Source organism: Sphingobium sp. TCM1 (assembly GCF_001650725.1).
GTDB lineage: Bacteria > Pseudomonadota > Alphaproteobacteria > Sphingomonadales > Sphingomonadaceae > Sphingobium.
In genome coordinates this window covers 1-111,211 of the sequence record NZ_LXVX01000039.1, presented here as the reverse complement: position 1 = coordinate 111,211, position 111,211 = coordinate 1, and the positions used below count along the sequence as shown (strand labels likewise).

109 protein-coding genes, 2 tRNA genes and 1 pseudogene (1 of these 112 cut by a window edge) are annotated in these 111,211 nt (G+C 66.1%); 62 read left to right on the top strand and 50 right to left on the bottom strand.

The annotated features are described in order from the left end of the window. The 4 genes from A7Q26_RS21115 to A7Q26_RS21100 all read left to right on the top strand — a co-directional run. Positions 1-426, top strand: the end of a protein-coding gene (locus tag A7Q26_RS21115; RefSeq protein ID WP_066864083.1) for an ATP-binding protein. The gene continues 891 nt to the left of window position 1, outside the view; the window shows 426 of its 1,317 coding nt (coding positions 892-1,317); the start codon falls outside the window, past its left edge; it ends in the stop codon at positions 424-426. A gap of 110 nt (positions 427-536) precedes the next feature. Then, complete coding sequence (locus tag A7Q26_RS21110) at positions 537-1,850, top strand: NupC/NupG family nucleoside CNT transporter (RefSeq protein ID WP_066864081.1); 1,314 nt, start codon at positions 537-539, stop codon at positions 1,848-1,850. A gap of 68 nt (positions 1,851-1,918) precedes the next feature. Beyond that, positions 1,919-2,998 (top strand): DUF1176 domain-containing protein, encoded by a 1,080-nt coding sequence (locus tag A7Q26_RS21105; RefSeq protein WP_066864078.1) that lies wholly within the window; start codon positions 1,919-1,921, stop codon positions 2,996-2,998. Between the two features lie 103 nt (positions 2,999-3,101). Continuing rightward, positions 3,102-3,833, top strand: a complete 732-nt coding sequence (locus A7Q26_RS21100) for an HAD family hydrolase (RefSeq protein ID WP_332308783.1) — start codon at positions 3,102-3,104, stop codon at positions 3,831-3,833. Positions 3,834-4,159: 326 nt separating this feature from the next. Here A7Q26_RS21100 and egtD read toward each other — a convergent pair whose 3' ends face one another. The 6 genes and pseudogenes from egtD to gluQRS form a co-directional block, all read right to left on the bottom strand. Then, positions 4,160-5,119, bottom strand: a complete 960-nt coding sequence (gene egtD / locus A7Q26_RS21095; RefSeq protein ID WP_066864075.1) for an L-histidine N(alpha)-methyltransferase — start codon at positions 5,117-5,119, stop codon at positions 4,160-4,162. A gap of 4 nt (positions 5,120-5,123) precedes the next feature. Beyond that, positions 5,124-6,392 carry an ergothioneine biosynthesis protein EgtB gene (egtB, locus tag A7Q26_RS21090; RefSeq protein WP_066864072.1) on the bottom strand — a complete coding sequence of 423 codons (1,269 nt, stop codon included), beginning with the start codon at positions 6,390-6,392 and terminating at the stop codon, positions 5,124-5,126. 85 nt (positions 6,393-6,477) lie between these two features. Further along, a pseudogene (locus tag A7Q26_RS21085) lies at positions 6,478-7,331 on the bottom strand (GGDEF domain-containing protein). 127 nt (positions 7,332-7,458) lie between these two features. Continuing rightward, entirely contained in the window at positions 7,459-8,028 is a 570-nt protein-coding gene (locus tag A7Q26_RS21080; RefSeq protein ID WP_066864069.1) for a cob(I)yrinic acid a,c-diamide adenosyltransferase, read from the bottom strand. Between the two features lie 99 nt (positions 8,029-8,127). After that, the gene (locus A7Q26_RS21075; RefSeq protein ID WP_066864066.1) at positions 8,128-8,364 is read right to left on the bottom strand and encodes a twin transmembrane helix small protein; all 237 of its coding nucleotides are present in this window, start codon (positions 8,362-8,364) and stop codon (positions 8,128-8,130) included. A gap of 10 nt (positions 8,365-8,374) precedes the next feature. Continuing rightward, complete coding sequence (gene gluQRS, locus A7Q26_RS21070; protein WP_084439257.1) at positions 8,375-9,292, bottom strand: tRNA glutamyl-Q(34) synthetase GluQRS; 918 nt, start codon at positions 9,290-9,292, stop codon at positions 8,375-8,377. Positions 9,293-9,388: 96 nt separating this feature from the next. Here gluQRS and A7Q26_RS21065 point away from each other — a divergent pair, with 96 nt between their 5' ends. After that, positions 9,389-9,955, top strand: a complete 567-nt coding sequence (locus tag A7Q26_RS21065; protein ID WP_066864064.1) for an HNH endonuclease — start codon at positions 9,389-9,391, stop codon at positions 9,953-9,955. After that, positions 9,952-10,221: a hypothetical protein gene (locus A7Q26_RS21060; protein WP_232313887.1), complete on the top strand. Its 270-nt coding sequence runs from the start codon at positions 9,952-9,954 to the stop codon at positions 10,219-10,221. The genes A7Q26_RS21065 and A7Q26_RS21060 overlap by 4 nt, the downstream gene beginning before the upstream one ends. A gap of 22 nt (positions 10,222-10,243) precedes the next feature. Here the strand turns inward: A7Q26_RS21060 and A7Q26_RS21055 are convergent, their stop codons facing one another. Continuing rightward, the gene (locus A7Q26_RS21055) at positions 10,244-10,978 is read right to left on the bottom strand and encodes a Crp/Fnr family transcriptional regulator (RefSeq protein ID WP_066864062.1); all 735 of its coding nucleotides are present in this window, start codon (positions 10,976-10,978) and stop codon (positions 10,244-10,246) included. Positions 10,979-11,177: 199 nt separating this feature from the next. On the opposite strand from A7Q26_RS21055, the gene murA reads away from it, so the two are divergent. Both murA and A7Q26_RS21045 read left to right on the top strand, forming a co-directional pair. Beyond that, complete coding sequence (murA, locus tag A7Q26_RS21050; protein WP_066864059.1) at positions 11,178-12,461, top strand: UDP-N-acetylglucosamine 1-carboxyvinyltransferase; 1,284 nt, start codon at positions 11,178-11,180, stop codon at positions 12,459-12,461. Next, entirely contained in the window at positions 12,454-13,980 is a 1,527-nt protein-coding gene (locus tag A7Q26_RS21045; protein ID WP_066864056.1) for a sensor histidine kinase, read from the top strand. The genes murA and A7Q26_RS21045 overlap by 8 nt, the downstream gene beginning before the upstream one ends. Here A7Q26_RS21045 and A7Q26_RS21040 read toward each other — a convergent pair. Genes A7Q26_RS21040 through A7Q26_RS21030 form a run of 3 tightly spaced genes read right to left on the bottom strand, consistent with a single transcriptional unit; the run spans position 13,928 to position 15,300 of the window. Beyond that, positions 13,928-14,410: a response regulator gene (locus A7Q26_RS21040; protein WP_084439256.1), complete on the bottom strand. Its 483-nt coding sequence runs from the start codon at positions 14,408-14,410 to the stop codon at positions 13,928-13,930. The genes A7Q26_RS21045 and A7Q26_RS21040 overlap by 53 nt on opposite strands. Positions 14,411-14,461: 51 nt before the next feature. After that, the gene (locus A7Q26_RS21035) at positions 14,462-14,680 is read right to left on the bottom strand and encodes a DUF2188 domain-containing protein (RefSeq protein WP_066864053.1); all 219 of its coding nucleotides are present in this window, start codon (positions 14,678-14,680) and stop codon (positions 14,462-14,464) included. Between the two features lie 2 nt (positions 14,681-14,682). Beyond that, on the bottom strand, positions 14,683-15,300 hold the full coding sequence (locus tag A7Q26_RS21030) for a DNA-3-methyladenine glycosylase family protein (protein ID WP_066864050.1): 618 nt from the start codon (positions 15,298-15,300) through the stop codon (positions 14,683-14,685). A 75-nt stretch (positions 15,301-15,375) separates the two neighbouring features. Here A7Q26_RS21030 and A7Q26_RS21025 point away from each other — a divergent pair, with 75 nt between their 5' ends. Further along, complete coding sequence (locus A7Q26_RS21025) at positions 15,376-15,693, top strand: 2Fe-2S iron-sulfur cluster-binding protein (protein ID WP_066864047.1); 318 nt, start codon at positions 15,376-15,378, stop codon at positions 15,691-15,693. Between the two features lie 80 nt (positions 15,694-15,773). Here the strand turns inward: A7Q26_RS21025 and A7Q26_RS21020 are convergent, their stop codons facing one another. Next, entirely contained in the window at positions 15,774-16,520 is a 747-nt protein-coding gene (locus tag A7Q26_RS21020) for a hypothetical protein (RefSeq protein WP_066864044.1), read from the bottom strand. 33 nt (positions 16,521-16,553) lie between these two features. Further along, positions 16,554-17,294, bottom strand: a complete 741-nt coding sequence (rlmB, locus tag A7Q26_RS21015) for a 23S rRNA (guanosine(2251)-2'-O)-methyltransferase RlmB (RefSeq protein ID WP_066864040.1) — start codon at positions 17,292-17,294, stop codon at positions 16,554-16,556. Positions 17,295-17,399: 105 nt separating this feature from the next. Between rlmB and A7Q26_RS21010 the strand changes: the two genes are divergently transcribed. The 3 genes from A7Q26_RS21010 to A7Q26_RS21000 all read left to right on the top strand — a co-directional run bounded on the left by A7Q26_RS21010 (position 17,400) and on the right by A7Q26_RS21000 (position 20,050). Then, positions 17,400-17,486: transfer RNA gene (locus A7Q26_RS21010), tRNA-Tyr, on the top strand. Between the two features lie 54 nt (positions 17,487-17,540). After that, a tRNA-Lys gene (locus tag A7Q26_RS21005) sits at positions 17,541-17,616 on the top strand. A gap of 151 nt (positions 17,617-17,767) precedes the next feature. Next, positions 17,768-20,050: a glycoside hydrolase family 3 N-terminal domain-containing protein gene (locus A7Q26_RS21000; RefSeq protein ID WP_066865211.1), complete on the top strand. Its 2,283-nt coding sequence runs from the start codon at positions 17,768-17,770 to the stop codon at positions 20,048-20,050. 13 nt (positions 20,051-20,063) lie between these two features. Here the strand turns inward: A7Q26_RS21000 and A7Q26_RS20995 are convergent, their stop codons facing one another. The 3 genes from A7Q26_RS20995 to A7Q26_RS20985 are packed head-to-tail and all read right to left on the bottom strand — an operon-like array spanning position 20,064 to position 22,552. Continuing rightward, entirely contained in the window at positions 20,064-20,729 is a 666-nt protein-coding gene (locus A7Q26_RS20995) for a murein L,D-transpeptidase catalytic domain family protein (RefSeq protein ID WP_066864037.1), read from the bottom strand. A 52-nt stretch (positions 20,730-20,781) separates the two neighbouring features. Then, positions 20,782-21,093, bottom strand: a complete 312-nt coding sequence (locus A7Q26_RS20990; RefSeq protein WP_066864034.1) for a hypothetical protein — start codon at positions 21,091-21,093, stop codon at positions 20,782-20,784. A 7-nt stretch (positions 21,094-21,100) separates the two neighbouring features. Beyond that, the gene (locus A7Q26_RS20985) at positions 21,101-22,552 is read right to left on the bottom strand and encodes a L,D-transpeptidase family protein (RefSeq protein ID WP_066865208.1); all 1,452 of its coding nucleotides are present in this window, start codon (positions 22,550-22,552) and stop codon (positions 21,101-21,103) included. 57 nt (positions 22,553-22,609) lie between these two features. On the opposite strand from A7Q26_RS20985, the gene A7Q26_RS20980 reads away from it, so the two are divergent. Further along, entirely contained in the window at positions 22,610-23,527 is a 918-nt protein-coding gene (locus tag A7Q26_RS20980) for a histone deacetylase family protein (protein WP_066864031.1), read from the top strand. Here the strand turns inward: A7Q26_RS20980 and A7Q26_RS20975 are convergent. The 7 genes from A7Q26_RS20975 to hisB form a co-directional block, all read right to left on the bottom strand. Continuing rightward, complete coding sequence (locus A7Q26_RS20975; RefSeq protein ID WP_066864027.1) at positions 23,502-24,071, bottom strand: hypothetical protein; 570 nt, start codon at positions 24,069-24,071, stop codon at positions 23,502-23,504. The two genes, A7Q26_RS20980 and A7Q26_RS20975, sit on opposite strands and share 26 nt — an antisense overlap. Before the next feature lie 62 nt (positions 24,072-24,133). Continuing rightward, a complete protein-coding gene (locus tag A7Q26_RS20970) occupies positions 24,134-24,454 on the bottom strand; it encodes a phosphoribosyl-ATP diphosphatase (RefSeq protein ID WP_066864024.1) in 321 nt (106 codons plus the stop codon). Positions 24,455-24,456: 2 nt separating this feature from the next. After that, the gene (gene hisF / locus A7Q26_RS20965) at positions 24,457-25,248 is read right to left on the bottom strand and encodes an imidazole glycerol phosphate synthase subunit HisF (protein ID WP_066864021.1); all 792 of its coding nucleotides are present in this window, start codon (positions 25,246-25,248) and stop codon (positions 24,457-24,459) included. A gap of 53 nt (positions 25,249-25,301) precedes the next feature. Next, positions 25,302-26,039, bottom strand: coding sequence for a 1-(5-phosphoribosyl)-5-[(5-phosphoribosylamino)methylideneamino]imidazole-4-carboxamide isomerase (hisA, locus tag A7Q26_RS20960; protein WP_066864018.1), 738 nt, complete (start codon positions 26,037-26,039; stop codon positions 25,302-25,304). A 48-nt stretch (positions 26,040-26,087) separates the two neighbouring features. Continuing rightward, positions 26,088-26,711 carry an imidazole glycerol phosphate synthase subunit HisH gene (gene hisH / locus A7Q26_RS20955; protein WP_066864016.1) on the bottom strand — a complete coding sequence of 208 codons (624 nt, stop codon included), beginning with the start codon at positions 26,709-26,711 and terminating at the stop codon, positions 26,088-26,090. Continuing rightward, the gene (locus tag A7Q26_RS20950) at positions 26,708-26,995 is read right to left on the bottom strand and encodes a YciI family protein (protein ID WP_066864014.1); all 288 of its coding nucleotides are present in this window, start codon (positions 26,993-26,995) and stop codon (positions 26,708-26,710) included. Before A7Q26_RS20950 ends, hisH begins: the two co-directional genes overlap by 4 nt. A 27-nt stretch (positions 26,996-27,022) precedes the next feature. Next, positions 27,023-27,610, bottom strand: a complete 588-nt coding sequence (gene hisB, locus A7Q26_RS20945; RefSeq protein WP_066864011.1) for an imidazoleglycerol-phosphate dehydratase HisB — start codon at positions 27,608-27,610, stop codon at positions 27,023-27,025. 86 nt (positions 27,611-27,696) lie between these two features. On the opposite strand from hisB, the gene A7Q26_RS20940 reads away from it, so the two are divergent. From A7Q26_RS20940 to A7Q26_RS20930, 3 genes are all read left to right on the top strand, one after another. Then, positions 27,697-28,173 (top strand): SspB family protein, encoded by a 477-nt coding sequence (locus A7Q26_RS20940; protein ID WP_066864008.1) that lies wholly within the window; start codon positions 27,697-27,699, stop codon positions 28,171-28,173. A 179-nt stretch (positions 28,174-28,352) separates the two neighbouring features. Then, positions 28,353-30,569, top strand: coding sequence for a catalase/peroxidase HPI (gene katG, locus A7Q26_RS20935; RefSeq protein ID WP_066864005.1), 2,217 nt, complete (start codon positions 28,353-28,355; stop codon positions 30,567-30,569). 70 nt (positions 30,570-30,639) lie between these two features. Next, positions 30,640-31,011, top strand: coding sequence for a c-type cytochrome (locus A7Q26_RS20930; protein ID WP_066864002.1), 372 nt, complete (start codon positions 30,640-30,642; stop codon positions 31,009-31,011). Between the two features lie 82 nt (positions 31,012-31,093). Here A7Q26_RS20930 and A7Q26_RS20925 read toward each other — a convergent pair whose 3' ends face one another. Beyond that, a complete protein-coding gene (locus A7Q26_RS20925) occupies positions 31,094-31,942 on the bottom strand; it encodes a hypothetical protein (RefSeq protein ID WP_066863999.1) in 849 nt (282 codons plus the stop codon). Positions 31,943-32,130: 188 nt separating this feature from the next. Beyond that, positions 32,131-32,790 (bottom strand): hypothetical protein, encoded by a 660-nt coding sequence (locus tag A7Q26_RS20920; protein WP_198163014.1) that lies wholly within the window; start codon positions 32,788-32,790, stop codon positions 32,131-32,133. Between the two features lie 452 nt (positions 32,791-33,242). On the opposite strand from A7Q26_RS20920, the gene A7Q26_RS20915 reads away from it, so the two are divergent. Next, complete coding sequence (locus A7Q26_RS20915; protein ID WP_066863994.1) at positions 33,243-35,114, top strand: ABC-F family ATP-binding cassette domain-containing protein; 1,872 nt, start codon at positions 33,243-33,245, stop codon at positions 35,112-35,114. Between the two features lie 87 nt (positions 35,115-35,201). Here the strand turns inward: A7Q26_RS20915 and A7Q26_RS20910 are convergent, their stop codons facing one another. Continuing rightward, a complete protein-coding gene (locus tag A7Q26_RS20910) occupies positions 35,202-35,699 on the bottom strand; it encodes a GNAT family N-acetyltransferase (protein ID WP_066863991.1) in 498 nt (165 codons plus the stop codon). Positions 35,700-35,868: 169 nt separating this feature from the next. On the opposite strand from A7Q26_RS20910, the gene A7Q26_RS20905 reads away from it, so the two are divergent. After that, the gene (locus A7Q26_RS20905; protein WP_066863988.1) at positions 35,869-36,684 is read left to right on the top strand and encodes a universal stress protein; all 816 of its coding nucleotides are present in this window, start codon (positions 35,869-35,871) and stop codon (positions 36,682-36,684) included. Between the two features lie 6 nt (positions 36,685-36,690). Here the strand turns inward: A7Q26_RS20905 and A7Q26_RS20900 are convergent, their stop codons facing one another. After that, on the bottom strand, positions 36,691-39,630 hold the full coding sequence (locus A7Q26_RS20900; protein WP_066863985.1) for a CHAT domain-containing protein: 2,940 nt from the start codon (positions 39,628-39,630) through the stop codon (positions 36,691-36,693). Positions 39,631-39,716: 86 nt separating this feature from the next. Then, a complete protein-coding gene (cysS, locus tag A7Q26_RS20895) occupies positions 39,717-41,231 on the bottom strand; it encodes a cysteine--tRNA ligase (RefSeq protein ID WP_066863982.1) in 1,515 nt (504 codons plus the stop codon). A gap of 312 nt (positions 41,232-41,543) precedes the next feature. On the opposite strand from cysS, the gene A7Q26_RS20890 reads away from it, so the two are divergent. Beyond that, a complete protein-coding gene (locus A7Q26_RS20890; protein WP_066863979.1) occupies positions 41,544-42,236 on the top strand; it encodes a Bax inhibitor-1/YccA family protein in 693 nt (230 codons plus the stop codon). Beyond that, positions 42,236-42,520 (top strand): TFIIB-type zinc ribbon-containing protein, encoded by a 285-nt coding sequence (locus tag A7Q26_RS20885; RefSeq protein ID WP_066863976.1) that lies wholly within the window; start codon positions 42,236-42,238, stop codon positions 42,518-42,520. The genes A7Q26_RS20890 and A7Q26_RS20885 overlap by 1 nt, the downstream gene beginning before the upstream one ends. A 35-nt stretch (positions 42,521-42,555) precedes the next feature. On the opposite strand, the gene polA is transcribed toward A7Q26_RS20885, so the two are convergent. Together polA and A7Q26_RS20875 are read right to left on the bottom strand one after the other, a co-directional pair. Then, entirely contained in the window at positions 42,556-45,342 is a 2,787-nt protein-coding gene (gene polA / locus A7Q26_RS20880) for a DNA polymerase I (protein ID WP_066863972.1), read from the bottom strand. Between the two features lie 43 nt (positions 45,343-45,385). Further along, complete coding sequence (locus tag A7Q26_RS20875; protein ID WP_066863968.1) at positions 45,386-46,534, bottom strand: serine hydrolase; 1,149 nt, start codon at positions 46,532-46,534, stop codon at positions 45,386-45,388. Between the two features lie 176 nt (positions 46,535-46,710). On the opposite strand from A7Q26_RS20875, the gene A7Q26_RS20870 reads away from it, so the two are divergent. Then, positions 46,711-47,550: an alpha/beta fold hydrolase gene (locus A7Q26_RS20870; RefSeq protein ID WP_443018181.1), complete on the top strand. Its 840-nt coding sequence runs from the start codon at positions 46,711-46,713 to the stop codon at positions 47,548-47,550. Positions 47,551-47,669: 119 nt separating this feature from the next. On the opposite strand, the gene nadB is transcribed toward A7Q26_RS20870, so the two are convergent. The 5 genes from nadB to purM all read right to left on the bottom strand — a co-directional run bounded on the left by nadB (position 47,670) and on the right by purM (position 53,040). Further along, on the bottom strand, positions 47,670-49,274 hold the full coding sequence (gene nadB, locus A7Q26_RS20865; protein ID WP_066863965.1) for an L-aspartate oxidase: 1,605 nt from the start codon (positions 49,272-49,274) through the stop codon (positions 47,670-47,672). Between the two features lie 89 nt (positions 49,275-49,363). After that, a complete protein-coding gene (locus tag A7Q26_RS20860) occupies positions 49,364-49,903 on the bottom strand; it encodes a hypothetical protein (protein WP_066863962.1) in 540 nt (179 codons plus the stop codon). Between the two features lie 18 nt (positions 49,904-49,921). Then, on the bottom strand, positions 49,922-50,866 hold the full coding sequence (locus A7Q26_RS20855; RefSeq protein WP_066863959.1) for an ABC transporter ATP-binding protein: 945 nt from the start codon (positions 50,864-50,866) through the stop codon (positions 49,922-49,924). A gap of 41 nt (positions 50,867-50,907) precedes the next feature. Next, positions 50,908-51,858, bottom strand: coding sequence for a phosphoribosylglycinamide formyltransferase (gene purN / locus A7Q26_RS20850; protein ID WP_066863956.1), 951 nt, complete (start codon positions 51,856-51,858; stop codon positions 50,908-50,910). Between the two features lie 87 nt (positions 51,859-51,945). Next, a complete protein-coding gene (gene purM, locus A7Q26_RS20845; RefSeq protein ID WP_066863953.1) occupies positions 51,946-53,040 on the bottom strand; it encodes a phosphoribosylformylglycinamidine cyclo-ligase in 1,095 nt (364 codons plus the stop codon). 90 nt (positions 53,041-53,130) lie between these two features. On the opposite strand from purM, the gene A7Q26_RS20840 reads away from it, so the two are divergent. The 19 genes from A7Q26_RS20840 (at position 53,131) to cobA (ending at position 74,191) form a co-directional block, all read left to right on the top strand. Beyond that, on the top strand, positions 53,131-54,420 hold the full coding sequence (locus tag A7Q26_RS20840; protein WP_066865202.1) for a hypothetical protein: 1,290 nt from the start codon (positions 53,131-53,133) through the stop codon (positions 54,418-54,420). Next, positions 54,417-55,055: a chromosomal replication initiator DnaA gene (locus A7Q26_RS20835; protein ID WP_066863950.1), complete on the top strand. Its 639-nt coding sequence runs from the start codon at positions 54,417-54,419 to the stop codon at positions 55,053-55,055. The genes A7Q26_RS20840 and A7Q26_RS20835 overlap by 4 nt, the downstream gene beginning before the upstream one ends. A 3-nt stretch (positions 55,056-55,058) precedes the next feature. Then, positions 55,059-57,197, top strand: a complete 2,139-nt coding sequence (locus tag A7Q26_RS20830) for an RNA degradosome polyphosphate kinase (protein ID WP_066863947.1) — start codon at positions 55,059-55,061, stop codon at positions 57,195-57,197. Between the two features lie 5 nt (positions 57,198-57,202). Next, entirely contained in the window at positions 57,203-58,720 is a 1,518-nt protein-coding gene (locus A7Q26_RS20825) for a Ppx/GppA family phosphatase (RefSeq protein ID WP_066863944.1), read from the top strand. A gap of 129 nt (positions 58,721-58,849) precedes the next feature. Then, on the top strand, positions 58,850-59,521 hold the full coding sequence (locus tag A7Q26_RS20820; protein WP_066863941.1) for a queuosine precursor transporter: 672 nt from the start codon (positions 58,850-58,852) through the stop codon (positions 59,519-59,521). 243 nt (positions 59,522-59,764) lie between these two features. Next, positions 59,765-60,682, top strand: a complete 918-nt coding sequence (gene argB / locus A7Q26_RS20815) for an acetylglutamate kinase (protein ID WP_066863938.1) — start codon at positions 59,765-59,767, stop codon at positions 60,680-60,682. Between the two features lie 8 nt (positions 60,683-60,690). Continuing rightward, entirely contained in the window at positions 60,691-61,257 is a 567-nt protein-coding gene (locus A7Q26_RS20810; RefSeq protein ID WP_066863935.1) for a DUF1993 domain-containing protein, read from the top strand. Positions 61,258-61,407: 150 nt separating this feature from the next. Then, a complete protein-coding gene (locus tag A7Q26_RS20805; RefSeq protein WP_066863932.1) occupies positions 61,408-61,698 on the top strand; it encodes a YggT family protein in 291 nt (96 codons plus the stop codon). After that, a complete protein-coding gene (locus A7Q26_RS20800) occupies positions 61,695-62,018 on the top strand; it encodes a DUF167 domain-containing protein (protein WP_066863928.1) in 324 nt (107 codons plus the stop codon). Before A7Q26_RS20805 ends, A7Q26_RS20800 begins: the two co-directional genes overlap by 4 nt. Further along, entirely contained in the window at positions 62,015-62,911 is an 897-nt protein-coding gene (folD, locus tag A7Q26_RS20795) for a bifunctional methylenetetrahydrofolate dehydrogenase/methenyltetrahydrofolate cyclohydrolase FolD (RefSeq protein WP_066863925.1), read from the top strand. The genes A7Q26_RS20800 and folD overlap by 4 nt, the downstream gene beginning before the upstream one ends. Continuing rightward, positions 62,908-63,579: a YybH family protein gene (locus A7Q26_RS20790; RefSeq protein ID WP_066863922.1), complete on the top strand. Its 672-nt coding sequence runs from the start codon at positions 62,908-62,910 to the stop codon at positions 63,577-63,579. The genes folD and A7Q26_RS20790 overlap by 4 nt, the downstream gene beginning before the upstream one ends. Then, positions 63,576-64,196 carry a MarC family protein gene (locus A7Q26_RS20785; protein ID WP_066863920.1) on the top strand — a complete coding sequence of 207 codons (621 nt, stop codon included), beginning with the start codon at positions 63,576-63,578 and terminating at the stop codon, positions 64,194-64,196. The genes A7Q26_RS20790 and A7Q26_RS20785 overlap by 4 nt, the downstream gene beginning before the upstream one ends. 132 nt (positions 64,197-64,328) lie before the next feature. After that, entirely contained in the window at positions 64,329-64,910 is a 582-nt protein-coding gene (locus A7Q26_RS20780; RefSeq protein ID WP_066863917.1) for an ANTAR domain-containing response regulator, read from the top strand. Next, a complete protein-coding gene (locus A7Q26_RS20775; RefSeq protein ID WP_066863914.1) occupies positions 64,907-66,121 on the top strand; it encodes an ABC transporter substrate-binding protein in 1,215 nt (404 codons plus the stop codon). The genes A7Q26_RS20780 and A7Q26_RS20775 overlap by 4 nt, the downstream gene beginning before the upstream one ends. Before the next feature lie 215 nt (positions 66,122-66,336). Continuing rightward, the gene (locus A7Q26_RS20770) at positions 66,337-67,581 is read left to right on the top strand and encodes a nitrate/nitrite transporter (protein ID WP_066863911.1); all 1,245 of its coding nucleotides are present in this window, start codon (positions 66,337-66,339) and stop codon (positions 67,579-67,581) included. 261 nt (positions 67,582-67,842) lie between these two features. Beyond that, entirely contained in the window at positions 67,843-70,350 is a 2,508-nt protein-coding gene (nirB, locus tag A7Q26_RS20765) for a nitrite reductase large subunit NirB (RefSeq protein WP_066863908.1), read from the top strand. A gap of 5 nt (positions 70,351-70,355) precedes the next feature. Then, positions 70,356-70,691 (top strand): nitrite reductase small subunit NirD, encoded by a 336-nt coding sequence (gene nirD, locus A7Q26_RS20760; protein WP_066865199.1) that lies wholly within the window; start codon positions 70,356-70,358, stop codon positions 70,689-70,691. Positions 70,692-70,803: 112 nt separating this feature from the next. Beyond that, positions 70,804-73,422, top strand: coding sequence for a nitrate reductase (locus A7Q26_RS20755; protein WP_066863905.1), 2,619 nt, complete (start codon positions 70,804-70,806; stop codon positions 73,420-73,422). After that, a complete protein-coding gene (cobA, locus tag A7Q26_RS20750; protein ID WP_066863901.1) occupies positions 73,409-74,191 on the top strand; it encodes a uroporphyrinogen-III C-methyltransferase in 783 nt (260 codons plus the stop codon). Before A7Q26_RS20755 ends, cobA begins: the two co-directional genes overlap by 14 nt. 53 nt (positions 74,192-74,244) lie before the next feature. Here the strand turns inward: cobA and mobA are convergent, their stop codons facing one another. Then, on the bottom strand, positions 74,245-74,781 hold the full coding sequence (gene mobA, locus A7Q26_RS20745; protein WP_066863898.1) for a molybdenum cofactor guanylyltransferase: 537 nt from the start codon (positions 74,779-74,781) through the stop codon (positions 74,245-74,247). A gap of 60 nt (positions 74,782-74,841) precedes the next feature. Between mobA and A7Q26_RS20740 the strand changes: the two genes are divergently transcribed. The 6 genes from A7Q26_RS20740 to fdhD all read left to right on the top strand — a co-directional run bounded on the left by A7Q26_RS20740 (position 74,842) and on the right by fdhD (position 81,780). After that, positions 74,842-75,744 carry a LysR family transcriptional regulator gene (locus tag A7Q26_RS20740; RefSeq protein WP_066863895.1) on the top strand — a complete coding sequence of 301 codons (903 nt, stop codon included), beginning with the start codon at positions 74,842-74,844 and terminating at the stop codon, positions 75,742-75,744. A gap of 110 nt (positions 75,745-75,854) precedes the next feature. Then, positions 75,855-76,307, top strand: a complete 453-nt coding sequence (locus A7Q26_RS20735; protein ID WP_066865196.1) for an NAD(P)H-dependent oxidoreductase subunit E — start codon at positions 75,855-75,857, stop codon at positions 76,305-76,307. After that, positions 76,304-77,878, top strand: a complete 1,575-nt coding sequence (locus A7Q26_RS20730; protein WP_066863892.1) for a formate dehydrogenase beta subunit — start codon at positions 76,304-76,306, stop codon at positions 77,876-77,878. The genes A7Q26_RS20735 and A7Q26_RS20730 overlap by 4 nt, the downstream gene beginning before the upstream one ends. After that, entirely contained in the window at positions 77,875-80,736 is a 2,862-nt protein-coding gene (gene fdhF, locus A7Q26_RS20725) for a formate dehydrogenase subunit alpha (protein WP_066863889.1), read from the top strand. Before A7Q26_RS20730 ends, fdhF begins: the two co-directional genes overlap by 4 nt. 10 nt (positions 80,737-80,746) lie before the next feature. Then, a complete protein-coding gene (locus A7Q26_RS20720) occupies positions 80,747-80,980 on the top strand; it encodes a formate dehydrogenase subunit delta (protein ID WP_066863886.1) in 234 nt (77 codons plus the stop codon). Further along, the gene (fdhD, locus tag A7Q26_RS20715) at positions 80,977-81,780 is read left to right on the top strand and encodes a formate dehydrogenase accessory sulfurtransferase FdhD (protein WP_232313886.1); all 804 of its coding nucleotides are present in this window, start codon (positions 80,977-80,979) and stop codon (positions 81,778-81,780) included. Before A7Q26_RS20720 ends, fdhD begins: the two co-directional genes overlap by 4 nt. A gap of 66 nt (positions 81,781-81,846) precedes the next feature. Here fdhD and A7Q26_RS20710 read toward each other — a convergent pair whose 3' ends face one another. Next, entirely contained in the window at positions 81,847-82,266 is a 420-nt protein-coding gene (locus A7Q26_RS20710) for a GtrA family protein (RefSeq protein ID WP_066863884.1), read from the bottom strand. 45 nt (positions 82,267-82,311) lie between these two features. Here A7Q26_RS20710 and A7Q26_RS20705 point away from each other — a divergent pair, with 45 nt between their 5' ends. Further along, positions 82,312-84,210, top strand: coding sequence for a hypothetical protein (locus A7Q26_RS20705; RefSeq protein WP_066863882.1), 1,899 nt, complete (start codon positions 82,312-82,314; stop codon positions 84,208-84,210). Here A7Q26_RS20705 and A7Q26_RS20700 read toward each other — a convergent pair. Both A7Q26_RS20700 and A7Q26_RS20695 read right to left on the bottom strand, forming a co-directional pair. After that, entirely contained in the window at positions 84,172-84,630 is a 459-nt protein-coding gene (locus A7Q26_RS20700) for a nucleoside deaminase (protein ID WP_066863879.1), read from the bottom strand. The genes A7Q26_RS20705 and A7Q26_RS20700 overlap by 39 nt on opposite strands. A 176-nt stretch (positions 84,631-84,806) precedes the next feature. Continuing rightward, on the bottom strand, positions 84,807-85,028 hold the full coding sequence (locus tag A7Q26_RS20695; protein WP_066863877.1) for a hypothetical protein: 222 nt from the start codon (positions 85,026-85,028) through the stop codon (positions 84,807-84,809). A 145-nt stretch (positions 85,029-85,173) separates the two neighbouring features. Between A7Q26_RS20695 and rpmB the strand changes: the two genes are divergently transcribed. Beyond that, positions 85,174-85,467, top strand: coding sequence for a 50S ribosomal protein L28 (rpmB, locus tag A7Q26_RS20690; protein ID WP_066863875.1), 294 nt, complete (start codon positions 85,174-85,176; stop codon positions 85,465-85,467). A gap of 74 nt (positions 85,468-85,541) precedes the next feature. Here the strand turns inward: rpmB and A7Q26_RS20685 are convergent, their stop codons facing one another. Then, positions 85,542-86,525, bottom strand: a complete 984-nt coding sequence (locus A7Q26_RS20685; protein ID WP_066863872.1) for an esterase-like activity of phytase family protein — start codon at positions 86,523-86,525, stop codon at positions 85,542-85,544. 190 nt (positions 86,526-86,715) lie between these two features. On the opposite strand from A7Q26_RS20685, the gene A7Q26_RS20680 reads away from it, so the two are divergent. Continuing rightward, on the top strand, positions 86,716-87,144 hold the full coding sequence (locus A7Q26_RS20680) for a glycine zipper 2TM domain-containing protein (RefSeq protein ID WP_066863869.1): 429 nt from the start codon (positions 86,716-86,718) through the stop codon (positions 87,142-87,144). Positions 87,145-87,195: 51 nt separating this feature from the next. Here A7Q26_RS20680 and A7Q26_RS20675 read toward each other — a convergent pair whose 3' ends face one another. Together A7Q26_RS20675 and A7Q26_RS20670 are read right to left on the bottom strand one after the other, a co-directional pair. Then, positions 87,196-87,444, bottom strand: coding sequence for a hypothetical protein (locus A7Q26_RS20675; RefSeq protein WP_066863867.1), 249 nt, complete (start codon positions 87,442-87,444; stop codon positions 87,196-87,198). 74 nt (positions 87,445-87,518) lie between these two features. Beyond that, positions 87,519-87,734 (bottom strand): circumsporozoite protein, encoded by a 216-nt coding sequence (locus A7Q26_RS20670; protein ID WP_066863864.1) that lies wholly within the window; start codon positions 87,732-87,734, stop codon positions 87,519-87,521. A gap of 215 nt (positions 87,735-87,949) precedes the next feature. Between A7Q26_RS20670 and A7Q26_RS20665 the strand changes: the two genes are divergently transcribed. The 5 genes from A7Q26_RS20665 (at position 87,950) to A7Q26_RS20645 (ending at position 94,184) form a co-directional block, all read left to right on the top strand. Then, a complete protein-coding gene (locus A7Q26_RS20665) occupies positions 87,950-88,921 on the top strand; it encodes an ArsR/SmtB family transcription factor (protein WP_066863862.1) in 972 nt (323 codons plus the stop codon). Continuing rightward, a complete protein-coding gene (gene metF, locus A7Q26_RS20660; protein ID WP_066863859.1) occupies positions 88,918-89,841 on the top strand; it encodes a methylenetetrahydrofolate reductase in 924 nt (307 codons plus the stop codon). The genes A7Q26_RS20665 and metF overlap by 4 nt, the downstream gene beginning before the upstream one ends. Beyond that, positions 89,838-90,884 (top strand): homocysteine S-methyltransferase family protein, encoded by a 1,047-nt coding sequence (locus A7Q26_RS20655; RefSeq protein ID WP_066863856.1) that lies wholly within the window; start codon positions 89,838-89,840, stop codon positions 90,882-90,884. Before metF ends, A7Q26_RS20655 begins: the two co-directional genes overlap by 4 nt. Positions 90,885-90,992: 108 nt before the next feature. Then, positions 90,993-93,593 carry a methionine synthase gene (gene metH, locus A7Q26_RS20650; protein WP_066863853.1) on the top strand — a complete coding sequence of 867 codons (2,601 nt, stop codon included), beginning with the start codon at positions 90,993-90,995 and terminating at the stop codon, positions 93,591-93,593. Positions 93,594-93,749: 156 nt separating this feature from the next. Further along, the gene (locus A7Q26_RS20645) at positions 93,750-94,184 is read left to right on the top strand and encodes a DUF488 domain-containing protein (protein WP_066863851.1); all 435 of its coding nucleotides are present in this window, start codon (positions 93,750-93,752) and stop codon (positions 94,182-94,184) included. 131 nt (positions 94,185-94,315) lie between these two features. On the opposite strand, the gene A7Q26_RS20640 is transcribed toward A7Q26_RS20645, so the two are convergent. The 4 genes from A7Q26_RS20640 to A7Q26_RS20630 all read right to left on the bottom strand — a co-directional run bounded on the left by A7Q26_RS20640 (position 94,316) and on the right by A7Q26_RS20630 (position 97,917). Next, positions 94,316-95,920, bottom strand: a complete 1,605-nt coding sequence (locus A7Q26_RS20640; protein ID WP_084439255.1) for a DUF262 domain-containing protein — start codon at positions 95,918-95,920, stop codon at positions 94,316-94,318. Beyond that, entirely contained in the window at positions 95,917-96,852 is a 936-nt protein-coding gene (locus A7Q26_RS24910; protein ID WP_084439254.1) for a hypothetical protein, read from the bottom strand. Before A7Q26_RS24910 ends, A7Q26_RS20640 begins: the two co-directional genes overlap by 4 nt. 239 nt (positions 96,853-97,091) lie before the next feature. Further along, complete coding sequence (locus A7Q26_RS20635) at positions 97,092-97,328, bottom strand: hypothetical protein (protein WP_066863847.1); 237 nt, start codon at positions 97,326-97,328, stop codon at positions 97,092-97,094. Positions 97,329-97,608: 280 nt separating this feature from the next. Next, on the bottom strand, positions 97,609-97,917 hold the full coding sequence (locus A7Q26_RS20630; RefSeq protein WP_066863845.1) for a hypothetical protein: 309 nt from the start codon (positions 97,915-97,917) through the stop codon (positions 97,609-97,611). A gap of 99 nt (positions 97,918-98,016) precedes the next feature. On the opposite strand from A7Q26_RS20630, the gene A7Q26_RS20625 reads away from it, so the two are divergent. The 3 genes from A7Q26_RS20625 to A7Q26_RS20615 all read left to right on the top strand — a co-directional run bounded on the left by A7Q26_RS20625 (position 98,017) and on the right by A7Q26_RS20615 (position 99,794). Next, the gene (locus A7Q26_RS20625) at positions 98,017-98,316 is read left to right on the top strand and encodes a hypothetical protein (protein ID WP_066863842.1); all 300 of its coding nucleotides are present in this window, start codon (positions 98,017-98,019) and stop codon (positions 98,314-98,316) included. Positions 98,317-98,616: 300 nt separating this feature from the next. Further along, entirely contained in the window at positions 98,617-99,555 is a 939-nt protein-coding gene (locus A7Q26_RS20620; RefSeq protein WP_066865190.1) for a right-handed parallel beta-helix repeat-containing protein, read from the top strand. A 44-nt stretch (positions 99,556-99,599) separates the two neighbouring features. Next, the gene (locus A7Q26_RS20615) at positions 99,600-99,794 is read left to right on the top strand and encodes a hypothetical protein (protein ID WP_066863839.1); all 195 of its coding nucleotides are present in this window, start codon (positions 99,600-99,602) and stop codon (positions 99,792-99,794) included. A gap of 36 nt (positions 99,795-99,830) precedes the next feature. On the opposite strand, the gene A7Q26_RS20610 is transcribed toward A7Q26_RS20615, so the two are convergent. Continuing rightward, the gene (locus A7Q26_RS20610; protein ID WP_066863836.1) at positions 99,831-100,850 is read right to left on the bottom strand and encodes a class 1 fructose-bisphosphatase; all 1,020 of its coding nucleotides are present in this window, start codon (positions 100,848-100,850) and stop codon (positions 99,831-99,833) included. 213 nt (positions 100,851-101,063) lie between these two features. Here A7Q26_RS20610 and A7Q26_RS20605 point away from each other — a divergent pair, with 213 nt between their 5' ends. Next, complete coding sequence (locus tag A7Q26_RS20605) at positions 101,064-101,849, top strand: TerC family protein (RefSeq protein WP_066863833.1); 786 nt, start codon at positions 101,064-101,066, stop codon at positions 101,847-101,849. 58 nt (positions 101,850-101,907) lie between these two features. Here A7Q26_RS20605 and A7Q26_RS20600 read toward each other — a convergent pair whose 3' ends face one another. The 4 genes from A7Q26_RS20600 to A7Q26_RS20585 all read right to left on the bottom strand — a co-directional run bounded on the left by A7Q26_RS20600 (position 101,908) and on the right by A7Q26_RS20585 (position 106,151). Further along, positions 101,908-103,593, bottom strand: coding sequence for a putative bifunctional diguanylate cyclase/phosphodiesterase (locus A7Q26_RS20600; protein ID WP_066863830.1), 1,686 nt, complete (start codon positions 103,591-103,593; stop codon positions 101,908-101,910). 96 nt (positions 103,594-103,689) lie between these two features. Then, positions 103,690-104,220 carry a Smr/MutS family protein gene (locus tag A7Q26_RS20595; RefSeq protein ID WP_066863827.1) on the bottom strand — a complete coding sequence of 177 codons (531 nt, stop codon included), beginning with the start codon at positions 104,218-104,220 and terminating at the stop codon, positions 103,690-103,692. 10 nt (positions 104,221-104,230) lie between these two features. Further along, positions 104,231-105,478 carry a murein transglycosylase A gene (mltA, locus tag A7Q26_RS20590; protein WP_066863824.1) on the bottom strand — a complete coding sequence of 416 codons (1,248 nt, stop codon included), beginning with the start codon at positions 105,476-105,478 and terminating at the stop codon, positions 104,231-104,233. Between the two features lie 19 nt (positions 105,479-105,497). Further along, positions 105,498-106,151 (bottom strand): Tim44/TimA family putative adaptor protein, encoded by a 654-nt coding sequence (locus tag A7Q26_RS20585; protein ID WP_066863821.1) that lies wholly within the window; start codon positions 106,149-106,151, stop codon positions 105,498-105,500. Between the two features lie 185 nt (positions 106,152-106,336). Here A7Q26_RS20585 and secB point away from each other — a divergent pair, with 185 nt between their 5' ends. The 4 genes from secB (at position 106,337) to A7Q26_RS20565 (ending at position 110,470) form a co-directional block, all read left to right on the top strand. Beyond that, positions 106,337-106,843 carry a protein-export chaperone SecB gene (gene secB / locus A7Q26_RS20580; RefSeq protein ID WP_066863817.1) on the top strand — a complete coding sequence of 169 codons (507 nt, stop codon included), beginning with the start codon at positions 106,337-106,339 and terminating at the stop codon, positions 106,841-106,843. A gap of 138 nt (positions 106,844-106,981) precedes the next feature. Then, the gene (gene murJ, locus A7Q26_RS20575; RefSeq protein ID WP_066863814.1) at positions 106,982-108,559 is read left to right on the top strand and encodes a murein biosynthesis integral membrane protein MurJ; all 1,578 of its coding nucleotides are present in this window, start codon (positions 106,982-106,984) and stop codon (positions 108,557-108,559) included. Between the two features lie 15 nt (positions 108,560-108,574). After that, positions 108,575-109,612, top strand: coding sequence for a tryptophan--tRNA ligase (trpS, locus tag A7Q26_RS20570; protein WP_066863812.1), 1,038 nt, complete (start codon positions 108,575-108,577; stop codon positions 109,610-109,612). A gap of 207 nt (positions 109,613-109,819) precedes the next feature. Next, positions 109,820-110,470 carry a DUF4136 domain-containing protein gene (locus A7Q26_RS20565; RefSeq protein ID WP_066863809.1) on the top strand — a complete coding sequence of 217 codons (651 nt, stop codon included), beginning with the start codon at positions 109,820-109,822 and terminating at the stop codon, positions 110,468-110,470. The last annotated feature ends 741 nt before the right edge of the window (positions 110,471-111,211 follow it).

Genomic DNA, 111,211 nt, shown 5'->3' with positions numbered 1-111,211 from the left:
GATCTGTCCGCGATCGTCGAGACGCTGGCCGATGACCTGGCCGACATGGGGCAGGATGTGGTCGTGACCGGCAGCGCGCGAGCGGTGGTGCGCGGCGACGCGGTGGGCCTGCGCCGCTGCCTCGCCAATCTGGTGGAAAATGCGGTGCGTTACGGCGGTGGCGCACGCGTCGCGCTGGTGGTCGCCGGCGCGCGCGTCGTGGTGACGGTGGAGGATGAGGGGCCAGGCGTCCCGCCCGAAGCGATCGACCGGCTGTGCGAACCCTTCTATCGTGGCGAAGCCTCGCGCAATCGGGAAACCGGCGGCGTGGGTCTCGGCCTTTCGATCGCGCGCTCGATCGCGGAAAGCCATGGCGGCACGATCGGCTTCGCCAACCGGGCCGAAGGTGGCCTGCGCGCCCGCCTGGTGCTGCCGCTGGATCGGTGATGCCGGGGCAAAGCCCGCTCCGATCAAGCCCTTGACCGCCAAAGCGGCTGGCCATCCCCCTGTCGGGCCCATATAGTCGCGCGGTTTGTCATCTCCCGCGAAAGCGCTTCATGCATCTTCTCATCGGCCTTGCCGGCATTCTCCTGATCCTCGCCATCGCGTTCGCCCTGTCCTCCGACCGCCGCGCCATCCGGCCCCGGGTCGTGGGCGCGGCCTTCCTGTTGCAGGCGGGGATCGCGATGCTGGTCCTCTATGTGCCGGCCGGCCGGGCCATCATCGGCGGTATGTCGAAGGGGGTCGCCAACCTGCTTGGCTATGCCCAGGCGGGTACCGACTTCATCTTCGGCCCGCTCGCCAGGCCCGAGATCGGCGGCGCCAGCTTCGCCATCGCGGCGCTGCCGGTCATCATCTTCTTCGCCAGCCTGGTGTCGATCCTCTATTATCTGGGCATCATGCAGTTCATCGTCCGCTGGGTCGGCGGTGCGATCGAGAAGGTGACGGGCGTGTCCAAGGTCGAAAGCCTGTGCGCGGCCGCCAACATCTTCGTCGGGCAAAGCGAAAGCCCACTCGTCATCCGCCCCTATCTGGCGGGCCTCACCCCGCCGCAGCTCTTCGCCGTCATGACCAGCGGCATGGCGGGCGTCGCGGGCACCATCCTCGCCGCTTATGCCTCCATGGGGATCAAGATCGACTATCTGCTCGCCGCCAGCTTCATGGCGGCGCCCGGCGGGCTGCTGATGGCCAAGATCATGATGCCCGACGAGCCGGAACGCGAACCGGAATTGCCGCTGGACGACGGCATCCACCTGCCTGAAGCGCGCCGCAGCGGGGCGGGGCCGGCGGCGCTGAACGCGGAAACCACGCCGGGCGAACCCATGCCCGTCGCCACCCATGACGAGGAAAAGCCCGCCAACCTCATCATGGCCGCCGCCCAGGGCGCGCAGACAGGTGTCAAGCTCGCTGTCGCGGTTGGCGCCATGGTGCTCGCCTTCGTCGCGCTGGTCGCGCTCGCCAACGGCATACTCGGCGGCATCGGCGCGCTGGCGGGCTATCCGAATCTCAGTTTCCAGCAACTGCTCGGCTATGTCTTCTCGCCGGTCATGTATCTGCTCAACATCCCCTGGGCCGAAGCGCAGGTGGCGGGGGGCCTGTTCGGCACCAAGGTCGTGCTCAACGAATTCGTCGCCTATATCAATCTGGGCCAGGTGCAGGGCGCGCTCTCGCCCACGACCATCGCCATCATCACCTTCGCGCTCTGCGGCTTCGCCAATTTCAGCTCGATCGCGATCCAGATGGCGGTTACCGGCAATCTCGCCCCGAACCAGCGACCGATGATCGCGAAGCTGGGCCTCAAGGCGCTGGTCGCGGGCAGCCTCGCCAATCTCATGAGCGCGGCGCTCGCCGGGCTGATGCTCAGCTTGTGAGTCAATTCAGGACAGTCCCGTAACGGAACCCCCTACCGCTGCGAATGCGAATGGGTTATGGTTAACCCATGGGGGCAAAAACATTTTTCATGGTCGCGGTCGCGGCCCTGGGTTGGTCGGCTGTCGGCGCCGCGCAGGCGCCTGTGTCCGGAGCGTATAAAAGCGCCCCGGCGCCCAGGCCCGGCGCGTTGGAAACCTACAAGGACTGGACCATCGGCTGCGACAATCGCAACCGGTGCGAAGCCGTGTCGCTGCTGCCTGAAGGCGGCGAATGGCCCGACAATCCGGTGATGGTCGGTGTGGCGCGCGCCGCCGGGCCGGACGCGGCGGCCGAGGTCTGGGTCAGCCGCGATGCCAAGGGCGGGGGCGAGGTCAGCTTCCATGTCGACGGGCGCAAGGTCGCGAGCGCGCCGAGCAAGGATGGCGAGGCGATGCTGCGCGGTCCGCAGGCGGCTGCGCTCGCCATCGCCATGGCGCGCGGCGGCACGCTGGAGGTGCGCGCGGGCGAACGGCTGCTCGGCCGTCCTTCGCTGGCCGGATCGGGCGCGGCGCTGCGTTACATGGACGCGCGGCAGGGGCGGGCCGGCACCAGCACCGCGCTGGTCGCGACCGGCGCGCTCGGGCCGCTCGCCGTGCGCGCCGCGCCGCCTACGCCGGAAATCCGCCGCGTCGTCATTCCCGCCGGGGCTGCGCCCGCCGCGCTCTGGCGCGAGGAACTGACCGCGCTCGGCAAGTTCACCGGCTGCGCCGACGAAATGCGCGGCGCTCAGCCGCCCGAACTGCATCGCCTGTCGAAGACCGAGACATTGATCCTCGTGCCCTGCGGCAGCGGCGCCTATAATTTCACGTCCGTGCCCGTCATCGCGACCGGCATCGCCGGCCGCCGCGCCTTCCGCCTCGCGACCTTCGACTACAAGCCCGGCTGGAGCGAGGAGGAAGCCAAGCCCATGCTGGTCAATGCCGGCTGGGTCGCCGACAAGTCCCTGCTCCAGAGCTTCGCCAAGGGGCGCGGCATCGGCGATTGCGGCGGCAGCGAAACCTATGTCTGGGATGGCGCCCGTTTCCGCCTGACTGAAGCGACCGCCATGGGCGAATGTCGCGGCGCCTGGCACTGGATCACCACCTGGTCGGCGCGGGTGACGGAGTAAGATCATCGTCCTGCCCGCCTGCGCGGGCAGGACGGGGACGATGTGAATTATCGGCTATCCACCCCGCGCAACCGTCACTGTGCGCTTTGCAATGGAAAGGGTGATGATGTCCGCCCATATCCCGGCCATGGCCACCGCTCCCCGCCCATCCGCCTTGCGTCCCCGCACCACGACCCTGCCGGACCCGATCCGCGCCGTGATCTTCGACATGGACGGCACGCTGATCGATACCGAGGCAGCGCATCGCCGCGCCTTCGCCGAAACGGGGCTGGCGCTGGGCTGGCCGATGTCGGACGACCTGCTTTTGTCCATGGTCGGCATCCATCGCGACGAAAATGAACGGATGCTGGCACGCCATATGGGACCGGATTTCCCGCTGGCGCGATTCTATGCCGATAGCGACGCGCTGTTCGAGGCGGCGGTCGATGCCGGCATCCCGCTGCGGCCCGGCGCTGACCTGCTGCTGGAGCATCTGGCCCAGGCAGGCATTCCCATGGCGCTGGCTACCTCCACCGCCGCGCCCTATGCGCAACAACGGCTGGAGCGAAGCGGCCTCCTCCATTATTTCGACGTGATCGTGACCCGCAGCGATGTCGATCGGCCCAAGCCGCATCCCGAGCCCTATCTGCTTTCGGCGCAGCGGCTGGGCGTCGATCCCGCCCAGATCGTCGCGGTGGAGGACAGCCATGCCGGCGTCCGATCGGCGACGGCGGCGGGCATCGCCACGGTCATGGTCCCCGACCTGCTGCCGCCGACCGAGGAACTGCTGTTGGCCTGCGCGCAGATATTGCCCAGCCTCACCGACCTGCGCGACCTTCTGCTGGCAACGGAATAGGGTGGTTAAGCGACCGTCTGCTTGTGGGTTCAAGGCTTTCGAAAGCAGACCTTTTCCAGATCGTCTAAAGCCTTGCTCGCCACGTATCCTTAGGGTGTCTTCGGATTTGCCGACGCCATAGACAAACAATAAAACAAAGCATCACCCCAGCGCTGATAGCTCCGGTGCCTATCCCGCGCTCACGCGCGGTCATGATACCCACAATTGTGATCACAATGAGTGGAGCCGCAAGGGCTAGCCAATCGCGTGGGGTGATCTGTCGCATATCCGGCAATCTAAATTACAGTCGAGATGTCCGCAACTGGTCGTCTCCGGGACCGACCGCTTCACCCTGCCTCCGCCAGCACCAGCGTAAACAGGCCGCCCTCGTCGGTCCACTCGCGCACCGGCTCCCACCCACCCGCGCGCAGCAGCAGCCTTTCGTCGCGCGGGCCATATTTATGGCTGCTCTCGGTATGGATTGTCTCGCCCGCGTCCATGCGGAAACATTGGCCCGCGACATGGAAATGGAGCGGCCGCACCGCCTCCAGATGCATTTCGATCCGCGCCTTCTGGTCATTCCAGATCGCGCGATGGGCGAAGCCGTCGATCGGCAGGTCGCCTTCCAGTTCGCGGTTGATCCTTTCTATCAGGTTCAGGTTGAACGCCGCCGTCACGCCTGCCGCATCGTCATAGGCGGCGACCAGCCGGTCGCGATCCTTGATCCGGTCCATGCCGATCAGCAGCATGGCGTCCTTGCCCAGCAGCCGGCGCATCGCCCGCAGCAGGTCGACCGCCGCGTCCGGCTCCATGTTGCCGATGGTGGAGCCGGGGAAGAAGCCCAGGCGCGGCAACCCCTCGATCGCCGCCGGCAGGTCCAGCGGCCGGTTGAAATCGCCCACCAGCGGCAGCACCGGCAGGTCGGGGAAAGCCTGCGCCAGCGCCGCGCTGCTCGCGTGCAGGAAGTCGCCGCTGATGTCGATCGGGACATAGGCGGCCGGAACGATCGCGCGCAGCAGATGCGGCGTCTTGCGCGCGCTGCCCGCGCCGAACTCCACCACCGCGCGCCCCTGGCCGACCGCCGCCGCGAAGTCCGGGCCATGGGCCTTGAGCAGCGCGGTCTCGGTTCGCGTCGGATAATATTCCGGCAGGTCGGTAATCGCCTCGAACAGTTCCGATCCTCGCCGATCGTAGAACCAGAGGGGCGGTGTCGCCTTGGGATTGCGCGAAAGCCCGTCCAATATGTCATGGCGAAAGGCGGGGTCGATGGCGCGCGCGCGCATCGGCGCTTCGTCTGTCAGGAACATCGGTCTAGAGATCCTTCGCCAGCCGCAGCCCGGTGAACTGCCAGCGTTGGTGGGGGTAGAAGAAATTGCGGTAGCTGGCCCGCACATGGCCGCGCGGCGTGGCGCAACTGCCGCCCTTCAGCACGAACTGGCCGGACATGAACTTGCCATTATATTCGCCGACCGCGCCGGGCGCCGCGCGGAACCGGGGATGGGGGCGGTAGGCGCTGCCGGTCCATTCCCATATGTCGCCGAACATCTGCGTCAGCGCAGCCTTGTCCTCCGCCGGGCGGGGGCGAGGGCAGGCGGCGCCGTCCAGCTGGTTACCGCTCACCGCGGGGATATTCTGCGCCGCGCTTTCCCATTCCGCCTCGGTCGGCAGCCGCGCCCCTGCCCAGCTGGCATAGGCGTCCGCCTCGTACAGGCTGATATGCGTCACGGGCGCGGCGGGATTGACCGGTTGCCGTCCGTCGAGGCCGAAGCGGGTCCAGCCCTGTTCGCCCCGCTTCCAATAGAGCGGCGCCGCGATCCCGTCCGCCTGTACCCAGGCCCAACCGTCCGACAGCCAGTGCGTTGCCGTGCGATAGCCGCCATCCTCGATGAAGGCGATCCATTCGCCATTGGTTATGGGGCGGTGCGCCAGCGCATGGGGATGGAGCAGCGCCTTGTGTCGCGGCCCTTCGCAATCGAAGGCGAAGCCGGCACGGCCGTCTTCGCCGATCTCGACCAGCCCCTGCCGACCCTCGATCCAGTGGAGCGGGCCGGGCAGATGGACGGGCGCTGCGCTTGGCGCCTCGAACAGGGCCGGCTCCAGCGGGTTGAGCGAGAAGAGATGGAGCAGGTCGGTCAGCAGCAATTCCTGATGCTGCTGCTCATGATGCAGGCCCAGCGTCACCAGCGCGCGCGCGGGCTGTGGCAGCATCCCCAGCGCGCCGATCAGCGCCGCATCGACATGGGCGCGATAGGCGCGCACCTCCGCCAGCGACGGCCGCGTCAACATGCCCCGCAACGGCCGGGCATGGCGCGCGCCCTCCGCCTCGTAATAGCTGTTGAAGAGGAAGGCGTAGCGCGGATCGAACGGCTGGTACCCGGCGACATGGTCGCGCAGGACGAAGGTCTCGAAAAACCAGCTGACATGCGCCAGATGCCATTTGGCCGGAGACGCATCGGGCATCGACTGGACCGTCGCGTCGCCGTCAGAGAGAGGTGCAGTCAGCGCCTCGCTGAGCGCCCGCACCGCGCGGTAGCGCTCTTCCAGATCATCCTGCCGGGCGTCTGTCCAGCTTCTGGCCATGGCTGCCCTTTCCGATACGGTCGCACCGTTCTCTCACCGGAAATAAGCGCATGAACCGGCCGGGGGTTCCGGCCTGCCCCTAAGTTCACACCTCCTGCAACAGCGGGGCGGCGCGGCAGATGCGGTCACGGCCGCCCTGCTTCGCCTCGTACAGCGCCTCGTCGGCGCGGCGCAGCGCCTCCTCCAGCTCGTCGCCCTTCCATCGGCAGATGCCGGCGGAAAAGCTGATCGGCCGGCCGCTCACCAGGCCGATGGGGTCGCTGCGCATCCGGCTGGCGACCCGCGCCAGCGACCAGCTGACCTCATCCTCGATGCTGTCCTGGAAGAAGATGGCGAACTCCTCGCCGCCCCAGCGCGCGACGATGTCGATGCGGCGCAACTGGGCGGTCAGGCGCGCGGCGAAGGCGCCCAGCACCCGGTCGCCCTCGTCATGGCCCAGCTGGTCGTTGACCCGCTTGAAATAGTCGATGTCGATCAGCGCGACACAGCCCTTGCGCCGCTCGATCGGCAAACGGTCGATCTGGCTCAGGAATCCGCGCCGGTTGGCGACGCCGGTCAGCATGTCCTCATGCGCGGCATTGTGCAGGTCGTCGATCCGCGCCTGGGTGGCGCTGGCGGCGCGCTGGACCCCGGCATAGAGCGTCTGGATCACGTCGCCCACCTCGGGCAGGGCGGCGGGCGCGCGGTCGCCGCGATTCAGCGTCTCGGCCAGCGCCTGGATCGGATTGAGCATCGCGCCGATGCCCAGCAGGGCCACCGCCGTGCCCGCGACCGTCGCCAGCGTCAGCAGCACGAACTCGGCCAGCGCGATCCGGCCGGTTGAAAAGCCCCAGGCCAGATAGCCCAGCAACGGCATGTGCGTCGCCACGAAGCACAGCGCGAACAGGCGCAGCGAAGCGAGCGCGGAAAGATGAAGGATGTGGCGAGGTAGAATTGCACGTCTTTCCCCCTTTATGGTGCGACCGCAAACCGTTTCCGGGCTCGTGCCTAAACGGGGGGTGAAGAAACAGGGTTAACGGCGGGCTTCAGGCTGGATCGTGCGGCGGGAGAGTCGAAATGCGCCGGTTCAGCGCGACGCGCCCGGCACCCATTTGACGTCGGCGGCGCCATTGTCGTTCAGCCGCCGTGCCAGTACGAACAGCAGGTCGGACAGGCGGTTGAGATAGGCGATCGCCTGCGGGTTGATCGCGACCTCGGCCGCCGCGGCGGTGGCGCTGCGCTCGGCCCGTCGGGTGATCGCGCGGGCCAGGTGAACGGCGGCCGCCGCCTGCGATCCGCCGGGCAGGATGAAGCTGTCGAGTGGAGCGAGGTCGGCGTTCATCCCGTCGATCTCCTCCTCCAGCCGCGTCACCTGGGTGGCGATGATGCGCAGCGCCCATGGTTCGTCGGCGCCATCGGGGATCGGTGTCGCCAGGTCTGCGCCCAGGTCGAACAGGTCGTTCTGGATGGTGGTCAGCCAGCGCGTCTCCGGCCGCGCGCCCATGGCGATGATGGCGAGGCCGATGGCGCTGTTCGCCTCGTCCACGTCACCCACCGCCTGCATCCGCGGCGCGTGCTTGGGCAGGCGCGATCCGTCGACGAGCCCGGTCGTGCCGGCATCACCCGTGCGGGTGTAGATCTTGTTCAGCTTGACCATGCTGTTACCGCCAGCCCCGTAAAAATGCCCTGCGCTCGACCGGATGGCTCTGGTCCGTTCGCCTGAACGGATTTGAGTCAGCCCCTGGAGCCCGATGCCTCAGCCATTGCCCTTGGCCATCAGCAGGATCGCGACGATGATGATCGCTGCCGCCTGGAACAGGATGCGGTTCATCATCATCTTGTTCTGCTTCAGCCGGGCGGGGCTGGGGCCGCTGCCTTCGGGCCGGTTCAGGTCCTCCTTGGTCGTCTGGAGGAAGGCGATGATGCCCCGGACCAAAGCGACCAGCGTTGCGATCATGGCCAGGATCAGGGCGATGACGAGGATTGTCTGCATGGAGCCGATGCTAGGCGCTTGCGAGCGCGATGCCAATGGGAAAGCGCCCGGCGCGCAGATCATCGGCCAGGCGCTCCGCAGCCATCCCCTGCGCGCGCAGTTCGGCCAGCCCGATCGAGCCGTCCCGCTTGGCGAGCCGCCGGCCGTCCGGCCCGACCAGCAGCGGGTGGTGGATATAGGCCGGGGAGGGGAGGTCGAGCAGCGCCTGGAGCAACCGGTGGATGTCGGTGGCCCCGCGCAGGTCATCGCCCCGCAGGACATGGGTCACGCCCATCGCGGCATCGTCCAGCGTGCAGGACAGATGATAGCTCGCCGGCGCATCCTTGCGCGCCAGCACCACATCGCCATGGGCGAGGCCGTCGATTACGATTTCCGTTCGGACTGAGCCTGTCGAAGCCCTTTGTCCTTCGGAAAAGGAGAGGGCGGCCCATTTCAGGGTCTCCACCCGCGCAGCCGCCTTGCCCATGTCGATCCGCCAGGCATGGGCTTCCCCCGCCGCGATCCGCTGCGCCCGTTCCGCCGCGCTCAGCGCCTGGCATGTCCCCGGATAGACCGGCCCCTCCGGTCCGTGGGGCGCGGTCAGGCTCGCCTGGATATCGGCGCGGGTGCAGAAACAGGGATAGAGGAGCCCTAAGCCGCGTAGCTGGTCGAGCGCGGCCGCATAGCGATCCAGCCGCTGCGACTGGAAGACGATCTCTCCGTCCCATGCCACCCCCAGCCAGCGCAGATCCTCCACGATGCCGGCCACATGCTCCGGGCGGCTGCGGGTGCCGTCGATGTCCTCGATCCGCAGCCGGAATTGCCCACCCGCCGCGCGCGCCATGTCCATGGCCAGCAGCGCGGACCAGCCATGGCCGACATGCAGTCGACCGGTGGGGCTTGGCGCGAAGCGAGTCACCATATGCTGTGGGGCGGCAGGCTCGGTCATACAGGCTCTTGACGGATGATATTCGTTAATGCTGTCATGCGGATGTCACGTTGCTGGTGGATCAGCAGCGTCGGCAAGGGGGTAGAAGGTTTTTCTATGTACCATCCCGACCTGATACGACACCCGGAAAACTGTCCGGCGCTGGTGCTGAACGCTGACTACACGCCGCTCAGCTATTATCCCTTGAGCCTCTGGCCCTGGCAAACCGCCATCAAGGCGGTTTTTTTGGATCGGGTGGACATCATCGCCAGCTACGAGCGAGAGGTTCACAGCCCCAGCCTGCAAATGAAGATCCCGTCGGTCATCGCGCTCAAGCAATATGTGAAGCCCTCCGAACATCCCGCCTTCACCCGCTTCAACCTGTTCCTGCGTGACAAGTTCGCCTGCCAATATTGCGGCAAGACCAGCGACCTGACCTTCGACCATGTCGTGCCGCGCCGGGCGGGCGGACGAACGACATGGGAAAATGTCGCCACCGCCTGTTCGCCGTGCAACCTCAAGAAGGGCGGCCGCACACCCAGGGAGGCGGGGATGCAACTGCATGTCCAGCCGATCCGGCCCACCAGCTGGCAATTGCTGGAACATGGCCGCGCCTTCCCGCCCGGCTATCTGCATGAAAGCTGGCATGACTGGCTCTATTGGGATGTCGAGCTGCTGGCGTGATCGCGCGGTGGGTGCTCGCGCTGCTCCTCATCCTTCCCGGCGTGGCGCAGGCGCAGGCCGATCATAGCGGTCTTACCCGCGCCAAATATGTCCGCTACTGCTTGATGTGCCACAGCCGCGCCGCGCCGGAGGGGGTGTCGCCCGCCGTCCTGATGGGCCTCTATCCCGAACGCGGCCTGCAACCGGCCCTGGTCATGCCCGGCGTCACCTGCTGGCGCCGCTGCGAACGCTGCTTCGCCCCTGTCGCCCGCGAGCCGACGAAATAGGTCAAAGCCCCTCCGCCCGGCTTCAGCCGACGGGCAACCAGTCCAGATCCATGTCCTTGTGCCGGTTGGTATAATGGCCGATATCCTCCAGCCGCTCCAGGTCGAGCAAGGTGATGCGGCCGTTCGACCGGCTGATCAGCCCCTCCTGCTCCATCTGCCGGATCATCCGGTTCACATGGACGGATGTCAGGCCGATCGAATCGCCGATTTCCTCCTGGGTCAGCTTCAGGTCGAAACTGTCGGTAATGCGGTCGTCGGTTACGCGCAGCCGGTCGAACATGTCGAGCAGGAAGGCGGCGACCCGCGCCTTGGCCGATGTCCGCCCCAGCGAGGCGAGCCGGTCGGTCATCGCCACCCGCTCGGCGTTGGACAGCAGGAACAGCAGCGCGGCGACGCGCGGATATTCTTCCAGCAGCCGCCGCAGAGCATGTTTGTCGAACGGACAGATGACCGCATCGGACAGCGCGACCAGGGATTCCGGCGCTCGACTGTAGATCGTGCTCGCCGATCCTATGAAATCGCCGGGGAAGTAGACCCGCAATATCTGCCGGCTGCCGTCAGGCAGGATGACGAAGCTCATCACCCGGCCTTCGCGCAGCACGAACAACTCCGTCACGGTGTCGTTGACGCGCTGAATCATCGCGCCGCGCTTCACCTTGCGGGGATTTTCCTCCAACTTCGCCAATGCCGTCTTTTCCGCGTCGGACAACGGCACATGGCGTGTCAGTCTTTCCGCGAAACAACTTGTTGCCACCAATACACCTTCTTCTCAAAGTTTCTCGTTACGATGGCAAAACGCCCCAGGCGCCTTTTGGCTGCATTTTCAGCTTCTGCACTAAACTCGATCAATCTCGGGCGAAGCATGGCAATATTGTTTCACCGGTTCGGCGGGCGGGCGGGACATGGCCGCTCAGCCGCCTTGCGCGCCGCGCGTTTGCCGCTATTAACCCTGTCCGATGGACCGCATTGATATTCGCGGCGGCAAAGCATTGAGCGGCCGCCTTCCCATTTCCGGCGCCAAGAACGCGGCTCTGACGCTGCTGCCCTGCGCCTTGCTGACCGACGAGCCGGTGACGCTGCGCAACCTGCCGCGCCTCGCCGACGTTGACAGTTTCGGCCATCTTCTGAACCAGTTGGGCGTATCGACCATGATCGAAGGCGCCCGGCCGGAGGATTTCGGCCGCGTCATGACGATGCGCGCGGGGCGCGTCACCTCGACCGAGGCGCCCTATGACATCGTGCGCAAGATGCGCGCCTCGATCCTGGTGCTCGGCCCGCTGCTCGCCCGCGCGGGCGAGGCGCGGGTGTCGCTGCCGGGGGGCTGCGCCATCGGCAACCGTCCGATCGACCTGCACCTGAAGGCGCTCGAAGCCTTCGGCGCGAAGATCGAGCTCACCGCCGGCTATGTCCGCGCCAGCGCGCCGGACGGCGGCCTGCCGGGCGGCATCTACACTTTCCCGGTGGTGTCGGTGGGCGCCACGGAAAATGCGCTGATGGCCGCGGTGCTGGCGAAGGGCACCTGCACCCTCGAAAATGCCGCCCGCGAACCGGAAATCGTCGACCTGTGCAAATTACTGGTCGCGATGGGCGCGGATATCGAGGGGATCGGCAGCGACAAGCTGATCGTCCATGGCCGCGACCGGCTGCATGGCGCGACGTACAGCGTGATGCCGGACCGGATCGAGGCGGGCAGCTATGCCTGCGCCGCTGCGATTACCGGCGGCTCGCTCGATCTGATAGGCGCCAATGCCGACGACATGCACGCGATCCTTGCCGCCCTGCGCGATGCAGGTGTCCAGGTCGATGTCCATCGCGACGGCATCCGCGTTTCCTCCGACGGCAGGCTCAAGCCCCTGACGCTGTCGACCGCGCCTTTCCCGGCCTTCCCGACCGACATGCAGGCGCAGTTCATGGCGATGCTGACGCTGGCCGACGGCGCGTCGGTGCTGACCGAGACGATCTTCGAAAATCGCTACATGCACGTTCCCGAACTGGCGCGCATGGGCGCGGATATTGCCGTCAACGGCCGCACGGCGGTGGTTCGCGGCGTATCGAAGCTGGTCGGCGCGCCGGTGATGGCGACCGACCTGCGCGCCTCGATGAGCCTCATCCTCGCCGGCCTGGCGGCAGAGGGCGAGACGCAGGTCAATCGCGTCTATCATCTCGATCGCGGCTATGAACGGCTGGAAGAAAAGCTGTCGGCCGTCGGCGCCGACATCGAACGGGTCGGTGATGGCTGAGGGGCGCGGGCTGGCGACGGATCGCGGGGCGCTGCTGGCGCTCTATGATCTCGACACCGGCGGCTTTCGCACCCTGGACGACATCACCGCCTTCGCGGCGCAGCTGTGCGATGCGCCGATCGCGCTCGTCAGCATCGTGGAGGATGTGCGCCAGCGTTTCCTGGCCCGGACTGGCCTCGATGCCGAGGAAACTCCCCGCGATGTGTCCTTCTGTGCGCTCGCCATGCTGGGGGACGATATCTTCGTCGTGCCCGATGCGAGCGCAGATCCGCGCTTCGCCGAAAATGCGCTCGTCACCGGCTCCCCCCATATCCGCTTCTATGCCGGCGCCCCGCTGGTGGACGACGATGGCGAACCGCTCGGCGCGCTCTGCGTGATCGACACTGATCCGCGTCCCGACCTCACCCCGCTTCAGAGGCAGGGGCTGGCCCTGCTGGCCCGCCAGGTGATGGTGGAGCTGGAAGGGCGCCGCCGGGATCGCGACATCATCCGGCAGCAGCGGCAGGATGCGGTGGCCGTCGCCGACAGCGACCGCATGTTCCGCACCCTGGCCGACACCATGCCGCAGATGGTCTGGTCGACGCTGCCCGACGGCTATCATGATTATTACAACGCGCGCTGGTATGAATATACCGGTGTGCCCGTGGGGTCGACCGATGGCGAGGCCTGGAACGGCATGTTCCATCCCGACGACCAGCCGATCGCGTGGGAAAGATGGCGCCACAGCCTTGCCACCGGCGAACCTTATGAGATCGAATATCGCCTGCGTCATCGCAGCGGGGATTATCGCTGGACGCTGGGACGGGCTCTGCCGATTCGGGATGCGAACGGTGCGATCACGCGCTGGATCGGCACCTGCACCGAAATTCACGAACAGAAGCTGATGATGGAAGAGCGCGAGATGATCGCGCATGAACTCTCGCACCGGATCAAGAATATCTTTTCGGTGATCGCAGGCCTCATCGGCCTGTCCGCGCGCCAGCATCCCGAAATTGCGGACGTGGCGCAGGATCTGCGCGACCGCATCCTGGCGCTGGGTCGCGCCCATGATTTCGTCCGTCCCCACAGCGCCGAATCCGCACCGCAACTGGGCGCGGGCGAGGGGCATTTATGGGGCATTCTCGATCAGATTTTCGCGCCCTATCGCAGTGCCGATGGCGCGCGCATCCAGTTGTCGGGCGAAGACCCGCGCATTGACGATCGTTCCGCGACGCCGCTTGCGCTGCTGTTCCACGAACTGGCGACCAATGCCGCCAAATATGGCGCCCTGTCGGTCGCGGACGGCCGCATCCATCTCCACGTCGCGATGGAAGGCGATGACGTCCGCATCGACTGGCGGGAAGAAGGCGGGCCGGTCGTTTCCCCGACGGGGGGCGAGGGGTTCGGCAGCCGGTTGATGACGCTCAGCGTCGAGCGGCAGCTGGGCGGTCGCATGACCCGTGACTGGCAGCCCGACGGCCTGCGAATCAGCCTCTGGATTCCATCCCGTTCCATGAGCCGGGCGGCGGGAAGGGCGTAAAGCCGGCAATGTCGGCGTCGTGCAGCGCCGGCTCGTCGGCCGCCGCCAGCTTCAGCGCCGCGGAAATGCTGTGCGGGCGGAAAGGCTTGGTGATGACGCCCAGAGCCGCCACCGACGCCTCTCCGATCTGAGAGGGATTGGCCGTCACATAGATTACGCGGATGCCGTGACGGCTGGCCAGTTCCATCCCGATCTGCGGGCCGGTCGGCCCGTCGCGCAGATTGAGGTCGACCAGCGCAATGTCGCACGAAGCGGCCGATTCCAGCGCTGCCGCGCGATCGGCCGCGATCGCCCCGACATCGAAACCGGCGTCCTCGACGATCTGCTCGATTTCCAGCGCGACGAAAATCTCGTCTTCTACGATCAGAACCTTCTTGCTCATGCCTTTAAGCCCGTGAAACCTGGAGGCGATAAAAGCCGCAGCCGCCATTCGGTTCCCGCACCGCACAAAAATAGGGGATAACCTGCCCCAAAGAACAGGTCATTCGGCGACGCTGGTCCACATCGTCTCGAATACGGTCCCCTGCATGAGCAGCACGGAGGCGGGATAGCCCGCCTCGGCCGCCTTCTTCGCCGTGCCGGTTGCGCTGTCGACCGCTTCCGCCTGGGTCGGGAAGGGGCCGTAATATTTATTGTCCAGGTTGATCTTCCACGCGCCCTCATGGGCGACGACGATGTAACGGGCATGGGGCAGGGGCATGATTACAGAACCTCGGTATTATAATGGTGCCAGGCCATGATCGCGGCGGCGCCGCGATGCGGGCGCCAGGCTTCGGCGACCTGGCGAGTCAGTTTTTCGCTCGGCCGTTCGGGCAGGCCCAATATGCGCCCCACCTCGATCTGCACTGCCAGGTCGCCCGCCGGCCATATGTCGGGCCGTCCTTCGGCGAACAGCAGGTAGATTTCCGCCGACCAGCGCCCGATCCCCTTGATCCGCACCAACTGCGCGATCGCCTCCTCGTCATCCTGCGGCAGCGCGTGCAGGTCGAGCGCGCCCGACAGCACCAGTTCGGCGAGGCTCCGGGCATAGCCCTGCTTCTGCCGTGACAGGCCACACGCACGCAGCGCATCGAAATCGCGCGCCAGCAGCTCTTGCGGGGCGCAGCCATCGCCCAGTTCCGCCTCCAGCTTGCGCCACACCGCCGCCGCCGCCGCCACGCTGACCTGCTGGCCGACGATGGTACGCAGCAGCGTTTCATAACCCGGCTGGCGGACGCGCGGCTGGGGGTAGCCAACCCGCGCGATCGCGGCGACGAATCCCGGCTCCAGCGCGGCGATCGCGTCCAGGCTGGTGCGGAGCTGATCTGCGGTCATGACCATGTGTTTCCGTCCAGCCCTTGATTTCCCCGCGTCTCTCCGTCAGAGCGGCGGAGAAAATTCGAGGGGACTGGATAGATGCCGAAACTGATCGTGGTCAACCGTGCGGGTGAGGAACAGGCTGTCGATGGCGACAACGGCCTGTCGGTGATGGAAGTCATCCGCGACAACGGCTTTGACGAACTGCTGGCCCTGTGCGGCGGCTGCTGCTCCTGCGCGACCTGCCACATCTATGTCGACCCCGCCTTCGCCGACGCGCTGCCCGCGATGACGGAGGACGAGAACGACCTGCTCGACAGCTCAGACCATCGCAACGACAGCAGCCGCCTGTCCTGCCAGCTGGTGCTGAGCGACGCGCTGGACGGTCTGCGCGTCACCATCGCGCCGGAAGACTGAGTCCTTTTTCAAGATAGCCGCACCGGTCCGTGCGCCCGTCCGGGGCCAGGCCGGTGCGTCGTCCGGCGTCGCCCGTCACATCAGGGCCGCACCCGCAGCGTGGCTGCGGGCGCTTCGCCGGTCAGCGGCGTGATGGTCCAGACGATCCGCTTGCCTTGGGGTGTCGACTGGGCCCCTTCCTCCTGATTCTGGCTGACGATCTCGGCGTCGGTGGTGAGCGTGAAGCGGCCGTCGAGCGCCTTGGCCGCTTCGTCGCCCGCGCCGCCCATGCCGCCCGGTCCCTGGCTCTTGTCGAAGCCGTTGGCGAATCCCGGCGCCTTCACCCGCACCCGGTCTTCGCCCCGCATCTCCACCGCGACGAAGGGCAGTACGATCTGCGCGTCGATGTTGAAGGGGAAGAGGAAGGCGTGGGTCAGCCTGCCAGTGATCGCATAATCGATCTCGAACTTGTGATTCCCGACATAGCGGGCGGAACGGAAGCCCTTTTCCCTGGACAGCGCGGCGGCCACCGCCTGCATCTGCGCCTCGTCGCCCTTGGCGCCATTCCCCGTCTTGTCGCTGAAATCCTCATCCTGCGCCGCGATCGGCAACAGGGTCGGGGCATTTTCGACCTCGCCCTCGGGCGCTTCCTCGTCCGAGGATGTCGAACCGCCCGTCAGCGCCTCCTTGCCCATGTCCGACGCCAGTATCTCGCCCTTGTAGGCGAAGGTGAAGCTTCGGTCGGCGCGGATGTCCAGGCTCGATTCGAACTTGCCCGGCGTCACCAGGCAGGCCGACAGGGCGAGCAGGCCGCACAGCGCCCCGGCAATGCGATACAGGCGATTCATCGGCGAAGCTCCCCCCTTGGCCCGCTCAGGCCGTTACCGGTTGGTCGCGGCGTAGAGGGCGATGGCCGCGGCGTTCGAGACGTTCAGGCTCTCCATGCGCGGGCTGATCGGCAGCTTAGCGATAATGTCGCAATGCGCCATGCTGTTGTGGCGCAGCCCTTCGCCCTCGGCTCCCAGCACCAGCGCCACGCGCGATTCGCCGATCGCTTCGCTCAGATGCGTGTCCGAATCGCCATCCAGCCCGATTCGCCAGTAACCCGCTTCGGCGATCTCATCGAGCGCGCGAGCGAGGTTCACGACGCGGACCCAGGGCACGATTTCCAGCGCGCCGGACGCCGCGCGCGCCAGGACGCCCGATTCGGGCGGCGCGTGCCGGTCCTGAGTCACGATGCAGAGCGCGTCGAACGCGGCGGCGGAGCGCAGGATCGCGCCGACATTATGCGGGTCCGTCACCTGGTCCAGCACCAGGATCGGCCGCTTGTCATCCTGTCCTTCTTCCAGGATTTCGCCCAGCCAGACATCGTCCAGCGGCTCGACTTCGGCGACGATACCCTGATGCGGCGCGTCGGACGGCACCATCCGCCCCATGTCGGCGACGTCGGAATAGACGATCGGCAGCACCGGCGGCAGATCGAGCTGGTTCAGCGCCTCGCGCGTCCCCCAGATCTTGCGCACGGTGCGGTTCGGGTTGGCGAGCGCCGCGATGACGGCGTGGCGTCCATAGAAGCGCGGGAAGGCGCCCTTGGGCTTGGCGGAGCGATGACCTTTTTTCATGTTCGCGCTCTTTTCACATCACCCCATTGACAGGCAAGCCTCCTTTCGCCATTGAGCCGCCTCCAGCGCGGCGGGGAACGCAAATTCTTCACTGCGCAGGGCACTGGACAGGTGGCCGAGTGGTTAAAGGCAGCAGACTGTAAATCTGCCCGGGTTTCCCGTACGCTGGTTCGAATCCAGCCCTGTCCACCACTGCATCGGGCCCGATGCAGCCGGCCCCTTACGGGACTGGAAACAGGCCAGTGTGGACGCATAGCTCAGTTGGTAGAGCAGCTGACTCTTAATCAGCGGGTCCTAGGTTCGAGCCCTAGTGCGTCCACCACCACCTTCCTTGGGATGATGATAGCTTCGCCCGCATGTCGCGGACGAGGGGCGGCGCGCCGCACGCGCCTTGCCGCATGGAAACGAAATCGCCATCGGGACGTTCGCCGGACAATCTCCGTTCATCCTATCCTGGTTATCCCGTCCCCTGCATGACCCTTGACCGTCGCGACCTTCTGATCCGCACGCTCGGCGGCGCCTTCGCGCTTGGCCTGCCGCGCCGCGCGCTGGCGCAGACCGATGTCGAGCGGGTCGACGCCCTCATCTCCAAGATGACGATCGAGGAGAAGGCCGGGCAGATGACCTGCCTTGCCGACTCGTTCCGCCCCTTCAACCCGCCCAACCCCCAGGCCGGCATCCAGGACGAAAAACGGCTGGCCGAGGAAATCCGCAAGGGCCGGGTCGGGTGCCTGTTCAACGGCATCGGCGTCGCCGGCGCGCGACGGGCGCAGGACATCGCGGTCAGGGACAGCCGCCTCGGCATCCCCCTGCTGTTCGCCGGGGACGTAATCCATGGCCTCAAGACCATCTTTCCCGTGCCGCTCGCCGAAGCCTCCAGCTTCGATCCCGACCTGTGCCAGCGCACCGCGCGCGCCATGGCCGTGGAAGCCACTGCCGCCGGCCTTCATCTCACCTTCGCGCCGATGGTGGATGTCGCCCGCGACCAGCGCTGGGGCCGCGTGGTCGAAGGGGCGGGGGAGGACGTGACCCTCACTGGCCTGCTCTCGGCCGCCCGCATCCGCGGCTTCCAGGGCCGCGACTTGCGCCGCGATGATTCGCTGCTCGCCTGCCCCAAGCATTTTGCCGCCTATGGCGCGGTCGCCGCCGGGCTCGAATATGGCAATGTCGACATCAGCGAGGAGACGCTGCGCGAAACCCATCTGCCCCCCTTCGGGCAGGCTTTCGCCGCCGGCGCGCTGACCACCATGGCCGCCTTCAACGAGATCAACGGCGTGCCCGCCACCGCCGACGGCGAACTGCTCACCGACATATTGCGCGGCGAGATGCAGTTTCGCGGCTTCGTCTTTTCCGACTACACCGCCGACGAGGAACTGGTCGCCCACGGCTTTGCGGAGGATGCGCGCGATGCCGCCCGCCTCGCCGTCCTCGCCGGGGTCGATATGTCGATGCAGAGCGGCCTCTTCATCCGCTACCTCCCCGAACTGGTGAAGAGCGGCGCGGTGCCGATGGGCACGGTCGACGTCGCCGTGCGCCGCATTCTCTATGTAAAGGCCGCGATCGGGCTGTTCGACAATCCCTATCGCTCGCTCAACGCGGAAGCGGAACAGACGCGCATCTACACAGCGGCCCACCGCGGCCTGGCGCGCGAGGCGGCCGCGCGCTCGGTCGTGCTGCTCAAGAATGCGGGCGTCCTGCCGATCGACCCGGCCAAGGGGCAGAGCATCGCCCTGATCGGGCCGTTCGCGGAGGACACGGCCAATCTCTACGGCCCCTGGGCCTTTTACGGCGATCCGGGCAAGGGCGTCGACATCGCCACCGGCCTGCGCGCGGCGCTGCCGGATGCCGCGAAACTCAGCGTCACGCGCGGCAGCGACATCAGCGGCGCGATCGACGGCGGCATCGCGCAGGCGGTGACGGCGGCGAAGGCGGCAGACATCGTCCTGCTCGCCATCGGTGAATCGCAAGCCATGTCGGGCGAGGCCCAGTCGCGCACCGTCATCGACATTCCCGCCGCACAGCAGGCCCTGGCGGACGCGGTGGTCGCCACCGGCAAGCCCGTCGTCATCCTTCTGCGCCATGGCCGCGCGCTGGCCCTGCATGGCGGAGTCGCCGACGCGCAGGCGATCCTCGCAACCTGGTTCCTGGGGAGCGAGGCCGGCCACGCCATCGCCGACATCCTGCTCGGCAGGGTCGATCCGTCGGGCAAGCTGCCCGTCAGCTTCCCTTGGGAAAGCGGGCAGGAGCCATTCTTCTACGATCGCAAGTCCACCGGCCGTCCGGTGGTGGACGATCGCACCGAATATAAGGCGCGCTACACCACCACCGACAACAGCGCCCGCTTCCCCTTCGGCCACGGCCTCAGCTACACCGATTTCGCGCTCGACCGGCTGAAGCTGTCGGACAGCGCGCTGCGCTGGGATTCTGCGATCGAGATTACCGTGCGCGTCACCAATGCGGGCGGGCGCAAGGGCAGCGAAGTCGTCCAGCTCTATATTCGCGACCGCGTCGCCAGCCGCACGCGTCCGATTCGCGAACTCAAGCGCATGGCGCGCGTCACCCTGGCACCGGGCGACAGCCGGATCGTCCGCTTCTCCCTGTCGCGCACCGATCTCGAATTTGTCGGCGCCCGCAACCGCCGGATCGCGGAGCCGGGCCTGTTCGACCTGTGGGTGGGATCATCGTCGGTCGGCGGCCTGCACGCGCAGTTCACCCTTTATGCCGACATGCCTGCGCCGTCGCCCGCAGGCGGCTGACGGCTCCTGTGGCTCAGCCCTTGCCGAGCTTGTCCGCATAGAGCATCCGCCCCGGACCCAGCAGCCCCAGCACCTGCGGCACGATGTGCGGGGCGACCGCGAAACAGCCTTCGGACCGGCCGCACTTGCCCCAGGCGGCGACATGGTCCTCGCTCACATAATCGGCGCCATGGACGACGATGGCGCGTGCCTCGGCATTGCTGTTCTGCGGGTCGAGGCCCAGCAGGCGCATCGACCGGCCATGCTGGCCGACATACATCTCGCCCGTCCGGAAAGCGCCGGAACTGCTGGCGAGCGAATCGAACTCGTTGGAAAAGCTGTGCAGCCATCCCGAATGGCCGGGGTCGGACCCGCGGCCATGGGACACCAGATAGCTGTTGGCCTGGCCGCTGATAAGGTCGACGATATGCATCCGCATGTCCTTCGACGGCGCGTCGAAGTCGACGATCGCCACCCGGTCGCGCAGCGCGAAATGATGGGCATGACGGTCCAGCGCCGCCCTGGCCCGTTCCAGCAGCGCCGCATAGGGTTTTTGCGGCGCCGGGCGCGGCGTAGCGGGAACCGGCGCGGGGCTCACGGGTTCGGGAGCGATGGGCAGCGCGGCGCGGCCCATGCTGTCGGGCAGAAACGAAAAGGCGAGTCCGCTCAAAGCGAACTTCGTGAAATTACGGCGATCCATTGGAGCAATATAGCAAAGCTGGCGCCCCGGTTGAAGACCGGGGCGAACAGACTCATTCGCCCGTGCCGCTCGCTTCGCCCACCGGCTGGCTCTGCTCGCCGTCCTGGGGCAGGCGCGACGTCATGCCGGTCGCTTCGGCATCGTCCAGTATCTGCTGTTCCTCCGATACGGTCGGCGGTGGCGCGGCCGGAGTCGCGACCGCGTTGTTCTGCGGTTCGGACAACGGCGCCTCGGGTTCCTCAATGATTACATTCTCGACCGGCGGCTCGACCAGATTGTTGGTCGCCGGAGCCTCCTCTTCTTGTCTGCCGCAGGCGGCCAGGGTCAGCGCGCCGGCAAGGGCGATCAGGGCATATTTGCGCATGGGGGCGTCAGTCCTTCGATGCGATGGTGGTGGGGGATGGGGCGGCGGTTGGGTCGGCGCGACGGCTCGACGCCTCGATCTTCTGCGCGAGCAGCCTGTCCCAGCCATAGGGATCGGCGCGGAAGCTGACCGTGCCGTTGGGGCTGGCGAAGGCGGTCCAGTAGAGCAGGTAGACCGCCACCTCCTGCGGTAGCGACACGCGCTGGGTCTTGCCCTCGTCGATCAGCGCCTGGATCTGGCCGTTGAGGTTGGGGTCGGCCGCGACCATCTGCTCGGCGAGCGCGACCGGCTTTTCCAGCCGGATGCAGCCATGGCTGGCGAGCCGGTCATAGCTGGAGAATTTTCCGCGCGACGGGGTGTCGTGCAGATAGACGGCAAAGCTGTTGTTGAAGTCGAACTTCAGCCGCCCCAGCGCGCTGTTCGGCCCGGCGGGCTGGACGATGCGCTCGCCGCCCTCGGGCGTCTTGACGATCTTGTAGCCCTGGCGGATCAGCGTCGCGCGGCCCTTGGGGAACAGTTCCCGCTTGGCGATCGACATCGGGACGTTCCAGGGCGGGTTGACCACGATGGAATGGATGCTGGAAGACAGCATCGGCGTCGCATTGTCGGGGCTGCCGGTCACGGCGCGCATCGAACTGACCGGCTGGTCGCCCTCGAACACGGTCAGCACGGCGGCGGCGATGTTCACCTGCACCCGGTTGACCGGCAGGCTGCGCGGCATCCAGCGCCACCGCTCCATGTTCGCCATGATCGCGGCGATGCGCTCGTCCACGCCGACATTGAGCGCGGCCAGCGTGCGCGCGCCCAGCTGGCCCGTCGGTTCCAGACCGTAGCGGCGCTGGGCGCGCTGGATCACGTCGACCAGCGGCTCGTCGCGCGTGACGGCGGGGTCTTCCAGCGCGATCCGCGCCCGCACCACATCGGGGGCGGATGTGGCGGTCAGCGTCGGCCAGCCGCCCTTGTCGCGGATCGCCTCATATCGGGTCAGGCCCTTGCGCAGCGTTTCATAGCCGGCCCAGGGCGGGGTCAGGCCTGCGGCCCATTGTTGCAGCCGATCTTCCGCCACCGCCTTGGCCAGCGCAGGGCGCGGGTCGAAGGCGGCCGGGCGCAGCGCCCAGATATTCAGGAAATCGGCGGTATCGACCCGGCCGGTCGACAGCGCCTTGGCCCGGTCGACCAGCGCGCCGACCAGCGCATCGCCCTTCAATGGCCCGCTCGCCTTCTGCCGCGCCATCAGGCCCTGCGCCGCGCCATTCTTCAGCCAGTCGTGCGCCCAGGCCTCCTGCGCCGGGGAGAGCGCCGGGATCGGCACCGGCGGCGGCGGGGCGGGCAGCGGCTGGACGGTGGCAGGAGGCAATGTGGGCGCGACCGCCGGGGGTGGCGTCTGTGCGAAGGCGGCGACATGGCCCAGCCCGGCAAGGGCCAGCAGCGGGAAACGGATCATCTTGGGACGGTTCATGCTGGACCAGATAGCGCAAAGCCGCCATCGTTCAAATCGCGATAGCGGGAAAAGATCATGCTGCACGTTGTTCACCATCCCGCCTATGTCTCGCCTGCAACACCCGGCAGCCGCTTTCGTTTCGACAAATATGGGCTGGTGATGGAAGCGCTGCGGGAAAGCGGCGCCTCCTGCCATGTCCATGAACCGCAACCGATGCCGCGCGACTGGATCGAAGCGGTGCATGATCCGGCCTATGTCAATGAAGTGCTGACCCTGTCGGTCCCGCCGGAAAAGACGCGGCGGATCGGCTTTCCGGTGACGGAGCGGGTGATGCGCCGGTCGATCCTGTCGCCGGGCGGCACCTGGGCGGCGGCCAAGCTGGCGATCCGCCATGGCTATGCCGCCAATGCGGCGGGCGGCAGCCATCATGCGCTGGCCGATACCGGCGCGGGCTATTGCGTGTTCAACGATCTCGCTATCGCCGCCAACCGGCTGGTGGCGGAAGGGGATGCCGCCCGCATCCTCATCCTCGACCTCGACGTGCATCAGGGCGACGGCACGGCGTCGCTGCTGGCGGGACGCGGCGACATCTTCACCCTGTCGGTCCACGCCGAAAAGAATTTCCCGGTGCGAAAGGCCCGTTCGACGCTCGACATCGGGCTGGAGGACGGGACCGGGGATTCCGCCTATCTGGCGCTGCTCGCCGACATCGTGCCGCGCGTGCTGGATGATTTCGCGCCGGACCTGATCCTCTACCAGGCGGGGGTCGACCCGCATGAGGAGGATCGGCTGGGCCGGCTGGCGCTGACCGATGCCGGGCTGGACGCCCGCGACCGCTATGTGGTGCGGCAGGCGCGGGAACGGGACGTGCCGCTCGCCAGCACGCTGGGCGGCGGCTATGGCGAGGACCGGATGCGGGTCGCCCGCCGCCATGCCGACAGCATGATCCGAATGGCCGAGGAAGCGGTCAGCGCGGCGTATCGCCAGGCCTGACCACAATCTTCGTCTCCATCAGCTTCGCGGCGATCAGCCCGGCCGCCGCCAGGGCCACGAAATCGCTGAAGGCGAGGTAGAGGATATAGCCCCAGGGCGCATGGTTGAACACGGCCTGCCCGATATGGAGCCACAGCACCGCCGCCAGCGCGAACAGGATCGTCACCCGCGCGCGGCTGGCGAAGTCCGCGAGGGCGAAGCGCAGCGCCAGCGCGATCACTACGCCCACCGCCAGCGCCAGCACCAGCCCGCCGATCAGCGCGCCGCCGTCCATGACGGGAAAGCCGCTGCTATTGTAGAAGATCTGCGCCACCGGGCCACGGCCGTAGAGGATCGTGCCCTGCGCCGTCGAAGGATCGGGTATGACGTATACGCCGGTGCCCGTGGCGTTCAGCGCCTGCGCCATTGCCGCCTGGAGGTTGGCGCTCGCCTGGTCCCCGACCCGGCTCAGCGCCAGCGCGGACAGCGGCGTGCCCCAGAAGAGAAATCCTGTAACGAAGATGGCCAGCCCGCCCAGCAGGCCGCCGATCACTGTCCGAACCATATTCCCTCCCCATGTGGACGCGAAGCTGACGCCTCAACGCGGGAAGGGCGGTTTCTTTCCGGTCAGTCCGTCGGGCGCGCCGCCTTTTCGGCGATGCCCGACACGCCTTCGCGCCGGTCCAGTTCGTCCAGCACCGCGTCGAACGGCACGTCGAGGTCGGCCAGCAGCAGCATCAGGTGAAAGATCAGGTCGGCGCTTTCGCCGATCGCGCCCTCCCGGTCGTCGGCCATGGCGGCGATCACCGTCTCGACCGCTTCCTCGCCGACCTTCTGCGCGATCTTGGCGCGGCCCCGGGCGGACAGCTTGGCGACATAGGAGGCCGACGGGTCTGCGCTCCGCCGCTGGCGGATGGTCTGCTCCAGATTGTGCAGCGTGTCGCGCATCGTCATTCTCCCGTCACCGGCACGCGCACCGGCACGCCCGCCGCCGCCAGCGCCCGATGCGCCTCCGCGATCGTGTGCTGGCCGAAATGGAAGATGGAGGCGGCCAGCACGGCGCTGGCATGGCCCTCGACCACGCCCTCGACCAGATGGTCCAGCGTGCCGACGCCGCCGCTGGCGATCACCGGGATCGCCACCGCATCGGCGATCGCGCGGGTCAGCGCCAGGTCATAGCCCTGCTTCGTGCCGTCCCCGTCCATGGACGTGACCAGCAATTCCCCCGCGCCCAGCTCGGCCAGGCGCAGCGCATGGTCCAGCGCGTCGATGCCGGTCGGCTTCCGCCCGCCATGGGTGAAGATTTCCCAGCGCGGCGTGCCGTCGGCATTTGATCCGGCGCGCCGGGCGTCGACCGATCCGACGATGCACTGGCTGCCGAATCGGTCGGCAATGTCGGCGACCAGTTCGGGCCGGGCGACCGCCGCGCTGTTGACGGCGACCTTGTCCGCTCCGGCAAGCAGCAGCGCGCGCGCATCGTCCGCGCTGCGCACGCCGCCGCCCACGGTGACGGGCATGAAGCAGACCTCGGCGGTGCGGCGCACCACGTCCAGGATGGTGCCGCGCGCCTCATGGGTCGCGGTGATGTCGAGGAAGCACAGCTCGTCCGCCCCGGCCGCGTCATAGAGTTTCGCCTGCTCGACCGGATCGCCGGCATCCTTCAGGTCGACGAAATTGACACCCTTCACCACGCGTCCATTGGCGACGTCGAGGCAGGGAATGACACGGGTGCGGACGGTCATGGGGCTGGTTTCCAGGTGTCCGTTCGAAACGAACGGCGGTTGTACGATATGGTTTATGCCGCCGCCTGCGCTACCGCCAGAGCGGTCTTGAGATCGAGGCGGCCATCATAGAGCGCGCGGCCGGTGATGACGCCCTCTATCCCGTCATCGGCATGGAGGCTGAGGATGCGGATGTCCGCGATCCCCGCCACGCCGCCGCTGGCGATCACCGGAATGTCGGTGGCGCGGGCGAGATCCACGGTCGCGTCGACATTGCAGCCCTTGAGCATCCCGTCGCGGCCGACATCGGTGAACAGCAGGCTGGCCACGCCCGCGTCCTCGAACCGGCGGGCGAGGTCGATGACGGCCATGTCGCTCTTTTCCGCCCAGCCGTCGGTCGCGACGAAGCCGTCGCGCGCATCGACCGCGACGACGATGCCGCCGGGAAAGTCGCGCGCCGCCGCCTTGACGAAGGCGGGGTCTTTCAGCGCCGCCGTGCCGATCACGATGCGCGATACGCCCAGGTCGAACCAGCGCTCGACCGATTCCCGGTTGCGGATGCCGCCGCCCAGCTGGACATGGCCGGGAAAGGCTTCCACGATCTTCTCGACGGCTTCGGCATTGACCGCGTGGCCGGCAAAGCTGCCGTCGAGATCGACTACGTGGAGATGCTGGGCGCCCGCTTCAGCGAAGAGCAGGGCCTGCGCGGCTGGATTGTCGCCATAGACGGTGGCGCGGTCCATGTCGCCCTCGGCGAGGCGGACGACCTGCCCCCCTTTGAGGTCGATGGCGGGAAAGACGATCAGCGACATTATCCGATTTCCAAAATGCCGTTCGAACCGAACGGACGTTGCATTATCTCACGGCCGCCAGTTCAGGAAGCGCGCGAGGAACGACAGCCCGTAGCGCTGGCTCTTTTCCGGGTGGAACTGGCAACCGATGATGGTGTCGCGCGCGACCGCGGCGACCAGCGGCCCGCCATGGTCGGTCGTCGCTGCCACATGGGCGGGGTCGGCCGCCTCGAAATGATAGCTGTGCAGGAAATAGGCCTCGCCCGCCTCCAGCAGCGTCGAAATCCCCTGGTCCGCTCTATTCAGGACCACATCGTTCCAGCCCATGTGCGGCACCTTGATCGCGGCGTCGCCCGGTTCGATCCGCCGCACCGTGCCGGGAATCCAGCCCAGCCCCTCATGCCGGCCGAACTCCTCGCCCGCGTCGGCGAGCAGCTGCATCCCAACGCACACGCCCAGAAAGGGCGTGCCGCGCTGGCCCACCGCCTCGCCCATCGCCTCGACCATGCCGGGGATCGCCACCAGAGCGTCGCGGCACGCGCGGAAGGCGCCCACGCCCGGCAGGACGATCCGATCGGCCCGGCGCACCAGATCGGCGTCGGCGGTGATGACGACATCGTCCGCCCCGGCCTTGCGCAGGGCATTATGGACCGAATGGAGATTGCCCGCGCCATAGTCGATCAGGGCGATCATGGCAGCAATGTCTCCAGATTGACGCTGGCGGCCCGTGCCGGATGGAACTCGATGAGCTCGAAGGATGCAGCGCCATTGGCGACGAAAGGATCGGTCGCCGCCTTGGCCGCGATCTCCGCCCGCTCGCCCCGCGCCATCAATATACCCCCGGTGCGCGGCTCGCGCCGTCCGGCCAGTAGCAGCCAGCCATCGGCGATCCCCTGGTCCAGCCAGGCGCGATGATCCGCCAGATGGCCGTCCAGCACATCGATCGGCGCCGTATAGGTCAGCGAAATGATGAACATGGAAACGGCCCTTCTATGCGTGTCTGCTTACAAAATGCCCTTGGTCGAGGGTATCGCATCCGCCTTGCGCGGGTCGATCTCCACCGCTTGCCGCAGCGCGCGGGCCAGCCCCTTGAACGCGCTTTCGACGATATGGTGGTTGTTGCTGCCATAGAGAAATTCGATGTGCAGCGTGATGCCGGCGGCCTGGGCGAAGCTGTGGAAGAAATGTTCCACCATCTCGGTGTCCCACTCGCCGATCTTCTGCACGGTGAAGGGCAGCTTGCACACCAGCCAGGGACGCCCTGAAATGTCGAGCGACACGCGAGTCAGCGTCTCGTCCATCGGCGAATAGACATTGCCGTACCGGCTGATGCCGCGCTTGTCGCCCAGCGCCTTCGCCACCGCCTCGCCGATCGCGATCGCCGTGTCCTCGGTGGTGTGATGCTGGTCGACATGCAGGTCGCCGACAGTCTTCACATCCATGTCGATCAGCGAATGGCGCGACAGCTGCTCGATCATATGATCGAAAAAGCCGATGCCCGTCGACACCGTATAAAGGCCCGTCCCGTCGAGGTTGACGGTGACGTCGATCTGGGTTTCCGCCGTGTTGCGGTGAATCTCGGCCTTGCGCATGGCCGCCCTATAGCGCGTGCCGCCAGTCTTGCAATCTGCTCGTGCAGGGGTTGACCGCCTGTTTCGTGCCGCTAGGACATTGGGCCATGAGCGACGACCTGCCCGATAGCCTGATTCCCTATGACGAAATCGTGCAGGAGGCCCTGCGCGCGGTCGTCGGGCGGGTGCTGGGCGAAGTGCAGCAGACCGGCGGCCTGCCGGGCGCGCATCATTTCTACATCACCTTCAAGACGCAGGCGCCGGGCGTCGAGATTCCGAAGCAGCTGGTGGAACGCTTCCCGGACGAAATGACCATCGTCCTCCAGAACAAGTTCTGGGATCTCAAGGTCAGCGGCACCCATTTCGAGGTCAGCCTGACCTTCAACCAGGTCGCGGCCCATCTCTTCATTCCCTTCGGCGCGATCACCGCCTTCGTCGATCCGGCCGTCAATTTCGCGCTCCAGTTCCAGGTGGCGGCCGACGAGGAGCCGGAACCCCATGACGCCGCCGAAAATGACGGCCCGCAGGTGACGAGCGAGGACGGCTCCAACGTCGTCACCGTGGATTTCGGCAAGAAGAAATAAGCCGCCGGCGCGCCAGCCGTCCCTGCGCGCGTAGCATCCTTTTCGCTTGGGCACGATTTTCTCTCATGGGGAATGTCGATCACTCTGACCCAATCGATTCGTTTCAGCAATGAAGCGCCCCCCTCTATCGCTTCCCCGGCTCCCAGGAGCAGGATCGCAACGGATACAGGGGAAAAACCATGTCCAAATCGCATATTTCGCTCATCGCGCTGATGGCCGCGGCGATGGCGCCCGCGCTGGCGGCAACGCCCGCCCGCGCCGCCGAACCGGCCATGACCACCAAGGACTGGTGGCCGCAGACGCTCGACCTTTCCGCCCTGCGCCAGCATGAGGCGACCCGCGCCAATCCCTATGGCGCCGACTTCGACTATGCCGCCGAATTCGCCACGCTCGATCTCGACGCGGTGAAGGCGGATCTGCGCAAGGTGCTGACCACCTCGCAGCCCTGGTGGCCGGCCGATTATGGCCATTACGGCCCCTTCTTCATCCGCATGGCCTGGCACAGCGCGGGCACCTACCGCACCGGCGACGGGCGCGGCGGGTCCGACGGCGGCGAGCAGCGGTTCGAGCCGCTCAACAGCTGGCCCGACAATGTCAGCCTGGACAAGGCCCGCCGCCTGGTCTGGCCGATCAAGCAGAAATATGGCCGCAAGATCAGCTGGGGCGACCTCATGGTCCTGGCCGGCAATGTCGCGCTGGAGGATATGGGCTTCAAGACCATCGGCTTCGCCGGCGGCCGCGTTGACGCCTGGCAGCCCGACCTGGTCTTCTGGGGGCCGGAAAAGAAATTCATGGCCGATCAGCGCCGCGACGCGAAGGGCAATCTGAAGGGACCGCTCGCCGCGACCCAGATGGGTCTCATCTACGTCAATCCCGAAGGCCCGAACGGCAATCACGATCCGCTGGCCGCCGCCGCCGACATCCGCCGCGCCTTCGGCAACATGGCGATGAATGACGAGGAAACCCTCGCTCTGATCGCGGGCGGCCACACCTTCGGCAAGGCGCATGGCGCGCACAAGCCCGAAGAGTGCATGGGCGCCGACCCGTCGGCCGCCGGCATCGAGGGCCAGGGGCTGGGCTGGAAGAACAAGTGCGGCAAGGGCAATGCCGAAGATACGATCACCAGCGGCCTCGAAGGCGCCTGGTCGGCCAATCCGATCGCCTTCACCACGCAATATCTCGACAATCTGTTCGGCTTCGACTGGGTGAAGACGAAAAGCCCGGCCGGCGCCACCCAGTGGATTCCCACCGATCCTGCCGCGGCCCAGCTCGTCCCCGACGCGCATGTGAAGGACAAGCGCCACGCGCCGATCATGTTCACCACCGACATCGCGATCAAGGAAGACCCCGGCTTCCGCAAGATCGCCGAGCGCTTCCACAAGGATCCGGAGGAATTTTCCGCCGCTTTCGCCCGCGCCTGGTTCAAGCTGACCCATCGCGACCTCGGCCCCAGCGCCCGCTATCTGGGCAAGGACGCGCCGGCGCAGAGCTTCTCCTGGCAGGATCCGCTGCCCAAGGCGACCTATGCCGCGATCACCGATGCCGACGTGGCCCAGCTCAAGTCACGCATCCTCGCGTCGGGCCTGACCGGGCCGGAACTGGTGCGTACCGCCTGGGCCTCGGCTTCCACCTTCCGCTCGACCGACATGCGCGGCGGGGCGAATGGCGCGCGCGTGCGGCTTGATCCGCAGATCAACTGGGCGGTCAACGACAAGGCCGAACTGACCAGGGTCGTGGGCAAGCTTGACGCCATCCGCACCGCCTTCAACAAGGCGGCGGCCGGCCGGCAGGTCAGCCTTGCCGACCTGATCGTGCTGGGCGGCAACGCCGCGGTGGAGCAGGCCGCGTCGAAGGCCGGCTACAGCGTCACCGTGCCGTTCAAGCCGGGCCGTGTCGACGCGACCCAGGCCGACACCGACGTCCAGTCCTTTGCCTTCCTCGAGCCGAAGGCCGACGGCTTCCGCAACTATTACGCCGCCAATTCCAATCTCGCTCCGGCCGAAGCGCTGGTGGACAAGGCCGACATGCTCGACCTGACCGTGCCGGAAATGACCGTGCTGCTGGGCGGCCTGCGCGCGCTCGACGCCAATAGCGGCAAGTCGCGGAACGGGGTGTTCACCACCCGTCCGGGCCAGCTCAGCAACGACTATTTCGTGAACCTGCTGGACATGGGCACGGTCTGGTCGAAGTCGGCGACGGACGCGACCCTCTATGAAGGGCGCGACCGCAAGAGCGGCGCGCTGCGCTGGATGGCGACCCCGGTCGATCTCATCTTCGGGTCGAACTCCGAACTGCGCGCCGTGTCGGAAGTCTATGCTTCCGACGACGCGAAGCAGAAGTTCGTCACCGACTTCGTGGCCGCCTGGGCCAAGGTGATGGATGCCGACCGCTTCTGACCATCAGGCATGACGACAGGGCCGGCGGCGATTCGTTCGCCTCCGGCCCATTTTTTCGGGAAAGCCGCCCATGAAGACCATTCCTTTCCCCACGTTCCGCGCCGCCGCTTTGCTGCTGCCCGCGGCCGCGGGAACGGCCGCCCACGCCCAGGCGCCTACCACTGGCTTCACGCCCTGCGCCGCCTGCCATGCGACTGCGCCGGGCAAGACCAGCTTTGGCCCCAATCTGCGCGGCGTCGCCGGCCGCAAGGCGGCCAGCCTGCCCGGCTACAGCTACAGCCCGGCGCTCAAGGCATCGGGCCTCACCTGGGACGCCGCCACTCTCGACCGCTGGCTCACCGCCCCGCAAAAGCTGGTGCCCGGCACGAAAATGCCTTTCCCTGGCATCCCGGACGCCACGCGACGGCGGCAGGTGGTGGACTATCTGCTGAGCCTGCGGTGAGGGGCTGAGCGACATGGTCGGCCATGTCGCGCGCGCCCGTCATCGGACGGATGCGGCCTTGACCGGGCGCTGTGCCCCGACGTCAGAAGCGGCGATGATCTTTCCCGTCGATCAGGTCGCAACTGCCCCGGAACCCATAGGAATCAAGGCCGCGGATGCTGATCTGGCCGCTCCGCCGGTTGATCGTGATTGCCGGCTTGTTGAGGCCGTTGAGGCGATATTTGGCATGGATGACGTCAGGCCCGCTCTCGACATCGTAGAGATCCCACCAGCCATCATGGCCACGCGAGTTGATCGGCGGAACCAGCTTCTTGGGCAGACTGATCCGTCCGCCATTGTCCCATAGCTGGATCATGACGGATGCATCGAATTGCTGCGGCGCCAACTCCGTGCGGTTGCCATAGTCGTAGCGATTGCGCCGACTGTTCCACGACCACCCATAGCTGGTCGCCAGGCCGGGCCTTTCGCCATCGCCGAAGCAGACCAGGCCCAGGTCGACGTCATAGTCGCCCACCCGCAACGGGCCTTGGTCGCCGGCATAGCTCGGCGATTCACGCCGGGGGTTCGGTCGCGCATAGCCGATGTCGGGACGGTCGGTCGCATCGCGGTCCATCGTCCGCCGCGCATCATGCCCGGCCCGCCCGCCCGCGCTCTGGTTGCAATCGGGGGCAGGGGTCGATGTGATGGAGGCATAGCGACCGTCCATCGTCGCCACGGTGACGCATTGGCGTGTCTCGCGATTCCACCAATAGCTATATTTGCGATCGTCGCCCGTCTCGGTCTTCACGAACATATAGCCGCGCGACTGGATCGCCGTTTCCGCTCCCGCCGCGCGTGCGCCCACCAGATCGCGGACATCATCGGGCGTCTGCGCCTGGACAGCGCTCGAACCGGCTGCCGCAGCAGCTAAAGCCATGGCCCACATCTTCATGATCTGCCTCCATTATTTTCCGCTATGGTGATCGGAACGCGTTGGCTTGTCGAAAGGGAGTTGCGGAATGGTGAAGGGTGCACGTGCACCTCTTGATCCAATGTCGCACATCGTGCGGCTCACATCATCCTGTCACATGGGGCAGATCGCCTTGCCCGTGCGACCCGATCGCAGGCTCTTGACCCATGTCAGCGGATCATGAGGGACAGGGCGAGGAACATCACGAGGGCGAAGGAAGAAGCGGTCAATGCCTGGCCAAAGCCGCGCAGCAGGGAGATGTCCAGCTTCCGCGAAAACCATAATGACTGGACGCTGAGATACCATCCGAACGCGGCAAGCACCAGCGCCAGGCCGCCGCTTCGCCCCATCGGGACATGCGATTCGGCGAGCAGCGCGCCCAATCCCACGAACAACGCCAATGGCGCGGCGGTGAAGCACTGGCCGTAGAAAGGGCGCCGCAAATTCTCCTGCGTCAGCCGGACGCCCTGCCGGCGAAGCAGGCGCACCGCCATCATCAACGTGAACAGGCTGAACAGGATCAGGCGGAGAGTCAGCAGCGCCAGATCGGAATCCACCATGGCGGCCAGGCCGTGGCGGTCGGCCAGCAGGGGGTTCTGGCCCGCCACGACCGTTTCGATGCCGTGCGAAATGAGCAAGGTCAGGAACAGGAAAAGCGGTGGCCGGATCGCGTCGTCATACTGGTTTTCCGGACGATCCGAAACCTCCCGATCGGCATAGGCCATCATGTGCAACGGCCGGACCAGGATGCGCCAGAAGGTGATGGGATAGAAGACGAGCCACCCCATTACCGTGTAGAGCGCTTCGTCCAGGGACTCGATGATCTTCATGAAATCCATGGACGAAATGTCTCCCTGTTTTTTGGAATGTCGAACAGGCAGCGCGCTTTGTCGATAGATGATCCGCTCTTGCCGCCGCGCGCGGCGGGCGCGGCTCAGGTCGCTGTCCTACAGCCCCCGGCCCGTGCCATAACCATCCCCGCTCTTTCGCACTGTCCGCTCCTCGCCGTCCCGCGCCGCGCTTCGCTCCGGCGCGCGGCATTTTGCAGAAATTCTCCTATTGCGAAATCGACGCCACCCGTCCGGACCGACGCTTTTGCGTCGGCCACGACACTGTATATTTCGCAAGGCCGCGCCGACTTGCCAAATACCACTGCGGCGCGCGCCGCTCCGCCCGCTGCCGCGCCGGAATGGCCTCCCGATCCGGCCCCTGATTCGAAAAATGCGGCATCGCGGCAATGGGGCATTTCCGCGGCGCGGGAAAATGCCTAAAGCCCGCCTCCATGCTGAACCTCAATGCCATCACCGTGCGCCTGGGCGGCCGCACCATTCTCGACCGCGCCAGCGCCGCGCTGCCGCCGCGCAGCCGCGTGGGCCTCATCGGCCGCAACGGCGCGGGCAAGTCCACGCTGATGAAGGTGATGATCGGCCAGCTCGACCCGGACGAAGGGTCGTGCGACATGCCCCGCGACACGCGCCTCGGCTATATCGCGCAGGAAGCGCCGTCGGGCACGTCGACCCCCTTCGACACCGTGCTTGCCGCCGACAAGGAACGCGCGGCGCTCATGGCCGAGGCCGAACATACCGAAGACCCCGACCGCCTCGGCCATATCTATGAGCGGCTGACGACGATCGACGCCTATACCGCCCCGGCTCGCGCCGCCCGCATCCTGGTCGGCCTTGGTTTCGACGAGGAAATGCAGGGCCGTCCGCTCGACAGCTATTCGGGCGGCTGGAAGATGCGCGTGGCGCTCGCCGCGCTTCTCTTCTCCAACCCCGACCTGCTGCTGCTCGACGAACCGTCGAACCACCTCGACCTCGAAGCCACGCTCTGGCTGGAAAATTTCCTCAAGGCCTATCGCGGCACCGTGGTCGTCATCAGCCACGAACGCGACCTGCTCAACAATGTGGTCGACTATATCCTTCATCTGGAGGGCGGGAAGGTCACGCTCTATCCCGGCGGCTATGACGCGTTCGAGCGGCAGCGCGCCGAAAGGCTGGCCCAGCTCGAATCCGCCCGTGCCAAGCAGCAGGCGGAGCGGGAGAAGTTGCAGGACTATGTCGCCCGCAATTCGGCCCGCGCCTCGACCGCGAAACAGGCCCAGTCCAGAGCCAAGGCGCTGGCCCGGATGCAGCCCATCGCCGCCGCTATCGAGGATCCGACGCTGCATTTCGGCTTCCCCAGTCCCGCCGAACTGCGCCCGCCACTCATCACCATGGATATGGCGGCGGTCGGCTATACCGACACGCCGATCCTGCGCCGGGTGAACCTGCGCATCGATCCCGACGACCGGCTGGCGCTGCTCGGTCGCAACGGCAACGGCAAGACGACGCTGGCCCGCCTCATCGCCGCGCAGCTGGCGCCGATGGAAGGCACGGTGCAGGCCACGTCGAAGATGAATGTCGGCTACTTCACCCAATATCAGGTGGAGGAACTGGACATCACCGACACGCCGCTGGAGCACATGACCCGCGTCATGAAGGGCGCGACCCCCGGCGCGGTGCGGGCCCAACTCGGCCGCTTCGGCTTTTCGGGCGAGCGCGCGACGCAGAAGGTCGGCTCCATGTCCGGCGGCGAGCGCGCCCGACTGGCGCTCGCGCTCATAACCCGCGACGCGCCGCACCTGCTGATCCTCGACGAACCGACAAACCACCTCGACGTCGACAGCCGCGAAGCGCTGGTGCAGGCCTTGAACGACTATAGCGGCGCAGTGGTGATCGTCTCCCACGACCGCCACATGATCGAACTGGTGGCCGACCGCCTCGTCCTGGTCGACAATGGCACCGCCCAGCCATTCGACGGGTCGCTGGATGATTATACCGACATCATCCTGCGCAAGGCGGATGGCAATGGAAGCAGCGGGGGCGACGCGCCGAAGGTCGACCGCAAGGCCGACAAGCGCGCGGCAGCCGAATGGCGCGAAAAGCAGAAGACGCTCAAGAACGCGCTCAACAAGGCGGAGCGGGAAATGGCGGCCCTGTCCGCCGAGCGCAGCCGCATCGACCAGGCGCTGTTCGACCCCAAGGCCGCGACCGGCGCGGAGGCGAAGATGACCACCAGCGAACTGATGGTGAAGCGCGCCGCCGTCGAAAAGAAGCTGGAAGCGGCCGAGGAAGTCTGGATGGAAGCGAGCGCGGCGCTGGAGGCGGGCTGATCCTTCTCCGTTCGTTTCGAGCCTGGTCGGGGAACGGCGGCGCCCCGCTGCCCGCGTCTCGGCCGGCCCGAAGCGACCGGCCTGTGGTCAGAAGGCCCGCTCCAGCAGCACCAGCCCCGGATCGCCCTCGACGGCCCTGGCGGAAAAGCCCATTTCCCGCTCAAGGCTGATGGCGGCGCGGTTCTCCCGGCTCTCGATCGACTGGAGCCGTGTCACGCCCCAGCTGCGTGCCTCCTGCGCGACATGATCCAGCAGCGTCCAGCCTATCCCCTTGCCCTTGAAGTCAGGCAGTATGGAGATGGCGACCTCGCCGGTTCGGCCGTCCGGGTCCGCCGCCAGCGTCGCCGCCGCGATGATCTCGTCGTTCCCCGGCACGAAGGCCAGGAACGTCTCATGCCGGTGATAGGCGAAGTCGGCCAGCTCGTGCAGTTGCCCCGGACTGACCTGCGGCGCCGCCGACAGGAACCGGAAGCGCCGGTCATCGTCGGTGACCTCCGCGAAGAAGGCGGCGAGCCCCGGTTCGTCGGCATGGGTGGCGAGGCGAATGTCGAAGCGGAATCCATATCGGGTTTCGAGCGCGATCATCGGAAATCTCCAGTCGGAAGACGGCAGGCGCCGGCTCCGTCCGGCCCGCCTCATGCGGCTTTTGATCGGATCTGGGCGCTGCACATGCTATAAGGACTATCCCTGATGGCGAGCCGGTGGGGGTAAGGCCTAGCTTGCAGGCAGCGATACTCTTGCTGGGAGCCCTGCGATGAAGACGGTCCTGCTGCATATCCATGACGATCGAGGTGCCGACAGCCGTATGCAGGCGGCCTGCGACATCGCCCGTGCCTGCAATGCCCATGTCCAGTGCGTCCAGGTGACGCCCATGCCCGACCTGATCGCCGCCGACGTCTATGGCGGCGCGGGCTATGCGCCCACGATCGCGGCCGAACTGCACGCCATCGACGAAAGTTACCGCGCCAAGGTGGAAGCGCATCTCGACCGCGAGGACATCGCCTGGGACTGGCGGCAGATTGATGGCGACAGCATCGCGAGCCTGCTCGCCGCCGCGCGCCTCTCCGACCTGATCGTCGCCACCTTGCCCGAAGGGCGGCGGAGCGACGCCATGGACCCCTTGCCGATCGTCGCGGACCTGGCGCTCGGTGGCCGCACGCCGGTTCTCGCCGTGCCGCAGAGCGCGCGCTCGGTCACGATCACGGGACGGGCGCTGGTTGCCTGGGATGGCTCGTCCGAGTCCTGCGCCGCGCTGCGTGCCGCGGTGCCGTTGCTGCGGCTGGCGCAGAGCGTCGACATCGTCACCGTCGAGGAGTCCGACAAGGCCGAATTTCCCGCGACCGGCGCGTCCGAATATCTCGCCCGGCACGGCATCAAGTCGCAACTGCACAGCTGGTCGCGCAAGGACCGCCCGATCGAAATCGCGCTGCGCGAGGCGATCGACACGCTCGGCGCCGACTGGGTGGTGATGGGTGCCTTCGGCCATAGCCGCTGGCGGGAGCTGATGTTCGGCGGCGTCACCCGCGCGATGCTCCGCACGGCGCGGGTTCCGCTGCTGCTGGCGCACTGACGCGGGTCAGCGCCCCATCAGGATGAAGGGCGCCCAGATATAGGGCTGGGCCGCGTCGGGGCGCTCCGACTCGATGAATTTGAGCATCGCCCGTTGCAGCGCGACCGCGCGCGGCAGGCCGCGGCCGGCGCTTTTCACCGTTTCTAGCGTCACAAAGGCGCTGGCATCGTCGCGCACGGGCCAGTGGGACACCAGCAGCGATCCCGCGCCGGCATAGCGGAACGCCTGCGCCAGCCCGGAATAGGCCGCGCCCTTCGCCGATCCGTCACCGGCGGCCGTGTTGCAGGCGGACAGGATCACCCAGTCCGCGCCGATTCGCATGGTGGCGACTTCGGACGCGGTCAGCAGGCCGTCCTCGCCGGTCGCACCGGCGGCAGGCGGGGACAGCACCAGCGCCGGCTCGGCCACCCCCTCCATCTCCCCGCTCACCAGCCCATGGGTCGCGAACAGGATCACGCCATAGGGTGACAGGTCGCGGTCGCGTAGCGCCGCCTCGCTGGCGTGCGCGCCCACGAGCAGGGTGGCGCGCTTCGCTCCGAATCGCGCCGCCACTGCTTGCAGTTCGGCGAGCGATCCGGGCAGCGGAGGCAGTTCCGCCAGGGCGCGGCTATCGGCCCCTCCGTTGCGGAAATAATGTTGGGCCGCCATCGGCGCGCCGCCGCTTTCCGACTGGATGCCGGCCTGCGCGCCAAAGGCCTGCGGCGCGCCGATCCCCAGGAAACGCTGATCCCGCGCCGCCATCTGCCGCCGGCTGGTCGCGCCGATCGCGAAGCCGGGCTGCACTTCGATGGCAAAGCGGCGGATAAGCCAGGGGGTCTTGCGCTCGACGGCGGCCACGGGCGATTGCGGCAGCATCGCGAAGGGCAGCGAGGCGAAGGCGCCGGTTGGCACGATCCGCAACGTCCGGGCCTTGCCCAATGTCGCCATGATGTCGGGCGTGAAGATTTGCCGATACAGGTCATGCGCGGCCGTCCGGTCGAACCCCTTGGGCGTCAGGGAGGCGCGAAGCCGATCGACTAGCGCGACCATCGCGGCCCGATCCATGCGCGCGCGCGCGATCCGCGTGCCGCCCGGGCCGACCGCCAGCATGTAGACGCCATCGAACGCGGGCATGACCGCCAGCAACGCCTCTTCGCTGCCCAGCTTTGCCCGCAACGCGTCCATGTCGGGCCGCTCGCCGCCCTGCGCCTCGATCCAGCGTGGGTAGTCGCGCGCGATCGCCGCGCGCTCGGCCTCGACCGCGGCCGCCACGACGCCACGATCGGCCCGCGCCTCGGCGACGCCCCTGTCGGTCGCGAGTGCCTTCAGCAGCTTGCTGTCCGCCGCCTCCAGCGTCCTTACCCGGTCCTGCAAGGCGCGCACCCGCGCCGCCAGCGCCTGATCCTCGGTCAGCCGCTGTGCGACGAGCCGGTTGGCCTGCGCGATGCGCGATCCGGCCAGCACGGCCATCGCCTCCAGCGCCAGCGCGGCGTCCTGCGTCTGCGCCGCCACCGCCAGCACCATGTCGAGCGCTGCGCGCTGTTCTTCGGTCAGCTCGCCATTGTCGGTCATGCCCGCACTGTCGCGGAGCACCCCGGCCAGCCGCCCGGCACTTTCCCTCAGCGACCCGACCTGCTGCGCGGTCCAGTCCGACAGCATCGCCGCCTGCGCCAGCGGAAATGCCGGCGCATTGTCGAGTTGCCGCGTCTCGGTGGCGAACGCGCTCGCCGCCGTCCGCGCTTCGTCCATGCGTCCGGTCCCGATCAGCGCCGGGATCAGATAGGGATAGACGCGCTGGCCGATGTCGCGGTCCTTGTCCGACCCGGCCCGCACCCGCGCCAAAGCCATGGTCAGTCGTTCGACCGCTTCGTCGCGCCGGCCCTCCGCCAGGCTGGCCGACCCCGCAAAAGCGAGGGCGCGGGCCGATTGCGGGCTATGTTCGCCCTCTATCTTCCGGAATCCGCGCTCGGCCTCCATGAAAAGCGGACCGGCGTCGGCATAACGTTCCAAGGGCAGCAGTACGGTGCCCAGATTTTGCAGTCCGAACTGGAAATAGAGGCTGTCGGTGCCCACCGTCTCGCGCTTGATGGCGATGGCGCGCTGAAGATAGTCCAGGCTCTCCGCCCGCCGCCCGGTGCGCGACAGCAGCAGGCCCAGCGCTTCGAGCGCGCGGGCATAGCTGGGATGCCTGCGATCGACATGGTCGGTAGCAACGTCGACCGCCAGCCGCGCATATTTTTCCGCCTCGGCGTCCCGCTCGGCGCGGGACAGCAGCTGCGCATAGGTGTAATAGGAACCGATCGCGTCCGCGCTGTTCGGCCCGACGGCGGCGATCCGCGCCTCCATGCTGGCCCGTTGCGCGTCCACCGCTTCTGCGTTGCGGCCAAGGCGGGTGAGCGCCTGCGCATGGCTGAAGGCGATGTTGGAACGCAGCATATGAGCGTCCTTGTCCAGCCTGTCCGCAGGCGTGCGGGCGATGTAGCCGTCCATGTAGCGACTGGCATCGCGCAGTGTCGCCGCGCCTTCCGCCACCTTGCCGAGCGCGACCTGGACATAGCCCTTGATCGACAGTCCCTGCATCCACTGGATGGGATAGGCGTCCGCGAAGGGCGCTAGCAGCGACAGACCCTCGCTCGACCGCGCCAGGGCATCGGGATTTTTGCCGTCGATCTGGTCCATGGAGGACAGGTTGACCAAGGCGACGCCCGCCAGCGGATGAGGCTTCCCCGAAACCTTCACCTTCATCGCTACATCGTGCAGGCGGCTCCAGGCATCGCGCGTCCGTTGCGACATCGAGAGGGCATAATCCGCGCTGTCGAACAGGTCGGACGCCTGACGCTCCAGTTGGCGAAGCCGGGCGTGGCGAGGATCGCTGGACGAAAAAGGTGCGCTCGCCGCCGCCACCGCTGCGGAGGATGGCAGAGCCAGCGCCAGCAGGACGGCCGAACAACGCGTGGAAAGCAGCATATCACCCCCCGCTTGCGAGTCGACCCGCCTGTCTATTCGGTCGCGCGGCGTCGCCCGTCAAGAGCGGTGCGGGGGCGTAACGATCCTCAGGCGATCGTCAGTCGCCAGTCCCAGCGCAGCGGATCGCCGTCCATCACCTCGATCCCCCGGCTGCTCAGTCTATCGCGTATATCGTCCGACAAGGCGAAGTCCTTGTCGGAGCGCGCGGTGGCGCGGCGTTCCAGTTCGGCTTCCACCTCTTCCGGGCTGATCTGCGCATCCTTTGGCCGAATGCGCAGATCGGCGCGGGTCAGCGTCAGGAGATTGAGGCCGAGCGCCTGGTCGAAAGCCGCGATCAGGCAGAGCTTCTCGTCCACGGGTACCTTCTTCATGCCGATGGCCTCTTCTAGCAGCGGCAGGGCACGTGGGGTCATCAGATCGTCGGCGATCGCGGCGTCGAACTGTTCCAGCAGCGGTGCCAGCTTCGGGTGCAGATTGGCGCGCAGATAGTCGAGGCGCGGGGATTGCCAGGTTACGCCCTCGGCGCGCGCCTTCAGCCCCTCGACCCCCATGACCAGCCGCTTGAGCCGCGTCAGCGCCGCCGCCAGATTGTCCGCGCTGAACTCCAGTTCGCTGCGATAATGCGCGCCAAGGCAGAGCATGCGATAGGCGATCGGATGCACGCCAGCGTCGATCAGCGAGAAGAGCGTAGTAAAGCTGCCCTTCGATTTCGACATCTTGCCCTGCCGGTCCACCAGGAAATTATTGTGCATCCACCAGCGCGCGCCGGTGAAGCCCGCCGCCGTCGCACCGGGGCCGCCGCAGCAGGCCTGGAAAGCCTGGTTCTGGGCGATCTCGTTGGGATGGTGGATTTCGCGATGGTCGATGCCGCCGGTATGGATGTCGAACGGCTGGCCCAGCCGCGCCTGGCTCATCACCGAGCATTCCAGATGCCATCCCGGCGCGCCCTTGCCCCAGGGGCTGTCCCATTCCATCTGGCGCTGCTCGCCGGGCGGCGACTTGCGCCAGATGGCGAAGTCGGACGGGTTGCGCTTGCCCGCCACCGGGTCGATCCGGGCATGAGCCGCATCGTCCCGTCCGCCGGCCAGGGCGCCATAATCGGGTACGGTCGTGCTGTCGAAATAGAGGCCACTCTCGAGTTCATAGCAATGATCCGGGGCGATCTTCTCGGCAAATTCGATCATCTGCGGCACATAGTCGGTCGCGACCGTCCATTCGCTGGGCGGCAGGATGTTGAGGTCGGCGATGTTGGACTTGAACGCCTGCGTATAATGGGCCGCAATGTCCCAGATGCTTTTGGCGCTCGCCCGCGCGGCCGCCTCCATCTTGTCGTCCCCCGCATCGGCGTCGCTGGTCAGATGACCGACATCGGTGATGTTGATGATGTGGGTGACGCTCAGCCCCTTCCACAACAGGGTCCGCCGCAGCGTATCGGTGAACACATAGGCGCGCAGGTTGCCGATATGGGCATAGTTGTAGACGGTCGGGCCGCAGCTGTAGACGCGGGCATGATTCGGTTCGATCGGCGCGAACGGCGCGATGGATCGAGTCAGGCTGTTGAACAGGCGCAGTGGCGCGGGGATATGCTGGTCATCGGACATGGCCGCAAGCCATGTCGCGAAGCGGGGCGGGGGTCAATCCTTCCCGGTGCGGGCGCGCGATTGTAATAAAATGTTGCAGTCGGGCCAATCCCTTGCGCGTAGGCGTTCCCCACCCGATATATCCTCTGCGGGCCGGGCCCCTCTGGCGACATGGATTTCCCCCTTGATCCAGTCGCGATGTCGGACCGCATCGGGTGTGCCCGGTGCAGGTTTTGCGGCGATTTGCCCCCTCTCGTTGCCGCAGGAGACCGCGCCGGGCCACTCGAACCACATTTGGATGGAGTGAGTGAAGCCGTGAATAATCCCGTTCGTATGCCGGGCTATGGCGCCAGCCGGTCGGTCGATACCGATGCCGGGCTGCGCGCGCACATGCTGGGCGTTTTCCGCAACATGGGCCTGGGCCTGGTCATTACCGGCCTCGTCGCCTTCGCGATCGCCAATACGCCGCCTCTGGCTGCGGCCATCTTCGGTACGCCGCTCAAATGGGTGGCGATCTTCGCGCCGCTGGCGTTCGTCTTCTTTTTCACCTTCCGCATCGAGAAGATGAGCACGGCCGGCGCGCGCATGGCCTTCTGGGCCTTTTCCGCCGTGATGGGCGTGTCGATGGCCAGCATCTTCCTGGTCTTCACCGGCGGCAGCATCGCGCAGGCCTTCTTCTCGGCGGCGGTCATGTTCCTCGCCATGGCGCTGTGGGGCTATACCACGCAGCGCGACCTGACGAAGATGGGCAGCTTCCTGATCATGGGCCTGATCGGCATCATCGTCGCCAGCCTCATCAACCTGTTCATCGGTTCGTCGGTGATGGCGATGGTCGTATCGATCCTGGCGGTGGTGATCTTCACTGGCCTGACCGCCTGGGACGTGCAGCGCATCAAGTCCGAATATTTCTACTATGCCGGCCATGAGGTGGCGCAGAAGATGCAGGTGATGGGCGCGCTGTCGCTCTACCTCAACTTCATCAACCTCTTCCAGGCGCTGCTCAGCCTGACGGGTGAGCGCGAATAATGCGCGATCCCGCTCAGGTATCGGCGATGCTCTGTCCGGTCTGTCATATCGGCCTCGCCATGACGGACCGGCAGGGGGTGGAGATCGACTATTGCCCGCAATGCCGGGGCGTCTGGCTGGACCGGGGCGAACTGGACAAGATCATCGAGCGATCGGCGCAGGCGAGCGTGCCGACGCCGCAGCCTGCGCCCTTCGCCCAGCCAAGCTATCGGCCGGACCGGGATGACGGGCGCTATTATCAGAAAAAGCGCAAGAAGAGTTTTCTGGAAGAACTGTTCGATTGAGGAAAGGCCGGTCCCGATGGGGCCGGCCTTTTTCGTTAGTGCGCCGCGCCCCAGCTCGGCCCGGTGCCGATCTCCACGCCCAGCGGCACGCTCAGTTTCACAATGGGTTCGGCGGCTGTCTCCATGACCTGACGGATGACTGCGCTGGCCGCCGCCACATCGCCTTCGGGCAGCTCGAACACTAGTTCGTCGTGGACCTGGAGCAGCATCTTCACGCTACCCAGACCCGCCGCCTCCAGCGCCGGTCCCATGCGCGCCATCGCGCGCTTGATGATGTCGGCGCTGGTGCCCTGGATCGGGGCGTTGATCGCAGCGCGTTCGGCGCCCTGCCGTTCATGCTGGACCGCCGCCTTGATGCGCGGGAACCAGGTCTTTCGCCCGAACAGCGTCTCGGTATAGCCGGTTGTCCGGGCCTTCTCGATCGTCTCGCTGATATAGATGCTGATGCCGGGAAAGCGCTCATAATAGCGGCTGATCATGTCCTGCGCCTCGTCCGCGCTGATCTCCAGCCGCCCGGCCAGGCCCCAGCGCGAAATGCCGTAGAGAATGGCGAAGTTGATCGTCTTCGCCCGGCCGCGCGTGTCGCGATTGACCTCTCCGAACAGTTCCTGCGCGGTACGGTTGTGAATATCCTCGCCCGCCTCGAAGGCGTCCTTGAGCGCCGGCACATCGGCCATGTGCGCCGCCAGCCGCAGTTCGATCTGGCTATAGTCCGCGGCCAGGATGACATTGCCCGGTTCGGCCACGAACGCATGGCGGATCTGGCGGCCGACCTCGGTGCGGATGGGGATATTCTGGAGGTTCGGGTCGGTCGAGGACAGCCGCCCGGTCTGCGCCCCGGTCAGCGAATAGCTGGTATGGACGCGCCCCGTATCCCTGTTGATCTGCGCCTGGAGCGCATCGGTATAGGTCGACTTCAATTTCGATAATTGGCGCCATTCCAGCACCTTGCTGGCAATCGGCGCGCCCTGCGCCGCCAGTTGCTCCAAGATGGTGACGTCGGTGGAATAAGCGCCCGACTTGCCCTTCTTGCCACCCTTGTAGCCCAGCTTGTCGAACAGGATCGCGCCAAGCTGCTGGGTCGATCCGATGGCGAAGGGCTGGCCGGCAATCTCGTGTATGTCCGTCTCCAGCGCGGCGATGCCGGCGGTGAATTCGGCCGACAGGCGCGACAGATGCTCGCGATCGACCTTGATCCCCTGATGCTCCATCTTGGCGATCACCCCGACCAGCGGCCGGTCGACCAGTTCATAGACGCGGTTCGCGCCTTCATTGGCGATGCGCGTCTTGAACCGTCTCCACAGGCGCAGCGTCACGTCGGCATCCTCGGCCGCATATTCGGTCGCGCGGGGTAGCGGCACTTCGGCAAAGCTGATCTGGCTCTTGCCGGTGCCGACCACCTCCTTGAAGCTGATGCATGTGTGATTGAGGTGGACCCGCGCTGCTTCGTCCATGCCATGCCCTGCCAGCGACTGTCCGGCGTCGAGGTCGAAGCTCATGACGATCGTGTCGTCATAGGGCGCGATCTCGATCCCGTGGCGGCGTAGCAAGGTCAGGTCATATTTCAGATTCTGGCCGATCTTGAGGACGGAGTCGTCTTCCAGCAGCGGTCTCAGCTTCGCGAGGACCAGCGCCTTGTCGAGCTGTTGCGGCCGCTCGGCGAACATGTCGGTCCCGCCATGGCCGACCGGGATATAGCAGGCCTTGTTCGGGCCGGTGGCAAGGCTGATGCCGACCAGCGCGCAGGACACGCAATCGAGCATGTCCGTCTCGGTGTCCACCGCCACCAGACCTTCGGCACGGGCAGCCGCGATCCAGCGGTCGAGCCCCTCTTCCGTCACGACCGTCTCGTAGAGGCTGCGGTCGATCGCCGGTTCGTCCGCCGGAGCGGGAGGAGCGGGTGGCGCCGTGTCGGTCGCAACGGCGGCGGTCGCTGCCACCGCGACGGCAGCGGCGGGCGCGCCAAGGCGGTTGAGCAGCGTCTTGAAGCCGTGATGCGACAGGAAGGCCTGCAACGGTTCGGGCGGAATGCCCTTCAAGGTCAGCTCGTCCAGCGGTTCGGGCAGGTCCATCGCGTCATGCAGCGCCACCAGCCGCCGCGACAGCCGTGCCATATCGGCATGGGCGATCAGATTTTCCTGCATCTTCGATTTCTTCATCGACGGCGCGGCTTCGAGCGCGGCCTCCAGCGAGCCATATTCGGTGATCAGCTTCGCCGCCGTCTTCGGGCCGATGCCCGGCACGCCGGGGACGTTATCGACGCTGTCGCCCATCAGCGCCAGCACGTCGCCCAGCTGTTCGGGCTGAACGCCGAACTTGCCCATGACATAGTCGGCGCCGCGCCGCTCATTCTTCATCGTGTCGTACATGTCGACGCCGGGCTGGATCAGCTGCATCAGATCCTTGTCGCTGCTGACGATCGTCACATGCCAGCCCGCGGCGACCGCCGCCTTCGTATAGCTGGCGATGATGTCGTCCGCCTCGAATCCGGCTTCCTCGATGCAGGGGAGCGAGAAGGCGCGGGTCGCGTCGCGGATCATGGGGAATTGCGGGACCAGATCCTCGGGCGCGGGCGGGCGGTTCGCCTTATACTGGTCGTACATGTCGTTGCGGAAAGTGTGCGACCCCTTGTCCAGCACGACGGCGAGGTGCGTCGGCCCCTCCGCCTTGCCCAGCTCCTCGGCCAGCTTCCACAGCATCGTCGTATAGCCATAGACCGCGCCCACGGGCTGGCCATGCTGGTTGGTGAGCGGGGGAAGCTGGTGATAGGCACGGAAGATATAGCCGCTGCCATCGACGAGATAGAGATGATTCTGGGTCATGGGGGAGGGGGATAGCGACTTTCGCCGCTCCCCTCCACCATGCTCAGCGCTTCTCGTGGTTCGCCGCGACCGCCCTCGACACCGCCTGCATCAGCGCCCAGCGTTCCGGGATCGACACGGTGGTGGAACCGATCATCACCGCCACCGCATAGCTGGTGCCGTCGGGAGCGGTCATGATGCCGATGTCGTTGAATCCGGTCGAGCGCGGCGGCAGGTCCTGCCCGGTCCCGGTCTTGTGCAGATAGGACCAGCCCGGCGGCACTCCGCCCTTGATCCGTTGCGGTCCGGTCTTGGCTTCCGACATGATCGTCATCAGCAGCCGGGACGACGCGGAAGAGAGCATGTCGCCCTCCTTCAGCTTCGCCAGCGCCTGGACGATCGAGGCCGGTGCTGCGCCGTCCGGCGGGTTGGCCAGATAATTGTCGAGCGCCTTCACCCGAACCGACATGGGCAGGCGCGAGCGGGCGGCGTAGAAATTGCGGCCCACCGAATAATCCTGCCGCCAGTCGAGGCCCGCCGTGGTCGATTGCAACAGCCGCTCACCGGGGCCGAAGCGGATATCCTTGATCATCCGCCGCGCCAGGAAGCCGCGCACCGCTTCCGGTCCGCCCGCCGCGCGCAGCAGCGCGTCGTTGGCGGTATTGTCGCTCTGCGTCATCGCGCGGCGCATCAGGTCGGAATAGCTGGTGGTCCAGCTGCCATTTTTGAGCATCGCGGCCGAGGGCTGATGGAACAGGGTCAGGTCGTTGCGGGTGATGGTGGTCGTGTCCGTCAGGCGCAGCTTGCCCCGGTCGACCGCGTCGAGGAAGGTCATCGACACCCAGAGCTTCGACACGCTCTGCTGCGGAAAAAGGGCGTTGCCATTCCAGGCCACGGTCCAGTCGGCGCCGATGCGACGCACGGCGATGCCCACCTTGCCGTTGAAGCTCTGACCCAGATTGCGCACGACATTGACCAGCGCGGGTGGCGGCGTTTCGCGCTGGTCGACGTCGCGATAGGGCTGGGGCGGATTGGCAACCGGGCGGATCGGCCAGCTGTTGGTGGTGGGTTGCGGGCGCGCGGGCAGCGGCTTTTGCGGGGCAGGGGCTGCGGCCTGCGCCCGGCGCGGGTCGGGTGCGCTCACGCAGGCGGACAGCGCCGCGATCAACAGGACCAGGCGCGCGGACCCGCCCCGGTTCGTCTTCGATGTCATCGTCTTCCCCGCACTCTCTTGCGGCCTCAAGGGATGGCTTGCCGGACGTTCCGGCAAGACCCATGCGACGAATGATTCCACAAATGCGATGTAAGGAGGATGAATGAGGAACGCTCTTGATCGAGGGCAAGGATCGCTCAGTTGCGGTTCAGCGGGGGACCGGCAATAGCGTCGGCATGGCGATGGTGATGGACAGGCGGGCGCTGCTGCTCGGCGGACTGGCGGCAGGCATGGTGGCGAGCGGAGGCACGGCATGGGCCGTGCCCTTCGCCTCGCGCCGCATCGCCATGACGGTGCGCGGGACGGGACGGGACGTGCTGTTGATCCCCGGCCTCGCCAGTGGTCCGGGCATCTGGAACGGGGTGCTGGGCGCGCTGCCGGGTTATCGCTTCCATCTGGTCCATGTGCGCGGCTTTGCCGGGCTGGCGGCGGATGCCAATGCCAGCGGGCCGCTGCTCCAGCCGGTCGCCGACGAGATCGCCCGCTATGTCGCCGCGGCCGGGCTGAAGCGCCCCGCCATCGTCGGCCACTCCATGGGCGGAACGCTGGCGATGCTGCTGGGGCTGAAGGGCATTGCTGGGCGCGTCATGGTGGTCGACATGCTGCCCGCCGGTGCGGCGATGGTCGGCGGCACGGCGGGCGGGCTGGGCTTCCTCGCCGACCAGATCGGCGGCTATCTGACCGGCACGGCGGCGGGACGACGCTATCTGGCGCAGATGGTCGCACAGGCGCCGGGCGCCAGCGGCAGCGATCCGGACGTCATCGCCAATGCGCTGCGCGACCTTGCCAATGTCGATCTCGAACCCCAATTGCCGCGGCTCGCCGCCGCGTTGGAGGTGGTCTATGCGGTGGGCGCCGACGCCGAACAGACCGCCGCCATCACCAGCCGGTTTCGCGCCGCCTATGCCGGGAAAAAAGGCGTGCTGCTGAAAGCCATCGGTCCTAGCGGCCATATGGTGATGGCCGACCAGCCCGCCCGTTTCCACGCATCGCTCAGGGAATTTCTGGCCGTTTGACCTCCATCAAACCCATGGGTGGGGAGGGGCGATAGCAGGGGGTTCCCGGATGCGCTTGCAGCGTGTCCCTCCTCCACCTCAAGGCGCGGCGTCCCCCCGGACACCGCGCCACTTTTTCGTCAGGGCGCCAGCACCGTGTCCACCGCCTCCGGCAGCGTCTCGGGATAGTCGAGCGTATAGTGCAGCCCCCGGCTTTCCTTGCGATGGAGGGCGGAGCGCACCACCAGCCGAGCAACCTCCAGCAGGTTGCGCAGTTCGATCAGGTCGGGCGTGACGCGGAAATTGCCGTAATAATCATCCACTTCCCTGGCTAGCAGGTCGATGCGGTGCTGGGCGCGCTCCAGCCGCTTGGTGGTGCGGACGATGCCGACATAGTCCCACATGAAGCGGCGGATTTCCTTCCAGTTATGCTGGACGATCACTTCCTCGTCGCTGTTGGTGACGCGGCTTTCGTCCCAGGGCCGGATCGGCGGGGGGCTGGGCAGTTCGTCCCAAGAGCTGCGGATATGCTTGGCCGCCGCTTCGCCGAAGACGAAACATTCCAGCAGCGAGTTGGAGGCGAGGCGGTTCGCGCCGTGCAGCCCGCTCTCGCTCACTTCGCCCGCGGCATAGAGGCCGGGCAGGTCGGTCCGCCCGTCCAGGTCGATCACCACCCCGCCGCAAGTATAATGCTGCGCCGGGACGACCGGGATCGGCTCCTTGGTGATGTCGATGTCGAGGTCCAGCAGCCGCGCATATATGGTCGGGAAGTGATGCTTCACGAACGCCGGGTCCTTGTGACTGATGTCCAGATGAACATAGTCGAGGCCGAGTCGCTTGATTTCATGGTCGATGGCGCGGGCCACCACGTCGCGCGGGGCGAGTTCGGCGCGGGAATCGAAGCGGGGCATGAAGCGCTCGCCGCCGCCCGGCACGCCGGGCGGGAGCTTCAGATGCCCACCCTCGCCGCGCACGGCCTCTGTAATGAGGAAATTCTTGACCTCCAGATTATAGAGGCAGGTCGGGTGAAACTGGTTCATCTCCATGTTCGACACGCGACAGCCCGCGCGCCAGGCCATGGCGATGCCGTCGCCGGTCGCGCCGCGCGGCGCGGTCGAAAAGAGATAGGTGCGGCCCGCGCCGCCGGTGCACAGGATCGTCGCCCGGCCGAGCAGCGTATCGATGCGGCCGGTCTGCCGGTTGAAGGCATAGACGCCCCAGACATGGCCATCGCCCGAATAGCGTTCCCCATGACGGGAGGTGATCAGGTCGATCGCGACCATATCCTCCATCAGCGTGATGTTGGGATTGGCCCGCGCGGCCTTGAGCAGCGCGACCTGCACGGCATGGCCGGTGGCGTCGTCGACATGGACGATGCGACGGTGGCTGTGGCCGCCCTCGCGGGTCAGGTGCCAGCGTTCGCCGAATTCCTCGCCGCCGTTGAAGGGCACGCCGAGATCGGCCAGCCGCTCGATCGCGGCGGGGGCTTCGGAAACGACGAATTCCACGGTCGCCCGGTCGTTGAGGCCGGCGCCCGCGATCATCGTGTCATGGACATGCGCCTCGAAACTGTCACCCGCGTCGAGTACGGCGGCAATGCCGCCCTGCGCCCAGTTGGTGGAGCCACCGTCGAGCGCGCCCTTGGCCAGCACCAGCACCTTGCGGTCCTGCGCGAGGTTGATGGCGGCCGTCAGCCCCGCCGCGCCGGAGCCGATGATGATGACGTCATGGGTGGTGGTGGGCATCTGTGCTGTGCTGCTTCTTGCTTACTCCCCTTCCGCAGGCGGGAGGAGTTGATAAAAATAGCGATGTTACTCCAGAAAGATCGGGAAGGTCAGACCGATTTTCTTTCGATGACTGTCCAGTCGGGACGATAACCGTCTATCTCCCACAGATCATGCCGAAAGCCGGTGACGCTGGCTGCAAGTTCGATCGGAATGTCGAATATGAAATCCACTTCCGCACTTCCGGCATCTTCGTTTTTTTGGTCTAAAGACAGTTTGTCCTTGATCGACAGAAATTCTGGAGGTGGATTGCCGGAAACCGAAAGGTCGTGCAGCGATTGCTGCGCATCATGGGCTACGCTCCACATCTCAATGCCATCTTCTGCACCATGTGCGGCACTGTACATCACGCCTTCGTGCAACTGACAGCTAATGGCGCGTTTGGTCGGAAAGAGTAAATTGACTGGCTGCGTTGCGGCCCATTCGAAGTCGTTAGACCAAATTATACTCCAGCCATTACGCAATTGAACGGCCGAAAAAGGGCTTTCATTCGCCTCGTCGACTTCACCAGTATCCCGGAATCCCAAGGCATCCAGCAGCGCTCCTTTTTCGATGGCTTCAAAAGCCAGCCATGAGATTTTAAAGCCCACGATCCCTCTCCTTTAAAATCAGGCGGCCGCCGTCAGGTTCAGGAACACATCCTCCAGGTCCGGGTCGCGCGTCACGACATCCACGATGGCAAGACCGCTGGCCTGCACCGCGCTCAGCACCTGGCCCGCATTGGCGCGGTCCTTCATATAGGTGATGGTCAGCGTGCGTTCGCCGGACAGTTCGACCTTCTCGAAACAGGGCGCGACCGGCGCGACGGTCACGTCGCGGTCGACCGTCACCTGCACCACTTTTTCCTGCGCCATGGCCAACAATTCGCGGGTCGGCTTGTCGGTGATGACCTTGCCATGGTTGATGATGCCGATGCGGTCGCACAATTGCTCGGCCTCTTCCAGATAGTGGGTGGTCAGCACGATCGTCACGCCCATGGCGTTGAGTTCGCGGACATATTCCCACAGTTGTTGGCGCAACTGCACGTCGACGCCGGCGGTCGGCTCGTCCAGCACCAGGATCGGCGGCGAATGGACCATCGCCTTGGCCACGAGCAGGCGGCGCTTCATGCCGCCCGACAGCGTGCGGGCATAGGCGTTCGCCTTGTCCTCCAGATGCACCGCGCGCAGCAACTCCATCGACCGGCGCTTGCCCTTGGGCACGCCATAGAAGCCGGCCTGGTTCTCCAGCGTCTCATAGGGGGTGAAGAAGGGATCGAAGACGATTTCCTGCGGCACGATGCCGATGCTGTTCTTGGCGTTGCGCGGATGCGCGTCGATGTCGAAGCCCCAGATGCTGACATCGCCCGCCGTCTTGTTCACCATGCCGGCCAGGATGTTGATCGTGGTCGATTTGCCCGCGCCATTGGGGCCAAGCAGACCATAGATCTGACCGCGCGGGATCGACAGGTTGATGCCGTCGAGCGCGCGCTTTCCGCCCTTGTAGACCTTGGTCAGGTTACGGATCTCGATCGCTGCTTCTTGCGCGGGCTGGCGGGCGGGGCTGTCGGTCATGGCTCAACTCTATGGGGATCGAGGGCGGCGAAGGAAAGGGGTCAGAACTCCTCCGCAATATCCATCAGGCCCAGCAGCTTGTTCGGCGCGACCTGGCGCCAGCTGGACCGCAGCCGTTGCGCGATATGATCCCAGTCGGTGTCGCCCAGGTCCAGGCGGATGCCGACCCAGTCGGTGCCGAAATAGGCGGGGCGGTAATAGCGGTCGGGGTCGGCTTCAATCAGGGTCGCCTGTTCCTCCGGCGCGGTGGTTTTGACGAGGACCGCGATGATGCCGTCGCCATGATGGTCGCGGGTGAAATAGCCGAATTTCCTGCCCTTCACGATGCCGAAGCAAGGCATCCCGTGGGAGACGATCTCATCGGCCTGCGGCAGGGCGAGCGCGATTTCGCGTACCTTGTTCAGCAGCCAGTCGGGCTGGCGTTCGCGGGTGACGAAATCGGCGAGGGTGCGGGAATAAAGCTGATGCTCGGCGATCAGGATGCGCGCGGCGAGGCTGTCCGCCGTGTCGCCGGGCAGGATCGCCACCGGCGTCTGGCCCAGCACCGGGCCGTCGTCCAGTTCGGCGGTGACGATATGGACCGAGCAGCCGGCTTGGGCGTCGCCCGCGTCGATCGCGCGCTGGTGGGTGTCCAGCCCCTTATATTTGGGGAGCAGGCTGGGGTGGATGTTGAGCATCCGGCTTTCCCAGCCCGAGACGAATTCCGGCGAGAGCAGGCGCATATAACCGGCCAGCGCCACATATTGGACGCCCGCCGCGCGAAGCTGCGCGTCGATGATCCGGTCAAAGTCTGCGCGTTTCAGACCCTTGTGGCTCTGGCCGAAGGTCGCGATGCCCTCTGCGGCGGCGAGGGCCAGGCCCGGCGCGTCGGGATCGTTGGCCGCGACCAGCACGATCTCAAAGGGGCAGCTTTCCGCCTTGGCGGCGTAGAGCAAAGCCGCCATGTTCGACCCGCGGCCGGAAATCAGGACGCCGACTTTAGCCTTGTGCATAACAACATCCGTTCGGTTCGAGCGAAGTCGGGAACCCTCGCGCGACCGTTTCTCGACTTCGCTGGAAACGAACGGAGGGAAGCGAAGTTAGCCCAGATGCGTGGCCGACCAGTCGGCCTTCGCGCTCCAGCTTTCGGCGCTGCCCCGGACGGTGCAGCCCTTTTCACCCGCGACGACGGTGCCGATGCGATGCACCGTCTCGCCCGCCGTCTCCAGCGCGGAGGTAACGCCCGCGACATGGCTCTCGTCCACCGCCAGCACCATGCCGACGCCGCAATTGAACGTGCGCGCCATTTCCTCCGGCTCGATATTCCCCTGTGCCTGGAGGAAGGCCATCAGCCGCGGCTGTTCCCAGGCGTCGGCATCGACGATGGCGTGGCAGCCGTCGGGCAGGACGCGGGGGATGTTTTCCAGCAGGCCGCCGCCGGTAATGTGGGCGAGCGCATTGACCATGCCCGCGCGCACCAGCGGCAGCAGCGACTTCACATAGATGCGGGTCGGCGCCATCAGCGCGTCGATCAGCAGCACGTCCTGATCGAAGATCGCCGGACGGTCGAGCTTCCAGCCCTTGTCGGCGGCGAGTCGACGCACCAGCGAGAAGCCGTTGCTGTGAACGCCCGAGGAGGCGAGGCCGATCAGCACGTCGCCCGACTTCACCTTGTTGCCGGTCAGCGCCTTGTGCCGTTCCACCGCGCCGACGCAGAAGCCGGCGAGGTCGTAGTCGCCGTCGGCATACATGCCGGGCATTTCGGCCGTCTCGCCGCCGATCAGCGCGCAACCGGCGATCCGGCAGCCTTCGGCGATACCGGCGATGACTCGTTCGGCGACGCCGCTCTCCAGCTTGCCGGTCGCATAATAATCGAGGAAGAAGAGCGGCTCGGCGCCCTGCACGATCAGGTCGTTGGCGCACATGGCGACCAGGTCGATGCCCACGCCGTCATGACGGTTGTGGTCGATCGCGAGCTTCAGCTTGGTGCCCACGCCGTCATTGGCCGCGACCAGCAGCGGATCGTCATAGCCGGCGGCCTTGAGATCGAAAAAGCCGCCAAAACCGCCCAGCTCGGCATCGGCGCCGGGGCGGCGGGTGGCCTTGGCCAGCGGGGCGATGGCGCGGACAAGGGCGTTGCCCGCGGCGATGTCGACGCCAGCCTTGGCGTAGCTGTAGGATTCGTTGTCGCTCATGAGGCGGTCCCCTAGAGCAAAGGCGCGGAAAACGGAAGGTCGCATGGTTCACGCTTGGCATGTCTGGCAAATCCCGCCAAAAGGGCGCGCGTGAGCCTGAGCCAGACCTTTTTCCGCCTGCCGTTCCAGCCAGCCGCCCTTTCGCGCCTGCTTGTCCGGCCCGTCCAGATCATGATTGCCATCGGCATCGGCCTGGCGGCGGCGGCCCTTTTCGCGCAGATGGAGGGGGAGCGCGGCGTGCCGCCGATCGCCAGCGGCGGCGATTTCGAGGTGCGCGGGGTGAAGGTCGACGTTCAGGCCAAGGACGCCGACAGCGCCCGCTATGCCGGCTGGCGCATGGCGCAGCGGCAGGCATGGCGGATGCTGTGGAGCCGCACGCACGGTTCCGGAGCATCGGGCGGCGGCGCGCCGGCCCTTTCCGATTCGCAGCTGGAGGCGATGATCTCCGGCATCGAGATCGAATATGAACAGGCCGGCCCCAACCGCTATGTCGCGACCCTGGGCATCCTGTTCGACCGCGCGCGCACCGGCCAGTTGCTGGGCGTGTCGGGCAACGTCATGCGGTCGCCGCCGCTGCTGGTGATCCCGGTCCTGTGGGACGGCGGATCGGCCGTCTCCTATGAGCGGACCAATGAATGGCAGAAGGCCTGGGCGCGATACCGCACCGGGGACAGCGCGATAGACTATGTCCGCGTGGCGGGGTCGATCGCCGACCCGATCCTGTTGAACGCCGGTCAGACCGGGCGACGCGGACGCCTCTGGTGGCGTGTGCTGCTTGACCAATATGGCGCGGCCGACGTGGTGATCCCGATCGCGCGGCTCGACCGCGCCTATCCGGGCGGTCCCGTCACCGGCACCTTCACCGCGCGCTACGGCCCCGACAACAGCCTGATCGGCAGCTTTTCGCTGCGCGCCTCCAATGACAGCGGTATCGCCCAGATGCTGGACGAGGGCGCGCGCAGGATCGACGCGCTATATATCCGCGCGCTCAACGACGGCCGCCTGCGCCCCGACCCCTCGCTCATCATCGAGGAGCCGGTCGACCCAGACGCGCTGGCGATCGAGAATGCGGCCGAGGCGCCGATCGAGGCGATCGACCTGCCCATCCAGGCGAGCAGCACGACCAGTGTCGCGATCCAGTTCGACACGCCCGACGTCAGTTCGGTGGGGGCGGGCGAATCGACGGTGCGCGGCATACCCGGCGTCCGGTCGGCCGCGACCAGCAGCCTGGCGCTGGGCGGGACATCGGTGATGCAGGTCAGTTTCGAGGGGACGGTCGAGATGCTGCGCAATGCGTTGCAGGCGCGCGGCTACAGCGTCGCCATGTCCGGCAATATGCTGCGGATCACGCGGCGGCAGGCGCCCCCGCCATCGCAATGAGCCAGATCAGCCTGCCCCTGGAATGGCATGGCGGCGCGGGCGCGGGCGATTTCCTGGTCAGCGACGCCAATCGCCTGGCCGTCGCCCATCTGGAGCGCTGGCGGGAATGGCCGCTGTCGGTGAGTGTGCTGACCGGCCCGCCGCTGTCTGGCCGATCGACGCTGTCGGGCCATTTTGCGCGGATGAGCGGGGGCGAGATCATCGACGACGCGCAGGGGCGGGACGAGCATTATCTGTTCCACGCCTGGAACGAGGCGCAGACCCGGCGCCGCCCCCTGCTGATGGTGGGCGATGCGCCGCCGGCCAGCTGGACCGTGGCGCTGCCGGACCTGCGATCCCGCCTCGCCGCGGCACCGCATGTCGCGATCGAGGAGCCGGACGAAGGGCTGGCCCGCGCGCTGATCTGCCGCGCCTTCGACCTTGCGGGGGCGAGCTATGCTCCCGATCTGCCCGACTGGCTGTTGCGTCGGGTCGAGCATCGCTATGGCGCGATCGCGGAGGTCACGCGGCTGCTCGACCGGGCGGCACTGTCATCCGGCCGTAAGATTTCGGTCGCAATGGCGAAAGAGACCCTGCAATCGGCAGGATTTCTGCCTATAGTCCTGCCTGATCCCTCCACCGACCAGCGCGAGTAATCCGTGGCCGAAGCCGATCCCATCGCCAGCCTGGCCACTGCCAGCGACCGCTATTTCAACCGTGAGCTGTCGTGGCTGGCGTTCAACCAGCGCGTGCTGGAGGAGGCGATGAACCGCGCCCATCCTTTGCTGGAGCGGCTGCGCTTCCTGTCGATCTCCGGCGCGAACCTGGACGAATTCTTTTCCGTCCGGGTCGCCGGGCTCAAAGGCCAGCAATTGCAGGATGTCGACATGTGGTCGGCCGATGGGCTGACCCCGGCGCAGCAGCTGGCGGCCATCACCGACGCCACCGCGACGCTGATGCGCGCCCAGCAGAAGGTGTGGGGCGCGCTCCATGGCGAACTGGCGCAGGTGGGGGTCGAGGTGATCGGCCCGTCCGCAGAGATGGATACGGCCTGCGGCGAATGGCTGCGGGAGCATTTCCTGACGCAGATATTCCCGATCCTGACGCCCCAGGCGCTGGACCCCGCGCACCCCTTTCCCTTCATTCCCAACCAGGGTCTGTCGATCGTCTTCGACCTGCAACGCCTGTCGGACAAGCAGCCGATCCGCGAACTGGTGATGATCCCGTCGTCGCTCGCCCGGTTCGTGCGTATCCCCGGCGAACCGGCGCGCTACATGTCGCTGGAGGCAGTGATCCGCCGCTTCTCCGCCGATCTCTTCCCCGGCTATCGCGTCCGCAACAGCGGCGTGTTCCGCATCATCCGCGACAGCGACATCGAGATCGAGGAAGAGGCGGAGGATCTGGTCCGTTATTTCCGCAGCGCCATCAAGCGCCGGCGTCGTGGCCGGGTGATCCGCATGGAAATCGAGGAGCGGATTCCCGAGCCGGTCGAGGAGATGTTGCAGGACATGCTCCAGGGCCATGAAGCCAGCGTCGTCGAGGTCGAGGGCTTCATCGGAATCGGTGACCTGTCCGGCATCGTCGACGTGGACCGTCCCGACCTCAAGTTCGAACCCTATGCCCCGCGCTTTCCCGAGCGCATCCGCGAATATGGCGGCGACTGTTTTGCCGCGATCCGGGCCAAGGATATCGTCGTCCATCACCCCTATGAGGCGTTCGACGTCGTCATCTCCTTCCTGAAGCAGGCGGCGACCGACCCCGATGTGGTTGCGATCAAGCAGACGCTCTATCGCGCGGGCAAGCAGTCGGCGATCATCCGCGCACTGATCGACGCGGCGGAGGCGGGCAAGTCGGTGACGGCGGTGGTCGAGCTGAAGGCCCGGTTCGACGAGGAACAGAATCTGATGTGGGCCGACGCGCTGGAACGCGCGGGCGTGCAGGTGGTCTATGGCTTCATCGACTGGAAGACCCATGCCAAGGTGTCGATGGTGGTCCGCCGCGAAGGGGAGCAGTTCCGCACCTACTGCCATTTCGGCACCGGCAATTATCATCCGGTGACCGCGCGCATCTATACCGACCTCAGCTTTTTCACCGCCGATCCGGCCTATGGGCGCGATGCGGCCGCCCTGTTCAACTATATCACCGGCTATGTCGAGCCGCAGCGGCTGGAGAAACTGGTCATGTCGCCCCGCGACCTGCGCAACACGCTGTGCGCCTGCATCGATGCGGAGATCGAGCATGTCCGCGCCGGGCGGCCTGGAACCATCTGGGCCAAGATGAATAGTCTGGTGGACCCGGCGATCATCGAGAAACTCTATGCGGCCAGCAACGCGGGCGTCCAGATCGACCTCATCATCCGCGGCATATGCTGCCTGCGGCCCGGCGTGCCGGGCATGTCGGAGAATATCCGGGTGAAGTCGGTCGTCGGCCGCTTCCTGGAGCATAGCCGCATCGCCGTGTTCGGCAATGGCAAGGCGCTGCCCAACAATGGCGCGAAAGTCTATATCAGCTCGGCCGACTGGATGCCGCGCAACTTCGACCGGCGCGTCGAATTTCTGGCGCCGGTGGAAAATGAGACGGTCCATGACCAGATATTGGACCAGGTCATGGTGGCCAATCTGATCGACACCGAACAGAGCTGGTCGCTGGACCGGGACGGCCATTATACGCGGCTGGAGCCGGGCGAAAAGCCGTTCAATCTGCATCGCTATTTCATGACCAACCCGTCGCTGTCCGGGCGCGGTGCCGCGTTCGACAATGAAGCGGTGCCGACCCTGCGCCTGCGCGGGAAAGCCTGACGCCCATGAACTCGATGCTGAGCCGTGTCCGCGCCGTCGCCGAACAGATGGCGACATCGCCCGAACCGGCCCATGCGCGCACCGCCATCATCGACATCGGTTCCAACAGCGTGCGCCTGGTCGTCTATGACGGGCCGCGCCGCATCCCCTTCATCCTGTTCAACGAAAAGGTGATGGCGGGGCTGGGGGCGTCGCTGGCCAGAACCGGCGCGATCGAGCCGGAGGCGATGGATCGCGGCCTGCGGGCGATCGGCCGCTTCGCCCATCTTTGCCGCGCGATGAAGGTGACGGCGATACGCTGCGTCGCCACGGCGGCGGTTCGGGATGCCACCAACGGCGCCGAATTCATCGCCCGCGCCGCGGAGATGGGCCTGACCGTCGAGCTGCTGACCGGCGCGCAGGAAGCGATCGGCGCGGCGATGGGCGTGCTGTCGGGCATTCCCGACGCCGACGGGATCGTCGGCGATCTGGGCGGCGGCAGCCTGGAACTGGCGCGGGTGCGGGGCGGGGTGGTCCAACAGACGATCTCCCTGCCGCTGGGCGTCCTGCGGCTGCCGCAGATACGCGCCAAGGGGCCACGCGCGCTGGAGCGCACCGTCGCCAAGATGCTGGACAAGGCCGGGTGGAAGCCCGAGCCGGGGCTGCCCTTCTACCTGGTCGGCGGGTCGTGGCGGGCGCTGGCGCGGTTCGACATGCAGCTGACCCATTTCCCGCTGCCCGTGGTCCACCAATATGAGATGACGGCGGCGCGCGCCGAGCAGCTGACCCGGATCGTGTCCCATGTCGACCGGGTGCGGCTGAAGCAGATCCCGGCCATGACCGGATCGCGCGTGCCGACCCTGCCCGACGCGGCGGCCCTTCTGTCGGTGGTGGTCCGGCAGCTCAAGTCCAGCCGCCTCGTCGTGTCGGCCTATGGCCTGCGCGAAGGGCTGCTCTACGAGGATCTGCCGGAGGATATTCGCGCCCATGACCCGCTGCTGGTCGCGGCCGAGGCGGAAGGGGAGGCGCAGGCGCGCTTTCGTGGCCATGGCGACCGCATCGACCGTTGGATCGCGCCGCTCTTTCCCGATGATGATGCCGCCGCCCGGCGCATCCGCCGCGCTGCCTGCCTGCTCGCCGACGTGAGCTGGCGCGCCAACCCGGACTTCCGCGCCGAACGTGGCGTGGAAATCGCGCTGCACAGCAACTGGGTGGGCATAACCGCGGCGGAACGGGCGATGCTGGGGCAGGCGCTGCACAGCCATTTCGGCGGGGGCCTCAACATGCCGCCGGGGATCGACCGCATCGCCAGGCCGGAGGCCGTCCGCCGCGCCGCGCTCTGGGGGCTGGCCATCCGCCTGGCCCAGCGTCTGTCGGGCGGCGTCGAAGGGCCGCTGGCGGTGTCGCATCTTGCGCGGGTGGGCGATCGGATCGACCTGCACATGCGCGGCGAGGACGCCGATCTCTATGGCGAGGCGGTGGAGCGCCGGCTGCGCAACCTGGCGCAGGCGATGGGCGTGAAATATCAACTGCTGGGCGTGTAGGGCAGGCCGATCGGCGGGTTTCGGGGACGGGCAGGGAGCGAGCGCAACGTCTCGATCCGGCGCACGCTTGGCGCCCCACCCCTGAACCCCCATCTTCCCCCGCCCTGCAATTGCCGTTAAGGGCGGCAGATGACTTCCACGCCCGCGCCCATCAGCCGCTCGCTCTTCGTCTTTTCCATCTTCTATGGCGGCATGGTCTGTATTGCGGGCGTGCTGGGGAACAAGCAGGTCGCGCTGGGGCCGCTGTCGGGCATCGGGCCGATGGTCGGGCTGGGGCCGCTGGCGGTGGAGGCGGGGATCTTCGCCTTCCTGCTGCTCGTCACCATTTCCAGCGCGGTCGCCGAACTCCATGGCCGCGCCGTCGCCAGCCGGCTGGTGCAGATCGGCTTCCTGCCGCTGATCGCGTCGATCTTGCTGTCGATCGTCGTGCTGGCCGCACCGGCCGCGGGGGACATGGACCCCAAGCGTGCCGAAGCCTTCGCGATGATGATGGGCGGCACGCCGCGCATCTGGCTGGGCGGGATCATCGCCTATGGCATTTCACAGACGCTGAACGTCACCCTGTTCGCGGCGCTCAAGGGGCAGGAGGGTAGCCAACTGCTGTGGCTGCGCGCGGCCGCGGCCAGCATATTGTCGCAGATCGTCGACACCCTGCTGTTCGTCACCATCGCTTTCTATGGCGTGTTTCCGATCGGCGAACTGCTGCTGGGCCAGATGATGGCCAAGGTGCTGTTGTCCGCCCTGCTGGTGCCGCCGGTCATCTATCTGCTGGTCGGGCTGGGGCGGCGGCTGGATCGCTGAGCGCGCCAGGGCGACAGCGAACTGGACAGCTGGTTCGACATGGCGCTTTTTCATTGCTTAGCTAACTAATTTTAGAGTGTCGCCGGCGTTGTAACGGGGGGCGGGACTTGCGCCTTCCTGCCGAAAAATACGTGCCTTGCGCGCTCCGCTTCCCGACCGCGCGCGAAGCGGACGGCGTGGGCCGCCAGTCTCGCGCGGGGCGGCGGCGGCGCGCAAAACTTGCGATGCGGGGCATATGGTCTTATGCGCGCGCGCATGAACAGCAAGCACGCGCCCGATCCGGCCCTCCTCGCCAAGGCCGAAACCCTCGTCGAAGCCCTGCCCTACATGCAGCGCTATGCGGGCAAGACCTTCGTCGTCAAATATGGCGGCCACGCCATGGGCGACCCCGAAGCCGCGCGCGATTTCGCCGAGGATGTCGTGCTGATGAAGGCGGTCGGCATCAATGTCGTCGTCGTCCATGGCGGCGGGCCGCAGATCGGCGCGATGCTGAAGAAGCTGGGCGTCGAATCGCAGTTCGTCGGCGGCCTGCGCGTGACGGACGCGGAAACCGCCAAGATCGCCGAAATGGTGCTGGCAGGGTCCATCAACAAGGAAATCGTCGGCTGGATCGCCGGCGCGGGCGGCCGCGCGGTCGGCATTTCGGGCAAGGACGGCGGGCTGGTGGTCTGCGAGAAGGTGCTGGGCAAGCGGGAGGCGGACCCCAATTCGGGCATCGAGCGCAATGTCGACCTGGGTTTCGTCGGCGATCCCGTCTCGGTCGACCGCTCGATCCTCGACACGCTGGCGCAGAACGGCATCATCCCGGTCGTCGCGCCGGTGGGCATCGGCACCGACGGCCATACCTATAATGTCAATGCCGATACCATGGCCGGCGCGATCGCGGCGGAACTGAAGGCCGCGCGTTTCTTCCTGCTGACCGATGTCGCGGGCGTGCTCGACAAGCAGGGCCAGTTGCTGACCGACCTCGACCCCGCCGCCATCCATGTGCTGGAAGAGGATGGCACGATCAGCGGCGGCATGATCCCCAAGCTGGAAACCTGCGTCCGCGCGGTCGAGGGCGGGGTGGACGCCGCGGTCATCCTGGACGGGCGGGTACCGCACGCGATGCTGCTGGAAATCTTCACCGATCGCGGCGCGGGCACGCTGGTGCGGAAGTAGGTGCCGTCATGACGCTCACCACATTTCTCGTGCCGACCTATGTGCAGATGTTGAAGACGCTGTCGGGTTGGCTGGACAAGGCGCAGGCGCAATGTTCTGCCGCCGATGCGGAGGCTTTGCTGTCGGCGCGGCTGGCGCCCGACATGTTTCCACTGTCCACGCAGATCCGCTTTGCCTGCGTGCAGGCGTGGGAAGCGGTGTGTCGATTGCAGGGCGAGCCGTTTCCGGCATCTCTGGACGCGCTGTTGAACGAAGGGCGCGACGCGGGGGAACGCCCCGGTTCGATCGTCGACGCCAAGGCCCGGATCGCCGAAACCGTCGCCCTGCTGGAAGGACTGCCGACCGACGCGTTGGACATGGATGCCAGTGCGGCGATCGCGCACGCGCTGCCCAACGGCATGGTTCTGGACCTGACGGCCGAACAATATGCGCGGGACTGGACGCTGCCCCAATTCTACTTCCACCTCATGACGGCCTACGCGATCTTGCGGGCGCAGGGGGTGGCGCTGGGGAAAGCCGACTATGTAACACATATGTTGGGCCATGTCCGGCCCGGCACGCTTCCCGCAGCCTGATAGCCGCAAGCGGGGGTGGCCCGGCCCCGGCGGCAGAATTTGTCCTGTCGTTGGTGGATTTTGCGTCGCACCATTGTTGCGACACGCTAGGCTTGTGGCGAGGTGGCTGCCTCGGCTAGAGCGGCGTCCAAGCATCCTACGGAGACCTGTGTGTCCTACGCCCTCTATCAGATCATCGTCATCCTTCTGGATGTGCTGTGGTGGATCATCATCATCCAGGCGATCATGAGCTGGCTGATCGCCTTCAATGTCGTCAACATGGGCAATGATTTCGTCCGCACCGTCATGGTCGCGCTCGACCGGATGACCGCGCCCATCTATAACCCCATCCGCCGGGTGATGCCGGACCTCGGCGCGCTCGACCTGTCGCCGATGGTCGTGCTGCTCGCCATCCTCATCATCCGCCAGGCCATATTGCCGCCGCTCTTCGGAATGGTGTGACCGTCTGGACGCAGGCCGGCAACGACCTGCTGCTGAGCGTCCGGCTGACCCCCGGAGCGGCGAAGGATGACTTGGGCGGCGGCTGGACCGACGCGCACGGCGCGCGCTGGCTGTCGGCCCGCGTGCGCGCGGTACCGGAAAAGGGCAGGGCCAATGGCGCGTTGATTGCCCTGCTGTCGAAACGGCTGGATTGGCCCAAAGGGGCGATTTTGCTGGAATCGGGCGACACCAACCGGCTAAAGCGGCTGAGGATCATCGGCGGAGGACGCGCGTCGGCGCGCCTCGTCGCCCTTATCGATACATGGGTAGAAAAGACATGACCATCGGCAAGCTCATTGACGGCAAGGCCTTCGCGGCGGGACTGCGCGACAAGATTGCCAGCGGCGTCACGGACTTCACCGAACGGACCGGCCGCAAGCCGGGCCTGGCGGTCGTGCTGGTCGGCGAAGACCCGGCAAGCAGCGTCTATGTCCGCTCCAAGGGCAAGATGACCGTCGCGGTCGGCATGGAGAGCTTCGAGTTCAAGCGCCCCGACAGCATCGGCGAGGACGACCTGCTCGACCTGATCGAGGAGCTGAACCATGATGAGCGGGTCGATGGCATCCTGGTCCAGCTGCCGCTGCCCCGGCATATAGACGAGGCCGCGGTGATCGGCGCGATCGACCCGGCCAAGGATGTGGACGGCTTCCATGTCGTCAATGCAGGACGGCTGGCGACCGGGCAGGAGGCGCTGGTGCCCTGCACGCCGATGGGCTGCATCATGTTGCTGAAGGATGAGCTGGGCGACCTCAGCGGCATGGAGGCGGTGGTCGTCGGCCGCTCCAACATCGTCGGCAAGCCGATGGCGCAGCTGCTGCTGGCGGAAAACTGCACCGTCACCATCGCGCACAGCCGCACCCATGACCTGGCGAGCGTCGTCCATCGCGCCGACATCGTCGTCGCCGCCGTCGGCCGCGCGGAAATGGTCAAGGGCGAATGGATCAAGCCCGGTGCGACCGTGATCGACGTCGGCATCAATCGCGTCGCCGATACCGAGGAAGAGGGCAGGAGCCGCATTGTCGGCGACGTCGCCACCGCCGAGGCGCTGGCCCATGTCCGCGCCATCACCCCGGTGCCCGGCGGGGTCGGCCCGATGACGATCGCGGTGCTGCTGCGCAACACGCTGGTCGCCGCCCATGCCCGCGCCGGACTCGCGAAGCCGGAGGGGCTGTGAAGGGGCGGCTGGCGCTCCTGACCGCCAGCCTCTTCGCGCTGGTCGCCGCGAAACCCCCGATGCGCTTCCAGCCCGATCCCAGTTCGGTGATCGCGGCGGAAATCGCCTTCAACCGGCTGGCGCAGGAAAAGGGGCAATGGACCGCCTTCCGCGCGACGGCGGCCGACGACGCTGTGATGTTCGTGCCGCAGAAGGTGCTGGCCAGGGACTGGCTGAAGACGCAGGCCGACCCGCCCGCATCGGTGAGCTGGGCGCCGTCCATCGTCCATGTCTCCTGTGACGGCAATCTGGCCGCCAGCACCGGCAACTGGACGCGGCCGGACGGATCGGCCGGCTATTTCACGACGATCTGGCGGCGCGACAGGAAGGGGCGCTGGCAGTGGATTCTCGATCATGGTGACCGGCTGGCCGCGCCCCGCGCCGTGCCCGAGTTCCTGACGGGCAAGGTCGCCACCTGCAAGCGCGGCGCCCGCCCGGACGGACCGCCGCCGGGCGCAAAGCCGGGGAAGGGGAGCGACATGCCGCCGCCGCCCGACGAGAGCCTGGTCTGGAGCGCCGATGTCGCGCCCGACCTGAGCCGCCGCGTCACGGTGAAGATGTGGACCGGCGAAACCTATGAAACCGTGATCGACGACAGGGTGCAGGCGAGCGGAGTGGCCGGATCATGATCGCACTTTTCCTTTCCGCCTTCGTCACCCTGTTCGTGGTGATCGACCCGCCGGGCTGCGCTCCCATCTATGCCAGCCTGACCGCCGGCGCGAGCCAGGCGCAGCGCCGCGCGATGGCGATCCGCGCGGTCGGCATCGCGGCGGCGATCCTGCTGGTCTTTGCGCTGTGGGGCAAGCAGCTGCTGGGCGTGCTGGGCATCGCGCTCGACAGTTTCCGAATCGCGGGCGGCATCATGCTGTTCATCATCGCGATGGACATGGTGTTCGAAAAGCGCACCCAGCGGCGCGAGGACCGGGCGCAGAAGCTGAACGCCGAAGAGCCGCATGTCGAGGATGTGTCGGTCTTTCCCATGGCAATGCCGATGATCGCCGGGCCGGGATCGATCGCCACGGTCATGCTGCTGATGTCGCGCGCCAATGGCATCGCCGAACGCGGCGTCGTGCTGGGCGCGGTGGTGTTGACGCTGGCTTTGATGCTGGGATCGCTGCTGGCGGCTGGGCCGCTGATGGCGCTGCTGGGGCGGAAGATCGAGGCAGTCATCACGCGGCTGCTGGGCGTTCTGCTGGCGGCGCTGGCGGCGCAGTTCGTGATCGACGGGATCAAGGCGAGCTTCTAGGCGGCGGGGGGCGCCGGGCCTGGAGACGGGGAACCGGGGCGTGGACGCGGACAGGGGTGGCTTCGCATTCCGCCGCGCCGATTGACGCGGCGCAGCATCGCGGTCAGTTACGGGGCGAGAGAGGCAGGGTAGATGCGAATCGTCATCATCGACGACAGCGGGCTTCGCGCGACCGTCCTGGAGGAGGGGCTGCGCGAGGCGGGCTATGACGATATCCACATCGTCCCGCCGCGTGGCGCCTTCGTCGCGCGGCTGGAGCGCATGGCGCCCGACGTGGTGCTGATGGACCTGGGCAGCCCCAGCCGCGACACGCTGGAGGAGATGCTGACCGTCAGCCGCGCGCTCGCCCGGCCGATCGCCATGTTCGTCGATCAGTCGGACGACAGCATGATCGGCGCGGCGATCGACGCGGGCGTGTCTGCCTATGTCGTCGACGGCCTGCGCAAGGAGCGGGTGAAGCCGGTGCTGGAACTGGCGGTGCGGCGCTTCAACGCCTTCGCCAAGATCCAGACCGAGCTGGACGAGGCCCGCACCGCGCTCAGCGACCGCAAGATCATCGACCGCGCCAAGTCGATCCTGATGAACCAGCGCGGCCTTTCCGAACAGGATGCCTATGCGCTGCTGCGGTCGAGCGCGATGAACCAGGGCAAGAAGATCGTGGACGTGGCGCAGGCGCTGATCACCGCCAGCGACCTGCTGGGAGGAGGGCTATGACGACCGAACTGAAGATCGCCTTCCTGCCGCTGACCGACGCCGCTGTCCTGATCGCAGCGCGCGAGCAGGGCTTTGCCGAGGCGGAGGGGCTGGCGCTCCAGCTGGTGCGGACGACCAGCTGGGCGACGCTGCGCGACCGGCTGGTGTTCGGGCAGGTCCATGCCGCGCACATGCTGGCGCCGCTGGCGGTCGCCGTGACGCTGGGCCTCAGCCAGCAGGCCGCGCCGCTGGCCGCGCCCTACAAGCTGAACGTCAACGGCAACATGCTGGTGATGGCGACCGATTTCGCCAAGGCGCTGGAGCCGGACGTCGCCGCGCGGCTGGCCGACCCGCTGGGCACCGCGCATGATTTCGCCGCCGCGATCGGCCTGTGGCGGCGCAAGCCGGTGATCGGCGTCGTCCATCGCTTTTCCAGTCATGCGATCATGCTGCGCTACTGGTTGGCGAGCGCGGGGGTCGACCCGGACAAGGATGTGGTGCTGCGCGTGCTGCCGCCGTCGCTGACGGTAGAGGCGATGCGCGCGGGCGAGATTGACGGCTTCATCGCGGGCGAGCCATGGGGCAGCGCGGCGGTGGAGGCGGGGCTGGCGGAGACGGCGGCGATCGGCGAGCGCATCTGGCGGCGCGGCGTGGAGAAGGTGCTGGCCTTCCGCGAGCCCTGGCTGGAGGAAAATCCCGATACTGTCGACCGGTTGCTGCGCGCGCTGGCGCGGGCGGCGGCCTGGTGCGACGATCCGGCGAACCATGCGGCGCTGGCCGAGCTGATGGCGGCGGCGCGCTATGTCGACCAGCCCGCCGAGCTGATCCTGCGCGCGCTGGGCGGCCGGATCGTCGCGCGGGCGGGCGAGCCGGCGATCGCCAATCCTGATTTCATGCTGTTCAGCCGCGAAGCGACGCCCTTTCCCTGGCGCAGCCAGGCGCTGTGGATCTATTCGCAGCTGGTGCGCTGGAACATGGTGGCGCATGACGCCGCGACCGCGGCGAAGGCCGGGGCGGTGTTCCGTCCGGACATTTTCCGCCGCGCGCTGGCGGACAGCGACGTGCCGATGCCCGGTGCCAGCATGAAGCTGGAAGGGGCGGTCGACCTGCCCTTGGCGGTGGGATCGCGCCGGGGCGAACTGACCCTGGGGCCGGACCGGTTTTTCGACGGGCGGGTGTTCGATCCGGAAAAGATCGACGATTTCCTGGCGGGGTTCGCGCAGCCGCGCTGAGCGGCCTTGATTTTTGTGCCTTGCAACATGGCGCGAATCGCGAGATACTATCGGAGTCGCGCGATGAAGCGCACGTAAATCGGATGCGCCGTCCCAAGGTGGGGATCGCGTTTCCTCACCAGATTTTACAGCAAAGCCGCTGACCGGGCTCACCCCATGGTGATGTCCGGCCTGCGGCTTTTTTCATGTCCATTTGCTTTAATTGGGGACGTAGCATGGCAACCGCTTATTGGGATCGCGAGGAAGAGGGCCGGGCGCCCGCGCCCGCGACGAGCTTCTGGAAGGCCGGCCACACGCCGACGCTGATCGCCGCCTTTCTCTATTTCGACCTCGCCTTCATGGTGTGGGTGCTGCTGGGTCCGCTGGCGCCGATGATTTCCAAGACGCTGGCCCTGACCCCCGCCGAAAAGGGGCTGATGGTCGCGACGCCGACGCTGGCCGGCGCGCTGCTGCGCGTGGTCAACGGCCTGCTGGTCGACCGCATCGGCCCGAAAATGTCGGGCGCCATCAGCCAGGTGATCGTGATCGCCGGGCTGTTCACCGCCTGGATGGCGGGGATCGACAGCTTCGCCGGCACGCTGGCGCTGGGCGTGATCCTGGGCTTTGCCGGGGCGAGCTTCGCGATCGCGCTGCCGCTCGCCAGCCGCTGGTATCCGGCCGAACATCAGGGCAAGGCGATGGGTCTGGCCGGCATGGGCAATTCGGGCACGGTGCTTGCCTCGCTGTTCGCGCCGGGGCTGGCCAAGCTGTTCGGCTGGAATTCGGTGCTGGGCCTGGCCTGCATCCCGCTGACGATCGTGTTCATCGCCTATATGGTGATGGCGAAGGACGCGCCCAACGCGCCCGCGCCCAAGAAGCTGGTCGATTATTTCGCGCCCCTGAAGCAGGCCGATGCCTGGTGGCTGATGGCCTTCTACGCGGTGACCTTCGGCGGTTTCGTGGGCCTCGCCGCCAGCCTGCCGATCTACTTCACCGACCAGTTCGGCCTGACCCCGGTGGTCGCGGGATATTGCACCGCAGGATGCGTGTTCGCCGGGTCGCTGGTGCGGCCGATGGGCGGCGCGCTGGCCGACCGGATCGGTGGCGTCAAGGCGCTGATGATGGTCTATGTCGTCGCCGCGCTGGCGCTGGCGGGTGTCGCCTATTCGACCACGCTGGTCGGTGCGCTCGGCCTGTTCGTGATGGCGATGCTGGCGTTGGGCACCGGCAATGGCTCGGTCTTCCAGCTCGTGCCGCAGCGCTTCCAGGCGGAAATCGGCATCATGACCGGCCTCGTCGGCATGGCGGGCGGCATTGGCGGCTTCTACCTGGCCAGTTCGCTGGGCATCGCCAAGCAGTTCACGGGCAGCTTCGCGCCGGGCTTCCTGATCTTTGCCGGCCTTGCGATCCTGGCCTTTGCGGGCGTCGCGCTGGTCAAGACCAAGTGGCGTGCGACCTGGAATACCGGCGCGCGCATCTGAGTTGGAGAGGAGGGCGGCGGCCGTTACGGACCGCCGCCCCAGCTTTTTCGCCAGCGCGGCGTGGAATCGCTTGAGCTGGCCGACGATTCGCTTTATGTTGCAGTGCAAAGGACGAGGTTGTCCTTCCTACCATAGCCGCACTGGTCCAGGGACGGATCAGCAAGGCGCAAATGATGGCAAGGCCGCCATCCAGACTTTCGGTTTTCGAACCGGGGGTCCGGATGGCGGCCTTTTTGTTTTTTCTTTTCCGGAGACGCAGGGATGGAGTTTCAGGTCAAGGACGAGGATCGGACGGAGGCGCAGGACGACATCCTGGTGCCGTTCGAGGATGTCCGTGAACATTTGGTGGTCGTGGGCAACGGCATGGCCGGTTGCCGGGCGGTCGAGGAACTGCTGGCGCGGGATGCGGGACGCTACCGCGTCACCATCTTCGGCGCAGAGCCTTATGTGAACTATAACCGCATCATGCTCTCGCCGGTGCTGGCCGGCGAAAAGAGCTTCGACGACATCATCATCAACACGCGCGAATGGTATGCCGACAATGGCATAGAGCTGATCGCGGGTGATCCGGTGACGGCGATCGACCGCACCGCCAAGACCGTCACGAGCCACTCGGGTCGCACCATGGGCTATGACAAGCTGCTGATCGCCACCGGCTCCGATCCCTTCATCATCCCGGTTCCGGGCAAGGATCTGCCCGGCGTCATCAGCTTCCGCGACATGAAGGATGTCGACACCATGCTTGCCGCCGCCGATGCGGGCGGGGACGCGGTCGTGATCGGCGGCGGCCTTCTGGGCCTGGAAGCCGCGCATGGCCTGACCCTGCGCGGCATGAAGGTGACGGTCATCCACCTGATGGACACGCTGATGGAGCGGCAGCTCGACGAGGCCGCCGGCTGGCTGCTCAAGAGCGCGCTGGAGGCACGCGGCCAGACCATCCTGACCGGCGCCAACACCGAAGCCATCTATGGCGACGGCAAGGTCGAGGGCGTCCGTCTGAAGGACGGCCGCGAAATCCCGGCGAGCCTGGTCGTCATGGCGGTGGGCATCCGCCCGTCGACGGCGCTGGCCCGCGAAGCGGGGCTGGAGGTCAATCGCGGCATCAAGGTCGACGATCACATGGTCACGAGCGACCCCGACGTGCTGGCGGTCGGCGAGTGTGTCGAGCATGACGGCAATGTCTACGGCCTCGTCGCGCCGCTGTGGGACATGTGCCGCAGCCTGGCCGACGGCCTGACCGACCAGCACAGCGGATACAAGGGTTCGGTCACGTCGACCAAGCTCAAGGTCGCCGGGCTGGACGTTTTCTCCGCCGGTGACTTCTCCGGTGGCGAAGGTTGCGAGGATATCGTCCTGCGCGATGCGTCGCGCGGCGTCTACAAGCGGGTCATCGTCAAGGAAGACCGGATCGTCGGCGCGGTGCTCTATGGCGACACGGCGGACGGCGGCTGGTATTTCGACCTGCTGAAGCGCGAAGAGGATGTCAGCGACATTCGCGACCTGTTGATCTTCGGCCAGGCCTTCGCCTCGGGAGGGGGCGCGCTGGACCCTAAGGCGGCCGTTGCGGCGCTCTCGGACGATGCCGAGATCTGCGGCTGCAACGGCGTCAGCAAGGGCCAGGTCGTCGCCTGCATCGAAGCGGGCAATTGCTCCCTCGACGCGGTTCGCGCCGGGTGCAAGGCGTCGGCCAGCTGCGGCAGCTGCACCGGTCTGGTCGAGAATCTGCTTAGCGTGGTGCTGGGCGACGAGGTGAAGTCCGGCCCCAAGACGATGTGCAAATGCACCAGCTTCACCCATGACGATGTCCGTCGCGAGATCGTGGCGCAGAATATGCGCTCGATCCCGGAGGTGATGCAGTTGCTGCACTGGTCGACCCCGGACGGCTGTTCCTCCTGCCGCCCTGCGCTCAACTATTATCTGCTCTGCGCGCTGCCGGGCGAATATCAGGATGACCAGCAGAGCCGCTTCGTCAATGAGCGGATGCACGCCAATATCCAGAAGGACGGCACCTACTCGGTCGTCCCGCGCATGTGGGGTGGCCTCACCAACCCGCGCGAGCTGCGCGCGATCGCGGACGTGGTCGAGAAATATGACGCCCCGATGGTGAAAGTCACCGGCGGCCAGCGCCTCGACATTTTCGGCATCAAAAAGGAAGACCTGCCCGCCGTCTGGGCCGACCTCAATGCCGCGGGCATGGTGTCGGGCCATGCCTATGGCAAGTCGCTGCGCACGGTGAAGACCTGCGTCGGGTCCGAATGGTGCCGCTTCGGCACGCAGGATTCGACCGGCCTTGGCGTCAAGATCGAGCGGATGACCTGGGGGTCGTGGATGCCCCACAAGTTCAAGATCGCGGCATCGGGCTGCCCCCGCAACTGTGCGGAGGCGACGATCAAGGATTTCGGCGTGGTATGCGTCGATTCGGGCTATGAACTGCATGTCGGGGGCAATGGCGGCATCCATGTCCGCGCCACCGACCTGCTCTGCAAGGTCGCGACCGAGCAGGAGGCGCTCGATTATTGCGCCGCCTTCATCCAGCTCTATCGCGAGGAAGCGCGCTATCTGGAGCGCACCGCGCCCTGGATCGAGCGGGTCGGCGTCGACTATATCAAGAGCCGGATCGTCGAGGACGAGGCGGGCCGGGAAGCACTGCGCGCCCGCTTCCTCTATTCGCAAAGCTTCAGCCAGGACGATCCCTGGGCCGAGCGCGCCGCTGGCCAACATGCCGAGCTGCATCAGCATCTCCAGCCCATCTCCATCGCAGCGGAGTGAACGACATGACCGACTGGATCGACATCGGAACGCTGGCCGACATTCCCCAGCGCGGCGCCCGCACGGTGCAGATCGAAGGGCAGAAGGAAATCGCCGTTTTCCGCACCGGCGACGACCAGATCTTCGCGCTGGTCAACGAATGCCCGCACAAGAAGGGGCCGCTGAGCCAGGGCATCGTCCACGGCCACAGCGTCGCCTGCCCGCTGCACAACTGGAACATCGCGCTCAAGACCGGCGAGGCGCAGGGCGCGGACGAGGGCTGCACCCCGACCATCGCGGTCAGGCAGGATGGCGACCGCATCCTCATCGCTCGCCCCGCCGCGCTGAAGGCGGCGGCATGAGCTTTCGGTCCCTGTCGCTGGCGGCAGGGGCCGGGGTGGAGGATGGGTGCCGGCCATCCCTTGCGGCACGCGCCTCCACCCAGTTTTCCCTTTTTGGATCAAGAGGTAAGGCATGACAGAGGCCATCCGCACCACCTGCGCCTATTGCGGCGTCGGCTGCGGCATTTCGGCCACGCCGACCGGGCCGCGATCGGTCATCATCAAGGGCGACGAGGCGCACCCGGCCAATGGCGGGCGCCTCTGCTCCAAGGGCACGCATCTGGGCGAAACGGTGGGGCTGACCGGTCGGCTGCTGCATCCCATGATCGGCAACAAGCGCGCCAGCTGGGACAAGGCGCTGGACCTGGTCGCGAAGAAATTTCGCGAAACCGTCGAACGGTACGGCCCGGACAGCGTGGCCTTCTATGTCTCCGGCCAGTTGATGACCGAGGATTATTATGTCGCCAACAAGCTGATGAAGGGCTTTATCGGTTCGGCGAACATCGACACCAATAGCCGCCTGTGCATGTCGAGCGCGGTCGCCGGGCATAACCGGGCATTCGGCGAGGATGTGGTGCCCGCCAGCTATGACGATCTGGAAGAAGCGGACCTGATCGTCCTGGTCGGGTCCAACACCGCCTGGTGCCACCCGATCGTCTATCAGCGCATCCAGGCCGCCCGTGCCGCGCGCGGCACGAAGCTGGTCGTCATCGACCCGCGCCGCACCGAAACCTGCGAGGGCGCGGACCTGCATCTGGCCGTGAAGCCCGGCACCGACGTCGCGCTGATGAACGGGCTGCTCGCATGGGTAGCGGCGCAGGGCATCACCGATCCGGCCTATATGGCCGATCATGTGAACGCCCCCGAAGGCTTCTGGGAGCATATCCGCGACGGCCACGATCTGTGGACTACGGCGAAAACCTGCGACATCGCGCCCGCGCTGCTGGAACAATTCTACAAGCTGTTCGCCGCCACGCCGCGCACCGTCACCCTGTTCAGCCAGGGCATCAACCAGTCGATCCGCGGGACCGATCAGGTCAACGCGATCATCAACCTCCATCTGGCCACCGGCCGCATCGGCAAGCCGGGCGCGGCGCCCTTCTCGATCACCGGCCAGCCCAATGCCATGGGCGGGCGCGAGGTCGGCGGCCTTGCCTCGACGCTGGCGGCGCATATGGACTTCGCGCCCGACAATGTCGCGCGCGTCGGCCGCTTCTGGGCCGCGCCGACGATGGCGACCAAGCCGGGGCTGAAGGCGGTCGACCTGTTCCGCGCGATCAACGAAGGGCGGATCAAGGCGCTGTGGATCATGGCGACCAACCCCGCCGTTTCGCTGCCTGACGCTGGCCGGGTCCGCGAGGCGCTGGAGGCGGTTCCCTTCCTCGTCGTGTCGGACATCATGGCCGATACCGACAGCTCGACCCATGCCGATGTCCGCCTGCCCGCCGCCGGGTGGGGCGAGAAGGACGGCACCGTCACCAATTCGGACCGCACCGTCAGCCGCCAGCGCCCCTTTTTGGCGTTGCCCGGCGAGGCCAAGCCCGACTGGTGGATCGTCACGCAGGTCGCGCGCCGCATGGGCTGGCGCAACGCCTTCGCCTATGACCGGCCCGCCGACATCTGGCGCGAACATGCGCGCCTGACCGCCTATCAGAATGACGGTGCGCGGCTGCTCAACCTGCGGGCACAGGCGACGATCGGCAATGATGCCTATGACGCGATGGAGCCGTTCCGCTGGGGCGGGGGCAGGGTCTTTGCCGATGGTCGCTTCACGACGCCCGACGGCAAGGCGCGGCTGGTGCTGACGAAGCAGATGGACATTCAGGAGCCGCTGAAACAGTGGCCGATGACGCTCAACACCGGGCGCTATCGCGACCAGTGGCACACGATGAGCCGCACCGGCCTGGCCCCCAAGCTGGCGCGCCACCGCGAGGAGCCGCTGGTGGAAATCCACCCGCGCGACGCCGAGGAACTGGGCATCGTCGACCGCGATCTGGCGCGGGTCCAGACCGCGCAGGGCAACAGCATCTTCCGCGTGCGCGTGAGCGACGGCCAGCGGCCGGGCGAGATCTTCACCCCGATCCACTGGACCGACCAGACCAGCAGCGGCGGCCGCACCGGCCTGTTGCCGCGCCCGTTGGTCGATCCTCATTCGGGCCAGCCGGGTTTCAAGTCGACCCCGGCCAGCGTCGAGAAGGTCGCGACCGAGTGGAAGGGCTTCCTCATCCTGCGCGGGGCGGAGCCGGTGCGGCTGCCGTGCCTCTGGGCGACGAAGATCAGCGTGCCGGGCGGCGCGCTCTACGAGATCGCGGGCAATGGCGATCCTGCGCGGCTGGAGGCGTTCCTGCCCAAGGGCGACCGGGTCGAGGCCATGGACATGACCCGTGGCACCCGCCGCGTCGCGATCATCAGCGAGGGCAGGCTGCGCGGCGTGCTGTTCGTGACGCGCACCGGCCTGCTGCCCTCGCGCGACTGGCTGATCCGCCAGTTGGAGGTCGAAGGGGTGGGCGGCTCGGTGCTCGCCGCGCGCGGGCCGGGCAGCCAGCCGGACAAGGGCGCGACCATCTGCGTCTGCTTCGACATCGGGTTGAACCAGATCGTTGCCGCGATTCGCGACCAGCAACTGGTCGACGTGCCCGCCGTGGGCAAGGCGCTGGGCGCCGGGACCAATTGCGGATCGTGCCGCCCCGCCATCGCCAATATCCTCGCTCAAGCCCAATCCACGCAGGAGACGCTCCATGCAGCCGAATGACCTTATCGCGCCGGGTGAAGTCTGGCTGGTGGGCGCGGGACCGGGCGATCCGGACCTGCTGACCCGCAAGGCGGAAAAGCTGATCGCCGCCGCCGACATCATATTCTACGACGCGCTGGTGGGGCCGGGCGTGCTGGACCTGATCCCGACGGGTGTCGAACAGGTGAGCGTCGGCAAGCGTTCGGGCCGCCACTCCAAGGCGCAGGACAGCATCAACGACCTGCTGCTGGCGGCGGCGAAGGCGGGCAAGCGCGTCGTGCGGTTGAAGGGCGGAGACCCATCGGTGTTCGGCCGCTCGGCGGAGGAGATGGAGCATCTGGCGCGCGACGGCGTGCGCTTCCGCATCTGCCCCGGCATCACCACGGCCAGCGCGGCGGCAGCGAGCGGCCATGCCTCGCTCACCCTGCGCGGCGTGGCGCGCGGGTTGACCTTGGTGACGGCACATCTCAATGCCGGGGAGCCGCTCAAGCTGGACTGGGCAGCGCTGGCGCGGCCGGGCGGGACGCTCGGCATCTATATGGGCCGGGCGGCGGCGGGCGAGATCAGCCGGTCGCTGATCGCCGCCGGGCGCGATCCCGAAACGCCGGTGATGGTGGCGGTCAATGTCTCGCTGCCCAGCGAGCGGCTGATCCGGGGGAAGCTCTCTGCGCTCGCCTTCCTGGTGGCGACGATCAGTGACGAAGACCCGACCCTGCTGCTGATTGGGGAGGCGGTGGCGGGCACGCACTGCCCGACGGACGTGGCAGCGAGCGTGGCGTTGCCGGCTTAGCGCCGACTTCAAGTCCGTTTCGCCCTGTCGGCACAGGCTCAGCCCGAATGGAGTCAGGAGGAAAGGCTAGCCAGATCCTCCGGCCGGTTGATGTTGGGCAGGACCAGTCCCGGCATCTCCACCACCCGCACATGGATGCGGTCCAGCCACCCGGCGATGGAGCGGTTATTCTCCTCGCCCAGATGGGCGTCCAGTTCGAACGCCAGCGAGGTGGGCCACCAGCCGAGCAGTTGCTGGCCTTGCAGGATCGCGGCGCCGTCGCCGATCAGCGCGGCGGGCAGGTCGGCGGGATAATAGGGCATGTCGCAGCCGGTGGTCAGCACGCCGACGAAACCGTGGCTGAGCGCATGGTGCAGCGCCGCGTTGAGGCCGCCCAATGGTCCCATGTCGGAATGCGGCCGGTCGGCCAGCCCGGCGCCTTCGGTGTCGGGGCGGCCGCAGATCACCACCTCCGCCACATGGGGCGCCAGCCCCGCCACGGCATGGTCGAGCAGCCTTTTTCCGTCGAGCAGGGCCAGCGCCTTGTCGCTGCCGAAACGGCTGGAGTGTCCACCGGCCAGAACGGCGCCCAATATCGGTCCGTTGCGCATATCCGCCTCCGTGATAGTCGCCCTCTATAAAGACGGGACTGGCTGCACTATAGCAGATATATGCAGACCCGCCTCGTCGAATATTTCCTGGCGCTGGAGCGCGAAGGCCATTTCGCGCGGGCGGCGGCCCAATGCCATGTGTCGCAACCGACCCTGTCGGCCGGCATCGCGACGCTGGAGGCGCAACTGGGCAAGCGGCTGATCCGGCGCGACCGCAAATATGCCGGGCTGACGGCGGAGGGGGAGGCGATCCTGCCCTGGGCGCGGCAACTGGTGGCAGCGGCGGAGGCGCTGGGGCAGGCTGCGGAAACGGCGCGCGGGCCGTTGAAGGGCGAACTGCGACTGGGCGCGATCCCCGCCGCCATGCCCGCGATCGGCTGCCTCGCCGCAGCGATGCTGGCGCGGCATCCGGGGCTGAATATTTCGGTGCGGGCGCTGACATCCCGGCAGATCGAGCGCGAACTGGCGGCGTTCGAGCTGGACGCGGGGTTGACCTATCTCGATTTCGAGCCGCCCGCCCATGCCCTCTCCGTCCCGCTCTATGTCGAGCGGACCATGTTGGTGAGCGCGGTGACGGGCGTGCCCATTCCCGACCCGCTCGACTGGGCGGCTCTCGCCACGCTGCCGCTCTGCCTGCTGCATCAGGGGATGCAGAACAGGCGGATTCTCGACGCACGGCTGGCCGAGCGTGGGCTGGCGCTGCGACCCCTGGTGACGGCGGACAGCTATGTCGCGCTGCTCGGGCTGGTGCAGCAGGGGCGGCTCTGCTCGATCATTCCGGACAGTCATGCGACACTGCTGGAGGGGCTGGCCTGGGCGCGCACGCGCCCCTTGCCGGATATGGGGGAGGGCAGCCGGGTCGGCGTGATCGTGTCGGACAGCGCGCCGATGGGACCGCTGGCGCAGGCGGTGCTGGGAGTCGCGCGCGAACTGCGCCTGCCGCCGGGATTTCGGGTCGGTTGATAGGATTCTTCTATCAGCCATGGCAGGCTTCGATTTGACCCCTCGGCCGCGCGGGCGCAGGATCGCGGCCAAAATCGGGCCAGGACAGCAGGCCAGGGATGCAGGACATGATGGAAGATTTTGTCACGGAGTGGACCGCGCGCCATGGCGCGACGCGCGATCGGCTGTTGCCGCTGCTCCATGCAGTGCAGGCGGAGGCGGGGCATATCGACGATGCGCTGGTCCCGGCGATTGCGAAGGCGCTGAACCTCAGCCGCGCGGACGTGCATGGCGTCGTCACCTTCTATCATGATTTCCGCCGCGCGGCGCCCGGCCGCCATGTGGTGAAGCTGTGCCGCGCGGAAAGCTGCCAGGCGCGCGGCGGCGCGGCGATCGAACGGGCGGCGGCGCAGCGTCTGGGCGTGGCGATGGGCGAGACGCGCGGCGACGGGCAGGTGGCCCTGGAGCCGGTCTATTGCCTGGGCCTGTGCGCCATCGGCCCCAATGCGCTGGTCGACGGCCGGCCGGTGGCGCGAATCGACGCCGCCGCGCTGGAGCGGATCGCGCTGGAGGTGGCGGCATGAGGGTGTTCGTGAGTCGCGACATGGCCTCCGTCGCGCTCGGCGCGGACGATGTGGCACGCGCCTTCGCCGACGCCGGCTGCAATGTGGTGCGGACCGGGTCGCGCGGGCTGTTCAGCATCGAGCCGCTGGTCGAGGTGGAGACGGACGAAGGCCGCATCGGCTTCGGTCCCGTCGGGCCGGGGGATGTGGCGGCGATACTGGATGGCACGCACGCGGCGCGGCTGGGCCGGGTGGAGGCGCTGCCCTTCTTCGCCTCGCAACAGCGTTTCACCTTCGCCCGCTGCGGCATCACCGATCCGCTGAGCCTTGCCGACTATGCCGCGCATGGCGGCTGGCAGGGGTTGGCCGCGGCGCGGGCGCAGTCGCCACAGGCCGTGGTCGACGCCGTCAAGGCGTCGGGCCTGCGCGGGCGTGGCGGCGCGGGCTTCCCCACCGGCATCAAGTGGCAGACGGTGTTGGATGCGCCCGGCGCCGAGAAATATATTGTCTGCAACGCCGATGAGGGCGACAGCGGCACCTTCGCCGACCGGATGCTGATGGAAGGCGATCCATTCTGCCTGATCGAGGGCATGGCGATCGCAGCCCATGCGGTGGGTGCGGGCCATGGCTATATCTATATCCGCTCCGAATATCCCTATTGCATCACGACCATGCGCGCGGCGATCGACGCGTCGGCGCATCTGGTCGCGCCCTTCGTGCTGGAGGTGCGCGAGGGTGCGGGCGCCTATGTCTGCGGCGAGGAAACGGCGCTGCTCGACAGCATCGAGGGCAAGCGAGGCCAGGTACGCGCCAAGCCGCCCCTGCCGGCGCTGCAAGGTCTGTTCGGCCAGCCGACCGTCATCAACAATGTGCTGAGCCTGGCGGCCGTGCCGTTCGTCCTGGCCCAAGGAGCAGACGCCTATGCGGCGGTCGGTTTCGGCAAGTCGCGCGGCACCATGCCGGTGCAGCTGGCGGGCAATGTGAAGCATGGCGGCCTCTACGAGATCGGCTTCGGCATCACCCTTGGCGAGCTGGTGAACGACATCGGCGGCGGCACGGCGAGCGGTCGCCCGGTGCGCGCGGTCCAGGTGGGCGGGCCGCTGGGCGCCTATTTCCCGCCGTCCATGTTCCATCTGCCCTTCGATTATGAAGCGTTTACGGCTGCGGGTGGCCTCATCGGCCATGCCGGGATCACCCTGTTCGACGACAGCGTGGACATGGCGCATATGGCGCGCTTTGCGATGGAGTTCTGCGCGGTGGAAAGCTGCGGCAAATGCACCCCCTGCCGCATCGGATCGACCCGCGGGGTGGAGATCATGGACCGGATCATCGGTGCGCGCGATGCCGCACCGTCAGGCGCGGGTGGAGCGGTCGGCGGCTATCTCGACAAGGCGCTCTATTCCCGTTCCCCCGCTCGTATCGACACCTCGCTCGACGCGCAGACCGCCCTTCTGCGCGACCTGGCCGATACGATGAAATATGGCTCGCTCTGCGCGCTGGGCGGCTTCACCCCCTATCCGGTGCTGAGCGCGCTCGACCATTTCCCCGAGGATTTCGGCGCTTCTGCGCCTTTGAAGGAGGCCGCGGAATGAGCTTTTCCCGCGAAACCGACCATGGCACCCCACCGGCGCTCGCCACCGGCAACAGCGTCACCCTGACCATCGACGGCCAGAACGTCACCCTGCCCGAAGGCACCAGCATCATGCGCGCCGCCTCGCTGCTGGGCGGCTCCATCCCGAAACTCTGCGCGACCGACAGCGTCGAAAGTTTCGGCTCCTGCCGCCTCTGCCTGGTCGAGGTGGAGGGGCGCAATGGCTATCCCGCCTCCTGCACCACGCCGGTCGCGCAGGGCATGGTGGTCCGCACCCAGAGCGATCGCATCAAGCAGCTGCGGCGCGGGGTGATGGAACTCTATATCTCCGACCATCCGCTCGACTGCCTGACCTGCGCCGCCAATGGCGACTGCGAATTGCAGGATCAGGCCGGGGCGGTCGGCCTGCGCGACGTGCGCTACGGCTATGACGGCGCGACCAACATGGGGCAGGCGAAGGACCAGTCGAACCCCTATTTCGATTTCGATCCCAGCAAGTGCATCGTCTGTTCGCGCTGCGTGCGGGCTTGCGAGGAGGTGCAGGGGACGTTCGCCCTCACCATCGAGAACAAGGGATTCGAATCCAAAGTCGCCGCTTCGCAAGGCGAGGATTTTCTCGGCTCCGAATGCGTGTCCTGCGGCGCCTGCGTTCAGGCCTGCCCGACCGCCAGCCTGATCGAGAAGGCGGTGGTGGAGGTCGGCACGCCCGACCGCGCCGTCGTCACCACCTGCGCCTATTGCGGCGTCGGCTGCACCTTCCGCGCGGAAATGCGGGGCGAGGAACTGGTGCGGATGGTGCCGTGGAAGGAAGGCAAGGCCAATCGCGGCCATAGCTGCGTCAAGGGCCGCTTCGCCTGGGGCTATGCCCAGCATCAGGACCGTATCCTCAACCCCATGATCCGCGCATCGGTGGACGAGCCGTGGCGCGAAGTGTCGTGGGAGGAGGCGATCGCCCATACTGCGTCGGAGTTCCGCCGCATCCAGGCGCAATATGGCACGCGCAGCATCGGCGGCATCACGTCCAGCCGCTGCACCAACGAGGAAACCTTCCTCGTCCAGAAGCTGATCCGCCAGGGGTTCGGCAACAACAATGTCGATACCTGCGCCCGCGTCTGCCACTCGCCGACCGGCTACGGCCTCAAGACCACCTTCGGCACGTCGGCGGGGACGCAGGATTTCGACAGCGTGATGCAGTCGGACGTGATCCTGGTGATCGGCGCCAATCCCACGGACGGGCACCCGGTATTCGCGTCGCGCATGAAGAAGCGCCTCCGTCAGGGCGCGAAGCTGATCGTCGTCGATCCGCGCCGCACCGATCTGGTCAAGTCGCCCCATATCGAGGCGGAGCATCACCTGCCCCTGCGCCCCGGCACCAATGTCGCCATGCTGACGGCGATGGCGCATGTGATCGTCACCGAGAAACTCTATGACGAGGCGTTCATCCGCGCACGCTGCGACTGGGACGAGTTCGTGGACTGGGCGGACTTCGTGTCGCAACCCGCCCGCTCTCCCGAAGCGATCGAGCCGCTGACCGGGGTGAAGGCCGACGCGGTGCGCGCCGCCGCGCGGCTCTACGCGACCGGGGGGAACGGGGCGATCTATTATGGCCTTGGCGTCACCGAACATAGCCAGGGCAGCTCGACCGTCATGGCGATCGCCAACCTCGCCATGGCCACCGGCAATATCGGGCGCGAGGGCGTGGGCGTGAACCCGCTGCGGGGCCAGAATAATGTGCAGGGCGCCTGCGACATGGGCAGCTTCCCGCATGAATATAGCGGCTATCGCCATGTGTCGGACGATGCCACCCGCAAGCTGTTCGAAACCGCCTGGGGCGTTGCCCTCGACAGCGAGCCGGGCCTTCGCATCCCCAACATGCTCGACGCGGCGACCGACGGGACGTTCAAGGGGCTGTTCATCCAGGGCGAGGACATCCTCCAGTCCGACCCCAACACCCATCATGTCGCGGCGGGCCTCGCGGCGATGGAATGCGTGGTGGTGCAGGACCTGTTCCTCAACGAAACCGCCAATTACGCGCATGTCTTCCTGCCCGGATCGACCTTCCTCGAAAAGGACGGCACCTTTACCAACGCCGAACGCCGCATCCAGCGGGTGCGCAAGGTCATGGCCCCACTCAATGGCCCAAATGGCCAGGGCTATGCCGACTGGGAGATCGTGCAATTGGTCGCGAACGCCATGGGCCTCGACTGGACCTACGATCATCCTTCGCAGATCATGGACGAGATCGCCGCGCTCACCCCGACCTTCGCCGGCGTCCATTATGACCGGCTGGACGCGGAAGGATCGCTGCAATGGCCCGCCAATGATGCCGCGCCCGACGGCACCCCGACCATGCACATCGACGGCTTCGTGCGGGGAAGGGGCAAGTTCGTCGTGACCGACTATGTGCCCACGGATGAAAAGACCGGGCCGCGCTTCCCGCTGCTGCTGACCACCGGGCGCATCCTCAGCCATTATAATGTCGGCGCGCAGACCCGGCGCACCGCCAATACCGCCTGGCACCCGGAGGACCGGCTGGAAATCCATCCCAGCGACGCCGACAATCGCGGTCTCAAGGATGGCGACTGGGTGACGTTGCGCAGCCGGGCGGGGGAAACGACGCTGCGCGCGATCCTCACCGAACGGGTCGCGCCCGGCGTGGTCTACACCACCTTCCACCATCCCGAAACGCAGGCCAACGTCATCACCACCGACTATTCGGACTGGGCCACCAACTGCCCGGAATATAAGGTGACGGCGGTGCAGGTGTCGGCGTCCAACGGGCCGAGCGACTGGCAGCGCGACTATGCCGAGCAGGCCCGCCACAGCCGCCGCATTGCGCCGCTGGAAGCAGCCGAATAGGATCGCGGGGATGAGCGACGAAAATGATGTCATGTCGACCGGCGACCGGCTGATCTACATGGCCAACCAGATTGCCCGCAACCTGGCGGCGCAGGGCGAGGCGGAAGCGGTCGCGGCGACGGCGGACCATATCGCCAGCTTCTGGGACCCGCACATGCGCGCGCGGATCGGGCTGCTCGCGGCGGAGAAGCCCGATGCGCTGTCGCCGATCGCGGCCGCGGCCGTCCGCCGGATCGCCCGTTGACCGATCTGCTGGAGCAGGAAACGGCGCTTGTCCGCCTGTCCTTCGATCGGCTGACGCCCGATGGCGCGACGCAGGCGGTCGAGCGCGCGCTGGCGGAAGAAGTGCCGGTCGCGATCGAATTCAACGGCATTGGCTATGCCGTGCTGATGGCGACGCCGCAACATCTGGACGATCTGGTGCTGGGCTTTGCGCTGGCCGAACGGCTGATCGGGCCGGAGGATGCGCCGTTCGATGTCGACGTGCATCGCACCGCGCAGGGCATCATCGCCCGCGCCACGCTGCCACCCGAACGCACCGGCGCGCTGCTGGACCGGGTGCGCCACCGGGCGACCGACAGCGCCTGCGGCCTGTGCGGGATCGAGAATCTGGAGCAGGCGATCCGGCCGCTGCCGCGCGTGAGCGCGGCGACGCGGGCGGATCGCGCGGCGATCTTCCGCGCGCTCGCCGCGCTCGGCGATCATCAGCCGTTGAACGCCGCCACCGGCGCGGCCCATGCCGCCGCCTGGGTCGGGGCGGACGGGGCGATCCGGCTGGTGCGGGAGGATGTCGGCCGGCACAATGCGTTCGACAAGCTGGTCGGCGCGATGATGCGCGCCTGCGCGGGCTGGGACGGCGGCTTCGCGCTGCTGTCCTCGCGCTGCTCCTATGAACTGGTGGAAAAGGCGGCGTTGGCCGATTGTCCGCTGCTCGTCACCATTTCCGCGCCGACGCGGCTGGCGGCCGATCGGGCGGCGGAAGCGGGTCTGCCGCTGGTGGTGCTGGCCCGGTCCGATGCCCTGCTGGCGCGGGAGCCGGGGTGAAGGGCTGAAAGCCAGGCAAATATTCGTCATTCCCGCCTTCGCGGGAATGACGGTAATGGTACGGGTCTAGCGAAACACCCATTGCCGGTTGAGCAGGAAGACGATCCCCGGCGTCACGAAGATCATGGGGGGGATGGGCGACCATGCGGGCCAGCCCATATGGGTGACGCACAACCAGACCCAGAGCGCGTTGAGCGCATAGCTGACCAGCGAGACGGCGACGAACCGCGCCCCGCGCGCGGCGTGGCCGTCATCGGCCTGGCCATGGCCGCGAAAGGTGATGGCGCTGTGCGAGACATAGCCGATGCAGACCGCCGCGCCATAGCCGATCAGGTTGGCGATCTGGACATGCAGCCCCGCAAGCGCGGCGAGGCACCAGTAGATGCCGGCCTGGCAGGCGGTGACGAACAGGCCGGTCAGGCCATAGCGGACGATCTGCCAGAACAGCGCCCGATGTTCGGGCGACAGCCGCTGCGCGAATTTCATGATGGTCCCCGTTGCGCTTTGACGCGCAGCCTCTAATCCACGCGCATGACCTTGCATAGCGGTGAAACCCTGCGCGCGCGCGCCTGCCGGCTGGCGGCGCTCCTGTCCGTCCATGGCGCGCGCCACTGGAAATGGCTGACCTTCCTGCTGTGGATCATCGTCGCCGTCACCTTCGTGGCGACGCGCTGGCCGGCGGTCCACTGGCTGGTGCTCAGCGATACCGACGACAATATCCGCTATGTCCAGGTGAAGGACTGGCTCGCGGGGCAGGGCTGGTACGACCTGCGCCAGTATCGGCTCGATCCGCCGGGCGGGGCCGACATCCACTGGTCGCGCATCGTCGACATCCCGCTGGCCGGGCTGATCCTCTTCTTCCGCGCCTTCGTCGACCAGGGGTTGGCCGATCGTCTCGCCTGCGCCATCGCGCCGCTGCTGCCGCTGCTGCTGCTGATGCTGAGCCTGGGCTTTATCGGGCGGCGGCTGGCCGGACCCAATGGCTGGGTGCTTGCCGTCCTGGCGCCGCTCGCCGCGCAGATGGGGCTGGGCATGTATGCGCCGATGCGGATCGACCATCATGGCTGGCAACTGGCGCTGGCGCTGACCATGCTGGCCGGGGTGATCGACGAAAATCGCCTGCGCGGCGGGGTGATGGCGGGGATAAGCAGCGCGCTGTCCATCGCCATCGGCATGGAGATGATCGTCTATCTGGCGGCGGGCGGCGGCCTCATCGCGCTGCGTTGGGTGTTCCGGCCGGGCGCGGAGCGGCGGATGCTGCCCTATGCGCTGAGCCTGGCGGGCGCGACCTCGCTCTTCTACCTGCTCTTCGCCAGCTACGCCAACCGGGCGATGGTCTGCGACGCGCTGTCGCCCGTCTGGGTGGCGGTGTTCGGCGCGGCGGGCGCGGGCATGGTGATCCTGTCGCTGGCGCCCCTGCGTGGCTGGCCGGCGCGGCTGGCCGCGGGCGCGGTCGTGGGCGGGGCGGTGGCGCTGTTCTTCTGGATGAACTGGCCGCAATGCCTGCGCCCCTATCAGATTTCGCCCGAACTGGAGCGGCTGTGGCTCGCCAATATCCGGGAAGCGAAGCCGATCACCGCGCAGGCGCAAAGCCTGGTCGTGCCGCTGCTGGCGATCCCGGCGGCGGGCCTTGTCGGCCTGCTCTGGGCGCTGTGGGATTCGCGGCGCGATGCGGAACGGCTCTGGGCCTGGGCGACGGTGGGGCTGATGATGCTCTTTTCGACCGCCTTGCTCTTCTGGCAGCTGCGCGCCGGGCCGGCGGCGCAGTTGCTGGCGATCCCGCCCGCCGCGTGGGCCGCGCACCGGCTGGTCGCGGCGGTGCTGACGGGCAGCCGCAGGGCGCGGATCGCGGCGGGCACGGGCGTGGCGCTGCTGGGCCTGATCGCCTTCGCCTATCCGCTCTATCCGCAGGCTGTGACGCTCTGGCAGGAGGCGACGGGCAGCAAGCCCCGGCCATGGCGGCCCTCCGCCATCGCGCGGAACGACGCGATCAAGAAGGCCAATGGCCGTTGCCGCACCCTGCCGGCGCTGGAACAACTGGACCAGCTGCCTGCCGCGACCATCTTCACCATGGTGGACCTCGGCCCGCGCATCCTGGCGACCACGCATCACAGCGCGCTGGCCGGTCCCTATCATCGCAACGGCGCGACGATCCTCGACATCCACCATGCCTTCGACGGTCCGGCGAGCGGCTTCCGCGCGATCGCCGCGAAGCATCATGCCACCTATCTGCTGGTCTGCCCCAATTTTCCCGAAGGCACCATTTATCAGGCGCGCAGCCCGCGCGGCTTCTATGCTGGCCTGATGCGCGGCGAGCGGCCCGACTGGCTGGTCCCGGTGGCGCTCAAGACCGGCATGACCATGCCCTATCAAGTCTACCGGATACTCTATTCACCGTCGGGCGAGAAAGAAGGCCCGCAGCAGCGCTGAGGCCTCGGCCTCGGCGATGCCGCCATAGACATCGGGCCGATGCAGGCATTGCGGCTGGGTGAAGAGGCGCGGCCCCTGCTCGATCGCGCCGCCCTTGGGATCGGCGGCCGCATAATAGAGCCGCGCGATCCGGGCGTGCGATATGGCGCCCGCGCACATCGGGCACGGCTCCAGCGTGACCCAGAGGTCGCAGCCGGTCAGCCGGAAATCGCCGAGCCGCGCCGCTGCCGCGCGCATCGCGACGATTTCGGCATGGGCGCTGGGATCATGGTCGCGCCGGTTGCGATTTTCGCCCTCGCCGATGATCGCGCCGTCCTTCGTCACCACCGCGCCGATCGGTACCTCGCCCGCCGCCTCCGCCGCGCGGGCGAGGTCGAGCGCGCGGCGCATGGGCGCGGGCAGGGGAAAGGGCGGAGCCATCCCCCGCCGTTACAGGATGATGCAATCGGGTGAAAGGATTGGGCGACATTAGGCGCGCACGCGATGCAGAGCCGGCCCGATGCCCCGCTCGGCCACCCAACGGCAATATTATATGGGTGGTTGGGTGGGAGGAGCGGGCCGGTGCCGCACCGCGCCGAAGGCGCATCAGACAGCGTTCACGGCTTCTTCACGTCCACCGTGGGCACTTCGACCGTTTCGTTGCGCGTGCCGACCTCGACCTTGGCCACGCTCGCTTCATATTTGGGCAGCGCGCCTTCCTTGACCGCGATTTCGGGCAGGCGACCCTCCTGCGTCTTTTGCAGGTCGATGAAGCCCGTGGCGATGCCGCCGGCCAGTACGAGCAGAATGATGAGCAGCAATCCACCAATGATTCGCATATCCGCCTCCCTTGGGCTAGTTGCCCTTTCAACGCGCTGGACCGCCAAGGGTTGCGATCCAGCCTTGCTGCGGGTTGACGGGGACAGGGAATCCCGTTATCGGCGCGGCTTTCCGAACGAACCCGAATTCAAAGGTTGATTGACTATGTCGCGCATTTGCGAGCTGACCGGCAAGGGTCGCCAGGTGGGTCACAATGTTTCCCACGCCAATAACAAGACCAAGCGTGTGTTCCTGCCCAACCTGCAGAACGTCTCGCTGATCTCCGAAGCGCTGGAAACCAGCGTCAAGCTGCGCGTGTCGACCCATGGTCTGCGCTCGGTCGAGCATAATGGCGGGCTGGACAACTGGCTGCTCAAGACCAGCGACGACAAGCTGTCGCTGAAGGCGCGTCGCCTGAAGCGCGACATTGCCAAGAAGAAGGCCGCCGTCGCGGCCTGATTCGTTTCGATTCGTTTCGGCATAAGGAGCGGCCCCTCACCGGGCCGCTTTTTTGCGTTCAGAATGGGGCCGGGTCAGTCCAACCCGAATTTCAGCAGCAGCGTGCGCTGGAAAAATTCGTGATTGTCGTCGGAAATAACCCAGAGGACCGGCCGGCCGGCCTCGCGGGTCAAGGCCATGCCTTCGAAATTGTCGGCTAGCAGCGGCGGCGCGAGCCGGGCGAGGGTGCGCGCCTTGAGCAGCGCGCCCGGCTCCATCCGCTCGGGCAGGTCGACGATCGCGATCGTCGCGGTGAACAATTCCTGCAAGGTCAGCCGGCGGTTCAGCACCAGCAGGTGCCGCGCATCCAGCGCCACCACGTCGGTCGGGCGATAGCCCTGCGGCGGCGCATAGCGCAGATGAATGGGGTCGGCCGTGCCATGGTCGGCCGGATCGCCGGGGAAGAGCAGCACCTCGTGCCGCCCGTCCGGCGTCATCCCCATCTCCCCGATCGCCAGGAAGCGGCCGTCCGGCAGGCGGGAGAGCGATTCGATCGACCCGGTCTTGGGCCAAGCGACCAACTCGGGCCAGGTCCGGCATCCCTCGACGCGGGCGAAGCCGGGGGAATAGCGGCAGATGGCCTGCTCCAGTTCGAAGCCGACCCAATAGCGGTCGCTGGCAGGGTCATGAGTGATCGATTCGGCATCCCATGCCCACCAGGGGCGGTGTCGGTCCTGGGCGCGTACCGGCAGCGGGGCGATGAAGGGCCGTCGCCGTGGCGGGCCGGCCCCGACATGGAATCCCATCAGCACACCGGAATCGCTCAGGCCCAGCAGGTCGCCCGTCGGCGACGCCAGCAGCGCGGAAATGCCGCCGAAGCCCGGATTGGCGCTGCGCAGCTCCCAGCCGCCCAGATAGCGGAGATCCCCGGCCCGCCGCGCCGCCGGATCGCCGGCATTCAGCGCGAGCGCGCGCGCCGTGACGAGCAGCGCGCCGGGGTGCACGCCTTCCGGTTTGCCGGGGGGAGGGGCTGGCAGCAGCAGGATGGCGAGCGCCAGCACGATCAGGATTCGCGTCATTATCCCGTGCCATAGGCGATTATCCGGCAGGACGCAGCAAAGCAGTGGCAGGCCGTTTGCAGGTGAACGGCGGCTGACGGCGACATTCAGGCGCGGCTCAAGCTGAATCGCCCATAAGGACGTCAATCAATGGCGAATCCCGTTTTCCGGACCCTCGCCCATGATGATGGCTTATGGAAGGAGCAACGCCATGAAAATGAAGTTTCTAGTGAATATGGGAGCCGCTCTGGCGATGGGCGCTGCTTCCCTGGCCGTCACCGCCACGCCGGCCATGGCCCGCGACGGCTATTATCGCGGCTATGAGCGCGGCGATTATTATCGTGGTGATCGCGGCTACCGTGGCGATCGCGGCTATCGCGGCGACTATTATCGCGGCTACCGCGGCGATCGTTATTATCGCAACAATTATTATCGCGGTGACCGCTATCGTGGCGGCTATCGCTGCCGGGACAATGGCACGGGCGGCACCATCATCGGCGCGATCGCCGGTGGCCTGCTCGGCAATGAAGTCGGCAAGGGTTCGGGCCGCTATGGCCGCCGGGGCGATGGCACCACAGGGGCGATCATCGGTGCCGGCGTGGGCGCGCTGGCGGGCCGGGCGATCGACCGCAACTGCTGAGCCGATGCGACGCTGAACAACGGGAAGGGCCGTTCCGCAAGGAGCGGCCCTTTATCGTGCCGCTGTTTCGGGGATGGGCGTGGGCACCATGCGGCGACGATCGGCCGCCGCTGCCGCCCGCGCTGCGGGATTCAGCCCCGCCTCGTCTCGCGCCGCGCCGCTCCGGGCGTCGAGCAGGGCGGCTGCTTCGTTCAGCGCGCGCGCCTCGCTGGCGCTGACGCCGCCGACGCCATCGTCCGGCTCCGCGCCACATCCGGCCAGGGCGACCAGCGCGCAAAGGATCGCCCGTCGGCGGTGCATCCTGTCTCTCCCATGAAAAAGGGCCGCACCGTTGCCGGCGCGACCCTTTTCCGAAATCTTCCCGAAAACGGGACTTACATCGCGTTGGCGACGTTGTTGGTCGCGTTCGACGCAGCGTTCGCGGCATTGTCGGCAGCGTTCAGCGCGGCGTTCATGGCGTTGTCGGCAGCGTTCGAAGCATTCTCGGCGGCGTTGGCAGCGTTGTTCGCGGCGTTTTCCGTGCCGCCCGAGCAGGCAGCGAGGCCGAGCGAAGCGGCGAGAACGAGCGAAAGAGCAATCGACTTGGTCATGGGCAACAACCCCTCTCTGAGAAAAAAAAGATGCAGACCACTCTCGGAGAAAAGCTCACCCCCCATTGCGCCTGCGTCGCGATTCGTAATGCTTTGGAAAGAGCAAGGCAATCCCATTCATGCAAATCGGGGTGGTTGCGCTACCTCCTTTGGCTCGCGAGTCGCGGAAATGAGGAGCATTGACGCATATAAAGATTTCTTTATATGATGGCGCCATGCTGTCCGCTCTCGACATTTTCCGCGCTCTGGGCGACCCGACGCGGCTGCGGATCGTCCACCTGCTGCGGGCGATGGAACTGGCCGTGGGCGAGATCGCGCAGGTCGTGGGGCAGAGCCAGCCGCGCGTGTCGCGCCATGTCCGCATCCTGGCGGAAGCCGGGCTGGTCGAACGCCGCAAGGAGGGAAACTGGGTCTTCCTGCGGCTGGGCCGGGGCGGGGAGGTCGCGCCCTTTCTCGACCTGTTCGACCGGTTGACCCCGTCTGAGGGCGAGAAATTGTGGCAGGCGGCGGACCTGGCCCGGCTGGCGGCGGTCCGGGCCGACCGCGCCAGCGCGGCCGAAGCCTATTTCGCCGAACATGCCGAGGAATGGGACGCGATCCGGTCGCTCCATGTGCCCGAGGCGCAGGTGGAGGCGGCGATACGCAGCCTGCTGGCGCGCGAGCCGATCGGCCATCTGCTGGACGTCGGCACCGGCACTGGGCGGATGATCGAACTGCTGGGCGATGCGGCGGATCAGGTGACGGCGCTTGATCGCAGCCCCGACATGCTGCGGCTCGCCCGTGCCAAGCTGCCGCAGGATGCGGGCGACAAATATGCGCTGCTGCTGGGGGATTTCCTGGACCTGCCGTTGGCGCCCGGCAGCATCGACACGGTCGTGCTCCACCAGGTGCTGCATTATGCACAGGCGCCCGAGGTGGTGATTGCCGAGGCGGCGCGGGTGACGGCGGCGCAGGGGCGGGTGCTGATCGCCGATTTCGCGCCGCATGAACGCGAAGAGCTGCGCGTGCGCGACCAACATGCGCGGCTGGGCTTTGCCGACGAACAGATCGAACGCTGGTTCGCGCAGGCGGGCCTGGAACTGGAACGGGTGGAAACGCTGCCCGGCCAGGAACTGACGGTGCAACTCTGGCTGGGCCGGCGCCGGAGCGCGCGCGTCCTGCCCATCGAAGGACGGATTTCCGCATGACCCTCAATGATCCTGCTGCACCGCTTTACGCGGATCTGGCCGGCGACTGCCATGTCAGTTTCGAATTCTTCCCGCCCAAGACGGAGAAGATGGAAACGCAGCTCTGGTCGGCGATCGAAACGCTGACGCCGCTGGCGCCCAAATTTGTGTCGGTCACCTATGGCGCGGGCGGTTCTACGCGCGAGCGCACCCACAACACTGTCGCCCGGATCGCGCAGGAAACGCCGCTGGCGGCGGCCGCCCATCTGACCTGCGTCGCCGCCAGCAAGGGCGAGATCGCAGAGATCGCCGACGCCTATTGGGAGGCGGGGGTGCGCCATATCGTCGCGCTGCGCGGCGATCCGCCCGAAGCGGGCGGCCGGTTCGAACCGCACCCGGACGGTTACGCCGGCGCGGCCGATCTGGTCGACGGTCTGATGCGCCAGCATCCGTTCGAAATTTCGGTGTCCGCCTATCCCGAAGTCCATCCCGAAGCGGCGAGCGCGCAGAGCGACCTCGACAATCTCAAGCGCAAGCTGGACGCCGGGGCGACCCGCGCCATCACGCAATTCTTCTTCGCGCCCGAAACCTATTTCCGCTTCCTCGACCGGACGGCGGCGGCGGGGATCAGCGCGGACATCGTGCCGGGCATCATGCCGGTCAGCAATTTCGCCGCGACCCAGCGCATGGCCGCCATGTGCAACACCGACGTGCCCAGCTGGATGGCGCGCCTGTTCGAGGGGCTGGACGATCATCCCGCCGCCCGGCAACTGGTGTCGGCCACGATCGCGGCGGAACTCTGCCGCAAACTCTATGAAGGCGGCGTGCGCGACTTTCATTTCTACACGCTCAACCGGGCGGAACATAGCTACGCGATCTGCCACCTGCTCGGGCTGCGGCCCAATGCAGCGGCGGTCGCCCAATCGGAGAAGGCAGCATGAGCGCCGAAGCACAGTTGCGCGCCCTGGCGGCGGAAAAGATCCTGATCTTCGACGGCGGCTATGGCACGTCGATCCAGAAACATGGCCTGACCGAAGCCGATTATCGCGGGTCGCTGGACCTGGCCAAGGACCAGAAAGGCAATAACGACCTGCTCTGCCTGACCCGGCCCGACATCGTCGAGGGTATCCACACCGCCTATCTCGACAATGGCGCCGACATGATCGAGACCAACACCTTCTCGTCCACCAAGATCGCCATGGCCGATTATGGCTGCGAACATCTGGTGTGGGACATCAACGTCGCCGCCGCGAAGATCGCCCGCAAGGCGTGCGAGGCTGCGACCGCGAAGGACGGCAAGCCGCGCTTCGTCTGCGGCTCGATCGGCCCGACGAACAAGACGCTCAGCATCTCGCCCGACGTCAACGATCCGGCCTATCGCGAAGTCGATTATGATACGCTCAAGGCCGATTATCGCGAGCAGTGCGACGCGCTGATCGCAGGAGGCGTCGATTTCCTGCTGGTCGAAACCTGCTTCGATACGCTCAATGCCAAGGCGGCGGGCATGGCGGCGCGCGAGGCGGAGGCAGCGGCGGGCCGCGCCGTGCCGCTGATGCTCAGCTTCACCATCACCGACATGTCGGGCCGCAACCTGTCGGGTCACACGATCAACGCCTTCTGGTATTCGCTGCGGCACCTGAAGCCGCTCACCATCGGCGTGAACTGCGCCTTCGGCGCGGACCTGCTGCGGCCTTATTTGAGCGAATTGTCGAAAAATGCCGACACGCTGATCCTGGCCTATCCCAATGCGGGCCTGCCCAACGAACTGGGCCAATATGACGAGCTGCCGGAAACCACCGCCAGCCTCATCCGCCAGTGGGTGGATGAGGGGCTGGTCAACATGGTCGGCGGCTGCTGCGGCACGACGCCCGCGCATATCGGCGCGGTGGCCAAGGCGTTGGCGGGGCACAAGCCGCGTGTCGTGCCGGAACTGCCCGTGGTGACAAGGCTCGCAGGCCTCGAACCGATGCACATCGCGGCCTGACCATAGTTCCCCTCCCTTCAGGGAGGGGTTAGGGGAGGGCCTGTAAACGCTTGCTCTCCGACATGCCCTCCCCCGACTCCTCCCTGAAGGGAGGGGAGAGAGAATCAGATGACCCAGAAATCGACCGCCACCTTCGTCAATATCGGCGAACGCACCAACGTCACCGGCTCGGCCAAGTTCAAGAAGCTCATCATGGCGGGCGACTATGCCGCCGCCATCGACATCGCGCGCGAGCAGGTGGAAAATGGCGCGCAGATCGTCGATGTCAACATGGACGAAGGGCTGCTCGACGCGGTCGAGGCGATGACCACCTTCCTGAAACTCATGACATCGGAACCGGACATCAGCCGCGTCCCCGTCATGATCGACAGCTCAAAATGGGAAGTCATCGAAGCCGGGCTGAAATGCGTCAGCGGCAAGCCGGTCGTCAACTCGATCAGCATGAAGGAGGGCGAGGAGGCCTTCCTGCATCATGCGAAACTCTGCATGGCCTATGGCGCCGCCGTGGTCGTCATGGCCTTTGACGAGACCGGCCAGGCCGACACGAAGCAGCGCAAGGTCGAGATTTGCGAGCGCGCCTACAAGCTGCTGATGACCATCGGTTTCCCGCCGGAGGACATCATCTTCGATCCCAATATCTTCGCCGTGGCGACGGGGATCGAAGAGCATAACAATTACGGCGTCGACTTCATCGAGGCGTGCCGCGAGATCAAGGCGCGCTGCCCGCACGTCCATATCTCGGGCGGCCTGTCCAACTTCTCCTTCTCCTTCCGCGGCAACGAGCCGGTCCGCCGCGCGATGCACAGCGTCTTCCTCTACCACGCCATCCCCGCCGGGCTCGACATGGCGATCGTCAATGCGGGCCAGCTCGACGTCTATGACGCGATCGACCCCGCCCTGCGCAAGGCGTGCGAGGATGTCCTCCTCAATACCGACCCCGAAGCCGGCGACCGCCTCGTCGCGCTCGCGGAATCCTTCAAGGGCAAGGACGCCGCGTCGGAAAAGGCCGCGCAGGAATGGCGCGGCTGGCCGGTCGCCAAGCGGCTGGAACATGCGCTGGTCAAGGGCATCGACATGTATGTGGTCGAGGATACGGAAGAAGCCCGCCTCGCCGCCGAAAAGCCCATCCAGGTGATCGAAGGCCCGCTGATGGACGGCATGAACGTCGTCGGCGACCTGTTCGGCGCGGGCAAGATGTTCCTGCCCCAGGTCGTGAAATCCGCCCGCGTCATGAAGAAGGCGGTTGCCCATCTCCTTCCCTATATCGAGGCCGCCAAGGAACCCGGCGCCAAGGGCAAGGGCAAGATCATCATGGCCACGGTCAAGGGCGACGTTCATGACATCGGCAAGAATATCGTCGGCGTCGTGCTGCAATGCAACGGCTTCGAGGTGGTCGACATGGGCGTCATGGTGCCCTGGCAGGACATCCTCAAGGCCGCGAACGATCATGACGCCGACATGATCGGCCTCTCCGGCCTCATCACCCCCTCGCTGGACGAGATGGTGACGGTGGCGGTCGAAATGCAGCGCGCGGGCATGACCATGCCGCTGCTGATCGGCGGCGCCACCACGTCGAAGGTCCATACCGCGCTGCGCATCGACCCCGCCTTCACCGGCCCGGTGGTGCATGTGCTGGACGCCAGCCGCGCCGTCGGCGTCGCCACCGCGCTCGTCTCCGAAACGCAGAAGGAGGATTTCGTCCGCAAGACCAAGGACGATTACGACCATGTCCGCAAGGCGCGCGAGGGCAAGGGCCAGAGCCAGCTGCTCAGCATCGAGGATGCCCGCGCCAACGCCTTCGACATGGACGAAAGCCTCAAGGCCCCGCGCCCCCTGCTGCCCGGTGTCCATACATTCCCCGACTGGGATCTGAAGGATCTGGTGCAGTATATCGACTGGACCCCCTTCTTCCGCGCCTGGGAACTGGCGGGCAATTACCCGGCGATCCTGGACGATGCGGTGGTGGGCGAAAGCGCCCGCAGCCTCTTCGCCGACGCGCAGAAGATGCTGGACCGGATCGTCAGCGAAAAATGGCTGACCGCGCGCGGCGTCGCGGGCCTGTGGCCCTGCCGCCGCGAAGGCGACGACATCGTCGTCCATGTCGAGGACGAGAAACATTATCGCCTCCCCATGCTGCGCCAGCAGATCGCCAAGCGCGAAGGGCGGGCCAATATGTGTCTCGCCGACTTCATCAGCCCGAACGGCGACTGGATGGGCGGTTTCGCCGTGTCGATCCACGGCATCGAGCCGCATCTGGCCCGGTTCAAGGCGGCGATCGACGATTATTCGGACATTCTGCTGAAGGCGCTGGCCGACCGCCTCGCCGAAGCCTTCGCCGAACGGCTCCACCATTATGTCCGCACCGCGCTCTGGGGCTATGCGGAGGGGGAGCAGCTGACCAACGAGGCGCTCATCAGGGAGCAATATCGCGGCATCCGCCCCGCGCCCGGCTATCCCGCCTGCCCGGAACATAGCCTCAAGCCCATCCTGTTCGACATGCTCGACGCCCATCACGCGACCGGCATCACCCTGACCGAAAGCTTCGCCATGCTGCCGACGGCGGCGGTCAGCGGCTTCTATTTCGGCCACGCCCAGGCCGAATATTTCGGCGTCGCCCGCGTCGGCCGCGACCAGATGGAAGATTATGCGCAGCGGCGCGGCATCGACCTCGACACGGCGGAACGCTATCTGCGGCCGAACCTGGACTGATCCCTCTTTACGCCCCTCCCGTTTCCGGGAGGGGCAGCGAGACTTGCACGCGTAGCGCGCCAGTCGCAGCGGGGTGGGCCATGCGCCCCGCGATAAAGCGCATCGCCGTCGGCAAAAGAGACTGGCGGTCCGTCCCCCAATCCCTATCTCCCCTCGATGAAGATCTTCACCATCGGCTATGAAGGCGCGACGCAGGCGGAACTGATCGCGACGCTGACGCAGGCGGGCGTGCGCCTGCTGGCCGATGTCCGCGCGGTGCCGCTGTCGCGGCGGCCCGGCTTCTCGAAGAACATCCTCGCCGCCGGCCTGCGCGAAGCGGGGATCGACTATGTCGGGCTCAAGGCGCTGGGCACGCCTGCCGAAGGGCGGGAGGCCGCACGCAAGGGCCACCACGCCCGCCTCGCCGAAATCTACGCCCGCCAGCTCGACCTGCCGGAGGCGATCGTGCAGGCGGAACAGCTCAAGGACATGGCGGCGGAAACGCCCACGGCCCTGCTCTGCTTCGAACGCGATCCCGCAGCCTGCCACCGTTCGCTGCTGCTGGACGCGGTGCTGCCCGACGCGGAGCAGGTGGATTTGTTTGTGGGGTAGTGGCCGTTAATGGCCGATGGCGGAATGTCGGCTTAACGCCCGGCGGGAGGCGATAGTTGTCGGACACGATCTTCGGTATGGCGCTCGTAGGGCGTTGGCTCGTGGTGAAATGTCGACATTGTAGAAAATGATCAATTATATTCCATGAGAGATGGCCCGTCATCAACCAGAGAATGTGCATAATCCCAAAGGCTTTGAGATCTAACATCTAAAAATGCCTGCACATTATCATCCAGCAAGCAGTGCGTAGCTTGCTCATTTATAAATTGAGAAGCAAGGACGTCTTCTCTCCCGTCCTCGAACATTCTAATGATGTATTGCCGCCAATCGTGACCTGCGCCGGTTTCTTCTGAGCTATTAGACAATATAATATTCGGAAATATCCTTGCAGAAGGGCCAACATCGTATCCATGACGAGCTAGATCACTTCGATCGAAAATTGATTGAAACGATGTTAAATCTGAAGCGGACATAAAAGCGCTAGCGGGGATAACCTCCCCAGTAATCAAGCTTTTAGCTTTGTGATGGGCAAACATTGCTGCGAATGCCCCAGACAATGCTTTGCCAGTTATCAGCCGTCGACCTTGAAAATCTTGAGCGTTGAGTCGCAGCCTCGGTTCAAGGCCACGCAAGCGCCCAGAAAGCATCGTCCGCCAGTTATCGACGGCCTTCACAACGTAATGATCTGGCTTACCACGCAAGCTTTCGTTGAATCCAGCGGCCCAGAACCAGCGAGTTAACGCGCCGACCGTATCAGGATCGCGCTCGTTCTCTACGGCCAGGGCCTTAAACAGCACCAATATCTGTCCTTCATAAGGTACATAGGCCATGTTTTCGATCTTCAGCCAATTTCTTAAAAAATCGAAAACGACTTTGATTTTTATCGGAAACTCGTGAAACGCAGAAATTAGATCCGCAGCGCTTCGACTTCGAAGTGAAAGCAGTCCATCGTCTGACGGGTCAACGCCTAGCAAAAGCCCGACGCACTTAATTATCGTCTCATCGAATAGCTCAAATCCATAGTCTTCTATTGAGCTATGGGCTTGATCGAGAAAATGGTTCAGATCAAAATTCTGGTTCCATGTGATCGCTCGCATGAAGTCGACCGTATCAAGTCTAGTACCCGTCGAGTTTGTTCGCTCGAAAATACCAACTACCCGTTCCACTTCCGCGCCCGTTATCTTCACAATGGGGATCATATAGTCTTGGAATGCAGCTTGAGTCGCAAGCATCTCATCCAAAAGCTCGTCACCATCGGGCAAACTGGCAATCCTAGCCTGTTGTTCAAGCAAGTGACGCGGTGATAGAATAGAAGAAATTGGAATCGAAGATTCCTCTGCATAAATAGACCGGTCGGTCGCGTGATAAAATATCTTTGCTCTGAGATCATACCTCACATCAAAAATTTCATCCGCCCCATCCTTGAAATGAAATGTTCCATACAAAGATGACAGTCTCTGCATGCCATCTAAAACATAGCTTGTAGGATATAATTCAGGAACTTCAGGAAAAGATGTTACCCTGTTACTAGCAATTTCTAAGACTTTCCTGTCAACACTCCACAGAAGAATGCTTCCAATAGGATACTGTTCCCGGACACTGTTTAGTAATTCAATAATCTGCCGAGGTTTCCAAACGAATTCCCGCTGAAACGCAGGTATACGAAGTTCCCCGGCTCCAATCTGCCGAAATACCGTAAACAGATGGACCACCGAAGGCTGCGGGGCGCTGATCATGATTTTTGATCTCCTTCGCCATGCTCGGCGGTTTGTTCAGAAGAAGGGTGTGGCACATACGCCATCATATCAGTATCGAGCGTTTCATCTGTCCTGCCGTCAAGACTTTTCGAATTCGCGCTCGATTGATTTGGATTTATTCCAAGTACGTCGTCGCGAAAAGTCTGAATGATCCCTTCTAGCAAATGAAGTGTGTGACCGAGGTAGGTCGCTTTAAATTGCTGACTTTCTGGACGCCATTTCCAGTCTGTGTCGCTCCGACTACTCGAGAGATTTCTAGTGCCACCATATAAATCGTGGGTTAGGCCGGTAATCAGTTCAGTTAGCTGCGTGGTGATTTGAATTTCTAACCAAATTTGGCGGACTGCCACCTCATCGCCGCTAAGTATTTCTCCGCTTATTTTCATGTAGCAATGCCAAGAATGATATCCATTATCAGTACTCATGGGATAATGGCGAAATTCAATGTTCTTTTCATCACACATGTCTTTGATGCCGAGAGCTATAAACTCGGGGCCGTCCATGTACTTGCATACCAACCTAGTCCGAAAAAGATCATTTATTTTGTCGTGCTCCAGAAAGTTATCTTTTGTTACAATTTTGAACTTTTTTGGGGCTAATGGAAAATCTCGGTTCCAAGCGCAATTTAAACGATAAATTTTGTTTTTGACGCTTTGGAATGGCTTAACAAGAACAGGAAATTCAGTTGGCTTCGAATTATAAAAAAGAAGATCAGGACGTCCACCCGCATAGCTTTTTGCAAGATCTGTGAGCTTATTTGACAGGTCTGTCATCAGCTGACTGGTTTGGAGCTGCCCCTGAAGGCCGCGCATCATCAAATCATAGGCGCGACCGTCGTATGTTGCGGGGAAACCAATGGCGTCGCCGTGCTGTAAAAAATACTCGATTTCCGACAAAGGTTTCTGCGCCATAGCCCAGTTGCGCGATAAAGCTGGTTTTCGTCAAGCTCAAGTCAAGCGGTTAGCAGACCTTCCATGCTTCAAAGCCGCCAATCACCTAACCACCGTCGCCGGGCATCATCACGGTGACAGCGCCTCCGACCGAATGACCGCTTTCGGGTAATTCAAATGAGCCGCCGAACGGCGAAAATTGGCGCAATCCGGCGCGTAATCCATACCTGCCGCCATTTTGCAGGCGGCAGGTCAGAAGCTCAGATCCAGTTACGGCCATCCACCGAGCAACCATAGGGGGGCAACTGGCCCGGGAACCGCGATTGCATCTTGTGGCAGCCCCAATCCCGCAAAGGCGCAGGCATATAGCCATTCAAAGCGACGCCAACCTCGTCGTAAGGACTGCTGCCTTGCGCCACATACATATACCATCGGCCGCCGAACATCACGATCACAGCCACGACGACAACGATTATAACCCTAAGTAATTTTTGCATTTCTCATCCGAACCAAGTGGGAGGATCAACGGCCTTTGCCTCCCACGGCAATCACTATCAAGCGCCTTGCCAGTCGATTCATCCGATTGATGCCCGGCGCCGGGCTGCTCCCGACCACCGGGCGCTGCTATCCGGTGACAGTGGCCGCATGCTGCTTGGCCGCCAACGCCCCCTTACGGAACTTCCATGCCACCGGTTTAGGCAACCGCCCTGCCTGGCGTGCCATGAAGCGATCCACGGCATGGCCGCGAATGGGCGATACACCAAAGCCGGAAGCCGACTAGGATATCAAAGCGAAATCACCGCCAGGGTCAGGATCGCAAGCGAGGACGATATCGTCATCCTCGGCGACAATGATAACCCGCCTTGGCACCGGCTTGGGGATGCTTCCGGGGAAGCGCGCGTCACCATCAATCTCGACGAGGTAATGCTCGGTCAAAGCCGCTCTCATCTCATCTGGTTGCTGCACAAACCATGCGGCGGGGAGTGCCTCTCCTAACTGGTCAGGACGCGGCGTCGGCACCACGAAGGTTTCGATTTCCGTCGCCACCTGCCGCCTGGCATCGGCAACTGGAATGCGCGCGTCCATATTCCCGAATGTTCGTCGAAGGCGCTGCGGTAGCAAGGTCCGCTCCCCAAAATCCTATTCCTCTTCCAAAATAGGATTTCATCTGATCTATCCTTGTCGATGGACCAGCAGCCCGACCCCAATCCGCCCGCAGCCGACCGCGTCCGCTGGACGCCGGAGCGGCAGCGCCTTTTCCTCACCACCCTGCTCGCGACCGGCAATGTGACGCAGGCGGCGCGGGCCGCAGGCATGTCGCCCGCCAGCGCGCATCGGTTGCGGCGGCGGCTGGCGGGGACGGTGTTCGACCGGACATGGACCAGCGCGCTCGCGCTCCATGCGCAGAGCCTCGCCGATCCCTTCGCTGCCCATTCCGGCCGGCCCGCCGTCCCGGCCGATGTGACCCGGCCGGCGCGTCGCTGATGCGTGGGGGGCGCGTCACTATGACCCTCGCGGCGCGTCATTGTGACCCGACAGGCGCGTCGTCGTCGCGTCGGGGGCGCGTTCCCGGCGCGTCGCTGGCGCATCCGGCGCGATTTCGCCGCGAATATGGAACCAGCGACACTGTGAACTTCGCGGGCGTGACCCGGTGATGACCGTCCCGCCGCGCCCCTCGGCCGCGTCCTTCATCCACCCGCGCGCACCTGTCCCATATCGGGCCAGCGCGCCATTAACCCCGTTCCCGCCTTGGTCCTGCAATCGGCCGGGCCTATCGTCCACGCCATGCGTATCCTCTCCACCAGCCTCCTCGTCTCCGTCGCGATCGGCGCCACCGCGCTGGCGCAGGGCAACGCCGCGCCCTTCACCGTTACCGAAACCGGCCGCACCTTTGCGTCACTGGGCGACGCGCTCGCCGCGATCGGCGACGGGCGCGGCACGGTGCTGGTGGCGCCCGGCACCTATCGCCAGTGCGCGGTGCAGCAGGGCGGCGACGTCACCATCCGCGCCGCGACGCCGGGCACCGCCATCTTCGACGGCGTGCCGTGCGAGGGCAAGGCGGCGCTGGTGCTGCGCGGCCGGTCCAGCACGGTCGAGGGGATCATCTTCCAGAATATCCGCGTGCCCGACGGCAATGGCGCGGGCATCCGCCTCGAAAGCGGCAACCTCGCCGTCCGCAACAGCCTGTTCCGCAACAGCGAGGAAGGCATATTGACCGGCGATCATGGCGACGGGCAGGTGGTCATCGACAAGTCGACCTTCCGCCATCTCGGCCGTTGCGACCGCGATCTCGACTGCGCGCACGGCATCTATATCGGGCGGCTCGCCAGCCTCTCCGTCACCAACAGCCGCTTCGACCAGGGCGATGGCGGCCATTATCTGAAAACCCGCACCGCCCGCGTCACCATCACCGGCAACAGCTTCGACGACAGCGGCGGGCGATTGACCAACTACATGATCGACCTCAGCAACGGGGCGAGCGGGGTCATCAGCGGCAACGAAATGGTGCAGGGCAAGGACAAGGACAATTGGTCCGCCTTCATCACCGTCGCGCCGGAGGGCCGCGAACAGTCGAGCGCCGGACTGGTGATCGATGGGAACCGGGCGGGTTTCGTGCCGGGGGTCGAGCGCAATTCGACCTTCGTCGCCAATTTCACCGATGATCCGGTCCGGATCGGCGCGAACGATCTGGCGCCGTCGATGAAGGTCAAGGACCGGCGTTGAGGGAGGGCGCTGACTTTTCGGGGCCGTTCTGCTAGGGCAGGGGGATGCGAACCACCTATGACAGCGCGACCGTCCGCCTCTACCATCTGGGCGATGACGGGGCCGCGATGACCATCATGTACGGGCCATTGTCCCAGGCGCTCCACGTCGCCGAACAACAGCCCGCCGAAGTGCAGGACGGCCTCTTCCTGGCGACCGACAATGACGTGGTCGCCTATCTCGACCTGATCGAGGGGTAGGTTGAGCCGGCATCGGCCGACCCAACCGTGCGGGGATCAGGCCGCGGCCTGTTCCTCCCGGCCATAGGCGACCACGGCCTCCACTTCGGCCGTATCGCCCAGCACCACGCCGACCCGCTGGTGCAGCCCCCTGGCGGGCACGTCCATGATCGGCATGAAGCCGTCGCTCGATGCGCCGCCGGCCTGTTCGATCAGGTAGCTCATCGGATTGGCCTCATACATCAGCCGCAGCTTCGCCTTGCCGGGGCTGCGGTGGTCATAAGGATACATGAAGATGCCGCCGCGCTTCAGGATGCGATGCACGTCCGCCACCATGGATGCGGTCCAGCGCATGTTGTAATCCTTGCCGCACGGCCCCGCCGCGCCCAGGACGCGCTCGTCGACATAGCGGGTGACGGCGGGCGACCATTGGCGGCGGTTCGACATGTTGATGGCGAACTCGCACTTGCCCTGGGGCATCTGCATGTTGGCGTCGGTCAGGACCCAGCTGCCGACCTCCCGGTCGAGGGTGAATTCATGGACGCCGGCGCCCACGCTCAGCACCAGGATCGTCTGGGGACCGTAGATCGCATAGCCGGCTGCGACCTGCTGGCGGCCGTCCTGGAGGAAATCCTCCTCCGTCACGTCCCGTCCGGCGCAGCCTTCGGGGGCTTTCAGGACGGAAAAGATGGTCCCGACCGACAGGTCGACGTCGATGTTGCTGGACCCGTCGATCGGGTCGAACAGCATCAGATACTCGCCCTTGGGATAGCGGTTGGGGATGGGATAGATGGTCTCCATCTCCTCCGAGGCCATGGCGGCGAGGTGGCCGCCCCATTCATTGGCGTCGAGCAGCAGTTCGTTGGCGATCACGTCCAGCTTCTTCTGCACCTCGCCCTGCACATTCTCGCTGTCCAGGCTGCCCAGCACCTCGCCCAGCGCGCCCTTGCCCACCGAATGGCTGATGGTCTTGCAGGCGCGGGCGACGGTTTCGATCAGCAGGCGCAATTCGGCCGGCAGGGCATTGGCCTGGCGCTGCTGTTCGATGAGGAAGCGGGTGAGGGTGGTTCGAGCCATGAAACGCCTTTCGCGAATGGGTCGGGAGATCGCGGCCGGGGCCGGACCGGGGATGACACGCCCTCGCTACGGGAGAGAAACGCCCTAGTCCAGCCGGACGCGACGTCCCGTGTCCCTGTTAGCGTTGTCATGTGACAAACTATGTATGGCGGAACGAGAGGCCGCTCCTGTCGTTGCGCTGGCGTGCCAATGGGCACGACAAAGAGGAACATCATGGACAGTCTCATCGCCGCCTTCACCGATCCCACGGCCCTTGCCGCGCTCATCGCGCTGGTGGTGATGGAGGTCGTGCTGGGCATCGACAATCTCGTCTTCATTTCCATCCTCACCAACAAGCTGCCGGAGGCGCAGCGGCCGAAGGCGCGGCGGATCGGCATCGGCCTGGCGCTGGGGATGCGCCTCGTCCTGCTGTCGATGATCGCCTGGATCGTCGGGCTGACCCAGCCGGTGTTCGACCTGGGCCTCAGCGGCCCGCTCGACACGCATGGCGCGCCGACCTTCGAAACCGAATTTTCCTGGCGCGACATGATCCTGATCGGCGGCGGCCTGTTCCTCATCTGGAAGGCGACGAAGGAAATCCATCATAATGTCGACCCGTCCGGCAGCGACGATATGCTCGACAAGCGGAGCGTTGCGACGATGACCTTCGGCGCGGCGATCGTGCAGATCATCCTGCTCGACATGATCTTCTCGCTCGATTCGATCCTGACGGCGGTGGGCATGACGGACAATCTGGCGGTCATGGTGATCGCGGTGGTCGTGGCGGTGACGGTGATGCTGCTGGCGGCGGACCCGCTCGCCAACTTCATCGCGCGCAACCCGACCGTGGTGATGCTGGCGCTGGGCTTCCTGCTGATGATCGGTGCGGTGCTGATCGCCGATGGTTTCGGCGTGCATGTGCCCAAGGGCTATATCTACGCGGCCATGGCCTTTTCGACGCTGGTCGAGTGCCTCAACATTTTCGCCCGCCGGGCGAAGGTGCGGCGCGGGGTGGAATAGCAGCGGCGGCTCCGGGGCCGGGCAGGAGCGGGGCGGCAAAGCGCCGCTCCACTCGCCTTCACACGCTGCGCATGTCCAGCACCGCCAGCGCAGGCGCGAAGCGGTCGAGATAGGCCCGCTCGCGGCTGGGCCTGGCGAGATGATAGCCCTGGAACAGCGAGCAGCCGATCACCCGCAGCACGTCCATCTGGGCCTCGCTCTCGATCCCTTCGACCACCACTTCCATGCCCAGCCCCTGGATCAGGCCGACGACGGCGCTGCATATGGTCCGCGCTTCGGCCGAGGTGGCGATGTCCCGCACCAGGCTGCGGTCGATCTTCACCCGGTCGACGGGCAATTCCCGGAGGCGCGCGAGATTGGAATAGCCGGTGCCGAAATCGTCTATCGCGATGCGGACGCCATCGTCCCGCAGCGCGCGCAACTGGGTCAGGATGCGCGGCTCCATCTCCATGGCGAGCGATTCGGTGATTTCCAGTTCCAGCATGGCGGCGGGCGTCTCATGCGTCGCCATGGCGTGGCGCAGGCGAAGGAAGAAATCGGCCTGCGCCAGTTCGCGCGTGCTGATGTTGATGGCGATGCGCTGCGTCATGCCGGCCTTCGCCCAGCGCGCGGCGGTTTCGCACACCCGGCTCATCACCCAGTCACCCAGCGCGACGATCGCGCCGCTTTCCTCGGCGACCGGCACGAACGCGCCGGGCATCACCAGGTCGCGTTCGGGATGCGCCCAGCGCACCAGAGCCTCGGCGGCGACGGCGTCACCGGTGACGATGTCGATCTGCGGCTGGAATTCCAGCAGGAATTCCTCGCGCTGGAGCGCCAGCAGCAATTCGCGCTCCAGTTCGGCCCGGTCGGCCGCTTCCAGCGCCAGTTCGGCGGTGTAGATTTCCGCGCGTCCGCGCCCCTCATGCTTGGCATGATACATGGCGATGTCGGCGGCGCGCAGCAGGGCGGACAGCGTGTCGCCATGGTCGGGATAGCAGGCGATGCCGATCGACGCGCCCAGCTCTACATGCTGGCTGCCCAGGTCGAACCGCTCGCTCAGCGCGAACTGGATCGCGCGCGCGATCCGCGAGGCTGCGCTGCGACCCGTGAGGGTGGGGAAGAACATGGTGAATTCGTCGCCGGCGAGGCGGCCGATCACGGCGTCGCCGGTGCCGTTGCTGACCTGCGCCATCACCACTTCGCGCAGCCGCCCGGCAACGCGTGCGAGCAACTGGTCGCCTGCGGCATGGCCCAGCGTGTCGTTGACGCCCTTGAACCCGTCCAGGTCGATGAAGAAGAGCGCGGCCATGCCGGCGTCGGTCCGCTCCGCCAGATGGCGTTCCACCTGGCGGCAGAAGCTGGTGCGGTTGGCGAGGCCCGTCACCTGGTCGAACAGGGCGAGCGCCTGCACATGATCGAGATTGGTGCGAACCTGACTGAACAGGCTTTCCATCGCGACCGACAGGTCGGGCAGTTCCTTTGCGATTTCGCTGGGAACGGGCGATTGCAGGTCGCCATGCGCGGCGCACACCAGCCTCTCGGTTGCGACATCGATTGCGGTGGCGGTGGCAGCCATGGACCGGCGGGCCGACGCCCAGCTCATCGTGCCGCACAGGATCGCGATGATCAGGGCGCGCCCGATCCGCAGCAGGTCGTCCTCCTGCCCCGCCGTATAGCCGAGCATCATCGAAAGGATGAACACCAGCGCCCCCGCGGCGCAGGCGAAGGCAGTGGCGCGGCTCTTCAAGGTAACGCCCTGCATTCGCCTCCTGCCCGATAGCCGCCCCATATGGAGCCCCGATCCACCGGATATGAAGGACAGTGGTTAAGAAAATATCAGCAACCGGCGGGATCGGCGCTATTTTTTGCGACGCAATATAAGATAGATGGCGCCGTCGCCGCCATGGCGCGGATGGGCGATCCGGACGCTGGCAATACGGTCCGCATAGGGGCTGGTTTCCAGCCAGTGGCCGATTTCTCCCCGGATGGCGCCGCGCCGTGCCGTGCCTGCTCCAACCGCATTTTTGGGTGGCTTTCCGGTTACGACCAACATGATGCGGGCATCCTGGGCCAGCGCCTGGGCCAGCGCCTGATTAAGCCTGTTGTGCGCTGCGGCGAGGCTGTGGCCGTGCAGGTCGATGCTCATTTCGGGGGTCAGGCTGCCGCTACGGATTCGGCGTTCCCAGCTTGAATCGAGCGTGGCGGCGGGCGTCGCGACGGGCTTGGCCGGGGTGGCGGGGCGGGGCGGCGGCGTTAACCCTATCTTCGGTGTCGGGGTGGGCGTGGCGACCGGCGCCGGCCGTCGCTGGCCCGGCCGCAGCGGCCGTACCGATCGTGTCAGCGCGTCCCAGAGCGCCTCTTCATCGACTGTGAGACGGCGCCGGACCATGGCCCGACCGTCAGGGGCGCGCGAGCCGCGCCGCCGATCCGATCGGCAGCAGGATGAGGGCGCTGCCCCGCGCCGACATGCCCCCGGCGATGCCGCGCGCCCGCGCGCCTGCGCCCCAGAAGCTGTCAAAGCGGTTGGCGCCCTTGATCGCCCCGCCCGTATCCTGCGCGATCCAGATGCCATTGGGTTCGGCCCGGTCGAGGGATAGCAGCACCGGTGCGCCCAGCGGAATGAATTTCGGGTCGGCCGCGACTGTCGCTTCCGGCGTCACCGGCACGCCGAGCGCGCCCAGTGGCCCGGCGCCGGTCAGTTCGCGGAAGAAGACGAAGCTCTTATTCTCGTTCATGATCGCTGCGCCCTCGACGGGGTTGGCGCGCAGCCAGGCCATGATGTCCTGCATCGACCCGGCCTGAATCAGGCCGCGATCCTTCATCAGCTTGCCGATACCGGTATAATCGCGGCCATTCTGTCCGTCATAGCCGATACGCATGACGCCGCCGTCTGGCAGGTTCAGCCGGCCGCTCCCCTGCACCTGGAGAAAGAAGAATTCCACCGGATCGGCCGCCCAGGCCAGTTCCAGCCCGCGCCCCGCGAGCGATCCGGCCACTATCCGGCTGCGCTCGTCATAGGGGATGAACTTCGTCCCTTGCACCTTGCCCCGGATCGACTTGCCTTTCAGGCTCTCGCTGAACTGGCCGAGATCGACATCGATGAGGTCGGTCGGACGGCGATAGATGGGCACGTCATAGCCGGGCTGGCGGACGCGCGATCCGCTGATCTCCGGCTCATAATAGCCGGTGACGAAGGCCGTGCCCTCGCCCACCTGCACCGCTTCGAAATAGCGGGAGAAAAATTCGCTGGCTGAGGCTTCGGGCCAGCTCGATGCGGCGGCGCAGCTATTGTTCCAGTCGGCCCCCCTGGTCAGGCCGCTCTGGTCGGTGCGGCGCATCAGCGTCGGGCAGGACAGGCGGAAGGCCTGGAGCGCGAGGCGGGCACGCTCGCCCGAAGGTATCAGTCCGGCAATGTCCGGACCCTTCGTCACGCCCAGTCCGGCGGCGGTGCTCTGGTCAAGCGCCGGTTCGACAGGCGGCTGGACCGGCAGGGCAGGGCGGGGGGTAGCGGGACTGGGGCGGGTTGCCGTCTCGCCGGAAGGTCGTGTCGGCGCCGGACCGCCGGCGGACGGAGGGATCACGCCGCCCGCGCAGGCCGACAGCAACAGTGCTGCGGCCAGTACGCCGCCCGATTGCCGGAAATTCATGCCCCGATCGCGCCCCAGATCACGCTTCGTCGGTTTCGCTGAGCTTCCAGTTCGGGTCCGCGCTGCGAATGTCGCGGCTGAAGGTCCAAATGTCCTTGGTGCCGATCGCATCGGTCAGCGAGCCGGCGACGACATTGCCGTCCTTGTCGCGCGTGACGGCGGCGATGTCCGCTTCGAAGCGCAGCGCCACCTCGGCGATGCGGTCCTTGATCGATGCCTCGACGATCTGCGCCTTCTCGATCCGCACCAGCCGATTGTCGAGGACATGGCCCTGCGCCGCACGCGCGGCGATCGCTTCCTCGAAGGAAGCGAGCACGTCGGTGTCGCACAGCCAAGCCAGTTCGTCGCGGTCGCCGCGCCAGAAAGCCTCCAGCACCATCCGGTAGGCGCTCTTGGCGCCCTCCACGAACTGGGGCACGTCGAAGCTGCGATCGGCGGCGATCAGCGCGCGCACGCCCGTTTCCGCGCCCGGCGCAATCAGCCCTTCGGCCAGCCGCACCGAATCACCGCTATTCTGCGCGACCGGGCCGGGTTGCAGCACCGTCACCTTCGCGCGATCCTCCGCCGGGCGCAGTGCAGGCTCCTGTTCGTGCCCGGTACGCTTGCCCAGCACAGAATAGAGCCGCAGGGCCAGGAAGCCGGCGATCATGGCGAGGATGACGATCACATACACGGGGGCTAATACCCTTTGTTCAAAATCAGGTTCCATCGACAACATAGGCATGTTTGCCCGCAACTTCAAATGGCGGGTTGACGGCGGCGCCATTGCCCTCCTCCAGCGCCCCTGCTAAGCGCGCGGGTCATCATATTCCGGGGGCGAGCCGCCGCCGGCCAACAGGGAAAGTCAAGGTAGAGAGCATGGCCGACGAAGCCGACACCAGCACCACCATCAACGTCCAGCCCAATGGCGCCGACACCGCGCCACAGATCGCGCTGATCAGCCAATATGTGAAGGATCTCTCCTTCGAAAACCCCAACGCGCCCGCCGTCTACCAGTGGCCGGACCAGCCGCAGATCGACGTCCAGTTCAACATCGGCGCCGACCGCGTGGGTGAGGAAGTGTTGGAAATCGCGCTGAAGATCGACGTCAAGGCGGTTGCGCCGCAGGGCACCGCCTTCGCCGTCGAGCTGCTCTATGCGGCGCTGTTCGGGATGCGCAACGTGCCCGAGGATCAGGTCCAGCCCTTCATGCTGGCCGAAGCGCCGCGCCTCATCTTCCCCTTTGCCCGCCGCGTGCTGGCTGATGCGATCCGCGACGGGGGCTTCCCGCCGCTGCTGCTCGAGCCGATCGACTTCGGCGCGCTCTACCTGCAACAGGCGCAACAGATGGAAGCGACCGCAGGCGAGCCGGCCGGTCACGCCTGATATAAGGATGTCCCTGGCCTTCGTTCGCCCTGTTCAGGCGAGCCACGCGTCTCGCCCGAATGTCGAAGCGTCGCTCTTTCTTGAAGAAAAGAAAAGGGCTTAGACAAGCTCGGGCCGAACGGGGGAAGGGATCATTTGATGAAACTCGTCCGCGCTCTCGGTTCGGTCGGCGGGCTGACGCTGGCCAGCCGCATCCTGGCGCTAGTGCGCGATTCGCTCGCGGCGCGTTATGTCGGCGCGGGCTTCGCGTCGGACGCGTTCAACGGCGTCGCCTTCCGCCTGCCCAACATGTTCCGCGCGCTCTTCGCTGAGGGCGCCTTCGCCGCCGCCTTTGTGCCATTGTTCAACCGCAAGGCGGCAGGGGAGGGCGGGCTGCCCGCCGGCTTCCATTTCGCCGAGCGCGCGCTGGCGGTACTGCTGCCGGTCCTGATCCTGTTCACCGCGATCCTGATCGCCGCCGCCTGGCCCGTGACCTGGGCGCTCTCGGGCGGCTTTTCGCGCCAGAATCCAAGCGCCGAGCAATTCGCCTTCGCTGTCGCCCTCTCGCGCATCACCATCCCCTATCTGGCGCTCATCAGCCTCGCCTCGCTGCTGGGCGGCATCCTCAATTCGCTCGACAAATTCTGGGTCAACGCCGCCGCCCCGATCCTGCTCAACCTCAGCATGATCGCGGGCCTGTGGCTGTTCCACGGCGCGGACGAATATGAGACGGCGCGAGTGCAGGCGATGTCGGTGACGATCGGCGGCGCGCTGCAACTGCTGTGGCTGATCTGGGCGTGCCGGCGCGCGGGCGTGTCGATGAAGCTGCGGCGGCCGCGCCTCGACGCCGACGTGAAGCAATTGCTCCGCCTGATCGTTCCTGCCGCCGCCGGGGCGGGCGCGTCGCAGATCAACCTGCTGATCTCCACCGCGCTGTCGGGCTGGCTGCTCGCCTCAGGCTCCATCACCTATATCTATTATGCCGATCGCCTGAACCAGTTGCCGCTGGGCCTGATCGGCATCGGCCTTGGCACCATCCTCCTCCCCACGATCTCGCGCATGTTGTCGAAGGGCGAGGAGCAGGCGGCGATGGAGACGCAGAATCGCGGCATCGAACTCGCCTTGTTCCTGACCCTGCCCGCCACCGTGGCATTCCTGGTCGTGGCGGAGCCGATCGTGCGCGGCCTGTTCCAATATGGCCGTTTCACGCCCGAGGATGCGATGCGCTGCGGCTGGGCGCTGTCGGCCTTCTCGATCGGCCTGCCCTCCTATGTCCTGGTGAAGGTGCTGACACCCGGCTATTATGCGCGCGGTGATACGAAGACGCCGGTGCGCTTTGCGATGGTCTCGATCGTCATCAACATCGTCGGGAACCTCGCGATGATCCCCACCCTCGGCCATATCGGGCCGCCGCTCGCCACCGCCTTGTCCTCCACCGTCAATGTCGCGATGCTCTATGCGACGCTGGTGAAGCGCGGTCATTTCGCGGCCGATGCCGGGTTGCGCCGGCGTATTCCCCGCCTCGCCCTCGCTGCGCTCATCATGGGCGGCGCGCTGTGGGCGGGGGAGGGGCTGCTCGACCCCTGGCTGACCGGCGCCATGCTCCAGCGTTATGTGGCGCTCGCCTTGCTCGTCGGCGCGGGCGTGACGCTTTACGGGCTGGCGTCCTTCATCACGGGCGCCTATCGGCTCTCCGACATCAAGGCGCTTATGTGCCGCAAACACGCAACCTCATAAGAACGGATCAGTCACATGCGCGTCCTTTCCGGCATCCAGCCGACCGGCAATCTGCACCTGGGCAACTACCTCGGCGCGATCCGCAACTGGGTGCGGATGCAGGATGAGATGGACAGCGGGGCGGCCAACACGGACACGCCGACGAAAACGCCGGGCCAGTGCTTCTTCTTCCTCGCCGACATGCATTCCATCACCGTGCATGAAGGACGCGAGCAGCGCATCCGCAACGTCCGCGACATGGCCGCCGCTCTGGTCGCCGCCGGGATCGACCCCGATCGCTCGGTCCTGTTCAACCAGGCGCGCGTGCCGGCCCATGCGGAACTCTGCTGGCTGCTGAACGGCACGGCGCGCATCGGCTGGCTCAACCGCATGACCCAGTTCAAGGACAAGGTCGGCAAGGACCGCGAGGGCGCCTCGATCGGCCTGTTCGTCTATCCGGTGCTCCAGGCGGCCGACATATTGCTCTACAACGCGACCCATGTGCCGGTGGGCGAGGACCAGAAACAGCATCTGGAGCTGGCGCGCGACATCGCGACCAAGTTCAACACCGATTTCGGGGTCGAGTTGTTCACGCTGCCCGACCCGATCATTCCGAAGGAATCGGCGCGGATCATGTCCTTCCGCGACGGCACCGCGAAAATGTCCAAGTCCGACCCGAGCGACATGAGCCGCATCAACCTGACCGATGACGATGACGCCATCATGCAGAAGGTGAAGAAGGCCAAGACCGATCCCGAACCGCTGCCCGAAACGGCGGAAGGGCTGGCGGGCCGCCCGGAAGCGAACAATCTGGTCGGCATCTTCGCCACCCTGCGCGGCACCACACCGGACGCGGTCTGCGCCGAGTTTGCGGGCAAGGGCTTCGGCGCGTTCAAGCCGGCGCTGGGCGAATTGCTGGTCGAGACGCTGCGCCCGATTCGCGAGCGCTTCCTGGAATTGCGCACTGACGACGCGGCGCTGGACGCGATCCTGGACAAGGGCGCGGCCAAGGCGGCGGCGGCGGCCGAGCCGACGCTGCGCGCGGCCTATGACGCGATGGGCCTGATGCGCTGATAACGGAGGGGCAGGCGCGCGCGCGAAAAGGGCGCGCCCCACGTCTGCCCGGTACGGGTTCGGTCTCCGGGCGTCGTCCTTGAGGGCGAGAACATGGTTTGCGCCCATTCGGTCCGATCGTGCGTTCAAACGATGTTCAGTTGCCTTTTGCTAGCGAAGGGCGCAAGAATGAACCCAGGCTCAACGCCTGTCACAGGACGCAGAAAAATGACCCGTTTCAAGATGTTCGGCCTGATTGCAGCGCCCGCACTGGCGCTGGTGGCGTTGTCGGGCTGCGCCACGTCGTTCAAGGCTGATGTCGCCCGTTTCCAGCAACTCCCCGCCCCGGCAGGCCAGAGCTATACCGTCGTCGCCGACGATCCCCGGCTCGCCGGCGGACTGGAGTTCGCCCATTATGCCGATCTGGTCGGGCAGCGCCTGACCCAGACCGGCTATGTTCCCGCCAGCGACCCGGCGCGTGCCGACCTGATCGTCCGGGTCGCCTATGATGTCGACAATGGTCGCGAGAAGGTCCGCTCTTCCGGCTTTGGTGGTGATCCCTTCATGTATGGCGGCGGCTGGGGCTGGCGCGGCCGCTGGGGCCGCCCCTGGGGCTATGGCTTCTATGATCCGTGGCTGTTTGGCGGCGCGGGCTATAATGACGTGTCGAGCTACACTGTCTACACCAGCGACCTCAGCGTGAAGATCGACCGCGCGGCCGATAATCGCCGTCTGTTCGAAGGCAAGGCGAGCGCCCAGTCGCTGTCGAACAAGTTGACCTATCTGGTTCCGAACCTGATCGACGCGATGTTCACCAACTTCCCTGGCCAGAATGGGGAAAATGTGAAGATCACCCTGCCGCCCGAAAAGAAGGGCTGACAGACAAAGCGTACAAGGGGCGGCTCCCGGCCAGACCCTGACATGACCCGGCGCTTCGGCAGGAGCGCCGGGTTTTCTTTCGGGATCGCCGTGTCGTTTCGCGGCGCGCGGGTGAACGGCCGCTTGGGGTGGTTATGCGACAGTCAGCTTTCGGGGAAATGATTGGCGATAGCGGACGACGCGCGAAAAAAAACGTTCGGCATTCACCCACTTGCGATCATTCTGTCGCACGGTATCATCTAACGATGACCCGCGATCACAACCGTTACACGCTTATGCGTTGCGCTCTTGCCACGCCGATCGTCGTTAGTGGGTCAGCGCTGCTGACGGTTTGGGTCATTGAAGGAAAGCCGCCCATTGGGCTTGTACTGCTCACATGTGGAATCACCAGTTTGATCGGTTTGATCGGACCTAAAGTCAAAGCGCGTTCCCTCGGAGAGTGAACAGCCTGTCTCCACCGAGTTTGGTCAATCAGCCTTCTACGTGCTCTCTAAATGGGTGGCCAGTTTCAGTGAAGCGGATACTCTGATGGCGTGACCAAAATTGGTCCAGGCCGTGTGAAAACGCTGGAGCGGTGGTTTTGAGAAGGGAGTTCATTTCACAAAACCGCATTGCCGCGAGTTGAGCGCAGCCTTTCCTTTAGGTCGCGATGGCTTTGAGGATTGCCTTACTCCCCATGATGTTGAGCACCCTGGTCAAGTTGTAAGCGAGAACATGGAGCGCCATCTCGGTTGAGACGCG

What these genes read in the sequence shown, in the direction of transcription:
- A7Q26_RS21110 (WP_066864081.1), top strand. Translation starts at nt 537, where the DNA reads ATGCATCTTCTCATCGGCCTTGCCGGCATTCTCCTGATCCTCGCCATC.
- A7Q26_RS21105 (WP_066864078.1), top strand. Translation starts at nt 1,919, where the DNA reads ATGGGGGCAAAAACATTTTTCATGGTCGCGGTCGCGGCCCTGGGTTGG.
- A7Q26_RS21100 (WP_332308783.1), top strand. Translation starts at nt 3,102, where the DNA reads ATGATGTCCGCCCATATCCCGGCCATGGCCACCGCTCCCCGCCCATCC.
- egtD (WP_066864075.1), bottom strand. Translation starts at nt 5,119, where the DNA reads ATGTTCCTGACAGACGAAGCGCCGATGCGCGCGCGCGCCATCGACCCC.
- egtB (WP_066864072.1), bottom strand. Translation starts at nt 6,392, where the DNA reads ATGGCCAGAAGCTGGACAGACGCCCGGCAGGATGATCTGGAAGAGCGC.
- A7Q26_RS21080 (WP_066864069.1), bottom strand. Translation starts at nt 8,028, where the DNA reads ATGGTCAAGCTGAACAAGATCTACACCCGCACGGGTGATGCCGGCACG.
- A7Q26_RS21075 (WP_066864066.1), bottom strand. Translation starts at nt 8,364, where the DNA reads ATGCAGACAATCCTCGTCATCGCCCTGATCCTGGCCATGATCGCAACG.
- gluQRS (WP_084439257.1), bottom strand. Translation starts at nt 9,292, where the DNA reads ATGACCGAGCCTGCCGCCCCACAGCATATGGTGACTCGCTTCGCGCCA.
- A7Q26_RS21065 (WP_066864064.1), top strand. Translation starts at nt 9,389, where the DNA reads ATGTACCATCCCGACCTGATACGACACCCGGAAAACTGTCCGGCGCTG.
- murA (WP_066864059.1), top strand. Translation starts at nt 11,178, where the DNA reads ATGGACCGCATTGATATTCGCGGCGGCAAAGCATTGAGCGGCCGCCTT.
- A7Q26_RS21045 (WP_066864056.1), top strand. Translation starts at nt 12,454, where the DNA reads ATGGCTGAGGGGCGCGGGCTGGCGACGGATCGCGGGGCGCTGCTGGCG.
- A7Q26_RS21040 (WP_084439256.1), bottom strand. Translation starts at nt 14,410, where the DNA reads ATGGCGGCTGCGGCTTTTATCGCCTCCAGGTTTCACGGGCTTAAAGGC.
- A7Q26_RS21035 (WP_066864053.1), bottom strand. Translation starts at nt 14,680, where the DNA reads ATGCCCCTGCCCCATGCCCGTTACATCGTCGTCGCCCATGAGGGCGCG.
- A7Q26_RS21030 (WP_066864050.1), bottom strand. Translation starts at nt 15,300, where the DNA reads ATGGTCATGACCGCAGATCAGCTCCGCACCAGCCTGGACGCGATCGCC.
- A7Q26_RS21025 (WP_066864047.1), top strand. Translation starts at nt 15,376, where the DNA reads ATGCCGAAACTGATCGTGGTCAACCGTGCGGGTGAGGAACAGGCTGTC.
- A7Q26_RS21020 (WP_066864044.1), bottom strand. Translation starts at nt 16,520, where the DNA reads ATGAATCGCCTGTATCGCATTGCCGGGGCGCTGTGCGGCCTGCTCGCC.
- rlmB (WP_066864040.1), bottom strand. Translation starts at nt 17,294, where the DNA reads ATGAAAAAAGGTCATCGCTCCGCCAAGCCCAAGGGCGCCTTCCCGCGC.
- A7Q26_RS21000 (WP_066865211.1), top strand. Translation starts at nt 17,768, where the DNA reads ATGACCCTTGACCGTCGCGACCTTCTGATCCGCACGCTCGGCGGCGCC.
- A7Q26_RS20995 (WP_066864037.1), bottom strand. Translation starts at nt 20,729, where the DNA reads ATGGATCGCCGTAATTTCACGAAGTTCGCTTTGAGCGGACTCGCCTTT.
- A7Q26_RS20990 (WP_066864034.1), bottom strand. Translation starts at nt 21,093, where the DNA reads ATGCGCAAATATGCCCTGATCGCCCTTGCCGGCGCGCTGACCCTGGCC.
- A7Q26_RS20985 (WP_066865208.1), bottom strand. Translation starts at nt 22,552, where the DNA reads ATGAACCGTCCCAAGATGATCCGTTTCCCGCTGCTGGCCCTTGCCGGG.
- A7Q26_RS20980 (WP_066864031.1), top strand. Translation starts at nt 22,610, where the DNA reads ATGCTGCACGTTGTTCACCATCCCGCCTATGTCTCGCCTGCAACACCC.
- A7Q26_RS20975 (WP_066864027.1), bottom strand. Translation starts at nt 24,071, where the DNA reads ATGGTTCGGACAGTGATCGGCGGCCTGCTGGGCGGGCTGGCCATCTTC.
- A7Q26_RS20970 (WP_066864024.1), bottom strand. Translation starts at nt 24,454, where the DNA reads ATGCGCGACACGCTGCACAATCTGGAGCAGACCATCCGCCAGCGGCGG.
- hisF (WP_066864021.1), bottom strand. Translation starts at nt 25,248, where the DNA reads ATGACCGTCCGCACCCGTGTCATTCCCTGCCTCGACGTCGCCAATGGA.
- hisA (WP_066864018.1), bottom strand. Translation starts at nt 26,039, where the DNA reads ATGTCGCTGATCGTCTTTCCCGCCATCGACCTCAAAGGGGGGCAGGTC.
- hisH (WP_066864016.1), bottom strand. Translation starts at nt 26,711, where the DNA reads ATGATCGCCCTGATCGACTATGGCGCGGGCAATCTCCATTCGGTCCAT.
- A7Q26_RS20950 (WP_066864014.1), bottom strand. Translation starts at nt 26,995, where the DNA reads ATGTTCATCATTTCGCTGACCTATACGGCGCCGATCGATGTGCTGGAC.
- hisB (WP_066864011.1), bottom strand. Translation starts at nt 27,610, where the DNA reads ATGCGCAAGGCCGAGATTCACCGCAACACGGCGGAAACCCAGATCGAC.
- A7Q26_RS20940 (WP_066864008.1), top strand. Translation starts at nt 27,697, where the DNA reads ATGAGCGACGACCTGCCCGATAGCCTGATTCCCTATGACGAAATCGTG.
- katG (WP_066864005.1), top strand. Translation starts at nt 28,353, where the DNA reads ATGTCCAAATCGCATATTTCGCTCATCGCGCTGATGGCCGCGGCGATG.
- A7Q26_RS20930 (WP_066864002.1), top strand. Translation starts at nt 30,640, where the DNA reads ATGAAGACCATTCCTTTCCCCACGTTCCGCGCCGCCGCTTTGCTGCTG.
- A7Q26_RS20925 (WP_066863999.1), bottom strand. Translation starts at nt 31,942, where the DNA reads ATGAAGATGTGGGCCATGGCTTTAGCTGCTGCGGCAGCCGGTTCGAGC.
- A7Q26_RS20920 (WP_198163014.1), bottom strand. Translation starts at nt 32,790, where the DNA reads ATGAAGATCATCGAGTCCCTGGACGAAGCGCTCTACACGGTAATGGGG.
- A7Q26_RS20915 (WP_066863994.1), top strand. Translation starts at nt 33,243, where the DNA reads ATGCTGAACCTCAATGCCATCACCGTGCGCCTGGGCGGCCGCACCATT.
- A7Q26_RS20910 (WP_066863991.1), bottom strand. Translation starts at nt 35,699, where the DNA reads ATGATCGCGCTCGAAACCCGATATGGATTCCGCTTCGACATTCGCCTC.
- A7Q26_RS20905 (WP_066863988.1), top strand. Translation starts at nt 35,869, where the DNA reads ATGAAGACGGTCCTGCTGCATATCCATGACGATCGAGGTGCCGACAGC.
- A7Q26_RS20900 (WP_066863985.1), bottom strand. Translation starts at nt 39,630, where the DNA reads ATGCTGCTTTCCACGCGTTGTTCGGCCGTCCTGCTGGCGCTGGCTCTG.
- cysS (WP_066863982.1), bottom strand. Translation starts at nt 41,231, where the DNA reads ATGTCCGATGACCAGCATATCCCCGCGCCACTGCGCCTGTTCAACAGC.
- A7Q26_RS20890 (WP_066863979.1), top strand. Translation starts at nt 41,544, where the DNA reads ATGCCGGGCTATGGCGCCAGCCGGTCGGTCGATACCGATGCCGGGCTG.
- A7Q26_RS20885 (WP_066863976.1), top strand. Translation starts at nt 42,236, where the DNA reads ATGCGCGATCCCGCTCAGGTATCGGCGATGCTCTGTCCGGTCTGTCAT.
- polA (WP_066863972.1), bottom strand. Translation starts at nt 45,342, where the DNA reads ATGACCCAGAATCATCTCTATCTCGTCGATGGCAGCGGCTATATCTTC.
- A7Q26_RS20875 (WP_066863968.1), bottom strand. Translation starts at nt 46,534, where the DNA reads ATGACATCGAAGACGAACCGGGGCGGGTCCGCGCGCCTGGTCCTGTTG.
- A7Q26_RS20870 (WP_443018181.1), top strand. Translation starts at nt 46,711, where the DNA reads ATGGCGATGGTGATGGACAGGCGGGCGCTGCTGCTCGGCGGACTGGCG.
- nadB (WP_066863965.1), bottom strand. Translation starts at nt 49,274, where the DNA reads ATGCCCACCACCACCCATGACGTCATCATCATCGGCTCCGGCGCGGCG.
- A7Q26_RS20855 (WP_066863959.1), bottom strand. Translation starts at nt 50,866, where the DNA reads ATGACCGACAGCCCCGCCCGCCAGCCCGCGCAAGAAGCAGCGATCGAG.
- purN (WP_066863956.1), bottom strand. Translation starts at nt 51,858, where the DNA reads ATGCACAAGGCTAAAGTCGGCGTCCTGATTTCCGGCCGCGGGTCGAAC.
- purM (WP_066863953.1), bottom strand. Translation starts at nt 53,040, where the DNA reads ATGAGCGACAACGAATCCTACAGCTACGCCAAGGCTGGCGTCGACATC.
- A7Q26_RS20835 (WP_066863950.1), top strand. Translation starts at nt 54,417, where the DNA reads ATGAGCCAGATCAGCCTGCCCCTGGAATGGCATGGCGGCGCGGGCGCG.
- A7Q26_RS20825 (WP_066863944.1), top strand. Translation starts at nt 57,203, where the DNA reads ATGAACTCGATGCTGAGCCGTGTCCGCGCCGTCGCCGAACAGATGGCG.
- A7Q26_RS20820 (WP_066863941.1), top strand. Translation starts at nt 58,850, where the DNA reads ATGACTTCCACGCCCGCGCCCATCAGCCGCTCGCTCTTCGTCTTTTCC.
- argB (WP_066863938.1), top strand. Translation starts at nt 59,765, where the DNA reads ATGCGCGCGCGCATGAACAGCAAGCACGCGCCCGATCCGGCCCTCCTC.
- A7Q26_RS20810 (WP_066863935.1), top strand. Translation starts at nt 60,691, where the DNA reads ATGACGCTCACCACATTTCTCGTGCCGACCTATGTGCAGATGTTGAAG.
- folD (WP_066863925.1), top strand. Translation starts at nt 62,015, where the DNA reads ATGACCATCGGCAAGCTCATTGACGGCAAGGCCTTCGCGGCGGGACTG.
- A7Q26_RS20785 (WP_066863920.1), top strand. Translation starts at nt 63,576, where the DNA reads ATGATCGCACTTTTCCTTTCCGCCTTCGTCACCCTGTTCGTGGTGATC.
- A7Q26_RS20780 (WP_066863917.1), top strand. Translation starts at nt 64,329, where the DNA reads ATGCGAATCGTCATCATCGACGACAGCGGGCTTCGCGCGACCGTCCTG.
- A7Q26_RS20775 (WP_066863914.1), top strand. Translation starts at nt 64,907, where the DNA reads ATGACGACCGAACTGAAGATCGCCTTCCTGCCGCTGACCGACGCCGCT.
- A7Q26_RS20770 (WP_066863911.1), top strand. Translation starts at nt 66,337, where the DNA reads ATGGCAACCGCTTATTGGGATCGCGAGGAAGAGGGCCGGGCGCCCGCG.
- nirB (WP_066863908.1), top strand. Translation starts at nt 67,843, where the DNA reads ATGGAGTTTCAGGTCAAGGACGAGGATCGGACGGAGGCGCAGGACGAC.
- nirD (WP_066865199.1), top strand. Translation starts at nt 70,356, where the DNA reads ATGACCGACTGGATCGACATCGGAACGCTGGCCGACATTCCCCAGCGC.
- A7Q26_RS20755 (WP_066863905.1), top strand. Translation starts at nt 70,804, where the DNA reads ATGACAGAGGCCATCCGCACCACCTGCGCCTATTGCGGCGTCGGCTGC.
- cobA (WP_066863901.1), top strand. Translation starts at nt 73,409, where the DNA reads ATGCAGCCGAATGACCTTATCGCGCCGGGTGAAGTCTGGCTGGTGGGC.
- mobA (WP_066863898.1), bottom strand. Translation starts at nt 74,781, where the DNA reads ATGCGCAACGGACCGATATTGGGCGCCGTTCTGGCCGGTGGACACTCC.
- A7Q26_RS20740 (WP_066863895.1), top strand. Translation starts at nt 74,842, where the DNA reads ATGCAGACCCGCCTCGTCGAATATTTCCTGGCGCTGGAGCGCGAAGGC.
- A7Q26_RS20735 (WP_066865196.1), top strand. Translation starts at nt 75,855, where the DNA reads ATGGAAGATTTTGTCACGGAGTGGACCGCGCGCCATGGCGCGACGCGC.
- A7Q26_RS20730 (WP_066863892.1), top strand. Translation starts at nt 76,304, where the DNA reads ATGAGGGTGTTCGTGAGTCGCGACATGGCCTCCGTCGCGCTCGGCGCG.
- fdhF (WP_066863889.1), top strand. Translation starts at nt 77,875, where the DNA reads ATGAGCTTTTCCCGCGAAACCGACCATGGCACCCCACCGGCGCTCGCC.
- A7Q26_RS20720 (WP_066863886.1), top strand. Translation starts at nt 80,747, where the DNA reads ATGAGCGACGAAAATGATGTCATGTCGACCGGCGACCGGCTGATCTAC.
- A7Q26_RS20710 (WP_066863884.1), bottom strand. Translation starts at nt 82,266, where the DNA reads ATGAAATTCGCGCAGCGGCTGTCGCCCGAACATCGGGCGCTGTTCTGG.
- A7Q26_RS20705 (WP_066863882.1), top strand. Translation starts at nt 82,312, where the DNA reads ATGACCTTGCATAGCGGTGAAACCCTGCGCGCGCGCGCCTGCCGGCTG.
- A7Q26_RS20700 (WP_066863879.1), bottom strand. Translation starts at nt 84,630, where the DNA reads ATGGCTCCGCCCTTTCCCCTGCCCGCGCCCATGCGCCGCGCGCTCGAC.
- A7Q26_RS20695 (WP_066863877.1), bottom strand. Translation starts at nt 85,028, where the DNA reads ATGCGAATCATTGGTGGATTGCTGCTCATCATTCTGCTCGTACTGGCC.
- rpmB (WP_066863875.1), top strand. Translation starts at nt 85,174, where the DNA reads ATGTCGCGCATTTGCGAGCTGACCGGCAAGGGTCGCCAGGTGGGTCAC.
- A7Q26_RS20685 (WP_066863872.1), bottom strand. Translation starts at nt 86,525, where the DNA reads ATGACGCGAATCCTGATCGTGCTGGCGCTCGCCATCCTGCTGCTGCCA.
- A7Q26_RS20680 (WP_066863869.1), top strand. Translation starts at nt 86,716, where the DNA reads ATGAAAATGAAGTTTCTAGTGAATATGGGAGCCGCTCTGGCGATGGGC.
- A7Q26_RS20675 (WP_066863867.1), bottom strand. Translation starts at nt 87,444, where the DNA reads ATGCACCGCCGACGGGCGATCCTTTGCGCGCTGGTCGCCCTGGCCGGA.
- A7Q26_RS20670 (WP_066863864.1), bottom strand. Translation starts at nt 87,734, where the DNA reads ATGACCAAGTCGATTGCTCTTTCGCTCGTTCTCGCCGCTTCGCTCGGC.
- A7Q26_RS20665 (WP_066863862.1), top strand. Translation starts at nt 87,950, where the DNA reads ATGCTGTCCGCTCTCGACATTTTCCGCGCTCTGGGCGACCCGACGCGG.
- metF (WP_066863859.1), top strand. Translation starts at nt 88,918, where the DNA reads ATGACCCTCAATGATCCTGCTGCACCGCTTTACGCGGATCTGGCCGGC.
- A7Q26_RS20655 (WP_066863856.1), top strand. Translation starts at nt 89,838, where the DNA reads ATGAGCGCCGAAGCACAGTTGCGCGCCCTGGCGGCGGAAAAGATCCTG.
- metH (WP_066863853.1), top strand. Translation starts at nt 90,993, where the DNA reads ATGACCCAGAAATCGACCGCCACCTTCGTCAATATCGGCGAACGCACC.
- A7Q26_RS20645 (WP_066863851.1), top strand. Translation starts at nt 93,750, where the DNA reads ATGAAGATCTTCACCATCGGCTATGAAGGCGCGACGCAGGCGGAACTG.
- A7Q26_RS20640 (WP_084439255.1), bottom strand. Translation starts at nt 95,920, where the DNA reads ATGATCAGCGCCCCGCAGCCTTCGGTGGTCCATCTGTTTACGGTATTT.
- A7Q26_RS24910 (WP_084439254.1), bottom strand. Translation starts at nt 96,852, where the DNA reads ATGGCGCAGAAACCTTTGTCGGAAATCGAGTATTTTTTACAGCACGGC.
- A7Q26_RS20635 (WP_066863847.1), bottom strand. Translation starts at nt 97,328, where the DNA reads ATGCAAAAATTACTTAGGGTTATAATCGTTGTCGTCGTGGCTGTGATC.
- A7Q26_RS20630 (WP_066863845.1), bottom strand. Translation starts at nt 97,917, where the DNA reads ATGGACGCGCGCATTCCAGTTGCCGATGCCAGGCGGCAGGTGGCGACG.
- A7Q26_RS20625 (WP_066863842.1), top strand. Translation starts at nt 98,017, where the DNA reads ATGGACCAGCAGCCCGACCCCAATCCGCCCGCAGCCGACCGCGTCCGC.
- A7Q26_RS20620 (WP_066865190.1), top strand. Translation starts at nt 98,617, where the DNA reads ATGCGTATCCTCTCCACCAGCCTCCTCGTCTCCGTCGCGATCGGCGCC.
- A7Q26_RS20615 (WP_066863839.1), top strand. Translation starts at nt 99,600, where the DNA reads ATGCGAACCACCTATGACAGCGCGACCGTCCGCCTCTACCATCTGGGC.
- A7Q26_RS20610 (WP_066863836.1), bottom strand. Translation starts at nt 100,850, where the DNA reads ATGGCTCGAACCACCCTCACCCGCTTCCTCATCGAACAGCAGCGCCAG.
- A7Q26_RS20605 (WP_066863833.1), top strand. Translation starts at nt 101,064, where the DNA reads ATGGACAGTCTCATCGCCGCCTTCACCGATCCCACGGCCCTTGCCGCG.
- A7Q26_RS20600 (WP_066863830.1), bottom strand. Translation starts at nt 103,593, where the DNA reads ATGCAGGGCGTTACCTTGAAGAGCCGCGCCACTGCCTTCGCCTGCGCC.
- A7Q26_RS20595 (WP_066863827.1), bottom strand. Translation starts at nt 104,220, where the DNA reads ATGGTCCGGCGCCGTCTCACAGTCGATGAAGAGGCGCTCTGGGACGCG.
- mltA (WP_066863824.1), bottom strand. Translation starts at nt 105,478, where the DNA reads ATGAATTTCCGGCAATCGGGCGGCGTACTGGCCGCAGCACTGTTGCTG.
- secB (WP_066863817.1), top strand. Translation starts at nt 106,337, where the DNA reads ATGGCCGACGAAGCCGACACCAGCACCACCATCAACGTCCAGCCCAAT.
- murJ (WP_066863814.1), top strand. Translation starts at nt 106,982, where the DNA reads ATGAAACTCGTCCGCGCTCTCGGTTCGGTCGGCGGGCTGACGCTGGCC.
- trpS (WP_066863812.1), top strand. Translation starts at nt 108,575, where the DNA reads ATGCGCGTCCTTTCCGGCATCCAGCCGACCGGCAATCTGCACCTGGGC.
- A7Q26_RS20565 (WP_066863809.1), top strand. Translation starts at nt 109,820, where the DNA reads ATGACCCGTTTCAAGATGTTCGGCCTGATTGCAGCGCCCGCACTGGCG.